This window comes from Tardiphaga sp. 37S4, from assembly GCF_021044645.1.
Taxonomy (GTDB): domain Bacteria; phylum Pseudomonadota; class Alphaproteobacteria; order Rhizobiales; family Xanthobacteraceae; genus Tardiphaga; species Tardiphaga robiniae.
The window spans coordinates 176,619-289,849 of the sequence record NZ_CP088008.1 but is presented as its reverse complement, the minus strand read 5'-3'; the positions used below and the strand labels follow the sequence as shown (position 1 = coordinate 289,849).

Below are 113,231 nucleotides of genomic sequence, written 5' to 3'. Positions count from 1 at the left end.
TGCCGGTTCCGGCAAGACCAACACCCTCGCCCACCGCGTCGCGCATCTGCTCGTCAACGGCGCCGATCCGCGCCGCATCCTGCTGATGACCTTCTCACGGCGCGCGGCCAGCGAGATGAGCCGCCGCGTCGAGCGCATCGCGCGCCAAGTGATGGGCGACAATGCCGGCGTCATGACCGATGCGCTGGCCTGGGCTGGCACATTCCATGGCATCGGCGCGCGGCTGCTGCGGGACTATGCCGAACAAATCGGACTCGATCCCGGTTTCACCATTCACGACCGCGAGGATTCCGCCGACCTGATGAATTTGGTCCGGCACGAACTCGGCTTCTCCAAAACCGAGACGCGCTTCCCGACAAAAGGCACATGCCTCGCGATCTATTCCCGCTGCGTCAATTCCGAGACCGAGCTCGATCAGGTGCTCGGCGCATCCTATCCGTGGTGCGCGGCGTGGTCAGCCGAGCTGCGCGAGCTGTTCGCCGGCTATGTCGAAGCCAAGCAGAAGCAGAACGTGCTCGATTACGACGACCTCCTTCTGTACTGGGCGCAAATGGCGAGCGAACCGCTACTGGCTAGCGATATCGGCGGTCGCTTCGATCACGTGCTCGTGGACGAATATCAGGACACCAATCGCCTGCAATCGGCGATCCTGCTGGCGCTGAAGCCCAACGGGGCCGGCCTCACCGTTGTCGGCGATGACGCGCAGTCGATCTATTCGTTTCGCGCCGCCACCGTACGCAACATTCTGGATTTCCCCGGGCAGTTCAGCCCGCCGGCTGACATCATCACGCTCGACCGCAACTATCGCTCGACGCAACCGATCCTGGCGGCGGCCAATGGCGTGATTGATCTCGCGCGTGAACGCTATACGAAGAATCTCTGGACCGATCGCGTCTCCTCCGCCAAGCCGCAACTCGTCACCATCCGGGACGAGACCGATCAGGCCCGCGCCATCGTTGCGCGTGTGCTCGACAATCGCGAAGGCGGCATGAAGCTGAAGGAACAGGCCGTGCTGTTCCGGACGTCGTCGCACAGCGGATCACTCGAAGTGGAGCTGACGCGGCGGAACATTCCATTCGTCAAATTTGGCGGCCTGAAATTTCTCGACGCCGCGCATGTCAAAGACATGCTGGCGCTGCTGCGTTTCGTGGAGAACCCGCGCGACCGCGTTGCCGGTTTCCGGCTGATGCAATTGCTACCCGGTGTGGGACCAGCTTCCGCACAGCGCGCGCTGGATCACATGATCGCGGCACCCGATCCGATCGACGCCCTCGCTCACGCGCCGGCCCCGCCCCGCGCAGCAGCCGACTGGCGCGGCTTTGTCGAGGTCATCAGCGAGATCAAGTCACGCCGTGCGGGTTGGCCCGCCGAACTGGAACTGGCGCGGCGCTGGTATGAGCCGCATCTCGATCGCATTCACGAGGATTCGCTGACGCGCCGCGCCGATCTGATCCAGCTCGAAGCGATCGCGTCAGGCTATCCGTCGCGCGAACGTTTTCTCACCGAACTCACGCTCGATCCGCCGGACGCGACCAGCGATCAGCCCGGCGTGCCGCTGCTCGACGAGGACTATCTGATCCTCTCGACCATCCATTCCGCCAAAGGGCAGGAATGGAAGTCTGTCTATGTGCTGAATGTGGTCGATGGCTGCATGCCGTCGGATTTGGGCACCGGGACATCAGCGGAGATCGAGGAAGAGCGCCGGCTGCTTTATGTGGCGATGACGCGCGCCAAGGACGATCTGCATCTGATGGTACCGCAGCGTTTCTTCACCCACGGCCAGCACGCACAAGGTGACCGACACGTCTATGCGTCGCGCACCCGCTTCATTCCCGAAGCGCTGCTCGGCCTGTTCGAACGCACGACTTGGCCGCAGGTCGCCGCCGCCGATTCCGCCCGCGGGGCAGCGCAGGGTGTGCGCATGGATATCAATTCCCGCATGCGTGCGATCTGGCGCTAGAGCTTCTCATCCCACTCCGGCACGCCGCTGAAGCGCGCCACCAGGAAATCGATGAACAGGCGCACCTTCACGGCGAGGTGCCGCGTCGGCGGATAGATCGCATAGAGCGTCAGCGGCGGCGCCTTGTAGGCGGAGAGTACACTGCGCAACGTCCCCGCACGCAACGCGTCGCCGGCAATGAAGGTCGGCAGCAGCGCGACGCCCCTGCCCTTGATCGCGGCATCGCGCAGTACTTCAGCATTGTTGACGCAGAGCGTCCAGCTCGGCTGGATCCAGTGATCGTTGCCCTCCCTGCCGGTCAGCTTCCACTGATTGCCCGTGAGTAGGAAGCCATAGGTGAGCAGCGCGTGGCTGCGCAGATCCTCCGGCAGCTTCGGTGTGCCATGTTGCTTGAGATAGTTCGGCGACGCGCAAACCGCGCGATCGATGGCGACGATTTTTCGCGCGATGAGACTTGAAGACTCCAGGTCGGCGATGCGAAGCGTCACGTCGAAACCGCCCTGCATCGGGTCGACCTGATCGTCCGACAGCACGAGTTGAATCTGCAACTCTGGGCACTGCGCCATGAAGTCGGCAATGGCAGGCCCGAGCTGCAGCGTGCCGAATGACATCGGCGCATTGACGCGCAGCAATCCGCGCGGCGTCGATTGCGCCTGCGCCACCGCCTGATCGGCGGCATCGAGATCGGCAAGGATACTTAGCGCCCGTTCGAAATAGGCCTGGCCGTTCTCGGTCGCGCTGGCATGGCGCGTGGTCCGATTGAGAAGCTGGACGCCGAGGTCCTGTTCGAGCTCGCCGACATATTTCGAGATCGCCGAGCGCGACAGCCGCAGCTGCCGCCCTGCTTCGGAGAAGCTGCCGAGTTCGACGACTTTGACGAAGGCGCGCAGGCTGTTGAGCTTATCCATGGGGGCATTCCTGACTGTCTCCAATTCATAGACAGTCATGTCACAAATGGCCAGATTGTCTTTGAACGGGGATGACCCAATTATCCCGGCAACGGAAGACGAGACGCCTTCCCAACCAGGAGACAGACCATGTCAGGCATCCACCATGTCACCGCAATCGCCGGTAACGCCTTGCGGAATTTCGATTTTTACACCCGCGCGCTGGGCATGCGCTTCGTCAAGAAGACCGTCAATTTCGACGATCCGGGCACCTACCACTTCTACTACGGCGATGAGACCGGCAAGCCGGGCACCATCCTGACCTTCTTCCCGTGGGAGCATGCGGCCCCCGGCCGTGGCGGCGTGGGCCAGACCCAGCAGACTTCGTTCCGGGTCCCTGCCCGCTCGCTCGGCTACTGGACGCATCGCTTCATCGAGAAGGGCATTGCCCATGAGGCGCTCGAAAAGCGCTTCGGCGAAGCCGTGCTGCCCTTCACCGATCCGGACGGCATGAGCCTCGCTCTGGTCGGCGTTGCCGGCGCGGAGAACGAGCCCGGCTGGAGCAATGGCGACGTTCCGGCGGAGCACGCGATCCGCGGCTTCCATGGCGTGACGCTGCTGCTGGAGAAGGCCGAGAAGACCAGCGCGATCCTCACCGACGTGTTCGGCTTCAAGGAAACGGCGCGCGAAGGTTCGATCATCCGGCTGAGTGCCGACAGTGTCGAAGGCGGTATCGTCGATATCTATGAGGCCGGTGGTTTCCTGCCGGGTCGTCAGGGCCGTGGCTCGGTGCATCACATCGCCTTCCGCGCCGTCGATGATGCCGATCAGCAGGTGATGGCCAACAAGCTGGTGAAGACCCACGGCCAGCAGCCGACGGAGCAGAAGGATCGCAACTACTTCCGTTCGGTCTATTTCCGCGAACCCGGCGGCGTGTTGTTCGAGATCGCCACAGACATCCCCGGCTTTGCCGTGGACGAGCCCGTCGAATCCCTCGGCGAGCATCTGAAACTGCCCGCTTTTCTCGAAAAGCATCGCGGCGAGATCGAGCGCGTATTGCCGGTGCTCGACACGGAAAAGGTGACGTCATGAGTAACGACCTGTCCCACATCCATCGCTTCGTGCTGGGCAACCGGCGCGAAGCAACGCCGCTCCTGCTGCTGCATGGCACCGGCGGTGACGAAAGCGACCTGCTGCCACTCGGCGAGGCGATTGCGCCCGGCGCAGCATTGCTGTCGCCGCGCGGCCAGGTGCTGGAGCACGGCATGCCGCGCTTCTTCCGCCGGCTCGCCGAAGGCGTGTTCGACGAGGACGACGTGGTCAGTCGCGCCAACGAACTCGCGGACTTCATAGTCGAAGCCCGCAAGCGCTACGGGCTCAAAGCACCGATCGCGCTCGGCTATTCCAACGGCGCCAATATCGCCGCGGCAATGATGCTGTTGCGCCCCGAGGCGCTGGCCGGCGGCATATTGTTGCGGGCGATGGTGCCGCTACGTGACGCGCCGATGGCAGATCTTGCAGCCAAGCCGGTACTGATCGTGTCGGGCCAATCCGACCCGATCATCCCGCCGAGCAATTCGCAACGGCTGGCTGTGATGCTGACAAAGGCGGGGGCCGATGTGCAGCATCGCACGTTGCCCGTCGGGCATCAGCTCTCGCAGGCGGATCTGACGATTGCGAAGGAATGGTTGGGGAATGTTGAGGTGGCGAGACAGCCAACGAGTGTGGCCGTTTAACTTTTCATCGCCCCATACACCCCGTCATGCCCGGGCTTGTCCCGGGCATCCACGTCTTCGTTCACGCACAACAAGGCGTGGGTGGCCGGGACAAGCCCGGCCACGACGTGGGGAGAGATTTGCGCAGGAAATTCGTTAGAGGTTCGCACCGCTGAACATTTCGCTGTACCAATCCGCGATCAGCTTCGGATTGATCCGGCCGTCGACGATGAACACCCCCTGCGCGCCATCGGCAACCCAACGCTTTACCGCATCGAGATCGGCGAGCGTCCGCACCACCACGCCATCGGCGCCATATCCGCGCGCGATGGCCGCAAAGTCGGTCACCGGAAATTGCGCCATGCCGGCATTATAGCCTTCGGGGCCGAAGTGATGTACTTCGGCGCTGTAGGCGCTGTCGTTATAGATGAAGATGCAGATGCGCTTCTTCAGCCGCACCGCGGTCTCAAGTTCCGCGATCGACATCAGGAAGCCACCGTCACCGACCGCGAGCACAGTCAGCCGCTCCGGCTGCGTCACTGCCGCACCGATCGCGCCGGCAAGGCCGAGGCCGATCGACTGGAACGCAATCGGAATGCACCAACCCTTGTGGTCCGGCGCGGAAATATAGCGCGTCACCCAGCCGACGAAATGTCCACCGTCGACAACGACGGTGCGATCCTTCGGCAGGATATCGTCCATCGCCTTGCTCAGCGTGCGCGGATCGATGTGGTCGGCAGTGCTGGTGTCGTCATAGGCCAGATTATGATTGCCTCTGGCAGTCATCACCGCGGTAACCTCGGGCGTGCGCCAGCCGGCCTCGCTGGGCGGCGTCTTATCAAACGCCTGCAACACGGCAGTCGCCACAGCGGAGGCATCGCCTTCGAGCTCGAGATCGACCGGGCGATGCACGCCGATGCGGCCTTTCTCGACATCGATCTGCACGAGCTGAGCATAGTCCGAGATCAGCTTGCCCTTCTTCGTGGTCCACATGTTCAGCGACATGCCGAAGGCGAGAATCATGTCGCTCTGCGCGATCAGCTCAGCCGTCGCCTTCGACGAGAAGCCTCCGGCAACACCGAGATTCCACGGATGACCGGAAAACATCCCATGCGCCTGCAACGACGTCGCCAGCAACGCGCCAAGTTTGTCGGCCAGTTGAACCAGCAGCGGCTGTGCATCTGCCACGACAGCGCCATGCCCCGCAAGAATCAGCGGCCGCTTCGATGTCCGGATCGTCGCAACAAGTTCATCCAGCTTCGCCGGATTAATCGTGACCTGCGGCCTGATCGGCAAATGTTTCTTGCCCATCGTTGCCGTGACCGACATCTCCTGCACATTGATCGGCAGGCTGAGCACGACCGGCTTGCGCTCGCGCAGAGCGACCGAGGCTGCTTTCCAGGTGTCGGCGTAAGCGCTTTGTGCATCTATGATCTGCCGCCACTCGCCGCCGACCGCGTGAACAAGTTCCGACTGATTGAAGGCAAATGCCGAGTGCTTGTCGCCGAGCACCACGTCGCCTGCGAGAACGAGCAATGGCGTGTCGCTCTTAGCGGCTTCGCCGATGCCGGTGATCGCATTGGTGAGACCCGGCCCCGCCGTTACGCTGACGATCGTGAGATCGCGCGTGAGACGCGCCGCCACATCGGCCATGCTCACCGCACCGCCCTCATGGCGCGCAGCAACGAATTCGACACCGAACTCGGTGAGGCCGAGCGTCACCTTGAAATTTGCGCCACCGACGAGACCGAAGCAGCGCTTGGCGCCGATATCGGCGATCGCGCGTGCAACTTCGCGCCAGACGGTCGAATTGGCCGGGGTGTGGTCGAGAACTGCAGCGGATGAGGATGTCATGAGGTCACTTTGCACCGATCGCGATCTCCTCGACATTCAAGGATCGGGCCAAAGTAGTTTAGGTTTAAAGGGATTGCCATATGTCGATCGCGCTGGCCCAATCACGTGATCGGGAGAGCGGAACAGGCGCAAAAATGCCATCTGCGGTCATCGCAGTGGCTCATTTCGCAGGTACAGCCTTATTTAAGGGCAGATCGACCGCCGACTACGCCCGTCCGGCGACCACCATGCTGTGCAGATCGTCGGCCATCTTCGGCGCAGCCGCGCCTTCAAGCGACGATCGCAGGGCCTCGATATCGGCATCCGGGACCGGGCCCCATCCGCAGGGGCACTGGCCGTCCTGATGGGCCGCCGCAACTTCGCGATAGGTCGCGCCGATCGCGGTGGCCAGAAGACGCATCACCACATCGGGCGGCAGACGCGAACTGTCGAGCACGCGGCAGAACGTCGTCATGATGGCCTGGTTGAGATAGGTCTGTGCCGAATTCTCATCGGTGATATCAGAGACCTTGACCTGCTGCGGAAGCATGCGCGTATCCTTTGCGACCCCTGCGTTTGTCTAGGCCGCGGTCACGTCATGCTCAACCCGTTTCGGGCCGGCTGGCCTTAGAAGGCCTCAAGCCTGTCATGTTTTGAATGGCTCAAAACAGGATGTGTCGTGCGCACATTCTTTGTTCGGCTGCGCCTTGCTTTATTCTGCCGCGGCCTGCGCTTGTCCCGCGCGAGCATCGAGATGCATGGCCTCGATACGTCTCACCTTGCTGATCGATCCCATGATCAGCGGCACACGCTGATGGATCGCCGTCGGCGCGAGATCGAGAATACGGACACGACCCGTGGTCGCGCCGCCGCCGGCCTGTTCGACGATGAAGGCCATAGGATGCGCTTCATAGACGAGACGCAGCCGGCCATCGGCATAGCCCTTGCGCGCATCGGACGGATAGAGAAACACGCCGCCCCGGATCAGGATGCGATAGGCCTCGGCAACCAGGGCAGCGATCCAGCGCATGTTGAAATTCTTGCCACGCGGGCCATCGGCACCAGCGAGGCACTCTTCGACGAAGTCGCGCACCGGCGCTTCCCAGTGGCGATGGTTGGACGCATTGATGGCATATTCCGAGCACTCGGCCGGGATCTGCACGCGCTGCCGGATGCGCTTGTAGCTCCCCGCGGCGCGATCGAGCGTGAAGATATCGACGCCATCGCCGAGCGTGAGGACCAGCGATGTCTGCGGGCCGTAGACCACGAAGCCGGCAGCGACCTGTGCGCTGCCTTTTTGCATGAACGGCGTCGTGCCCTTCGAGGTCGGCATGATCGAGAAGATCGTGCCGACCGTCATATTGGTTTCGATATTCGACGAACCATCGAGCGGGTCATAGGCAATGTCGAGCAAGCCGCCGTCGCGGATATCCGCCGTCTCGGCTTCCTCGGAGGCCAATGCGGCCCAGGACACGGACTTCAACGCCGCGCGAACAATCTCGTCGGCGCGGACATCGAGATCCTTCTGCACGTCGCCATCGGCATTCTGTGCGCCCTGTGCCTCGCCGGTAATTCCGGCCAGCGCGCCGCAACCGATCAGGTCGGAGATTTCGATGGAGGCCTTGGCGACGGCATCGACCGCAGCAGCCACGGCCAGCCGCAGCGGGTCCTGTCCGGCGTAGTCGGCCGTATATCGGGACAGGGGCATGTGGTCGGTCATCGCAATCTCCGCAAAATACTGGGCTCCTTCTGGCACATGGCCGCGTCCGGAAGGCCCGGGAATGGCAGAAATGGGCCATTTTGCCCACAGATATTGACCAGCTGGGCCAAATAAAGGAACTTTCGTAAAAATCAGGCGGCGAAAGTTTTCCTTATATGACAAAGCGCTTCCGCGACATCTCGATCCGCCAGCTGCGTGCACTGGCCGCCGTCGCCGCCAGCGGCAGCATTACGGCGGCAGCTTTGAAGCTGCGCCTGACACAGCCGGCTGTCACCTTGCAACTGCGCAACCTGCAAGGCCTCGCCGGCCTGCCGCTGATCCAGCGCACCGGCGACGGAATGGTCCTGACCGATGCCGGCCGCGAGGTGCTGGCGCTGTCGGAACGGATCGAGGCGGCGATGGCCGCCTGCGCAACATCGCTGGACATGATGGCCGGCAAGACCGGCGGGCGCATTTCCATCGGCGCCGTCAGCACCGCGAAATACTTCGTGCCCTTCGCCATCTCCGCCTTCGCGAAGCTCCATCCCAAGATCGAGATCTTGCTGACGGTCGGCAATCGCGAGGAGACCATCGCAGGCCTGCGCAGCTACGATCTCGATATCGCAATCATGGGCCGGCCGCCGGCCGGGATCGACATGGATGTGAACCTGATCGGCGATCATCCGCATGTGATCATCGCGCCGAGCGATCATCGCCTCGCGAGCAAGGCGCGCCTCTCCATGAGCGATCTTGCAGGCGAGACTTTCCTGACGCGTGAGCCCGGCTCGGGCACGCGTGGATTGATGGAGCAACTGTTCGAGAGCGCAGGCTTGCGCGCCACGATCGGCATGGAGATGGACAGCAATGAGACCATCAAACAGGCCGTGATGGCCGGGCTCGGCATCGCCTTCATCTCCGCACATACGGTGGCAACCGAACTGGAGCAGCGGCGACTGGTGATGCTGGATGTGATCGGCCTGCCGATCATCCGGCAATGGTTCGTCCTCAACCGCAAGGACAAGGTGCTGCTGCCGCCGGCGCAGGCGATGCGCGCATTCCTCGCCGCACAGGGCGCGCAGTTCCTGCCTGCGACGGAAACCGGCAAATCTGCGCCGGTACGCCGCAAGTCCCGCAGCCGCGCGGCGCTATAGCGACCGACCTAGCCTCACCTTGTAGCATCCGGCGAGGGTGATATGGTGTCGCCAGCCCGAGCGCCAACACATCCCTTTATCAGTCATCGGAGAATTCAATGCCTGCTGCCTCGGCAGATAGCACTGCGCCCGTCAGCGTCGTGACCGCCCTTTATCTCGGCACCAAGGTGCTTCACACCGAAGCCGAGCGCTCCGGCATCATCAAGGACATGTTGCGCGGTGACGTCAGCCGCAAGGGCTATGTCCTGCTGCAGCGGAATCTGCTGGCCGCCTATCAGGCGCTGGAAGCCGGACTTGAGAGCCATCGCGACACGCCTGTGCTCGCCGCACTCGCCCAGTATCGGCTCGATCGTGCATCGGCCATGCAAGCCGATCTCAATGTGCTGTGCGATGGCGATTTCTCGGCAGTGCCGATACTGCCTGCCGGCGAAGCCTATGCCAAGCGCATCGCGGATGCCGCCAAGGGCGACGGCGAATTGCTGATTGCCCACGCCTATACGCGCTATCTCGGCGATCTCTCCGGCGGCCAGATTCTCAAGCGCCTGCTCGCCAAGAAGCCCGGCCTCGCGCCGGAGGAATTGTCGTTCTACGACTTCCCGGCCTATGCCGATCTCGCCGCGCTGAAGTCGGACTATCGCAACGCGCTCGATGAAGCCGGCAAGCTCGCGACAAATCCGCAGGCGATCATCGATGAAGGCTCGGTCGCGTTCCAGCTCAACACGGATCTGTCCTGGGCCGTGCAGGGTGCGATCGAAGCGGAGCAGGTGGCTTCTTAGCCTCTCCCCGCCTGCGGGGAGAGGTCGACTTTCACATGCGAAGCATGTGGAAGACGGGTGAGGGGGAGCCAGTGTTTCACTCTCTGGCTCCCCCTCATCCGTCTTGAATGACCTTCGGTCATTCAAGACACCTTCTCCCCGCAAGCGGGGAGAAGGAAATTACTTCCAGCTGACCAGCGGCGGCATCGAGCTCAGAATGTTCTCGACGTTGCCGCCGGTCTGCAGGCCGAACATCGTGCCCTTGTCGTAGAGCAGATTGAACTCGACATAGAGGCCACGCGTTTCGAGCTGCTGCGCGCGCTCTTCCTCGGTCCAGGCTTCCTGCATCCGTGCGCGCACGATGCGCGGATAGACATCGAGGAAGGCGGAGCCGACATCGCGCGTGAACGCGAAGTCCTTCTCGAAATCACCGGTGTTGAGCTGATCGTAGAAGATGCCGCCGACGCCGCGCGCCACGCCGCGATGCGGCAGGAAGAAGTAGTCGTCGGCCCAAGCCTTGAACTTCTTGTAGTAAGCGGGGTCATGCGCATCGCAGGCGCCGCGCATCGCGTCGTGAAACGTGATCGTATCCGACGCATCGACCTTGCGCTGCTCGGGCAGCATTGGCGTCAGATCCGCGCCGCCGCCGAACCAGCCCACCGCCGTCGACAGGAATCGCGTGTTCATGTGCACGGTCGGCACGCGCGGGCTGCGCGGATGCATGATCAGGCTGATGCTGCTGGAGACGTAATCGAGCTGCGATCCGCCGCCCGGCATTTGCCGCGCCATTTCCGGCGACAGCTTGCCGTTCGCGGATGACGTATGGATGCCGATCTTCTCGAACAGCCGGCCGCCCGAGAGGAAGCCGCCGACGCCGCCGCCGATGCCTGTCGCACGGGTCCACGGCTTGTAGGTGAAGGTGGCCGGCGCGCCCGGGAACAGCGCCTGCGGCGCCTCGCGCTCCAGCGCCTCGATCTCGGCGCAGATGCGGTCGCGGAGGGATTCGAACCAGACCTTGGCACGGGTGCGGTTCTGTTCGATTTCTGGACTGACGATCGGGGTCATGATGTTCATGGTCTTTTCGCTCATGATGTTCGTACAGTCTATATGCCGCCTGCGGCGCGATGACACCTTGAGATGCGTCAAAACGTGAAGTGAATCGCCGGTTTTGCGGAATTGCCGCGCCTCGCCAAGAGCGAAGCGGCGGTGTATCAGAGGCGGCAAAATCATGCCTTTCGGCACCAGTTTCCGGAACCCAAGCATTTGACCCAGTCCACGCCCCGCAAGCCGTTCCTCGATGTCCTCGCCGGCCAGCGCCAGGCGGTGCCGCCGCTCTGGATGATGCGACAGGCCGGACGCTATCTGCCCGAATATCGCGAGGTCCGCGCGCAGGCCGGCGGTTTCCTCGATCTGTGTTTCAATCCGGATTTCGCCACCGAAGTGACGCTGCAGCCGATCCGGCGTTTTGGTTTCGATGCCGCGATCATCTTCTCGGATATCCTGGTGATCCCTTATGCGCTCGGCCGCTCGGTCCGCTTCGAGGTCGGCGAGGGCCCGCGGCTCGACCCATTGGACACGCCGGAAAAGGTCGCAACGCTCTCACCCGAGGCCGACTTCACGAAGCTTGAGCCGGTGTTCGAAGCGCTGCGCCGCGTGCGCGCGCAGCTCGATCCGAAGATCACGCTGATCGGTTTCTGCGGCGCGCCATGGACCGTTGCGACCTACATGGTTGCCGGCAAGGGCACACCGGATCAGGCACCGGCGCGGATGATGGCCTATCGGCATCCGGAGGCCTTCGCGAAAATCATCGACACCATCGTCGAGAACTCGATTACTTACTTGCTCGGCCAGCTCAACGCCGGCGCCGATGTGCTGCAGATCTTCGACACCTGGGCCGGCATACTGCCTGCGGCGGAATTCCAGCGCTGGTCGGTGGAGCCGACCAAGCGCATCATCGCCGGCGTGCGCGCCAAGGTTCCGCATGCGAAGATCATCGGCTTCCCGCGCGGCGCCGGCGCGCTGCTGCCGAGCTATGTCGGCGCGACCGGTGTCGATGCCGTGAGCATCGACTGGGCCGCCGAGCCGTCATTCGTGCGCGAGCGGGTGCAGAGCCACGTCGCCGTGCAGGGCAATCTCGATCCGCTGGTACTGATCGCCGGCGGCGCCGCGCTCGATCGTGCCGTCGATGACGTGCTGGCGAATTATGCCAGCGGACGCTTCATCTTCAATCTCGGCCACGGCATCCAGCCGGAAACGCCAATCGCCCATGTGGAGCAGATGGTGAAGCGGGTGCGGGATTTCAGGGGATAGCATCTTGCTTCTCCCTCCCCCTTGCGGGGAGGGTGGCGCGTTGCGAGCGCAGCGAGCAAACGTGACGGGTGGGGTGCCCCACGTGAGGGCGTCGCTCGTGGCACCCCCACCCCGGCCTATCGGCCGACCCTCCCCACCTAGCGAAGCTTCGCTTCGCGCGGGGGGAGGGATATTTCTGGCGCCGTCGCGCCATCGCAAACCCAGAATTTCAAACAGCCACTACCCTTCAGACATGCGTCATCACCCCCATTGTTTGCGGCGCGGGGGCGCCGTCGTCTCTTGCATTCCTGCCCCCTGTGAGAGGGCGTGCGGAACGCCAGGTGCCCGTTGCACCCTTGGGCCTGATGCGATGCGGTCTTCCGCAATTTAGAGTGCATCAGGACTTTCGGAGGCGCCGAGCAAGTGCCCGACGTTCCGCCTGCGGTGTTTTTTCGGTTGCTTGCACATCTGCCATGGCGAACGGTCCCATCACCAAAATTAATGTCCCAGGGCGGAGGGACAGGGTAGCCGCAAAGCACTTGGCCGAACGCGTTTCGATTTGGTCATCCGTCACACTGTCCAGGGCTTTTTCCATCCCAAGGTCGGTCGTCTCCTTGCCAGTGGCAGTGCTGGCGCAGATCCGTCCTGCCCGAAGACAGACGTCACCCATGAACCGCGTGACGCCGCATCTCCGGCGTCCACCGCATCCCACCCCGCGAACGTGACGATCGCGATCGCCCCTCTCGGTGGGGCAGGACAGAGGAGAATATAAACCTGATGGGGATGTTGTCAACGAAGAATAGGAAAAAATATTTAGGCGCTGTCTGGCCGCCCCGCTCTGTCATTCCCGGCAAACCAATTGGTTTGCCTGAGGGCGACTGCGCGCCTTCGCGCAGGCGAACCTCAGCCACTCCAATTGGAGTGGCGGGGAATCCCGACCTGTTCAGCGCAAAACACGTCGAGATTCCGGGCTCGCGTGCGGCTGGCGCCGCCCAGCCCCGGAATGACGAGGAGGACGCGCAATACCGCGCGCACTACTTCGCCGCTTGCTTGTCGTCGACGAAGCTGACTTCCACACCCTTCTTCACGGATGCACCGAGGCGCTCCACGTCCCAGTTGGTGAGACGCACGCAGCCGTGGGAATCGCTCTTGCTGACGCGGGAGGGATCCGACGTGCCGTGGATGCCATAACTCTTCTCCGACAGGCCGATCCACATGGCACCGACGGGATTGTTGGGGCCGCCATTGATGGTGAAGGGCTTCGACGATTCCACGCCCTTGAACTTGTATTTCGGATCGTAACGATAGACCGGGTTGGCGTGAACCGAGGTCACTTTCAGTGCACCCGATGGCGTCGGCTTCTCATCGCTGCCGACGCTGGCGGGATAGAAGGCGAGCAACGCGCCGTCCTTGGCGAAGGCCTTCACGGTCTGCCGGACCTTGTCGACCTCAAGGCGGCTGACCCTATCGGGCTTGCGATCCGAGAGCTTGACGATGGTGATGGTGTCGCCAGCCTTGTCGAACTTCGCTTTGGGATTGAGCGTCTCGAGCAGATCCTGGCTCATATGGAAGCGTTCGCCGAGGGCTTCGCGGGCGCTGGTGTAGTCCAGCTTCTTCAGCGATTTCATCTCTTCCATCTTGACTGGAAGCTTGTCGAGGAATGGGCCCTTCACGTCCTTCTCGGTCAGCACATAGTCGGTCATGACCGGGTCCGATGATCCCGCCTGCAGCTTCGCCCAGATCTCCGGCGTCAGCGCCTTGCCGGACGGCAGGCTGTTGGCTTCCGCGAAAGCCAGCAGCGCCTTCTCCACATTGTCGCCGAACATCCCGTCGATCTCGCCCGGCGAGAAATGCGCGCGGTCGAGCAGCACCTGGAGCTTCACCGCCAGCGGGCTGAGCTTCTCGTCGGGCGGCAGCTTGCCGGTGAAATTGGCGCCGTTGATCGTCTCGGCATTGAAAGCCCTGGACGGCTTGTCGGAATCCTTGGCGAGGGCTGCGCCCTGCGCCAGCAGCGACAGTCCGACCGCGACGATGAGGCTGCGCATAGCGTCTCTTTCCGGCTGAGTGATGGATGATGCGCACCGGCGCATCTCTCCAAGACAAAGCCAAGAACCGCCTCTGGTTCCATCCTGACGCGATGCACGCCGTGATCGCGCCCTACCGCCCCTTCTCCTTCCGCCACGCCGCGAAATCCACCAGCGTCTGCTCATCCGTCGCGGGGTAAAGCCCGAAGATGCCCTTGCCCTTCTGCACCTGTTCGGTGACGAAATCCTCGAAGGCGGTCATCTCGAAGGCCTCGTTGGCGATCTCGTCGGCAAGATGCGCGGGGATGACGATGACGCCGTCGCTGTCACCCAGAATGACGTCGCCGGGAAACACCGGCGCGTCGCCGCAACCGATCGGGCCGTTGATCTCGATGGCCTGATGCAGCGTCAGATTGGTCGGTGCGCTCGGGCGATGGTGATAGGCCGGGAAGCCGAGCTTGGCGATCTCGGCGGAATCGCGAAAGCCGCCATCGGTGATGACGCCAGCGACGCCGCGCTGCGCCAGCCGGTTGATCAGGATCGCGCCGGCGGAGGCCGCACGCGCATCCTTGCGGCTGTCCATCACGAGCACCGCACCGGGCGGGCAATCCTCGACCGCCTTGCGCTGGGGATGCGCGCGATCCCTGAATACGTCGAGCTTGTTGAGATCCTCGCGCGCCGGCATGTAGCGCAGCGTGAAAGCCTCGCCGACCAGCGTCGGCTGGTCGGGGCCGAGCGGATGGACGTCCTGGATGCATTGCGTGCGGAAGCCGCGCTTGTAGAGCGCGGTGGCCACGGTTGCGGTGGAGATGGTCTTGAGTTTGGCGCGGGTCGCGTCGCTGAGCTTGGTCATGGGATCACTCACTCAATAAATCACGGGTTCTTTGACCGGCGCGCCGAAGTCGGTGCGCAGGAAGTCGAAGTCGCAGCCTTCATTGGCCTGCTGGATATGTTTGGTGAACATCCAGCCATAGCCGCGTTCGTAATTGCGCTCCGGGGCTTTCCACGCCGCGCGGCGCTTTTCCATTTCGGCATCCGAGATGTCGAGATTGATCGTGCGGGCATCGACGTCGAGGGTGATCATGTCGCCATTCTCGACCAGCGCCAGCGGGCCGCCGATGAAAGATTCCGGCGCCACATGCAGGATGCAGGCGCCGTAGCTGGTGCCGCTCATGCGCGCATCGCTGAGGCGCACCATGTCGCGGACGCCCTGCTTCACCAGCTTCTTCGGGATCGGCAGCATGCCCCATTCCGGCATGCCCGGCCCGCCCTGCGGACCCGCATTGCGCAGGATCAGAACGTGATCGGCCGTGACATCGAGGCTCTCGTCGTCTATCGCCTTCTTCATGCTGGGATAGTCGTCGAACACCAGTGCCGGACCGGTATGCTTGAGAAAGCGCGGCTCGCAGGCTGACGGTTTGATGACGCAGCCATCGGGCGCGAGGTTGCCCTTCAGCACCGCGAGCGCGCCCTCGGCGTAGATGGGATCTCTGACGGTTCGGATGACGTCGTCATTATAGACTTCAGCGCCGGCGATGTTTTCACCCAGCGTCTTGCCGGTGACGGTCATCACATCAAGATGCAGGTGCTCCTTGATGCGGCTCATCAGTCCCGGCAGACCGCCGGCATAGAAGAAGTCTTCCATCAGATAGGTGTCGCCGGAGGGACGTACATTGGCGATGACCGGCACCTTGCGGCTGGCGATCTCGAAATCGTCGAGGCCGATGTCCTGGCCGGCGCGGCGCGCCTGCGCGATCAGATGGATGATCGCATTGGTCGAGCAGCCCATCGCCATCGCCACGGTGATGGCGTTCTCGAAGGCCTTTCGCGTCTGGATCTTCTGCGGCGTGAGATCCTCCCACACCATCTCGACGATGCGACGGCCGCATTCACTGGCCATGCGGATGTGGCCGGCGTCCGCGGCGGGGATCGACGATGCGCCCGGGAGCGTCATGCCGATGGACTCTGCGATCGCCGTCATGGTCGAGGCCGTGCCCATGGTCATGCAGGTACCGTAGCTGCGGGCGATGCCGCCTTCCACCTCGACCCATTCCTTGTCGGAGATCTTGCCGGCGCGGCGCTCGTCCCAGTATTTCCAGGCGTCGGAGCCGGAGCCCAGCGTCTTGCCCTTCCAGTTGCCGCGCAGCATCGGACCGGCGGGCAGATAGATCGCGGGATAGCCCGCGCTGGTGGCACCGAGCAGAAGCCCCGGTGTGGTCTTGTCGCAGCCGCCCATCAGCACCACGCCATCGACCGGATGGCCGCGCAGCAGTTCCTCGGCATCCATGGCGAGCATGTTGCGATAGAGCATCGTCGTCGGCTTCAGGAAGCTCTCCGACAGCGACAGCGCCGGCAGCTCCATCGGGAAGCCGCCAGCCATCAGGATGCCGCGCTTCACATCGTCGACGCGGGTCTTGAAATGCATGTGGCAGGGCTGCGCTTCCGACCAGGTGTTGAGAATCGCGATGACGGGGCGCCCCTTCCACTCCACCGGCGCATAGCCCTGCTGCATGGCGCGCGAGCGATGGCCGAAGGCACGCAGGTCGTCCGGCGCAAACCAGCGCGCGCTGCGGAGTTGATCGGGGGTCTTCTTGTGGCCCGGCATAATTCCATCCCTGTTTCTTTTTGCTTTGGCACGACTTACTTTTGCACGATGCGAACCAGTCAAGCCGGTCGAGTGTGCCGGATTCGACTGTAGCGGTTCAAGACCGCCTGGCCAATGTCCGGTCCGGCGTCTGTGCATCTGCCAGCCGATGCGCTTCCAGTGCCTCGGCATAGAGCGCGAGACCTTCGGCCACCTTCTGACGCTGGGCCGGAGCCAATTGCTGCAAGGCATTGGTGACCTGCCGCTGCCCATAGGCCTCGATCGCCTCGCGGGTGCGCCGCCCCTTGGCCGTCAGCAACAGCCGTTTGACGCGGCCGTCGCCGGCACTGGCGGCTTCCTTCAGCTCGCCGGCGTCGATCAGCTTGCGGATCATCCGGCTGACGCTGGATTTCTCCAGCCCGAGAAACGCGGATAATTCGACCGCGCTCATCGCCTCGCGCGCGCCAATCTCCAGCAGCGTATGCACCGCCGATGGCGGATAGTCGGTCGCTGCAACCGTTGCCTGCATGAAACCGAGTTCGCGCACCATCAGACGCGACGCGGCGCGGATGTTATCGATCAAATCGGCGTCAATATCGGACAATCGCAGGCTCCTTGACGATAGTTGCATGATACAACTATATTGCTGACGACGAATAACGACCGTGTTAGCACGATCCGTGCAAGGAATGACCATGACAACCAGCGCTGCCCAGTTCCGCCCCCGCGACCGCATGGCCGGACGCATCTGCCTCGTGACCGGCGGCGGCACCGGCATCGGCCGGGCGGCCGCGCTGCTGATGGCGCATGAAGGCGCAGCTGCGGTGGTGATCGCAGGCCGTCGCGAGGCCGAGGGACAGGCCGCGGCCGACGACTGCGGCCGGTTCGGCGCCAAGACACTGTTCGTGCGCACCGATGTGACCGAGGAGGCCGAGGTCGCCAGCCTGGTGCAGGCTGTGATGTCCCGTTTCGGGCGGCTCGACGTGGCCTTCAACAATGCCGGCTATCAGGAACGACGCGCGCCGATCGAGCAGCAGACCAGCGCGGTCTATGACACCGTGTTCGATGCCAATGTCCGCTCGGTGTTTCTTGGCCTGAAGCATCAGATCCAGGCCATGGAACTGAATGGCGGCGGCCGCATCGTCATCAATGCCTCGGTGAGCGGCATCCGCAATCCCAATCCCGGCCTCGCGCTATATTCCGCATCGAAAGCGGCGGTGATCTCGCTGATGCGTTCGGCAGCGATGGAATGCGGGCCGCGCGGCATCCGCATCAATGCGGTGGCACCGGGCCGCGTCGTCACCGACATGATGCTGGCCTCGGGGATCGCCGACATGTCGGCTGTGGCCGCCGGCCTTCCGATCCGGCGTATGGGACAGCCGCATGAAGTGGCCGAAGCCGTGGTGTGGCTCGCGTCCGACGATGCCGGCTACATCGTCGGCCATGTGCTATCGGCGGATGGCGGCTTCAGCGCGACCTGACGGCGGCCGCGCATCATTGCGTTGCAACAGACGAGCGAGACTGCAGAGCAGCACCGTGTGACTTGCAACGGCCAGGCCCTTGGCAACGTCCTTGCCATCGTCAAAGATCACAAGCCGATTGCCAAAGCCACCGCGACAGGTCAGCCTGAGGCGATGGAGATGGATCTGCGCGTCGCGCTCTGCCACCGCGCAACATCGGCATATGTCATGACGATCCGGAGTATCTGACCGACCAACGACATCACCCACACACATCATCCGGCAACGACCGGGCGGACGAAACGGATGCCTGCATCAATGACAGGCACCGCAAAGGGAAAACACAGGGAGGAAGTCAAGATGAGCATTTCTCGTCGTGGAATTCTGTTGGGCGGCGCCGGCGCACTCGGCGCAGCAAGTTTTCCACTCGCACGTCCCGCCATTGCGCAATCGTACGAACCGATCAAGATCGGCTGGCTCGCCGCCATGACCGGACCGAGTTCGGCGCCGACCGTCGGCTTCAACCGCGGCGTCACGTTCGCCACGGAAGCCATCAATGCCGCCGGCGGCGTCAAGGGCCGCAAGATCGAGATCATCACCCGCGACACCCAAGGCGATCCGACCAAGGCCGTTAACGCCACCCAGGAACTGATCAGCCAGGCCAAGGTCCATGCGATCTGGGGGCCGGTGAATTCCGGCGAGGCACTGGCCACGACGCCATTGATGGCGCGCGCCAAGATGCCCGACCTGCATCCCTGCGTCGTCGATACGCTGATCGATCCCGCGAAATTCCCCGCCGCATTCCGCATCGCGCCGTCCAACGGCCAGTGGGACGACGCCGTCCGCAACTACTGCCTCAAGGTGCTGAAAGTCAGCAAGATCGCCGTAATCGGCGACACCACGGGCTACGGCGTCACCGCCGTGAAAGCCTCGGTCGAGGCCTTCAAGAAAGACGGCGCCGATGTGGTCTACAGCGCCAATATCGACGCGACCCAGCCCGACATGACGCCGGACATGCTGCGCGCCAAGAATGCCGCTGCGCAGGTCATCGTGGTGTGGAGCGTGTCCACCGGCATGGAAGCGCGCATGTTCAACACCCGCGCATCCATGAACTGGGACGTTGCCTTTGTCGGTCATCCGTCGCTGGCATCCGGCGAACTCGCCAGCCTGATCGAGAAGCCTGCCAACTGGGAGAAGGTCTACGCCATCGGCTACAAGAGCTGCAGCTATGACTCCGCCGGCAAGCTGCCTGCCAAGAGCCAGGATCTCGTCGATCGCCTTAACAAGGCCAAGGTGCCGCTCAACGACACGCTGCTGTGGTGGATCGCGGGCGGTATCGACGCCGTCGAACTGATCGCCAGGGCTGTCGAAGCCAGCGGATCGACCGACAGCGAGGGCATCGTCAAATACTGGAACTCGCTGACCAAATATCCCGGCTATTTCGGCAACTACTCGTTCTCACCCACCCAGCATAACGGCTATCCGACCGACGAGATCGTCATGTCGGAAGCGCGTTCGGCCAAGAACGGCACCTTCGCCCTCGCCCCCGGCTACTCGTAAGCCGGCGCGAGGACGACACACATGCTCGGCTCGATCATAGCTTCAGGCCTCGCGGCGGGCGCGATCTATGCGCTCGTCGGCATCACCTACAATACGATGTTCTCGACCTCGCGGGTGATGAGCTTCACCGCCGGACAGCTCGCGATGCTCGGCGGGGTGTTCGGCTCGCTGTTCATGCTGAAGATGGGGATGCCGACTTTGGTCGGTTTCGCCCTCACGCTGATCGCCTGCGCGATCATCGGCGTCATCACCGAATTCGTCGCGGTGCGGCCGGTGCTCAAAAGCCTCGAACAGCATCTCTATGTGCTGTCGACGCTGGCGCTGGCGCTGATGATCCAGCAGGTCACCGCGATCAAATGGGGCACCGAGCCGCAGCCCTTCCCGCGCATCGTCGGTCTCGGCACCGGCGTGTGGGACGAAAAATTCTGGCTGCCGGTGGTGGCCTGCGGCCTCACCATCTTGGGCCTCGAATATCTCTATCGCCGCACATTGGTCGGCCATGCCTTCATGGCGATCGCGGAGGATAATTTTGCGGCGCGTGCACTCGGCCTGCCTGAGCGCAACCTGCGCGTGGCGAGCTATGCCCTCGCCGGCGTGATCGGCGGCGTCGCTGGCTTTGCCGGCGGCGAGCTGATGCTGGCCTTCTTCGCCAACGGCGCGCTGTTGAATTTCTACGGCTTCGTGCCGGTGGCACTCGGCGGCCTCGGCAACAATCGCGGCGCGCTGATCGGCGGGCTCGCGCTCGGCCTGTTTCAGCAAGCCGCGAACTTCCTGGTCGGCGGCATCTTCTCGTCCGTCGCGGTGTTCGCGATCTTCATCATCGTATTGCTGGCAGCGCCCTCGGGCCTGTTCGGCTCCGCAACGGCGCGGAGGGTGTGATGACGGCGATCACCGATATTCCGACATCGCGCGAGACCACGACGAAGCATTCGGTGTTGCCCGCGCTGCTGCCGTTCCTCGGCGTGTTCGCGCTGGCGATGATCCTGCCTTTCGTCAGCAACGACTACTGGGCGCTGATCGGCACCCGCGCCGCGATCTACTGGGTGCTGGTCGCCGGACTCAATCTCGTGGTCGGCTTCGCCGGTCATCTTGCCATCGGCTATGTGGCGCTGCTGACGCTCGGCGCCTACACGACCAGCGTGCTCGCTGCCGGGAATGTGTTGCCGCCGGTGCCGATCTATGGCGCCCTGATCATCGCTAGCTGCGTCGGCGCCGTGTTCGGCGTCATCGTCGGCCTGCCGGCGATGCGGCTGCGCACCTTCTACTTCGCCATGACCACACTCGGCTTCGCCACCATCGTGACGCAGATCGCGCTGGCTTGGCAGAGCGTCACCGGCGGCGGCATCGGCATTGTCGGCCCGGAATTCTCCGCGCCGTTCAACACGCCCTGGGGTTTCTATTATCTGTGCATCGGCTTCGCAGCCGTGGCGACCTGGCTCAGCGCCAATATCGCCTATAGCCGGTTCGGCCGCGCGCTGATTGCGATCCGCGATGCGGATGTGGCGGCGGAAGCCACCGGCATCTCCAAGCCGAAGCTGCTGGTGTCGATCTTCCTGCTCGCCGGCGCCATGGCGGCCTTTGCCGGCGGATTGTTCGCCAGCCTGCAGACTTACATCACGCCGGACGCCTTCACCTTCGATCTCTCGGTGCTGTTTTTCATCGCCATCCTGATCGGCGGCCGCGGCTCGATCCTGGGGCCGATGCTCGGCACCATCATTCTCACCATCCTGCCGGAGATCGCGGCACCTCTGGCCGCGTGGTCGACCTTTCTCTATGCGGTGCTGCTACTGCTGATCGTGCTGGTGATGCCCGGCGGCATCGCGGCGCTGCTGGATTTCAAGAGCCGCCGTCCGCTCGCCAGCAACCGCGCCATCGTGCCGCGCATCGCGGGACTCTCCGAAGTGCTGCGCAAGACGGCCACCACCAAGACGCTGACACTGCGCGAAGTCGTCCTCACCTTCGGCAATGTCCGGGCTATCGACGGCCTCGATCTCGATGTGAAGCCCGGCCAGATCCACGGCCTGATCGGGCCCAATGGCTCCGGCAAGACCACGACGCTGAACGTGATCTCCGGCTACTACGCCGCAAAAGGCGGCACCATCACGCTCGGCGATGACGCGCTGCCACCGGGCATGCCGGAACTGCGCGCCGGCAAAGGCATCGCCCGCACCTTCCAGACGCCCCGCGTGATCGGCGAAGCCTCGGTGCTTGAGAATGTGATGGTCGGCGGCACCATCGAGGGCGAAGCGACATTCGCCGAGGCACTGCTGTCGCTGCCGCGGCACCACCGCGACGAACGCAAGCTCGCCGCACAGGCGCGCGCCATGCTCGGCGTCGTCGGGCTGGAGGCGCTGGCCGATGTCCGCGCCGATCGCCTGCAGCACAGCGAATTGCGCTTCATCGAGATCGCGCGCGCGTTGATGCTGCAGCCGGACTTCCTGTTGCTCGACGAACCTGCCGCTGGCCTCTCCAGCGACGAGATCACGCGGCTCGGCGCGCTGATCAAGGCGATCAGCCGCCGCGGCACGGGGGTGCTGCTGGTCGAACATCACGCCGACCTGATCTTCGACATCTGCGATCAGGTCACGGTGCTCAACCTCGGCAAGATCCTCGCCGCCGGCACGCCGGCCGAAATCCGCGTTCACAAGGAGGTCGTCAGTGCTTACCTCGGAGGCTGAACCGCTGCTCAAGGTTACCGCGCTGGAATCCGGCTACGGCAAGATCCGCGTGCTCCATGGTATCGACCTGCATATCGCCGCCGGCGAAGTGGTGACATTGCTCGGCCCCAACGGCGCCGGGAAATCAACCTTGCTGCGCGCGATCTCCGGCCTGCTGCCGGTCAATGCGGCGAGCGTTCGCTTCGATACCCGCGACATCAGCAACGGCACGCCGCGCGAGGCAGCACGTGCCGGGCTCGTCCATGTGATCGAGGGACACCGCGTGTTCACGCAGCAGACCGTCGCCGAAAATCTGCTGCTCGCGGCCTACGACCTGCCGCGCGGCGAGCGCAACGCGCGCGTTGATGAAGCGCTGTCGTTCTTTCCGGAGATCGCCGAGAAGCGCCATGAGCGCGGGGCGTCACTCTCGGGCGGACAGCAGCAGATGCTGGTGGTGGCACAGGGCCTCGTGCGACGGCCGCGGCTGCTGATGCTCGACGAGCCCTCTGCAGGCCTCTCGCCGGTACTGGTCGACCGCGTGCTGACGGTGATCGCGCAATTGCAGAAACAAGGCACCGCCGTACTGCTAGTGGAGCAACTGGTGGAGAAAGCGCTGGCCGCCGCCAATCGCGTCTATGCCCTGTCGCAGGGGCGTATCGTGCTCGAAGCCGCGACAACGGAAGCGAACCTGCCGCAGCGGCTGGAGCGGGCGTATTTTGGGCACGAGGAAGCGGCGGCGGTGTAGCAACGCATCTCGCAGCGCTTTGCCCCAACCTCGTCATTCCGGGACGCGGGCGTATCTTCGCGCACGCGAACCCGGAATCCCAATATGAGAGTCACATGTCGAGATTCCGGGTTCGCTCGCGAAGAGCGAGCGCCCCGGAATGACAGCGTGGTTCACCCATCAATAATCGCTACCGCCCTTGTCCACCCCGCCGATGCCTTCTCGATTTTCACCGGGAAGCACGACACCATGAAACCGGTGGACGGCAGCTGCTCAAGATTGTGCAGCTTCTCGATATGGCAATAGCCGATATGTCGGCCGGCCTTGTGGCCTTCCCAGATCAGGCTGGCATCTTTCGTCTCGGCATATTTCTTCGCGGTGTAGACGAAGGGCGCGTCCCAGCTCCAGCCATCGATGCCAGTGAGGCGCACGCCGCGCTCCAGCAGATACATGGTGGCCTCATAGCCCATGCCGCAGCCGGAGATGACGTAGTCCTGCTGACCGTATTTGACGCCGGCAGACGTGTTGACGACGACGATCTCCAGCGGGCTCAACGTATGGCCGATGCGCTTGAGCTCGTCCTCGACGTCCTTGGCCGTCGCGACATAGCCGTCCGGGAAATGCCGGAAGTCGAGCTTCACGCCGGGCTGCAAACACCAGTCCAGCGGCACTTCGTCGATGGTCCACGAGCGCTCGCCGCGGTTCATCGTGGGATGGAAATGATAGGGCGCATCGAGATGCGTGCCGTTGTGAGTCGAGAGCTGCACCAGCTCCACTGCCCAGCCCTGCCCGTCCGGCAGATCCTCAGCCTTCAGCCCGTCGAAAAACTGCAGCATCCGCGGCAGGCCCTGCTGATGATCGACATAATTGATGGTGGGATGATTACCCGGCGGATCGGCGGGAACGTCGTTCTGCAGGGGAACGGAGATGTCGATGAGGCGACGGGGCATGGTGGTTTCCTCGGGGTTTTGTCTTTTGTTTGATCCTATCGGTCGTCATTGCGAGGAGCCCTTGCGACGAAGCAATCCAGTCTGCGCTTGTTGCTTCTGGATTGCCGCGTCGCTTCGCTCCTCGCAATGACGTGGAGAGGCAGGTGCGTTACACGTCCTGCCGCACCACTTTGTTCTTCAACACGCCGATCTTCTCGACCTCGAGTTCGATCTCGTCATTATGTTCGAGATACCAGCCGAGTTCGAGGCCGCAGCCGTTGCCGACGGTGCCGGAGCCGATGAATTCGCCGGGCATTAGCGTCTCGTCCTGCGTCACATGGGCGATGATCTCCTCGAAGGAGAACAACATGCCCTCGCTGGTCGAGGACGAGCGCACCTTGCCGTTGACGCGGCATTCCATCTTCAGTCTGTAGGGATCGCCGATCTCATCCGGCGTGACAATCCACGGCCCCAGCACATTGCCGCCGTCGAAGCTCTTGCCTTTGGCGGGACCCAGGCGGCCTTCCATCTCCAGCCGCTGCGCATCGCGGGCCGAGAAATCATTGAAGATAGTATAGCCGAAGATGTGATCCTTCGCCTTGGCCGCGGAAATATTCGCGCCCCTGTTCTTGGTGACGATGCCGAATTCGAGTTCGTAGTCCATGACCTCGCTGTAGCGCGGCCACTTCACCGTGGTGCCCGTGCCGCGCACGCTGAAGCGGTTGGTGATGTAGTAGATCGGCTGGCGGCGATAGACTTCGGGCAATTCGCCGAGCGGCTCGGCTTCCAGCCGCGCCAGTTCTTCCATGTCCCCCTTCGCACGGGCAGCCAGTTTCAACTGGCCACGCGGCGACTGCCGGATATGCAGCGGAAACGACATGCCATCGCGCATCTGCCGCGGCTCGGGCAGCGGCGCGAGAATGTCCGTGCCGGCGACATTCACTGACAGCGTTGCGTCACTGCGATGTTTCTCGAACGCGCTGCGCGCCGCATCGAGTGCAGCCTCACCTGCATCGATCAACGCCAGCATCGATGTGAAGGCGGGATTGCCGCCATCGCGGGCCGCGGCGCCGGCGAGATCGAACAGCTTGGCATCGTTGGCGTGAACGATACCGACCCTGGCTTGGCCATCCTGCTGGCCGCCGGCACGAAATGTCGCGAGCTTCACGAGCGTTCTCCCACTTGCTTGTTCTTCGATAAAATATATGATCAAAAAAAATATCGATAAACAAGAGGCGATCGCAAAGATTGCTTCACGATCGAAAAATGCTCGGGTGAGGGAGACGACCATGACCAGGTGGACGGTGGCAGCCCTATTGGCCACGCTCGCTGTGACGGGCACCACGCATGCCCAGACCAAGCTCCAGATAGGTTGCACTGCAACAACGGACTGCGCCTCGGCCATGGTCGCGGTCGATGAAGGCATCTTCAAGAAGCACGGGCTCGATGCCGAGATGATCCCCATCGGCATCAACTCCAATATCCCCGCGGCCATTCTGTCCGGCTCGATCCAGATCGGCGGTCCGACCTCCACCGTCTTCCTGCAGGCTGCCGACGGCGGCCTCGATCTCGTCGCGGTTGCCGGCGCAACGGTGATGAGTCCGACATCGAACGCCAATATCACCGCCTTCGTGCGTAACGGCATCACCATCAAGGAGCCGAAGGATTTCGTCGGCAAGAAGGTCGGCGCACCGGGCCTCGGTGCGTTTCTTCACGTGCTGTTCGTCAAATGGCTGGTCGACAAGGGTGTCGATCCCAGGAAGGTCAATTTCGTCGAAGTGACCTTCCCGACCATGCCCGACATCATCAAGTCCGGCGGTGTCGATGCCGTGCTGACCGCCGAGCCAACGGTATCGCGCATGCTGGCGGCCGGCAGCGGCAGCATCGGCGCGCGTTACGCGTCGGAGCTCGAGCGCACAGAGCCGATCATCTTCTATGCGGCCTCGCGCGAATGGGCCGAGAAGAATCCCGACACCGTCAGGAAATTTCGCGCTGCCATCGCCGAAGGTGCGGCGATCGTGAACAGCGACAAAGACAAGACCTCGGCCGCAATTGCCAAATTCACCAAACAGACCATCGAACTGGTGAAGGCATCACCGCCGAACAAGTCAGAGCCGGTGCTGAAGCCCGAGCAACTGGCATGGTGGATCGACGTCATGTCCTCGCAGAAAATGCTGGAGACCAAACTCGATCTCAACAAACTGATTCTGAAATAGGTCGAACTGAATGGCGGGCCAGCCCCTTAGCAGTCCAATCGATGTATCCGGCTCGGATACGCTGAGCGAACGTGCAGCGACATTGCTCCAGCATGACATCATTGCCGGCAATCTCGCGCCAGGCACGCGGCTTGGCATCGTCGATCTCGTGCAGCGTTACCAGATTGGCGCCACGCCGATGCGCGAAGGACTGTCGCGCCTGATCTCACGCGGCCTGATTATCGGCATCGGCCAACGCGGTTTTCGCGTCGCCGACATCAGCCGGGAGGATCTGGCCGACATCACACGGATGCGCAGCGTGGTGGAGATGGAGGCGCTGCGGCTAGCCATCGAACATGGCGACGATGCCTGGGAGGCTGGCATCCTCGGCGCGCTTCACCAGATGCGCAGGCATATCGACCGTACCGGCGATGAATTCCGCGAAGGCGCGCCGGATTTCGACAAGCTCCATAAGGGATTTCACACCGCATTGCTGGCAGCCTGCAATTCGAAGCGCCTGCTCTCGGCGCATTCGGAACTTTACGATCAGGCCTATCGCTACCGCAGGGTGATGATGCGTGGCTTCGACAGCGGTAGCCGCTTTGTCGCAGCCCATCAGCTTCTGGCCGATCGCGTGCTTGCGCGCGAAACCGGTCCTGCGCAGGCCATGCTGACGTCGCATCTGCACTCGACGCTCGCTTTCGTCTATCCGCCCGGACAGGGAGATTGAGCGCGATGACATCCATTGCCCTCCGCAAGGACATCCCACCGGCCCAACTCGAAAAGTCGCAGATCGCGTTTTCCCATGTCACGCTGGATCTCGGCGGCAAGACGATTATCGAAAACGTCAGCCTCGACGTGAAGCCCGGCGAGTTCCTCTGCATCATCGGCGCCTCCGGCTGCGGCAAGACCACGGCGCTGCGCCTCGCCGCCGGCCTGTACCAACCGACATCCGGACATGTCAGCTTCGACGGCGAGCCGATGCGCGCGCCGCGGCGCGACGTTGCCATCGTGTTCCAGGATTACGGCAAGGCGCTGCTGCCATGGCGCACGGCCGCCGGAAATGTCGCGCTGGCGCTGGAAACCATCGGCATGCCCAAGGCCCAGCGCCCGGCACGCATCGACGAATTGTTGAAGAAAGTCGGCCTGCCTAATCACGCCGCGAAATATCCCGCCGAGATGTCCGGCGGCATGCAGCAACGGTTGCAGATCGCGCGATGTCTGGCGCAGGAGCCGAAAGCACTGCTGATGGACGAGCCGTTCGGCGCACTCGATGCCATGACGCGGCAGGGTCTGCAGGACGAGGTCCTGTCGCTGCTCGATGCCAGCAAGGCCACGGTGATCTTCGTCACCCACGATCTCGAAGAGGCCATTTATCTCGGCGACCGCGTGGTGGGCCTGCTGCCGCATCCCGGCCGCATCGGCATCGATCTTCCGATCAACCTGCCGCGCCCCCGCGATCAGTTGACCACGCGCGAGAACCCGGAATTCCTGCGGCTGCGCCGCGAATTGTTCGACTTCATCAAGGCATCGGAAGCATGAGGTCCGAGCGCCTGAAAGCGGCGATCCTTCCGATGAGCCTGCTCATCGTGCTGGAAATCTGGGCGCGCTCCGTCGATATCCACAGCGATGCATTGGCGCCGCCGAGCGCCGTGGTGCTGGCGCTGTTTCAGGCGTTCGGCGACGGCTCCATCCTGGCGGCCACGCGCGACACGCTGGCTTCGGCCTTTGCCGGCCTCGTGGTCGGCGGCGCTATCGGCCTGTTTCTTGGAATCGCGCTGGGTATCTTCCAGCCGGTGGATCGGTTGATGGAAGTCACCATCGAATCCCTGCGGCCGATCCCCTCCATCGCGCTGCTACCGATCGCGCTGATCGCGCTCGGCTTCGGCTATCGCATGGAAATTGTGATCGTCGCCTTTGCCTGTGTGTGGCCGATCCTGATCCTCAGCCGCGCTGCGGTGCGCAGCATCGAGCCGCGACTGATCGAAGTCTCCCGCGCGCTGCGGCTGTCGCCAGGTGACCGCGTCCGCAAGATCATCATTCCCGCGGCACTGCCGCGCATCTTTCTCGCCTTCCGCCTCGCGGCCGGCATCGCGCTGATCGTCGCGGTCACCGTGGAAATCGCGATCAATCCCATCGGGCTCGGCGCCGGAATCATGATTGCGCAGCAAGCATTGCGGTCGGACCTGATGCTCGCTTATCTGCTGTGGATCGGCCTCATCGGCTATGCACTCAATGCCGGATTGCTGGCAGCGCAGCAGCATCTGTTTGGCCCCGCAGCGCTGGCGGGAGAGGTCCGATGAACTGGGCACTCACCCTCTGGCGCATTGCCAGCTTCGCCTTGGCTGCAGGCCTGATCGCGCTGTGGCAGTTGATCGCCAATCTGAAACTGGTCTCGCCGGTGTTCCTGCCCGGCCCCGATCGCGCCTGGGCCGCGCTGATGCGCGGCTTCAGCAATGGCACATTGCTGGACAAGACAATCGGCACCCTCGAACACATGTTCTATGGCTGGCTGGTCGCATCCGTCGTCGGTATCGCACTCGGCGCCATGATCGGCTCATCGAAAGCGATGCGCAGCTATGTCGCCCCGTCGCTGGAGTTCCTGCGGCCTCTGCCCGTATCGGCGATCATTCCCGTCGCCATCGCTCTGTTCGGGCTGACCCAGGGCATGGCGCTGTTCGTCATCGCTTTCGGCGCGATCTGGCCGATGCTGCTTGCGACCGTTCACGGCTTCGGCGCAGTAGAGCCTCGTCTCTATGAGGTCGCGCGCTCGCTGCATATGTCGCGCCTCGCGGTGATCTTCAAGATAGCTCTGCCATCTGCGAGCCCCGACATCATCTCCGGCATGCGACTCAGCCTGACCGTGTCGCTGATCCTGGCGGTGGTCTGCGAAATCCTCGCGGGGCTCGACGGCCTCGGCCACTGGGTGCTGCTCTCGGCGCGCGCGTTTCGTTCGCCGGATCTGTTCGCCGGCGTGATCCTGCTCGGCGTGATCGGCTATGTGACCGCGCTGGCGATGTCGCTGGTCGAGGCGCGACTGCTGCGGTGGCGGACGAGCGGGCATTGAGAAACATACTCGTCGTTCCGGGGCGCTCGCTCTTGCGAGCGAACCCGGAACCTCATCCTGTGGCTCTCTGATCGTGCCAAGCACCACGAGGTTCCGGGTTCGCGCGTGCCGCGCGCCCCGGAACGACGAGTGTGGGGTTGCGTGTGAGGCTATTTCGCAAACACCTTCGAGATCGCCGCCTGCGCGTCGCTTTGAATCTGCTTGAGGTGATCCTCGCTGCGGAAGCTCTCGGCGTAAATCTTGTAAACGTCCTCCGTGCCGGACGGCCGCGCGGCGAACCAGCCATTGGCGGTCGAAACCTTGATGCCACCGAACGACTGGTCATTGCCGGCCGCCTTGCTCTCGGTCTTGGTCACCGCATCGCCGGCGAGCTCGGTCATGCCGATCTGCTCCGGCGTGACTTTCTTCAGCACATTCTTCTGCTCGGGCGTGGCCGCCGCATCGATGCGCTCGTAATAGGGCACACCGAATTCCTGCGTGAGCTTCTCGAAGCGCTGGCTCGGATTTTCCTTGGTCACCGCCGTGATCTCGGCGGCGAGCAGGCCCAAAATAAGTCCATCCTTGTCGGTGGTCCACACCGTGCCGTCCTTGCGCAGGAACGACGCACCGGCGCTCTCCTCGCCGCCGAAGCCGAACGAACCGTCAACGAGACCGTTCACGAACCATTTGAAGCCGACCGGCGTCTCGACCAGTTGGCGGCCAAGCTTGTTCACCACGCGATCGATGATGGCGCTGGAGACGATGGTCTTGCCCACCGCCGCATCCTTGCGCCAGTTCGGGCGATGCGCGAACAGATAATCGATGGACGCCGCCAGATAATGGTTCGGATTCATCAAGCCGCCGGTGCGGGTGACGATACCGTGGCGGTCGGCATCGGTGTCGTTGGCGAAAGCGACGTCGAACCGGTCGCGCATGCCGATGAGCTTGGCCATCGCATAGGGCGATGAACAGTCCATGCGGATCTTGCCGTCCCAGTCCAGCGTCATGAAGCGAAAGGTCGGATCGATCGCGGTATTCACGATGGTCGCATCGAGCTTGTAGCGCTCAATGATCGGCTGCCAGTAATGCACGCCGGCGCCGCCGAGCGGATCGATGCCGATCTTGACGCCTGATGCGCGGATCGCCTCCATGTCGACGACATCAGCGAGGTCGGTCACATAGGGCGTGATGAAATCGTAGCGCTTCACGAATTCGGATTTGCGCGCACGCGCGATCGGGATGCGCTTGACGCCGGCCATGTCGTTCTCGAGGAAGCCGTTGGCAGCTTTCTCCATGATGCCGGTGATGTCGGTATCGGCCGGGCCACCGTTCGGCGGATTATATTTGAAGCCGCCGTCTTCCGGCGGGTTGTGCGACGGCGTGACCACGACGCCATCGGCCAGACCGGACGAGCGGCCCTTGTTGTAGGTGAGGATGGCGTGGGAGATCACCGGCGTCGGCGTATAGCCGTCGTCCTGGTCGATCCGCACATGCACGCCATTGGCGGCGAAGACTTCCAGCGCGCTGACCAGCGCTGGTTCAGCCAGCGCATGGGTGTCGATGCCGATGAAGAGCGGGCCGTCGATGCCGGCACCCTTGCGGTAATCGCAGATCGCCTGGCTGACCGCGAGGATGTGGTTCTCGTTGAAGGAATTGTGGAGCGCGGAGCCGCGATGGCCGGAGGTGCCGAAAGCGACGCGCTGGGCGGGGATGGAGGGATCCGGCTTGCCGACGAAATAGGCCGTCACCAGCCGAGGCACGTTGACCAGCAGGGACGGATCGATGGTTTTGCCGGCCAGCGGACTCACATGAGCAGCCATTTGTTCTCCTTCGCACACCAAGAGCCCAGACGCGGCGCAACCGTCGCGGGGGTCAGGACTCATGGCATGTTTTGGAGGACAAATCAGCCGGTTATGAGGGGCACCGGCATGCCGCCGAAGGGCTCCTGCCCGAAGGTCCGGCGCGAGACCCAGGCCAGCGGCAGGGCGAAGCAGACGAACATCGTGACCACGGCGGCGGCGACCAGCATACTGTCGAAAGGCATATCTCTTCTCCTTGAGTGACGGAGAAGAGTGTGAGCGCGGCAGGACACGCTCTCCTTGAGCTGCATCAAAATGCAGCGCCGCATTACGCCGCGGCGAGCTGATCCAGCCGGTCGGTGGACAGCAGCCGCACGCCATCGGGCACCACGACCACGGTCTTTTCCTTGGCGAGCTTGGTCAAAGTGCGGCTGACGGTTTCGATGGTCAGGCCGAGATAGTCGGCGATGTCCTGGCGGCTCATGGGAAGCGGCACGTTGACCGACATCGCGCCGATGCGGCCATAGCGCGCCTGCAGGTTCAGCAGGAAGGCGGCCACCTTCTCGTCGGCCGTGCGGCGGCCGAGCAGCAGCATCTGGTCCTGCGCGAGCGAGAGTTCATGGCCTGCAAATTCATGCAGCCGGCGCAGCAGATGCGGCTTGCCATCGACATAGCTGAGAAACTGGGCGCGGGAGAAACGGCAGACGCGCACCGGTGTCACGGCCTCGGCGGCGACGCCGTAGCGGTCCATCAGCGCAAGTCCGAGGAAATCACCGGGCAGCGCGAAGCCGACGATCTGACGGCGGCCATCGGGCAGCGACTTGTAGAGCCGGACGATGCCTTCGGTCACGTTGAACACGCTGCCGGCCAAGGCGCCCTGATCGAACAGCATGGCCTTGGCGGGGAAGTTCTTGACCTGGCTGAGACGGTCGAGCTCGTCGAGTTCCGCCGGTTCCAATGCGCCGCAAACGCTGAACAGGCGCACCTTGCAATCGTCGCAGCCATTGGTGCTACGGCCATGCCTGCAGTCGCGCTCTCCGGCACAGGTCTCGGCCGCTGGTTCCGCGAAGGTCATGGCACTGTCCATCTTCGGTTTGGTGATATGTGGCAGGTCTTGAAATCACTCTACACCATTTGACATGGATCAATCGTGGACGCTTTGACCCATATCAATGCCGAACCAGCCCATCCCCGCCAATTTCGCAGGCCATGCGGGAATCCGGCGATGAATGAGGAATATCAGGCGCAACCAATGACTTGGGCGGACGCTCGCGCGGCCTATCCGCTCGTCTATCTGCACGATGCCAGCGTTACGCTGGATACATGGCTGGATTTCGTGCGCCGGCGAACCGATGCCGACGGCGGCGACAACGGGCTGATCGTGATCCGCGACCGGCGCGACATCGTCCACGCGCTATTTGCCTACCGGGTCGATCTCGACCTGCGCGGCACCAAACAGCTCTGCATCGCGCAGCTGATCGTGGCCCAGATTCCCGGCTCGCAGATCGACCATGCCGTGGTCGCCTCGACCAGCCAGGTCGCGGCGTCACTGGGCTGCCCGAGCATCGTGATCGAGCAGCCGTTCCAACTGATGCCGGGCGTCACGTTACGGACACCGACAGCAGCGTAATGCGAAGGCGACCCACGACGCCGGTGGCCGCGCGACAACACTCACATCGCGCAAATCACAAGACGAAATCACCTACCTTCAAGGCGGCGCTGTTCACCTGAACCGCGAAGTCGGCTGCACCATCGCCATCGACATCGCCTTGAAGAAGATGATCGGCGAAGCGCAATTCGCCGGCGATATGTGTGAAAGCGGCGCTTCCGACGAAGGCGAACGCTTGATCGCCGGCGGCCTTGCTGTTGGCATCGATTGCCGACAGATCGATCCAGTCGGCCGTGTCTGCGACGATCGACGAAAAGTCGGTGATCTGATCGGCAGCTCCGGGCAGACTGTCCTGCACAGCTTTGAATACAAAACTGTCCGCGCCAGCTCCACCGGTCAGGATGTCGGCGCCGAGCCCGCCTGTGAGCGTATCGTTGCCGGTGCCGCCATCAAGACTATCGTTTCCGCCGCCACCATCGATCAGATCGTTCCCGCCGCCACCGGAAATCCGATTGTCGCCTGCGTCACCCGTCAGCAGGTCCATGGTCCCGCTCCCGATCAGATTTTCGATCGAGCTGAGCCGGTCACCTTCGGCATCTCCCCATTGAATGACACCCGTCGCGAGATTGATATTCACCTGGGCGATGGACGTGCTGTAGTCCGCCGTATCGTTGCCGGCGCCACCGGCAAGCATATCGGCACCTGCGCCGCCGGCGAGGATATCGTCACCCGCATTGCCCCAAAGCTGATCGTTACCGGCACCGCCGTGCAGGATGTCATTGCCGGCGCCGCCGGTCAGCGCATCGTTGCCTTCGCCGCCATCCAGCACGTCATTGCCGGCGCGACCGTCCAGCACATCCTTGCCGCTGCCGCCTGACAACGTGTTGGCGGCACCGTCGCCGATCAGCATGTCGTCAAATCGGCTGCCAATCACCGTCTCGATTGAGCTGAAACTGTCACCGGCGGCATCGCCCCCACTGCCCGTGCCAAGTGTGAGATCGATGTGAACACCAGACGGCGATGTCTCGTAGCGCACCGTATCGATGCCGGACGCGCCGGCGAAAGCATCGGCGCCCTTGCCGCCGACGAAAATGTCATTGCCGTCACCGCCCCACATGCGGTCGTCGCCATCGCCGCCGAACAGAAAATCATTTCCGGCATCGCCGTAGAGAAAGTCGTTGCCGCCGTCGCCATGCAGGACGTCATTTCCCGCCTCGCCATGAATTGTATCGCGACCATCGCCACCGTGAATGATGTCACTATCCGCAGTGCCGAAGATCGTATCGGCAGCCGGCGTGCCGTTCGTGATCGTGTTGAACGACATGATGCGGCCGTGGATGTCGTCTGCAGCCGGTCCCTGCTCAAACGAGGTCCAGGTCGCGAGAATACGTCCATCTGACAATGTCAGGAGATGCGGTCCGGTTTCCGCCAGGCCACCTGCCGAATTAACGAGGAAATCGTTGCCGATCGGGAAAGCGCCCGGAATCAGCAGGCGACCATAGAGATCACTGGCTCCGGTGACGGGATCGGTGGCGTGCCAGATGATGACGGCGCGACCATCCGGCAGTGCGGCGATCGATGGGGAATCCTGACCGCCGTCAAAATTCGCATTGACGATATTATCGGACACAACCACAGACCCGTCCGGGTTCAGCAGGCGCGCATGAATGTTGCTGTCACCATCCGGTTCCTGCGCGGTCCAGGCCACGAGAATGCGTCCATCCGCGAGAACCGCGGTGGACGCGTCGCTCTGATTGAACTGGGCTCCCGGCACGATGCGAAAGTCTGGCCCGCTCGCGCTGCCATCGGGGTTCACGAACTGGCCGGAGACGTTGTAGCGCCCCTCGTCCGGATCGTACGACCTCCATGTGACGAACGCCCGCCCGTCGGGCAGCGCCGTCACCTTCGGATCATATTGCGTACCCCAGGTGGTCGTATTCACGGTGAAGTCGTCGACAGCGACGGTGCCGTCGTCGTGGAGGATCCTCCCGCGGATATCGCCAAGATATTTCGGATCCCCGCCATCCGCGGACACATAGGTCAGCAAGATCTGGCCATCGGCAAGCGTCGTGACGGAAGGCATCTGCGGCGAAATCGCAGTTGATGAATTGACCACCATATCTGCAACGGGATGCCCCTCCGCATCGATGAGGGTGCCGCGAACTTCGGTGACATTGTCGGCGGCGATATAGGACTGCCATGCGACAAAGGCGCGGCCGTCGGAGAGCGCAGTGACCGAAGGCGCTCCCGGATCTCCGCTCCGATCGATCGTGATCTGAAAATCGGGTCCTTGAGGCGTACCGTCCGCCGACAAGTAGTGGCCCTGAATTGTATGCGGCTGATGACCGCTAGCGTCCGTCGCAGTCCATGTGACAAGAATACGTCCGTCGGACAACAGCGTTTGGGTTGCTCCCGCCTGATCATTAGCGGTGGTGGAATTGATGGGAAATTCAGGTCCGACAAACGCCATGATGCAGCCCCCACTCATTTCGCCGGAGCGTGAATCTTTAATCGGACGAATCTGCGGCTGATATTTGTCGAGCGCGCGTTGTTCGTCCTCGCATTGAATCAATTGCATCCCATCGCATGCGTTAGGCGCGGCGGCCTTGTCCGAATGCAACGCGGACGCTTGCGATCACGTCGATCGCCCGCTCCGTCTCATCGCACATCGCGATATCCTGTTTCCCACACGCAGTTTGAATCGCGCGCAGCGCTGACGGCTGCGCGCGCACATGGTCTCATCCTTCTTGCAGCGATCTCCTTCGATCGGCGGGCTGACGGCGATGCCCGGAGCCCTACCAACCATCTGGTGCGACCTGAACGGCGTGCCGAAGGCGCAACAGCGCGACGTCGTGCAAGTCGATCGCCGCGTCATTCGGCTCGGGTCGATTTCAAATCGACAATATCGATTGCAATCGTCAATAATATTCGTTTGTCAAAATTCATGGCAGTTCTAGGGTTGAAGGACCCGAGGAGCTATGCCGCCCCTCGATCATGCAGGAGCCGACCATGAAAACGATCATCCACCCCGACGTATCGGTCGCTCTCGCGCTGTTCGCCTTTGCTGCGGCGATCATCGCACGCCTGACAGTTACCAAGCGTTCCCGGCACCGCGCCGATCAGATCGCGGCCATCGTTGCGACATCGGGATATCCGTCCGGCGCCTAGGCGCGCCTCAGCCCCGCATCACGTCCGCTTTGCCGGACGTTTCGGCGCCCTCGCCTGCCCTGCAGGCGCGGGCTTTTTGTTGGCCGCGTCATGCGCGAGGCGATGCATGAGTGCGACCGCTTCGGCGATGATCGCATCGTCGCGATCGCCGGGATAGACGACATAGGCTGGCATCGAGAATTCCGGCGCATCGGCGACGGCATGCAGCCGCCCAGCCTTCAGCTGGGGTGCAACGATGCGGCGCGGGAAATATCCGGAGCCGCCATTCTCCAGCACATGCTGCAGCCCGAGCCAGCCGATATTGGCTGTGAGCGATGGCCCGGCGAAATCCGGAAACAGCGCCATGTGGCGTGCGTAGAATTCCGGGCCCCAGTCGATATAGACGTAACCCGACTGCGGCTCCGGCGCGCTGTGCGTGCTGGTCGAGACCAGAATGAGCTGCTCATCGAACAACTGCTCGACCTTGAGGCCAGGCCGGCTCTGCGGCGTATACATCACGCCGATATCGATCCTGCCTTCGACGAGGCCCTGCATCAATTCGGCTTCGAGAGCGCTCTCGGCGCGGATCGCGATATCCGGATGTTTCGCGCGCATCAGCGGCAGCCAGTGCAGCAGATGCTCCTCCCACAGCCCAATGCGACCGCCGACGGTCAGCGTCCCGCTGAAGCCTTTCGCAATGCCGACATCCTGCCGCGCATGTTCCACCGTACGTACCAGCGTGGAGGCGTGTTTCTGAAACTGGCGGCCTGCCGGCGTCAGCGTCGCACCGGCCTTGTTGCGGACGAACAGCGTCACGCGCAGCAACTGCTCGAGCGTCTGTATCCGCGCGCTGACCGTGGACTGTGTGACATGCAGCTTCTCCGCCGCAGTCACGAAATTGCCGGCGCTCACAACTGCAAGGAATGTCCTGGCCAGTTCAGTGTCCATGACAAATGCCTCCCGGCTACGCGCCCTCGTCGAGCGCGACCATCTCGCGCTTCTTGCGCAGTGCAGGCAACAGCGGCGCGATCAGCAGCACCACTGCCAGCGCAAGACAGGCCGCCGAGATCGGGCGCTCGATGAAGGTCATGAGATTGCCTTGCGACAGGATCAGTGACTTGCGCAGATTGTTCTCCAGCAGCGGACCCAGCACAAAGGCCAGCACCAGCGGCGCGGGCTCATAGCCGAACTTGCGCATGAAGTAGCCGATCACGCCGAAGCCGATCATGACATAGACGTCGAACACATTGTTGCTGCTGCAGTAGACGCCGATGATCGTGAACAGGATGATCAGCGGGAACAGCACGTTGTAAGGCAGCTTCAAGAGCTTCACCCACATGCCGATCAGCGGCAGGTTCAGCACCAGCAGCATGAGGTTGCCGATATACATGCTGGCAACGATGCCCCAGAACAGTCCGGGGTTCTGCGTGATCAACAACGGGCCGGGCTGCAACCCGTGAATGACGAAGGCGCCGAGCAGCAGCGCCATGACGACGTTCGGCGGAATGCCGAGGGTCATCAGCGGAATGAAGGCACCGCCTGCTGCCGCGTTGTTCGCCGCTTCAGGTCCGGCAACGCCTTCGATCGCGCCATGACCGAAGCGCTCCGGATGTTTCGACAGCCGTTTCTCCAGCGCATAGGACGCGAAGGACGCGACCACCGCACCGCCGCCCGGCAGGATGCCGAGGAAGAAGCCAAGAATTGTCCCGCGTCCGATCGGTCCGGCGCTGGCCTTCCAGTCTTCCTTGTTGGGCAATAGCTGCGTGATCTTGGCATTGATGATGTCGCGCTTGATCACCTGCTCGGTGTTGAGCAGCACCTCGCCGAGCCCGAACAGACCCATCACCACGGGCACGAGGCCGATGCCATCGATCAGCTCGATCCGGCCGAAGGTCAGCCGCGGCTGCGCCGTGATACTGTCTAGGCCGATGAGGCCAAGCACGATGCCGATACAGGCCATCAGCAGCGCCTTGGCCATCGAGCCTTGTGTCAGGAAGGTCAGCACCACGAGGCCGAGCACCATCAGGCTGGCATATTCGGCGGGACCGAAGGCAATGGCGACCGAGGCGAGTGACGGCGCCACCAGCATCAGCATCACCAGCGCAAAAGTTCCGGCGATGAAGGAGCCGAGCGCGGAGATGCCGAGCGCCGGACCGGCACGGCCCTGCTTCGCCATCTGGTGGCCGTCGATACAGGTGACGACGGAGGCCGCCTCGCCGGGGATGTTGACCAGGATCGACGTGGTCGAGCCGCCATACATCGAGCCGTAATAGATGCCGGCCATCATGATGATGCCGGATTCCGGCGTGCCGGACAAAGTCACCGGCAGCAGCAGCGACATCGCCGAGATCGGCCCGATGCCCGGCAGCACGCCGACCAGGGTGCCGATGAAGACGCCGATAAAGCAGTAGAGAATATTGACGGGCTGCAGCGCCACGCCGAAGCCGTGCATGACATTGACGAGAACATCCATGATCCGTGTTTCCCGTCAGCCGATTTCAAACATGCCCGAAGGCAACTGGATCAGCAGGCCGCGTTTCAGCACCCACCACACACCAACAGGCGCCAGCACCGCGAGTGGGATCGCCAGCGTCCAACGCACGGGATCGATGACGCGCAACAACACCAGCATCAGCGGGATGGTCGAGATCAGGAAGCCCAGTGGCTCGAGCGCGAAAGCATAGGCCGAGAGGATGACGATGATCGCGCCCGGCTTGCCCCAGCTTGCGCCTTCCCATCGCGAGCCAAAGGTCGGGCCGCCTTCCGTTACCGAAGCGAGAATGATGGTGAGCGCGAAAGCGCACATCAGCAGACCGATATAGAACAGCATGAAGCCGGAGCCGGGATCGTTGATGGTGCCGAGCTTCAGCTTGAGGCCGGAGCGAATGACGAACACACCAAGCGCAATGCCGAGCACGCCGGTCCAGAGTTCTGAATTGTTGAGCCGGAATGGGGGGCGGGTTTGATCAGTCATCGTTTGTGTCCCGGGACATCGACATGAAATGAAGGCGCATGCGATGGACCCATCGCATGCGCCTGACGTCGTTATTCGACGATCAATTCGGCTTCTTGCCCAACCCGATTCCCTCGATCACCTTGCGCTCGGAATTGGTGACCTCGACAACGAATTTCTTGTAGTCCTCGGTGTTCTTGTAGTTCGGCACCATGTCGTATTTCGCCAGCGTCGCGATGACAGCGGGATCCTCGATGGCCTTCTTGAAGGCGTCATGCAGCTTGGCGACGATCTTCGGATCCATGCCCTTCGGGCCGGCGATGCCGAACGGCGAGTCATAGACCATCGGATAGCCGCTCTCCTTCAGCGTTGGCGCATCCGGGAAATTCGGCGACCGCTTGTCGGTCCACACCATCAACAGACGCAGCTTGCCGGCATCGACCAGCGGCCGCCAGCCGGTGGAATCCGCCTGCAGCATGGTGTGATTGCCGAGTACCGCAGCGTTGGTTTCAGCGCCGCCCTTGAACGGCACCTGCGTCAGCTTGATGCCGGCCAGTGCCGCGATCTGCTCCATGCCCACATGCAGCGAAGTGCCGGTGCCCGGCGTCGCATAGGTCACCTTACCCGGATTGGCCTTGGCGAAATCGACCACGTCCTTCCAGGTCTTGAACTGCGACTCCGCATTCGTGGTGATGCCGAAGGTGTAGCCGGTGAGATGGATGATGTAGGAGAAATCCTTGTCCGGATTCCACGACACGTCCTGCATCAGCGGCAGGCGGAACACGGTGATCGGAATCTGCGAGATGGTGTAACCATCCGGCTTCGCGGCGGCGGCCATGGTGGCCGGGCCGACCGTGCCGCCGCCGCCGCCCTTGTTGTCGATGGCGATGGGCTGGCCGAGATGTTTCGACGCCGCGTCCGCAATCGCGCGCATCGAGATGTCGGTTGAGCCACCGGCGGGCCATGGCACGATCAGTGTGATCGGCTTGGTCGGATAGTCCTGCGCCTGGGCTGCACCGCCGAACATGGTGGCGGCCGCGGCGAGCGCGACAGCAGCGGACAAGGCAAGGCGATTGCGTTGCAACATGTGTTTCTCCCTCTGCGATTCCGGGGGTGATGCCCGGACCGGCTGTATTTTTATTGTCGTTCAGTCTAGCCCGGAACAACCCCAGGAAAAGGACATGTTCCGAACCAGGCTGCGAACGCGTCTTGCGTCTTTGGCAATCAACGATGATTTCACCGCCGCCGCAATTCGCAATCAGGATGAGCCATGCGACATTCCGTCTGCACGCGGAGATCGCCCGGCTAACTTATTGATCGCAGCGGACAAGAAATTCCGCCTGCAAAAATAACTGAGAAAATTTTGTCGGTGATGTCGGATCGCGGCGGGCCCACGCGTCCTAAGCGGGACAGTCACCAAAGAGAACACCCAGAGCGTATACCCACAGGAGCCATCCGATGAGCAAAATGATCTTCGTCAACCTGCCCGTCACCGACCTGCCCCGCGCGGTCGCCTTCTATGAGGCGGTCGGCGCAACCAAAAACCCGCAATTCTCCGACGACACCGCCGCCTGCATGGTGTTCTCCGACACCATCCACGCGATGCTGCTGACCCATGATAAATATCGCCAGTTCACTTCGAAGAAGATCGTCGATGCAAAGACATCGAGCGAAGTTCTGATCTGCGTCTCCGCCGACAGCCGCGACGAAGTCGATGGTCTCGTGAAGAAGGCTGTGGGTGCGGGCGGCAGCGCCGATCCAACACCCACGCAGGATTTCGGCTTCATGTATGGCCGCAGCTATGAGGACCCCGACGGTCACATCTGGGAAGTGATGTGGATGGACATGGCCGCCGCGCAATCTGCGATGGCTCAGGCCTGATCGAGAGAGGGATAGCAGCGATGTCAAAGATCTCACCCTGCATCTGGTACGAGACCGAGGCCGAGGAAGCCGCCAGGTTCTACTGCTCGCTGGTGCCCAATTCCTCCATCGATCGCGTGCAGCGCGCCCCGATCGATTATCCCGGCGGCAAAGCAGGCAACGTGCTGGTGGTCGGCTTCACGCTGGCCGGCCAAAGCTTCATTGGCCTCAATGGCGGCAGCCCCCCCACATTCAGCACGGCCGTGTCCTTCACCATCCATTGCGAAGACCAGGCCGAGGTCGATCGTGTGTGGGACGCCATTTTGACAAATGGCGGCAAGGCAAATGCCTGCGGCTGGATCAACGACCGCTGGGGCGTGCCCTGGCAGATCGTGCCGAACGGCTTTACTGAAATGCTTGCCAGCGAGAATGGCGAGGGCGCCAAGCGTGCCATGACGGCCATGATGGGCATGGTCAAACTCGATCTGGCCGCCCTGAAAAAGGCCTTCGACGGCGGCTAGACGTGGCCATAAGTGCCTGATCGGGCGGCGATAGCTGCCCGATCTCCAAATCGGCGGCCGGGTTGCGGGAACATCTATTCAGGCACCGATTTCAGGCGCTACTTTGCTTGACATCGAGTCCCTCGACTTCTTATATGCCGCGCATTCGCCGGGGGACAATTTGTCCCCTCCGGATGCCGTGGCGGGGTAGCTCAGTTGGTTAGAGCACGGGAATCATAATCCTGGGGTCGGTGGTTCGAGTCCACTCCTCGCTACCAAATTTTCTGCCTACCAAATCTTGCAGACATGTTTCCAAGGCCTTGCATGCGTCGCGAGGCCTTTTTCATGCCCGCAGAGGTGTTGGCTGGGCCTGCGTCCGTGCCCTCTACGATGCGGCGTCTTCGCCCTCGTGCAGTTCTGAGAAGATCTGCTTGTCCTGGAGAATGACTTCAGCGGTCTGCCTGTAATGCGCGGTGAGCAGATCCACGGCGTGGTCCGCGTCGCCGCTCAAAACTGCAGTCATGATCGCCTGATGCTCGTCCGTCACATGGCGTGACGGGAAGGCCTTGCGGATCGACAGACGCCGATAGCGGTAGAGCTGGTCGGCGAGTTGTCCGCAGAACGCGATCAGGGACTGCGAACCGCAATTCCCGATCAAGGTGCGGTGATAGACGCGGTGCAGTCGCTCCCATTCCGGATTGTCTTCGAAGTGTTCGGCATTGAGCGAGCGCGGAGTTCGCCCGAGGCGATGCTGGGCGAGCAGAAGCTGCTCTTCCCATTGCGGCGTTGATGCCGCCATGGATTCCCGCAGCGCCAGACTCTCGACCCAGCACCGGGTCTTGGTCAGTTCGGCCAGTTCGCTGCGGCTGATATCTGCAACATAGAATCCGCGCTGCTCGCGGCACTCGACCAGACCATCGGCGGTCAGCCGGTTGAGCGCCTCGCGCAGCGGCGTCTGACCGGTCTGATACAGTTCGGTTAGAAAACGCATCTGGAGTTTCCGGCTCGGCTCGAGCCGCCCGGACAGCAGGTCCTCCCGCAGCCGGTCATAGACCGTGCTGGCCTGGGTCGAGGACGGCGGCGGCGAAGCCAATTCCAGTGATGTTGTGTCCACGTGCTTCAATCCCGGAATCATCTGCCTGTCGGCTTCGATTTCTATACACTTTTTCTGATTTCATAAAAATCTATAAATTTTTGTTGTACGAGCCAGTTTCTATAGATATTAGTTCCCCAAGGTCCTGAGAGATGACTGGCCGGGAGGCGCGACAATGTTTGGCAAGGCTCAGCAAGCGCCTGAGGCATCGGCAGTTTTCGCAGCTGTCCAGCCGCGCATTGCCCGATCACAGTGCCTATGAGCGCCATCTCCCCATGCAGCTGCGGGATCGATGTCCACGCGCATGTCGTGCCCTCCTCCTTCCCGTCCTACCTGGGCGCGGCGGTGCCGGCCGATTGGCCGTCGATGGCGGATGCCAAACCCTGCCACAAGCATGTGATGATGGCCGGCCGCGTCTATCGCACGGTGTCGGATCGCTGCTGGGATGTCGCCAAGCGCGTCGCTGATATGGCGGAGATGGGACTCGGCGTGCAGGCCATTTCGCCGATGCCGGAGCTGCTGTCCTATTGGATGGAGACCGCAGCGGCGAACGATCTCCTCCGCTACATCAACGACCAGATGGCCGCGATGGTCATGCATTCCGGTGGCCGCCTCGTCGCCCTCGGCGCGGTACCGCTGCAAGACATCGACCGCGCCATTGCCGAGCTGCATCGGCTGAAGCACGAACTTAGCTTTGCGGGCATCGAGATCGGCAGCAACATCAACGGCAAACCGATCGGGTCTCCCGACTTCGATGGATTCTTCGCCGAGGTCGAGAAGCTCGACATGGCGGTGTTCGTCCACGCCTTGCGGCCTTGCGGCATGGACCGCCTTGTCGGCCCGGCACAATTGCAGCAGGTGCTGGCCTATCCGACCGATGTCGGCCTCGCTGCCGCATCCGTCATCACCTCAAACCTCTTGCTGCGCCACCCGCGCCTGCGCATGGCGTTCAGCCACGGCGGCGGCACGCTCGCGTCGCTGCTGCCGCGGCTTCAGGAGGGATATCAGGTCTTCCCGGTATTGCAGGAGAGCATCCAGGAATCGCCGATCTTGCAGGCACGCCGGCTCTATTACGACGCGCTGGTCTATGACGACCCGACGCTGCTGCATCTGATCGCCAAGTTCGGCGCGACGCAGATCATGCTCGGCACAGACTACCCGTTCGCATTTCACGATCGCGCGCCGGCAACGCGCGCCGCATCAGCGATCGGCGACGAGGCGACGCGCAATCTCGTCCTTCATGCCAATGCAAGACGTTTCCTCGGCCTTGACGAGCAGGCTTCGCAATGACCCATTTCCCGATCACAGCCCTGCGCAGTGTCGATCTCGACACGCCCGACCTGCAGCGATCCGAGCAGTTCTACACATCTGTGTGGGGACTCGACCTCGTGACGCGCCACGAAGGCGTCACTTACTTGCGGGCCAGCGGCACCGATCACCATGTCGTCGCCTTGCAGCAGGGCGATCGCCCCGCGCTTCGGGCCATCACGTTCCGACTGCATTCGGATGCGGAATTCGAAACGATCGCCGCAGCATCCGTGAAACACGGGGCCACGCTGCTCTCAGGCCCGGCTCCGAATCCGGGGCCCGATGGCGGAACGATCATGAGCATTCGCGCGCCCGGTGGCGGCGTGCTTCGCTTCGTTCATGGCGACCTGCAACATGCCGAAGCTCCGTCATCGGCCAACCGGCCGACACGCCTCGCGCATGTCAACATCAACAGCACCGGTGTCGATGATCTCGCCGCATTCTACGAGCAGGCACTCGGCTTCCGGCTGACCGACCGCTCGAAGATCATGGCCTTCGTTCGCTGCAACAGCGACCACCACGCCATCGTCATCGCCGACGCTGCCGTGAACGGGCTCAACCACGTCGCCTTCCTGATGCCGGATCTCGAAGCGGTGATGCGCGGCTCGGGCCGCATGATCGATGCCGGATTTCCCATTGCCTGGGGCGTCGGCCGCCACGGCCCCGGCGACAATGTGTTTGCCTATTTCATCGATCCGGTCGGGACCGTGATCGAATACACCGCCGAGGTTCTGCAGGTCGATGACAGCTATGTGGTGCGCGGGCCGTCGGAATGGGTCTGGCCACCCGGCCGCACCGATCATTGGGGTATCGCCCCACCGAAAGCCGATCACGTCAAGGCAGCACAGATTGCCGTTCCCTATGCCGACGGGAGTGCCGCGTGACGCTTTCATCGAAGTTACAGAATGATTTTCAGGTTGTCGTGATCGGTCACGGCCCATCGGGTGCCGTCGCGGCTAGTCTTCTTGGCGACTTGGGCATCCGCACGCTGGCCATCGACCGTCAGCTAGAGGTCTATGACAAGCCGCGTGCGATCGCGATCGATCATGAGATCCTGCGTCTGCTCGACAATCTCGGCGCGGCAGAGCGCGTGCTGCCTTACGTTGCTCCGTTCCCCGCCTCCCAGCATTTCGGTGCCAAGGGGCAGCTGATCCGCCGCATCGACATGGTCGCGGAGCCCTATCCGCTCGGTTACACGCCCAGCATGGTGTTCACGCAGCCACCGGTCGAAGCTGCCTTGCGCGAACATGCCGCAGCCTATGACAGCGTCGAGGTCGAGCTGGGCACCGAACTGCTCGGCTTCACGCAACCGACCGACCGTGTGACGCTGCATTTGCGGAACGACCGCGGCGTGACGCGCGACGTCACCGCCGACTACGTCATCGCCTGCGACGGCGCATCGAGCGGCACCCGGCAACAGCTTGGCATCGCATTCGAGGATCTTGTCTTCGATGAGCCCTGGCTTGTCGTCGATCTTCAGGTCAACGACGCCTCCCTCAGCAAACTGCCGCAGACCGCCGCGCAATTCTGCGATCCGTCGCGGCCCACGACCTTCATCATCGGCCCCGGCAATCATCGTCGCTTCGAAATCATGCTGCTGCCCGGCGAAGATCCGCGCGAGATGGAAACAGCCGCGCAGGTCTGGCGGCTGCTTTCGCGCTGGATCACGCCTGATGATGCCACGCTGTGGCGCGCTGCGAGCTACCGGTTTCATGCGCTGGTCGCGCAAGAATGGCGGCTTGGCCGCATCTTCCTCGCCGGCGATGCCGCGCATCAGCAGCCGCCGTTCATCGGCCAGGGTATGTGCCAGGGCATCCGCGATGTCGGCAATCTGATCTGGAAGCTCGACCGCGTACTCCGCGGACAATCCAATGCAAAATTGCTCGACAGCTACGGCGAGGAGCGCGGCGAGCATGTGCGCCAGCTCACTTCCCGCATCAAGGCCATCGGCCATGTGATCTGCGAACGCGATCCCGACGCCGCAGCAGCACGCGACGAGCGCATTCTTGCGGAGGGTGGCGGCCAACCCCGCACTATCACCCGTCAGGAAATCGTGCCGCCATTGCAGACTGGTTTATTGGCGTTCCCGCTTTGCGCAGCGCATGGCACGTTGTTTCCACAGCCCTGGATCAGGACTGCAGAAGGACGGCGCCGTCTCGATAGCGTCGCCGGCACCGGATGGCGGCTTGTGCTTGATATGCGCAACGAACTGGAGCTCAGCCCAGATCTGCGAGCGATCCTGACTCAGCTGGACATCAGGCCAATTCGCATCGGCCCCGCCGCCAATGACGTACTTACTGAGGAAGATGGCGTTCTCGCTGCCTGGTTCGATCGCCACGACTGCCGCGCCGCAATCGTGCGGCCCGACCACTACGTCTTCGGCGTCGCCAGCGAGACCAGTGCACTCGACGCGCTGCTCACCGATCTTGCGGAGCGGCTCCGATGATCACGCCGGCCGCACAGCGTCACCACACCACCATTCCCCACGGACACGCAGCTTCCAGAGCGAGGACATCACGATGAAATTGGCAAGTTTTCAGATCGGCGGAAAACCCACCTGGGGCGTGATCGAGGGCAATGATGCGCTCGATGTGGGCGCACTGCTTGGCGATCGCTTCCCCGACCTTAAATCCGTCATCGCAGCCGACGCGCTGTCCGTGGTGCGTGATGCAGCCGGCAAGGCCAAGCGCATCCCGACCGCTGACATCACCTGGTTGCCGGTGATTCCGAATTCGGACAAGATCCTCTGCATCGGCCTGAACTATGAAATGCACCGCAAGGAAACCGGACGCGCCGAAGTCGACAATCCCACGGTGTTCGGCCGCTTTGCCAACAGCCAGACCGGCCATCTCACCAATATCATCCGGCCGAAGGTCTCGACCCACCTCGACTTCGAAGGCGAACTCGCGATCATCATCGGCAAGCCTGGACGACACATCACGCAGGCCGATGCGTGGAGCCATATCGCCGGCTATGCCTGTTACAATGAAGGCAGCGTGCGCGATTTCCAGCGTCACACCCATCAGTTCACGCCCGGCAAGAATTTTCCGGAGACCGGCGGCTTCGGCCCCTGGATGATGACGCCGGACGAACTCGGCGATGTTGCGCCGCTGCGGCTGCAGACCCGCGTCAATGGCCAGGTCGTACAGGACGCCACCATCGATCAGATGATCTTCGATATCCCGCGTCAGATTGAATACTGCTCGTCCTTCACCCGCCTTGAGCCGGGCGACGTGATCGCCACCGGCACGCCGGGCGGCGTGGGCGCCAAGCGCACGCCTCCGCTCTGGCTCAAGCCGGGCGATATCGTCGAAGTCGAGATCGATCGGCTCGGCGTGCTGCGCAACGGCGTGGCCGACGAGGCCTGATGCAAGCGGCAGCACGCGCCACCAGCGCCGCGGGCTGCTTCGCACGACAAGACCCGCTCGTTCAAAAAGCACGCCTCAACAAGCGATCAAAAATCGCAGGCCAACCATTTCAGGAGGAAATCCATGCTCACATTGTCCCGTCGTTTGTTGTTGACCGGTGGCATTCTTTGCCTCTCGCTGCCCGCCTATGCGCAATCATGGCCGCAAAAGCCGGTGACGATCGTGGTGCCGCAAGCGGCGGGCAACAGCCCGGATGTGCTGTGCCGCATCGTCGCCGAAAAACTCTCCCGCTCGCTCGGACAACAATTCATCGTTGAGAACCGCCCGGGCGCCGCGAACCTCGTCGGCGCACAGACGGTCGCGCGCGCCGCGCCCGACGGCTACACCTTCCTGTTCGCGACGTCGGCGGCGCTGGTCACCAATCCCTATACGTTCAAGAAGCTGCCCTACGATCCCGTGAAGGATTTCGTGCCGGTGGCGATGGTGGCGCGCAGCAACCACGTGCTGCTCGTCAATCCCGAAGTGAAAGCAAAGACGCTGGCGGAATTGATTGCGCTCGAAAAATCCGCCCCCGGTTCCCTGAGCATGGCGGTCGACGGCGCGCGCAACATTTCCGGCCTGATCGCACAGACCATCAACAAGCAGGCGGGCACCAGTTTCGTGCTGGTCCCCTACAACACCATCACCAACGCGATCCAGGACAGCCTGACCGGACGCACCCAGGTGACGATCCAGTCCGCATCGGTGGCTGAGTCCTTCATCAAGGCCGGTACGCTGCGGGCACTCGCCATTGCCGGCAACAAGCGCGTCGATTCATTGCCGGATGTGCCCGCAGTTGCCGAGACGTTGAAGGGCGCGGATCTGCAAGGCTGGTTCATGATGATGGCCCCGACCGGGACACCTGCCGAGATCGTCGACAAACTCAGTGCCGAGATTGCGCAGGCACTGAAATCGCCGGACGTGCAGGAGCGCGCGCCCGTGCTAGGCTTCGATGTCGCCTCCGGTGACGTGGTGACGCCTGCGGGCGCGAAGCGCTTTTTCGACGCCGAGCTTGTCGCCACGGGCAAGACGATTCAGGAGCTCGGTATTCAGCCTGAATAACCGCGGCCCAGCGCTTGTGCCGAACAACGGCAGCATCTCCACATGAAAACGCCCGCTGTGAAGCGGGCGCTTTGACATATTCAATCGGGAACGAAGCTTACGCCTCGTTGCCGCCTTCCTGCTGCGACGCCTCGAACAGGAACCAGGTGCGGCGCTCGGTGTCGTCGATGTAGTTTTCAAGCAGGCTGGCGCTGGCGATGTCCTTGGCGTCGTCGCAGACCTCGTGAGCCTTGCGCATCGCCGCTGCCATCTTCTTGTTGTCGTTCATCAGCTCGCGCAGCATCTCCACCGGCGGCACATAAGCCTCGTCATTGTCCTTGATGGTCTGCAGCTTGGCGACTTCGCCGATCGAACGCAGCGTGCGACCGCCGATCTTGCGCACGCGCTCTGCCAATGGGTCAGTCGTCGCAAAAATCTGGTCGGACTGCTCGTCGAGCATCAGGTGATAGTCGCGGAAATGGCGCCCGCTGAGATGCCAGTGAAAATTCTTGGTCTTCAGGTAAAGCGCGAAAGCGTCGGCGAGCAACCCGTTCAGCGCCTTGGCCACCTTCTCCACGGCGTCGGCTGAGAGGTCAGTCGGGGTATTCATTTCGGCAGCGATTTTCGATGTCTTGGTGCTCACGTTACTTACCTTCCCGTGTCGGATGATTTGATGGCTGGAGGGTTGTCGTCAGGGCGGAAGATTTCAGGAAAAATCGGAGTGGTCTTGACGGAAAGCACTGCAAATTTCCGAAAACTGCGGTTCTTGAAGGAAAGGCGGTTTCCCACGCGCCTGAAAACGCTCTAGACCGTTTCAACGCATCACAAATATAGGGGTTCCCGACACGGGAACAACAATCGGGCCGGGCAGACGATGGAAGATTGGATCGATTATTACGATTCCACGCATACGATTTATGCGAGCAAGCTGCATCGTGACGTGCATTTCGAGGTCATCGCCCGCGATATCATTGGCTACATCGCCTCTCAGGATGCCGTCGTGCTCGACTACGCCTGCGGCGAAGCACTCTCGGCCGCCAAAGTGGCCAATGCCTGCAGCAAGCTGATCCTGGCAGAGCCGGCGCCTGGCGTTCGCGGCCGGCTGGTCGCCCGCTTCGCGCCCAACACCAAAATCCGGGTCCGGTCGCTGGAAGAGTTGCGCAACATGACGGCGCAGTCGATCGACCTGGCTGTCATGAATTCGGTGGCTCAGTACATGACAGGCCCCGAACTCGACGATGCCTTTGCAATCATCAAGCGGCTCCTGGCGCCTGGCGGCAAGCTGGTGGTCGGCGACATCCTGCAGCCCGATGTCGGCATGGCGACCGATGTCATGGCGCTGCTGAAGCTCGCCTGGGAACACGGCTTTCTGTGGGATGCGTTCGTTGGGCTTGTTCGCACGGCCCTCTCTGACTACCGCCAGCTGCGCACCAAGGTTGGCCTGCAGCGCTACAGCGAGGCGGAGATGCTGGCCAAGCTGACCGCGGCCGGTTTCCGGGCGTCGCGGGCGCCGATCAATATCGGCCACAATTCCTCGCGCATGACCTTCGTCGCCCATCACGCATTCTGAGGCATCGGCTCGGGCAAACGGACGATTAAGGTTAACAGACGGTTTACAAAACTTGAGGTGGATCGCCACCCCGTGATCGGTAACATTGTGCTCGGCCCGGTGGCGGAAATGTCTACGCGGGGGCGATGCATCGCTCTTTATCCTGGTTCAAGTCCAGGCTGGGCCTCCAACCTTTCAGACATTCACCAGTGCGTCGGCCACCCGCGCGTCGGCGCTGTCAGGCTTCGGTGAATTCCAGCACCGGAAGCTGCAGGCGCTCGGCATCGCGCTCGGCCGATGCGAGCACCGCATCCAGCAAACCCGGAAATCTGCTCTCGAGATCTTCGCGGCGCAGTTTCATCAACCTCGCCGTCCCCACCGCGCGCGTTTCCATCAGGCCGGCCTCGCGCAGTTTCGCAAAATGATAAGCGAGATTGGACTTGCCGCTGAGGCCGTAAAAATCGCCGCAGCGCAACTCACCGACCTCTTTCTCGCGTTTGGCCAGATTGTAGACAATCGCCAGCCGGATCGGATCGCTCAGGCAATCCATCACGCCAGGCAATTCGATCTGTTCGCGCGTGGGATGCGGGAGAATGCGGCTCATGACTCCTCAATACTGATTCCAGCCGGCTGCCGCAATGTTCAATATTTCTTGAACCATTTGACATTTTGCACCGCCACATCAATAGTTCAACAGACCTTGAACTAAGGATTTGGCGATGAGCGTTTTCTGGCTGGCCCTGGCGGCATTTGCGATTGGGACCGAAGCATTTGTAATTGCTGGTCTTCTTCCAATCATGGCAACGGACCTGAATGTCACGTTGGCGGCTACGGGACAATTGGTCACCGTTTACGCCATCACTTATGCCATCGGCTCGCCGATCCTGGCTGTGCTGTTCAGCAATTTTGACCGCCGGACCGTCGTCTCCCTGGCGCTGGTCTGCTTCATCGTCGGAAATCTTTTGGCGGCCGTTGCGGCCACATTCGGCACTCTCCTGCTATCGCGCATGCTGATGGCCGTCGGCGCCGGCCTGTGCATGCCAACCGCCATGGCCGTCGCAATCGCGATCGCTGCACCGGAACGCCGTGGCCGCGCCGCGTCGCTGGTGATCTCCGGCCTGACGGTGGCGACGGTTCTGGGCGTGCCGCTCGGAACCTGGGTCGGCAGTCATTTTGGCTGGCGGTCGACATTCGTGATGGTCGCAGCGCTCGGCGCCGTCGCATTGGCCGGGCTGCTGCTGGGATTGCCCCGCGGTTTGCCACGCACTGCTGCCACACTCGGTCAGAGGCTTGCCGTCGCGCGCCATCCCGAAGTGCTGAAAACCCTTGCTGTGACCTGCATGTGGGGCCTCGGAGGCTTTACCTCATTCACCTATCTGGCTGTGCCGCTGCACCGACTTGGCTTTGACGCCAACGGAATCAGTCTGGCACTGCTGGTCTTTGGTGTCGCCGCGGCCATCGGAAACACCCTGGGCGGCACGATGTCCGACCGTATCGGGCCGCTCCGGACCTCGACGCTGGGCCTGATCGGCATGATGCTGTCACTGATCCTGCAATCGGTGGCCCTGATATTCGCGCCGCCCGCCACTGCGGGTGTGCTGTTTCTAGTCTTCATTTTTACCCAGGGCATTGCCGGCTGGATGTTCTACCCAGGACAGGTCGCGCATCTCGTGCGCGTCACGCCGGAAGCCTCGGTCATCGCGCTCTCGCTGAACGCCTCGGCCATGTATATCGGCTTTGCCGCCGGCAGCGCGTTGGGCGGCGTGGTGCTGTCGACATTGAGCTCCAACCACCTCGGCTGGATCGGCGGCTGCGCCGAGGCAGCAGCCCTCGTGCTCGTCCTCGCCGGACACCTTCTGAAGCGCCCGAAACCGGCCCAAATTGCCGGTTGATGGCACCTTCAAAAGCCTTCCCCGCCCCGTTATAGTGGTCTAAAGACAGCCGCGCGCGAGGATCGGCCTATGGCTCCCTGAGGGGTCAATGGCTGGTTTGGCGCCCGGGCCCGAGGGACGCGCGTATGCGCGCCCTTTTTTTGTGCCGATTTGTCACCACCGCGAGTTTAAATGCCAAAACGCACCGACATATCCACCATCCTGATCATCGGCGCCGGTCCTATCGTGATCGGCCAGGCCTGCGAGTTCGACTATTCGGGCACGCAAGCCGTCAAGACGCTCAAGGAAGAGGGCTACCGGATCGTTCTGGTCAATTCCAATCCGGCCACCATCATGACGGATCCGGAACTGGCGGACGCGACCTATATCGAGCCGATCACGCCCGAGATCGTCGCCAAGATCATCGAAAAGGAGCGCGGCGACCGCTCCAAGGGTTTTGCGCTGCTGCCGACCATGGGCGGACAGACCGCGCTGAACTGCGCGCTGTCGCTGCGCCAGCAGGGCACGCTGGAGAAGTTCGACGTCGAGATGATCGGCGCCACCGCCGAAGCCATCGACAAGGCTGAAGACCGCCAGCTGTTTCGCGAGGCGATGACGAAGATTGGCCTGGAGACGCCGAAGTCGCGGCTCGCCAACGCATCCGCGCTGAAGAAGCAGTATCGCGAGCAGCACCAGGCCGAAAAAGCCAAGCTAACGGGCGACGCGCTGGCCGAACATGAACGCCAGTGGGTGCTGCATGAAGGCGACCGCCGCAAGCGCTATCAGGAGCATGCCCTCGGCCAGGCGCTGATGGCGCTGTCTGAAATTGGTTTGCCCGCGATCATCCGCCCGTCCTTCACCATGGGCGGTACCGGCGGCGGCATTGCCTATAACCGCGAAGAATTCCTCGACATCATCGAGCGCGGCCTCGACGCGTCTCCGACCAACGAAGTGCTGATCGAAGAGTCAGTGCTCGGCTGGAAAGAGTACGAGATGGAAGTCGTCCGCGATAAAAAAGACAACTGCATCATCATCTGCTCGATCGAGAATCTCGATCCGATGGGCGTGCATACCGGTGACTCCATCACCGTCGCGCCGGCGCTGACGCTGACCGACAAGGAATATCAGATCATGCGCGACGCCTCGCTGGCGGTGCTGCGCGAGATCGGCGTCGAGACCGGCGGCTCCAACGTGCAGTTCGGCGTCAATCCTGCCGACGGCCGCATGGTCGTGATCGAAATGAATCCGCGCGTGTCGCGCTCGTCGGCGCTGGCCTCGAAGGCCACCGGTTTCCCGATCGCCAAGGTCGCAGCGAAGCTCGCTGTCGGTTACACACTCGATGAAATCGCCAACGACATTACCGGCGGCGCAACGCCTGCGTCGTTCGAGCCGACCATCGACTATGTCGTCACCAAGATTCCCCGTTTCGCCTTCGAGAAATTCCCCGGCGCATCGCGCACGCTGACGACGTCGATGAAGTCGGTCGGCGAAGTGATGGCCATCGGCCGCACATTCCAGGAAAGCTTGCAGAAGGCGCTGCGCGGACTTGAAACCGGCCTGACCGGTCTCGACGAAATCGAGATCGAGGATCTCGGCCGCGGCGACGACAAGAACGCGATCCGCGCTGCTCTGGGTACACCGACGCCGGACCGTCTGTTGCAAGTCGGTCAGGCCATGCGTCTGGGCTGGACCGATGAGGAGATCTTCAACTCCTGCAAGATCGATCCGTGGTTCCTCGCCGAGATGCGCGGCATTGTCGAAATGGAAGCCAAGGTGAAGGCCAATGGCCTGCCCGCCAACGCCTTCGGCATGCGGACGCTGAAGGCCATGGGCTTCTCCGACGCGCGCCTCGCCGTGCTCGCCGGCAAGACCGAGGCCGACGTCAAGACCCTGCGCCGCTCGCTCGATGTGCGACCGGTGTTCAAGCGCATCGACACTTGCGCCGCCGAATTCGCATCGCCGACCGCTTACATGTATTCGACCTATGAGTCGTCCTTCGCAGGCGCCTTCGCTGACGAGAGTCAGCCGTCGGACAAGAACAAGGTCATCATTCTTGGCGGCGGCCCGAACCGTATCGGCCAAGGCATCGAGTTCGACTATTGCTGCTGTCACGCCTGCTTCGCGCTCGCCGACGCCGGCTACGAAACCATCATGGTCAACTGCAATCCGGAGACCGTGTCGACCGACTACGACACGGCGGATCGCCTGTATTTCGAGCCACTGACCGCCGAAGACGTGCTCGAAATCATCGACACCGAACGTCAGAACGGCACGCTGCATGGCGTGATCGTGCAGTTCGGCGGCCAGACCCCGCTGAAGCTCGCGCGCGCGCTGGAAGCCGCCGACGTGCCGATCCTCGGTACCTCGCCGGATGCCATCGATCTTGCCGAAGATCGTGATCGCTTCAAGCGCATCCTCGACAAGCTCAAGCTCAAGCAGCCGAAGAACGGAATCGCCTATTCGGTCGAACAGGCCCGCCTTGTCGCAGCCGATCTCGGCCTGCCGCTGGTGGTGCGTCCGTCCTATGTGCTCGGCGGCCGCGCGATGCAGATCATCCGCGAGGAAAGCCAGCTCGGCGATTACCTGCTCGGCACGCTGCCGGAGCTGGTGCCCGGCGACGTCAAGGCGCGCTATCCGAACGACAAGACCGGCCAGATCAATACGGTGCTCGGCACCAATCCGCTGCTGTTCGATCGCTACCTGTCGGATGCCATCGAAGTCGACGTCGACTGCCTGTGCGATGGCAAGGATACCTTCATCGTCGGCATCATGGAGCATATCGAGGAAGCTGGCATTCACTCCGGCGACTCGGCCTGCTCGCTGCCGCCGCATTCGCTCGACGACGACATGATCGCCGAGCTCGAACGCCAGACCCGCGACATGGCGCTCGGCCTCGACGTGGTCGGACTGATGAACGTGCAGTTCGCGGTCAAGGATCGCGACATCTACGTGCTCGAAGTCAATCCGCGCGCGTCGCGCACCGTGCCTTTCGTTGCCAAGGTGATGGGCATGCCGGTGGCCAAGATCGCCGCGCGTATCATGGCCGGCGAGAAGCTCGCCGACTTCAATCTGAAGAAGCGCAAGCTCGACCATGTCGGCGTCAAGGAATCGGTCTTCCCGTTCGCGCGCTTCCCCGGCGTCGATACGGTGCTCGGCCCGGAGATGCGCTCCACCGGCGAAGTGATGGGCATCGACCGCTCGTTCGAAATCGCCTTCGCCAAGAGCCAGCTCGGCGGCGGCACCCGCGTGCCGCGCAGTGGCACCGTGTTCGTGTCCGTGCGCGAAAGCGACAAGACGCGCATTCTCGATGCCGTGAAGCTGCTCTCGTCGAACGGCTTCAAGGTGCTCGCGACGTCAGGGACCCAGCGCTTCCTGGTCGACAACGGCGTCCCCGCCGAGAAGATCAACAAGGTGCTGGAAGGCCGGCCGCATATCGTCGATGCCATCACCAATGGCGAGATTCAGCTGGTTCTGAACACCACCGACGGGCCGCAGGCCCTGGCCGACAGCCGCTCGCTGCGGCGGGCTGCCCTCTTGCATAAAGTACCGTATTACACCACTCTTTCGGGTGCCGTGGCGGCTGCACAGGGCGTCCGGGCCTATCTGGGCGGGGACCTTGAGGTCCGCACATTGCAGAGTTACTTTTCCGAAGCCTGAATTCGGGCGGACTGCAGGTCCGACGAGATCAGCTAGGCAAGGCACGACCGGAACTCACCGGTCGCGTCTTTGTTTTGTTTCGGCACTCGAAGCCGGCGTCTGAACTGGCTGCAAGCGCAGCCAAGCCGACATCTTGCAGAACGAATGGTTTCATGCGCGCGCCGCCGCGTTCCGCATGACGTTAGAGGACGAAGAGAATGGTTGAGAAGGTCCCGATGACAGCAGGTGGCTACGCTGCGCTGGAGGTCGAGCTGAAGGAACGTCAGTCGGTGCACCGTCCGCGGATCATCGAGCAGATCGCCGAAGCGCGCTCCCATGGCGACCTCTCGGAAAATGCCGAGTATCACGCCGCCAAGGAAGAGCAGTCGCATAATGAAGGCCGCATCAGCGATATCGAGGACAAGCTCGCCCGCGCCGATATCATCGATATCTCGAAGCTGTCCGGCGATACCATCAAGTTCGGCGCGACCGTGACGCTGATCGATGAGGACACCGAGAAGAAGGCGGTCTGGCAGATCGTCGGCGAGCCCGAGGCCGATGCCAAGAAAGGTCGCATCTCGATTACCTCGCCACTGGCGCGTGCGCTGATCGGCAAGAGCAAAGGCGCATCAGTCGAAGTCGTCGCTCCCGGCGGGGCCAAGGCCTATGAGATCACCAAGGTCGAGTGGCGCTGATCGACAGCGCTCAACGCGAAACAAGAAAGCCGCGCATGATGCGCGGCTTTTTTATTATCCCCTGATGGCGGTATCCAGCCATCGCTACTCACGAAAACTTCTGGAATACTTCCACAGCTCACGTGTTTTCACACGAGAGTGACCAGCATTTTGCATTGCAGTAATGCTAGAAACGATGGTCATCACAGGGGGACTAATGACATGGACCAAGCCTTCGCTAAATTTCAGCCTGCTGCACTAAGCCTTTTCCGCTTCATCACCGGCCTGCTGCTGCTGCAGTATGGCATCGCCAAGATCTTCAAATTTCCGGTTCTGCCCTATTTCGCGAATATTCCGCCGTTGATCCAGGTCGCGGCAACGCTTGAACTCGTCGGCGGTGCGCTGCTGCTGCTCGGCCTGTTCACGCGCCCAGTTGCGTTCATCCTCGCCGGTGAAATGGCTTTCGCTTACTTCCTCGGCCACATGTTTAAAGGCGCGGATCCGGTTTTCCTGCCGCTGCTGAACGGCGGCACCGCTGCCATCCTGTTCTGCTTCTCATGCCTCTATCTTGCGACGTCAGGCGGAGGCCCGATCAGCCTCGACGCGATACTGCGCAAGAAGAACTGATTGAACGGTAGGATGGGTAGAGCGTCTTCGCGAAACCCATCGGTGCACACATTCAGGTGATGGGTTTCGCTTCGCTCTACCCATCCTACACAAAGAAAGGGCGCTGACTTCACGGTCAGCGCCCTTCGCTCTTAGAAAGTACTGCTAATCCGCGGCCCTCAGCTCAAGCGGCACCGCGGCAGCGTATTTCGAGTTCTGCAAGACCAAGGACGTGCGGACGTTGCGGACATGCGGTGCGGCCGTGAGATGGCCGACGAAATCCTGGAAGGTCGCCATGTCGGGCGCCACGCATTTCAGGATGAAATCGATCTCGCCCGATAGCATCCAGCACTCCCGCACCAAAGGCTCCTTGCGGACGAAATCCTCGAACGCCTTGAGATCGGCATCGGCCTGACTCGACAGGTGGACCGAGGCAAACACGGTAACGTCGAAACCGAGCAATCGGGGATCCAGCAACCCGCGGTAGCCCTGGATATAGCCAGCCTCTTCCAGGGTCCGGACCCGGCGCAGGCAGGGCGGCGGCGAGATGCCAACGCGCTTGGCGAGTTCCACATTGGTGATTCGGCCGTCGGCCTGGATTTCGCTGAGAATTTTGAGGTCGATGTCGTCTAGGCTTTTCGGCACGCGGCGCGGATCCTGGCTGGTATTCAAACAAACCGTTTGAACTCTCTTAGCGCAGGAGCCGCAACTTGCGCAATTTTATTGCGCGTGCATCGCAGAAATTAAGTGTCTCCGGGGGAAAAATTGCCGGGACGAATTGCAATTCTTGCATGGCTCGCCAGATATTCTACACTAGCAGACAAGACTTTCGACGCCGCAGCGACGTGTTCGCCGGCACATTTCGCCTCAGCAATGACCAATTTCCCTTCAGAAAGGGACTCGACCATGGCCGCCCCCATCCATGCCAAAGTCGTCATCATCGGCTCAGGCCCGGCTGGCTACACTGCCGCTATCTACGCCGCACGCGCGATGCTCGAGCCCGTCCTGATCCAGGGGATCCAGCCCGGCGGTCAGCTCACCATCACCACGGATGTCGAAAACTATCCGGGCTTCGCCGACGTCATTCAGGGCCCTTGGCTGATGGAGCAGATGGAGAAGCAGGCTCAACACGTCGGCACCAAGATCGTCACCGATCTGGTCAGTGACATGGATCTGAACCAGCGTCCGTTCCGCCTGACCTGCGACAGCGGCGATGTCTATCTCGCCGAAACCGTGATCCTGGCGACCGGCGCGCAGGCGCGGTGGCTCGGCATCCCGTCGGAAGAGAAATTCCAGGGCGGCGGCGTATCCGCCTGTGCCACCTGCGACGGATTCTTCTATCGCAACAAGGAAGTGATCGTAGTCGGCGGCGGCAACACGGCCGTCGAGGAAGCTTTGTTCCTGACCAATTTCGCCTCGCAGGTCACCATCGTGCATCGCCGCGACCATTTCCGCGCCGAACGCATCCTGCAGGAGCGATTGTTCAAGCACCCGAAGATCAAGGTGGTCTGGGACTCGGCGCTCGACGAGATCTGCGGCACCGAAGGCCCGGCCAAGGTCACCCATGTGCGCCTGAAGAACGTCAAGACCGGCGCCATCACTCAGGTGCCAGCCGACGGCGTCTTCATTGCCATCGGCCACGCGCCCGCGACCGAACTCATCAAGGGCCAGATCAAGCTGAAGCCCTCGGGCTATGTCGAAGTGGCTCCGAATTCCACCGCAACCTCGATGCCCGGCGTGTTCGCCGCCGGCGACGTGGCGGACGAAACCTATCGGCAGGCGGTCACCGCCGCCGGCATGGGCTGCATGGCCGCCCTCGAAGCCGAACGCTATCTTGCCGCGCATGCTCATGACCGCGCAGCGGCCGAATGATGATCAAGCGAACCCGCGACGGATTTACAGATATGGACTGGGACAAGCTGAAGGTGTTTCACGCGGCGGCGGAAGCGGGGAGCTTCACGCATGCAGGCGAGCAACTGGGCCTGTCGCAATCGGCAGTCTCACGACAGGTGAGCGCGCTCGAGCAGGAGCTGGCGGTCTCGCTGTTCCACCGCCACGCCCGCGGCCTGATCCTCACCGAACAGGGCGACCTGCTGTTCCGCACCGCCCATGACGTGTTCATGCAGCTCCAGGCGGCCCGCGCAAAGCTGACTGACAGCCGCGAGCGGCCTAGCGGCGACCTCAAGGTCACCACAACCCCGGGCGTCGGCATCAACTGGCTGATCCCGCGCCTTGGCGAGTTCACAGCGCTCTATCCGGAAATCCGCATTTCGCTGATCGTCACCGACGAGGAACTCGACCTGTCGATGCGCGAAGCCGATGTGGCCATCCGCACCCGCAAGCCGACCCAGCCGGACCTGATCCAGCGCAAGCTGTTCGCCATGGGATTCCACGCTTATTGCTCGCCGGAATATATCAAGCATTTCGGCACCCCGCGCACCCTCGACGAACTCGACGGGCACCGCATCATCATGCTCAGCGACGCCCAAGTGTCCCCGCACCTGCAAAACCGCAGCTGGCTGATCGATGCCGGGCGCAACGGCTCCGGCCCGCGCGAACCCTACTTCAAGGTCAACAATATTCTGGGCCTGATGCGCGCCTGCCAGCAGGGCTTGGGCATTGCAGCATTGCCGGACTACCTGGTCGAAGAAAACGATCGCTTGGTTCAGCTCTTCAGCGAGTCGGACTCGATTCAACTCGACACTTATTTTGTCTATCCCGAAGAGTTGAAGACGGTTGCCCGTGTGCAGGTGTTCCGCGACTTCATCGTCAGCAAGGCACAGCGCTGGCCGTCCTAACCCGCAATATTTCAGGGCAGATATGCCCACGCTTCCCAGCATGTCAGACATGCCAAGTGATGCGTTGCTGCATGCCACCTTCAGGGATCATACTTCTCAGACGCTGAGATTTTGCGCTGCGCATTTGTCCCCCTCCTCCAGTGGTGCGAAGTCTCAGTAATCCCTCTTGGAAGGTGATTGTGTCGGCCTCTCGAGGCCAATACCTCAGAGCCGGACTCGTTTGAGTCCGGCTTTTTTTTGCGCCCGCGAACTGTCAGTCCAGCTTCACTTTCGCCAGCCGGAGCGCATTCCCGATCACGCTCACCGAGGACAGCGCCATCGCTGCAGCACCGAGCATCGGCGACAGCAGGATGCCGAAGATCGGATACAGCACACCGGCCGCAATCGGCACGCCAGCCGCGTTGTAGATGAAGGCGAAAATCAGATTCTGACGGATATTGCTCATCACGGCCTTTGATAGTTCGCGCGCGCGCACCAGCCCCATCAGATCGCCGGTCAGCAGTGTCACGCCAGCACTCTCGATCGCCACATCGGTCCCCGTGCCCATGGCGATGCCGACATCCGCAGCAGCCAGCGCAGGCGCATCGTTGACGCCATCGCCAACCATGGCGACCCGGCGGCCTTCGCCGCGCAGACGCGTGACCACGTCACTCTTGCGCTCCGGCAACACACCCGCCTCGACCTCATCGATACCCAGTGTCTTTGCCACGGCTTTAGCCGTCGTCGCATTGTCGCCGGTGAGCATGACGATCCGCAGGCCGTCGGCGCGCAGCTTCTTCAAGGCGTCCTGCGCCGATGGCTTTACGGGATCGGCAATTGCCATCACACCGGCGACGCTGCCATCAATAGCAACGAAGATGGCAGTCGCACCGTTCTGCCGCGCCAGCTCGGCGACGCCGTCGGAGCGCGTCGTATCCACTTTCAATTCGTCCATCAGCATCGCATTGCCGAGCGCAACGCGCTTGCCATTGACCACACCCGACGCGCCTTTGCCGGACGGCGAGGCGAAGTCACTGGCATCGCTCAGCACCACATTGCGTTGCTTTGCTTCATTGACGATGGCCTGCGCCAGCGGATGTTCGCTGGAACGTTCGATACTTGCAGCAAGTTGCAGAATGTCGCTTTCGTTGAACCCTTCCGCCGGCGTGATGCTCACTAGTTTCGGCTTGCCTTCCGTCAGCGTACCGGTCTTGTCGATCACAATGGTGTCGATGCTTTCCAGGCGCTCCAGCGCCTGCGCGTCACGCACCAGAATGCCGGCATGGGCGCCGCGACCGACGCCGACCATGATCGACATGGGCGTGGCGAGACCGAGCGCACAGGGGCACGCGATGATCAGCACGGTGACCGCAGCAACAAGCGCAAACGAGAGCCGCGGCTCCGGCCCGAATGTCGCCCAGGCGATGAATGCAATCACCGCTGCAGCCAGCACGGCCGGCACGAACCAGCCGGCGACACGATCCGCGAGACGCTGGATCGGCGCACGCGAGCGCTGCGCCTTGGCGACCATGTCGACAATGCGCGACAACATCGTATCGCGGCCGATCTTGTCGGCCCGCAGCACGAGGCCGCCGCTCTGATTGACGGTGCCGCCGATGACGCGCGCGCCTTCGGCCTTGCTCACCGGCATGGACTCGCCGGTGACCATGGATTCATCCACCGACGAACGCCCCTCGGTAACGACGCCGTCGACCGGAATTTTCTCGCCCGGCCGTACCCGCAACAAATCGCCGATGGCAATGGCGTCGAGGGCGACGTCCTCATCACCGTCCTTGCCAATGCGCCGCGCTGTCTTCGGTGCGAGACCGAGCAGCGCGCGGATCGCACCTGACGTCTGATTGCGTGCACGCAGCTCGAGCACTTGTCCGAGCAGCACGAGCACGGTGATCACCGCAGCGGCTTCGAAATAGACTGCCACAGCACCGTGATGGTCGCGGAACGCGTCGGGAAACAAACCAGGCGCGAAGGTAGCCACAACGCTGTAGACCCACGCTACACCGGTACCCATGGCAATCAGCGTGAACATGTTGAGATTGCGCGTCACCACCGAGCGCCATCCACGTTCGAAGAACGGCGCGCCGGCCCACAGCACCACGGGCGTCGCCAGCACGAGTGAGATCCAGTTCGATGTGGTCTGCGATACCAGCTGCATCAGGCCGAGATGCGCGCCCATCTCCAGCACGAACACGGGCAATGTCAGTGCCAGCGCGATCCAGAAGCGCCGGGTCATGTCGATCAGTTCAGGATCGGGCTTGTCGTCGAGCGAGACCTGCTCCGGCTCCAGCGCCATGCCGCAGATCGGACAGCTCCCGGGTCCTTCCTGACGGATCTCCGGGTGCATCGGGCAGGTATAGATGGTGCCGGCTGGCGCGGGCGGCGCGGGCTCCTTCGGCTTCAGGGAACTCTCGGGATCCGCATTGAACCGCTCGCGACAGCGCGCGCTGCAGAAGAAATACTCATGGCCCTGATAGATCAGACGGTTCTTGGCGGTCGCGGGATCGACGGTCATGCCGCAGACCGGATCGAGCACTTTGGTCGGCGCAGCCTCGTCGTGATGGTGACCATGCGAACAGCATGCGCCATGCGTGTGACCGGCATGGGCATCGTGCCCCGTATGCGTGTGAGTTGTCTCTGCCACCGTGACCTCGCCTCTTGAAACATATACCCTATGGGGGTATATGAACCTCATGCGCAGCGAGATCAAGACGTCCTGTTTAAAACGCCTCAAACGGATCGAAGGCCAGGTCCGCGGCTTGGCCGGCATGGTCGAGGCCGACCGCTATTGCATCGATGTGGTTACTCAGATCGCCGCGGCCCGCGCAGCGTTGCGGCGCGTCGAGGAAGAGATCCTGCGCGACCATGTCGCGCATTGCGTGGAGCACGCGATCTCGTCAGGCGACAAGGCCGACCAACGCCGCAAGATCGCCGAACTGATGGACGTGGTCAGTCGCGTCGACCGGTGACGCGAATGCGACGTGCGGGCGCGATGTTAGAAAACGGTTGATCAGTCGTTACAGTTTTTGCCCGGTGAGGGTGGCGCTGAAATGCGACCACACCTTTAGGTCATCAAGAGCCGGCGAATATCCGCAAAATTTACGGTTGGATAAGCATGCGCAGCGATAGCACACGGGGCGATCTAATAGCGCCGATCGCCGGTATTTACGTGTCTTTACGTACTTATATCTAACGTCCCGCGCAATTGCGGTAATCCCGCTCGCGGTACCTGTACATGCTTACGATCTATAACTGCATCGCCAATGCCCATGATTTCAGGCTCGTCGGACTCGCGGCCATCATCTGCGCGATCGCGTCCCTCGCTGCTATCAACCTGCTCCGTCACGCGCGAAGCGCCACAGGCCAGATGCGCCTCGTCTGGCTCGCGGTATCCGCGATCTCCACGGGCTTCGGCATCTGGGCCACGCATTTCGTAGCGATGCTGGCGTTCTCGCCGGGGATGCCGAGCGGCTACAATATCGTACTTACGGTCGTCTCGCTGATCGCCGCGCTGCTGCTGACCGGCGCCGGCCTTGCCGTGTCGTTGATCCCGAATTTTCGTGCCGGCCTCTGGATCGGCGGCGCCGTCGTCGCGGGCGGCATCGCGGCGATGCATTACACCGGCATGGCCGCCTTCGAACTTCAGGCGCGCATCGACTGGGATATGACGCTCGTCATCGTCTCGATCGTATTGGGAGCCGTGCTCGGTGCGATCGCGCTTCCGGTAGGGTTGCATGGCACCACCCTGCGCTGGAAGATCAGCGGCGCGCTGCTGCTAACGCTCGCGATCTGCAGTCATCATTTCACGGCGATGAGCGCGGTCACGATCACCCCGGATCCGACCATCGCCGTCTCGCCGCTGACCATCCCCGCCGGATGGCTCGCACTTGGCGTCTCATTGATCAGCTTCGCCATCATTGGCCTGGCGCTGGCCGGCATCGTGCTGGATATCCGTGATCACCGCCGCTCCGATCTCGAAGCCGACCGCATGCGCGGACTCGCCAATGCTGCCGTCGAAGGCTTGCTGGTGTGCGACGACGACACGATCGTCACGGTCAACACGTCCTTCGCCGCGCTGGCGGGATCGTCCGCTGAATTGCTGATTGGCGGGCGTCTGCAAGACTGCTTCCCCGATGGCGATACGCGGACTCAGATCATGAGCCAGCCTGACAAATCGGTGGAAGCGAATCTGCGACAGCGCAACGGCCAGACGATCCCAGTTGAATTGATCCTGCGTGGAATCGACTTTGCGGGGAAGCCACATCAGGTCATCGCCGTACGTGACCTCCGCGAACGCAAGCAGGCCGAACAGCACATCCGCTATCTCGCCCACTACGACTCCCTGACCGGACTGCCCAATCGCGGCACGTTCCATGATCGAATCGATCAGGAGATTGCGACACTATCCAAGGACCGCCCGCTCGCCGTACTCGCTTTGGATCTCGATCAGTTCAAACAGGTTAATGACCTGTTCGGCCACGCCGCCGGCGACAAGGTTCTCAAGAGCGTAACGGCGCGCATCACCGCCCTGCTTGGCGAAGGCGAGATGATGGCGCGTCTTGGCGGCGACGAGTTCGCCATTCTCTTGCCGAACCTGACCTCGCCCGCAGCTGCGAGTCAATTCGCCGACAGGATACTGGAAGCATTCCGGAGCAAGGACGCCACCTTCGAACTCGGCAGCGTCACCGCCAGTGTCGGCATCGCACTCTGCCCCGACGACTCCAGTGATCGCGACACGTTGCTCGCTTGCGCTGACACCGCGCTCTACCGCGCCAAATCCGAAGGCCGCGCGACCTGGCGCTTCTTCGAGCCTGCAATGGGGGAAGCCGTGCGCGACCGCCGGCTGCTCGAACACGATCTACGCAACGCCATCGATGCCAATCAGCTGAAAGTGGTGTATCAGCCCCAAGGCACCATGGAGTCGGGCCGCGTGATCGGCTTCGAGGCACTGCTGCGCTGGAACCATCCCGTCCGCGGCAATATTCGCCCCGACATCTTCATTCCGATTGCGGAAGACACCGGCGCCATTCTCGGCATCGGCGAATGGGTGCTGCGCGCCGCCTGCCGTGAAGCGGCGACGTGGAAGCATCCGTTGACCATCGCGGTCAATGTCTCGGCGGTTCAGATCCACCACGATAGCTTTGTCGCAACCGTCCATGAGGTCTTGCTGGAAACCGGCCTGCCCCCGCATCGGCTCGAACTGGAGATCACCGAGACTGCGCTGATCCGCGACTTCGATCGCGCATTGCTGACACTTCGCCGGATCAAGGCGCTCGGCGTTCACATCGCCATGGATGACTTCGGCACCGGCTACTCGTCGCTGTCGAACCTGCGCGCATTCCCTTTCGACAAGATCAAGATCGACGGATCATTCATCAGGTCGGTGAACACCAACAGCCAGGCAGCAGCAATCGTGCGCGCCGTCCTCGGCCTCGGCCGCGGGCTTGGGCTGCCGGTGCTCGCCGAAGGCGTAGAAACCGAAGCGGAGTTCGCATTCCTGCGCGACGAGAAATGCGACGAGGCGCAGGGCTATCTGCTCGGCCGTCCGGCTGACATAGACAACTTCCGTGAAGTCACCCAAGGGGTGACCTCGCCCACCGGAGATATCGCCATTTCAGCATAGGCGTGAACACCCCACCGTCGCGGCCATACCAACGACAAAAAACGCGCGAAGGTCTCGCGCGCTTTTTCTGGGGTCAAAAGAGCAGAACGGCTATCAGGCCGCCTGCTTGTGCATCGCGCCGGTCGCCGATCCGTTGCCGCGAATAGCCTTGATCGAACGTTCGATCGCCGCCCACAGCTTCCCGATCTCGCTGGCTGCGCGACCTTCTGCTTGATATTCGCGGGCGCCTTCGCCGTTGCCAAGCGCGAGCAGGAGATCTGCACGGTTGGTGATCTGACCGGACCACACCGGAGCCTTGAACTTGGCGAGCGCTTCGCGGGCGATCGTCACGATACGGCTTTCGGAATCGTCACGGCGTGCCGGCGCACCGTTGATGACAACCGCATAGGGCTTACGGGCCGAACGGCAGCTCTGGATCGTCGCCTGCACCGCATCGACGTCGAACACGCCGGGACGCGCAGGAATGATCACCATGGTTGCGTTCTTGATGGCATCGTCGACCACAGCCGATGTATTAGGCGGCGTGTCGATGAACACCCATTCAAAACCGTCACGCTTCGCGGCGGCAACCATTTCGGTCACGCTGCGATTTGCGATCTTCAGCGGCGGTTCATTTGTTCCCCGCAGCTTGTGCCACAGCGTCAACGAACCCTGCGGATCCGCGTCGATGAGCAAGCAAGGCTTCGTTGATTTATGAACTTGAGCAGCAAGATGTGCAGCCAGGGTACTCTTCCCCGAGCCGCCTTTACGCGATGCGAAAACTATGACGTTCATATGTTGGCCTCCAGATTGACCCCAGGAGGCGAAAATGAATCAGTCTGCTGATTCGTTAAAGTCATATTTACGCGTAATTCAAGGATATGTGCCTGATTTGTTTGGAATGTTGGTTTTTGAGTCACACAGTGCGGCGCAACAGGCCCGAAATGAGTCAGGTGTAGTACGCTTGTCGCCACTTTGTCGCACTCTGGTATCAAGTCAGGCGCTCAAATCTTGCTATCAGCGCCGTTGGAACGAGTTGAGTCCGGACCTTCGATAGCAATGCCCTTCGCGCGCTGACGTTCGATCCACTTTCGCTCAAGCCAACCGAGAAACTGCGCCACCGGTTTTTCCAGCGGCGGAATATCCTGCGCGATGAGGATGAGTCCGAGCGGCAACATCCAGAGGCCGAGCACAGGAAGAATGCTGAAAATTCCGCCGATAATCAGCAAAATGCCAAGCGGGAATCGCACGAGCTTCGATGAGGGCTTTCGCAACCAACCTACAAATCGAGCCGGTCGGGGCGGAAGTTTGGTTTCGAACCAGGCCAAATGCCGATTGAGTTCCGCCTTGTAGTCGATATTGGTTTCGCTGCTCAAAATGACGCTCCTCGTGGTCTGGAGATGTTGTTTCGTGTCGTGATACCCAACGTGTCAGTTTGTCACGGGTTCACTTTTTTGCCACGATCGATGGCGTCACGGTGCAGTGACTCAGCGAGATCACGCCGTTCTGCACGCTGACTAAACGTCCGTTCACGTGAGAGCGAAGCCTGATCAGCTCGGACGAGTCGGTTTTTTCGCCCTTCGCGACTTGACCGTGGGTTTGCGCGCGTTGACCGGCGTTGCCCGAAAGAATTGCGCGCAGCCCGGGCTCAATTGCGCCCGCTTCTGGATCATGCAGGCCGTCACGCGATCCACATCAGGAATGGCTGCACTGCAGAGCCGAAAGGCATCGCCGGTACAGAGCTGTTGCTGATCGTCGGTATAGGCTTGCGACGGCGTCGCCAAGAACGACGCGCCGATCATGAGTGACATGGCAAGCGACCCGCTCAAAATCCCTGGACGTACCGACATTAGTCCCCCCTGGTTGCACGTTATCGTGGGAGTGTCGGAGACGATTGCCAGCTTGGCAAGGTGGACGTGACGGGGATCGGGCTTGCCTTCGCGCCAGCCCTGTAGTTTCTCCCGAACATCGCGGCGCCGTTGCCCCGTCGCGACCTCGTGCGAGAGACGGTCCAAGATGAACAGTGAGACAAAAGCGATACTCCGAAACTGCGCGGGCGGTCCACGATCATGAACTGGACCCGTATTGGCATTATCGGCTTCGTGGGGTTGTGCGGCTGGGCGGCATGGCCCAAAGGAAATGACGCGACGCCGCCGCGCCCACTTCTGATCAGGGCAGCATTGAAACAGGTCGATGATCCCGTCATCATCCTCGGCGACAGTATCGTCAAACGCGCAACCTTCCCCCGTGCCGTATGCGGTCGGCCCATCGTCAATGCCGGAATCGACGGATCGACGACATCGAGCGGTCTCGATGCCATGCTGACAAAAGCACTTGGCGGGAAGCAGGCCGCCATGGTCGTCGTCTCCCTCGGACTCAACGATGCTGCGGTCCCTGTGAACGCGGACTCATACAGGACCAACTATCTCGCTTTGCTCGCGACGCTGAAATCCACGGCTCCACGAATGGCCATCGCGACGGTGACACCTGTTGAAGCCGGCAAATCCGATAGCGCGCGCATCAACAACCGGGCGATCGACAGCTACAACGCGTTGCTGCCAACCATCGCGGGCGATGCTGGCGCGAGCCTTGTCACCATCCCGTCCATGCCGGCGAAATACACAACCGATAGCATTCACCTGAATGATGCCGGCTATGCAATCTGGACCAAGGCGGTTCTCGGCGGGGTCAGCGACGTCCTCTGCAAAGGCAAGTAGCAGCAACGCAGAAACCCGCATCAGGCCTCGTTGACGCCAACGCCGCGCTCGTCAAGGAGCTGCTGCCCTTTCAACGTGATCCTAAATTTCGGCCCCGCTGCCGGCTTGGCTTGATCGATTACCTCGACAAGCCCTTGAGCAATCAGCCCGTCAAGCACGGCACGTTTTTCGGCATTGAGATCGAGCCCGGAGGCGCGCGCGATGTCGCACATCATCGCAATAGCGGTATTGCTGATATCAGCGTCGACCATGATTGCCTCCCTGTCGTTGGGAAGCCAACGGAACGATGGCAATCGAGTTCCACGACCGGCCCGGCGGAAGCACGCGGGCATTTACGACGTCGAGTTGCCCGAAGGCGGGCTGTTTGTGCGGAAACCTTACAGCCCCGAGCCAGATCGTGGGCACGCTGAGTGATCTGACCGGCGCGCCGGCGTTACCGGCCCGCCCCAAGCGGTCAGACATTGCCGCAGCCCAAAGCAACGGCCAGGCTCGAATCGGCTAAATGATTGATTTGTATGGTACAGTTGGGTGGTAACCGCATAACGCGAGGCTTGATGTTGATATCATTGATGAAATTCACGGATCGGTTCCGAACTTTGTAGCGGCGTTTGTATTAATTTCAAGGCCTGCCAAGCCCTAGCCACGCGGACCACCTCTCAAACGCAGCATGCGGCCATCGATTGGGCTAAACGCAATGGGCATACACCCCATGTCGCGTGCGTCCGGCACTTGAACGCCAAGAAACGCCCTGATCACTGGCGCGCCGTGTGACTTCTCTCCGCCCCAGAACGGACGGGTACTTTCGAGCGCAAAAAACGCAGTGCCTCGGTGGCGATTTCAAGAAGGTTATGGCCATCGACCACGACCGCGCCGGTTCGATCTCCAGCGATGGACCGGCCCGCCATCGCTCTTCCCGCCAGTGCGGGCGGCCTTTCATGGACGTCACCTGCTTCAAGCCCTCTCACGCTGACAGTCTTCACGTGCTTAAACGCGTTTGCAGTCTCGCTGGCCAAGCGAAAATTATCACTCTCTTTGCTGAACTCGTTGCGCAATCGAGCACGCTTATCGCGATGTTCTTTGCCATCCCATTGCGAGCGATCCGCCGGAAACGCCAGATAGTCCACAGCGTGATCGATTGCCACGCAGGCTAGAAAGCCGAGCCGCACGCTCGACGGCTTGCTGCGAAAATCATTCACCGTCGGCTCAATGATACCATCCAGATAGCGCTCAAGGTGTTCCATTTAAGTCACCCAATCTGGAGCCCCCGGCAGAATACTCGGCAGGCCGACAGTTACCGGCGTCACGGCTACTTCTTTGGGCGAGGCTTTACCTTTTTAGTGGTAGCGCGTTTTCGCCGAATGGCAGGCTCGAACACGGGAGCGTCCTCTGCCGGAACGATGGATATGATATGTTCGGGCAGGAACGCGACTGGACTTCCGAACTTCAGGGGCACGACCACAGGATCATTACTGATCTTTCCTATAAAGTACGGGCCATTCACGTCCGCAACTCGCACCCACATTCGCTCTCCGCCGAACCCGTCTTCTTCTAAGTCCGTCTCAAAAGCAAGTTTGACCAAGTCACCCGCTTCAATACCATTACGTGCCCGCTCTGACGGTATCTCGAACGTCTTGGGGTACAATTCATTCCGAGCCACACCACTTGCAAGCCACCAGCCTTCCGCTTCGGCGGTTGCTAGCCGCACAGACTTTCGCTTTCCCGCCTGCCAAAGTGGCGCCCCCCGAGCCGGAGGTACGAACTTTGGAACGCGATAGATTGCACGAAGCAATTCCTCAAAATTGCGGGCTGCCCTTTGGGGCGTCGTCATGTCGATGACGTAGGTTCCCGCGAAGTGGGTAGGGATCGCGCTTGTTTGCCCCGGATTTAGGCTGCCCCTTCGCAATATGGGTATGAACTTCCGCCGCGAGATGCCGGCTGCGATGCGACCTGAGATGATTTGTTGCTCGTACCCCACTCCGCCTCGTCTGGAATTTGCTCGCTTGGCATAATTCGGTGTGCATATGACCACGACATGGCCACTAGTAGCGATCCTCTTTTCCATGAATGCGGTAAGGCTATCGCCTGCCCTTACGTGCCACTCATCGAGCCAAACTCTCACGCCGTTCAAGACTAAGCGACTTGCTAAGTCTCTGACCCACTTCCGATGAGATGCATCGTCCCAAGAGTATGAGATAAAAACAGACGGGCTCGCGGCCATTTTTTAGCTCTGCACCATTAGCGACCAGAACATATTTCACTCCTGCTAATCCAAGGCACCCAGCGATGCCTAACAATTTCGGCTTTACGGCTCAGGATGGCACTCGCACCATTCGTACCGCGTGCTTACGAGGTTCGGAGTTCAGCGCAGAGCCATCTATAGGCCGGCTGGAAAGGCCAGCTGCCGCACTACTCATGGTCGCCGCCGCTTTGTGGGCCTTGTGCCTAAATCGTCCAATCGTATCTGGCGCCATTCAACCGATAGTATCTCGTTCGGAAAGCATCCATAGCGGCCTCGGTCTGGCTGAGAATGAGCACAACATCGCTGTTTTGTGGTAGGTCGTCTTCATTGAGGTCATCGAGATAGCTTCGGCTAGGCTCTCCTTCCAGTATCTGATGAATGGCTTTGAGAAGCCTGTTCACCATCTTGACTTTCGTTGGCCCGACCTGACCATCGGGCTTCTTTCGGGACAGCTCCTGAAACTCCTTGCACATGGCCTGAAGAAGCGGGCTGAGCGTGGTGTATTCGGCAACCTTATGCTCGGTCGTCTTTGACTGGTCGGATGCACGTGCCAACTCAACGCACTCCCTTCGGCGCCACGGCAGCAATCTCAGAAAAAGCGCCCGAAACTATCCAGTACCAAACGCCGTTATGGAGGCGCTTGATATTCTGCGCTTTAACTTTCTCCGCGCACTCGACAAATTGAGTAACGACGAAGCTGAGGTCACTATTTGTAGGAAGGTCGTCGACATCAAACCTTTCGAAACTCAACGTGGGCGCCGACGTGCCGAGTACCTGTTTGGCCGTCTCGAGCACGGAGTTGGCAAGCTCCACCTTGAACTTGCTCACGGGTTTATCCGGCAGCTTCTTAGATGCAGCCGTTGCTTCTTGATGGAGAGCATCAAGCTGAGCAGCCATCTTTCGAAACTTTTCCACCTCATCAGCAGTCATGACGGGCATTCCCTTTTAAAAGTTAAATAGCTTCTCTTCAGCACATCGAGAGGAGGTCGTCGCTTATCCTCGAAAAGATCTACCATCACGGACAAGTCTTCATCAGTGATTGGGATGATGCAGCGGCGCTGTCCTGACCACAGGTCAACGGTATTCCTGCGCATCGCTTTGGGCAGCGGATTGCGGGTCACCAACACACCAAAGCGACCAAACTCATCCGATAGGTAGCGATTGAGCTGATTGATGTGCTCTCGCTCGATCTGTCGTACATTTTTTATTTCACATACAAGCTGCCGCGTGCCGTAATCAGCGAATACGTCGCTCAAAAAATCTGCCTCGCGGTTCATATAAAAGATCAAGTCTCTAATTTGCGCACCACTGTCTGTACGGACCTGGTCATCCGCATAGTCGAGTTGCGGATAAAACATGTTGGCGAGAAGCTCGACCACTAGGTCTTCGTACTTGCGATCCGCGTTTTGGTCTTTTCCACTGGGAAGTTTCTGTATCGCTGCCAATTTCCGCTTCGCGGAGATCAGTGGGATTTGCGAGAAAAGGGGATCGGTTGCGCAATCAGCGGCAGCTCGCTCTTTGAATGCGATGTACTGCTGGACAACACCATAGTTGTGGCGATTGAAATTTAGTAAGCTGACGCGATCCCAGACGACCTTGTTGTGCTGATCGTCCTTTGGAATGTAATTCTTGAAATAGTCGTCAAAACCGATCCAAGGCGAATGTCGCAGCCACCGCTTCGGCACTAGCAAAATTGGAGAGCCGTCAGTCGGAGAAATCGGAAGCTCGATATCATCGATGGGCATCAACCTGTGCGACTGATGATCGTAGACATTGGCTAGTCTTGTCCTCGAACGCGGTATCCTCAGCCTTTCGCATTGCTCGATTGTGTAGTCTATCAAGAACGACTTGAGCAAATTGCACGCAATGTCGCTCACTCTATCCTTCGAGATACCATCCACGAACAACTGAATTTCTTCGAAGTGGGTGAAGCCGGCAGCGTACATAGGGACGCCTTCGAAAAGGCTTAGTATTTGTTGCGCGACAACTAAACCAATCCTTTTCCCTTTTTTCGTTGCGGCGCCACCTAATCCGACCTCTTCGCACTCAGACATTTGCTGGATAATCTGCACCGCTAAGTCGGCCTGACCTCCTCGCGAGAGCATTCCAAGTCGGTTGAACGCCGCGACCATTGCCCCGTGCAGTGATTGATCCTGCAGCGACGGTGACTTCCAAAGCAGAAACGGGTCAACGTAGAGGGGAAGGTCTTCTTCAAGGAATGGAATGGCGAAGTCCACGTTGGCTTGAGCAACGTCGATGCCATGAAATTCGGTGAGACGTGGGCGTACAAGGGCCATCTTCAGATCGGGTTAGCGTGAACGCCTCCTTCTACGCAACTATTGGTGTACTCAATCCCCACCAATTCACCCTGTGCATGTAGGAAGACAGTCGGGGAAGTAGCGAAATGTAACTTGCATCTGCGTGCCGATCCGTATCTAATTCTCAGGAATACGATACGGACGTGCGGTGCAAGCCATGGTAAAATCAACGAAATCTATTAAGGCATTCTCGTATTTGAGGACTTCCTCAGCGGCGAACATAGGGGAAGACAAGGACAGCGGCCGCAGGCAGCTCCTTGCCATCGAAGGGTTCGCGAGGCGAAGCGGCATCGAGTTGGTCGGCACCTATCACGACGAAGCGGTGAAGGGTTCCGACCCTATCGACACGCGTCCGGGCTTTGGAGAGATGCTGGAGGCGCTTGAAGCCAACGGCACCAAAACGATCATTGTCGAGACAGCCAGTCGGTTCGCGCGAGACCTTATGGTTCAGGAGGTTGGGTTCGCAATGCTCAAGTCACGCGGGATCGACTTGATCGCCGCAGACAGTCCCACGTCGTTCCTGGATGACACGCCTACTGCCCGGCTCATCAGGCAAGTGCTGGGCGCAATCTCGGAGTTCGAGAAGGCCATGCTTGTGGCGAAGCTCAAGGGGGCACGGGATCGCAAGCGGCGCACTGGCGTCAAGGTTGAGGGGCGGAAATCCATCAACGAGGAGCGGCCTGAAACCGTAGAGCTTGCACGTAGTCTGGCACGGGCGAAGCCGAAGGGTGGCAAGAGGTCCCTGAGAGAGATTTCTGCGGCGCTTGCTGCAGCAGGCCACACAACGAAGGCAGGAACGCCCTACGCTCCAACAGCCATTAAGCTCATGCTCGGACGGCCGTTGCAACGTACTGCCAGCAGTTCGACACATGGAGAACGCCGGTGACCCTCGCAGCACTCCTCAGCGCACTAGTGGTGTTCGCAGTCTCGTTTGAGCTAACGGGCACCGCTGCAGTTCTGGGCGCGGCTCTGGTCGGGCTCGCATTGTTCGGTGGGTAGCCTCATCCTTGCGAGCGCCCTACGTCCACCTCGGGATTTTTCAAACGATGGGTCCTTTCTTGCCACCGGACCCTGAATTGCTCGACCCGGCTTACCCGACTTCAAACAGTTCGGGTTTAAGAGTGCGCCGCCGCCTGACTTACGGCTGCAGTGTCACGCGAGACACAGACCTTTTAATGCAGAGACGTGCGAGCATTTACGTCTAACGTGGTTTCGGGGCCGCAAGCAGTAGCCGCAGTAGCCGCTCGGTGCGCTTTATTTCCCCCACCGTGTACTTGCCCGCCGGGAGCATGCTCGCGAGCACACCTGTGTCTTTTATCGTCTGCTCCGGCTTTTCCCTTTTGTGGTGCATCAGACTTCGGGGCCATGCAGCGAATACATATTTGTACCCGCGATACTTATGGGCGGCGTGCGCGATGACATCCCGCATTCGTAGCACCGTCCTGTAGGACACCCCGAGTTCATCTCGGATAGCTAAAAGCGACGGCTTGATCTCCCTGTAACCGGGCACGTGTTTGGGCGGCTCGTAACTGAAGACACGAGCTGCGCTAATCCACGTACTCAAAGGGATCCTGAGCCGCTCAAAGGAGGTGCCCACTGTCGCGCTGAAAGCCTTGCGACACCGCCTGCACTGGTAGAGCCCATCCCGGTGGCTATGCTTCTCTCCTCCAATTTCAAAGACATCCGGTTCTCTGGCCGCGCAGTGCGGACACGCGGGGCCTTCGGTCCACCTGAGCCGCTCTAAGAGCTGGCGGGCTGCGGTGTCGTCTTCAAATGGAGAAAGCATAGGGACTTCGTGGCGCGGCAATGATGCAAGCAAGCCAATCTACACTGTTTTGTTAGCTACACACAAGAACACGCACTTCGAAGATTTTCTTTCGACAAATCAGAACCTTAGATGTTTGTCCTACCCGCTTATAGAGGAAAAGGCTGAGCTTTTGCTCCCTCCCTCCCCCGAGGAGACACGCAGGCCCCCGATGGCCAAAACAAGCTGCTCCTCGGGCTCCCTTTTTTCCACCACTCCAACAACACACGTGAACGAACCATCATCATCACACACAGGGCCGTTGCAGGCCCCGGACTTCAAGCAGGTCCGCTCCTATCTTCGCACCATCAAGCAACGCGAGGCCCTTGGCGGCTTCATCAAGGCCGGGTGGTCACCTCAAGAACTCGCTGAGTTCGCTCGGCAGGTTTTCCTCGCACCCGCTAAGACCTATCCAACAGCGGCGTCCTATCAGTACGCAATAGAGAAAGGTGCAGACCATCCGTACGCCGTGGAGACCCTGAAGGACCTAAGGGCACCCGGGTTCACAATGCCGCCCTTCGATAGGCCCGCTCAGAAGGAATACGAGTGGGACGATCCTGCTAACCCGAAGCACACGGCTGAACTGAAAGCCGAAATCGAAGTGATGGCACGCCTCTGGATCAATCGTGAGGCCAGCTTCCGAGAAGAGCCGTGGCCCACGGAATACCCGCCGATACCGAAGGCCCATTGGAAGCGTCTCTTTCGACTACGCAATCGCTACCATTCGCTTGAGAACACCTTGCAATTCCAAGGACTGCTTGGGTTCAGCAAGCCCGAGGCCAAAGAGAATGCTGTTGAAGTTAGCTGACACTTGACAACGCATCGGCTCGCCAAGGGATCCTCGTGCTAACTCACGGCCTCCCACAACACGCAGGAGGTCGCATGTCCGTACAAACGCTCACTAAGGAGACAAAGGACAGCCTTGCTCGCTTTCGGCTGACCATCAAAGCGCTGCTCTCGATGCACCCCCGCATGACCACGTCACAGGCAACGACCTTTGTTTACGTAGCGATGTCGCAGGAGGAGTTTACTGTTTCAACACTGGCTACCCTGTGCGGTGTCGGGTCCACAACAATCTCGAAACACCTAAGGGACTTTGGAACGGCCACCCGACCAAGAGGACCCAACATGGGCCTCCTTACGACCGTTCAACGAGCCCACGACGACCGTAGGCAATATCGGGTGGTCCTCACCGACCGAGGAGTTATCGTTGCTCGAATGCTGGGTGAGATAGTGAGAGGCCGACGGCTCGACCTAACTGACCTACCGGAGGATACCTGAAAGCCAAGTCTGACGTTTGGGCCCGTGCAGTAGCTCCATTGAACACCTCGGCCCCATTGGTCCCACCCGCTCTGCCACTTATTGCTCTCTTGACGTTCGGCCCGAGTGCACACCAACAACACCAACTCTCTGAACACGCCCGAGAAGGGGCTCAGGTAGTCTTAGGGTGGTGTGGTGGCGGCTTATCTCTGAACTCGCCTCCTGAGGCTCGCTTGCGGTCCCTAGGAGCCCACAAGTCTGCCTAAGGCTCGCTTTAGTGCGTCTCCCACTATGGTCATAGACTTCTACACGCCTCTGTGTACCAAAGGTCCCCCTGAGACCTCTAATGATGATCTTCTTTAGAGGTTTGAGGGGGTGATTATCTCCCAACATACCCCTTAACCCCTGCACCTCCCTTAGAGGCCTTAGGGGCTCCTTTCCGGCTGGTCGGTGTCGACCAACCATCATTTCCCAACCTCCCTCACAAGCCCATCGCTGGTGTTCTCAGGAACACCTATCGGCTTGTCGTGTCCCTACTAGGAACACTACATTTAATGAACGATACCATAGCTCTCCGAGAGCAACACACACTCGCCCTCGTGTGCCCTCATGAGTTTTCTCAGCGAATGCACCGGCACTGGACCCTGCCCTGTCCTGAAGGTCTTGGTCAGCACTCATCGTCGGCCTTGGTCACCCTCTGGCGCATCATGGGAGAGAACTTCCAGATTGCCACGGTCGAAGCTGCGACTGGCGTTCAATCACCATGGCGCATCCTGCAACCGCCGACTGGTACAGGCAAGACCCAAGGGACCTGCGTGTACGCTGCCATGCAAGCGGAGTTCAATCGAGAGACTGAGGGTGCATTGAGCCCCGTGGGGATGCTCATCGTTACGCGGTTGAAAGAAGATGCCGACAACATTCGGAACACCATCAACACCATAGCGAGCCGTGCCGTCGCCGTTGTGCATCATTCAGGCAGCTATGCCACCCCGCAACAACTCCATGATAGCGATGTCGTGATTATCACTCACACCGCGTTCATCAACGTTAAGAGGGACACCAAGAGCCTCGATTGGAAGTCTTGGGATCACTTGATGTCTTGGCGAGGCGGTCAACGGCTCCTCACTATCATCGACGAAGCTCTCGCTAATGTGGTGGACGAGAGCAGCGCAACCATCGAGAACCTGGCTTTTGTTATCAGTCAGATCCCACCCGAGGTGCGATCAGCGTTGCCGAAGCAAGTGGCGCTTCTGGAGCAGGTGCATCGAGTACTTCAGGCCTACATCGATCCTGATGAGCTGGATTGCGCCATGTCGATGATATGGGGAGACGAGCGCGCCCCGGGCGCTCCAGACTTCGCACCGCTCCTCTCTGCCATGAGCGCGCTACCTTATGATCGGATCGTGTACGCCCGCAGTAATACCAAGGATCGTATCAGGTTGGCGGAGCGTGTTGCAGAGACCATCACGGCGGTTCAGTCGTGCCTTGAGCAATTCGCCTACTACGCCAAGTCAGGGAAGTGGCACTCAATCAATTCGGCAGCTCTCGCCGTACCTTTGAACGCGCCGGGACCTGTGGTGCTCGATGCGACAGCTCGGGCGAATTTTCTCTGGGACCTTTTCGAAGAAAAGCATGAGCGTCCTGTGGTTCCGGCCCATGCCCGTGACTACAGCAGCGTCAGGCTTCACGTCGCTCGGGGCAGCGGGCTTGGAAAGAATACCATGGCTGAACGCATCGGAGAACGGATGCCACGCATCAAGAAGGGTCTCGAAGAAGCCATAGGGCCAGACCGCTCGGTGTTCATGTGCGTCCACAAGGATGTTGAAGACGTCATCACGAAGAAGCCCAACAACGCGAAAAGCTGGGTGGAGAAACTGAACTTCAAGGAGTGTTCAGTCGGGCACTGGAACGCCGTAGATGGCCGCAACACGTGGCAGGATTGTGATACAGCGGTGATCCTCGGGTTACCCTACCTTCCGCAGACGTGGTCCACGAACATGTTCTGTGCCCTACAGGGTGCTCAGGACGACAAGTGGCTGCAGTCGCCGGAGTGGAAGCAGTTCAAGAATGTGCGAAAGGAGATGGAGCAGCGCCAGATGTCGGTGTCGGTCATTCAGGCCATCAACCGCATTTGCTGCCGTCGTGTTGTCGATGCTGAAGGTCATTGCCCTCCAGCAGATATTTTCATCGTGCTGCCTAAGGATGCCATGGGCGACGCCGTCCTCGATGACATCAAGGCGGACATGCCGGGCATCGACGTGAGGCCTTGGGACTTCGCTCTCGACCACGCCAAAGAAAAGAAGCCGCGTGGCGGCAGTTCTCACGCCCGGCTGATTGCTTATATGGCAAAACTCAACGCGGGCTCGGTATCCCTCTCCGCCGTTCAGCACGACCTGCAGCTCAACAGCGTCAAGAAGTTGCGAGAGACGTTGAACAACGGTGAACACCCGACAACGCAAGCGCTCAGAGATTTGGGCGTGAGCTACATTCCGGGCGTCGGGCGAGGATCGAAAAGCTTCCTGTTGAAAGCAGCATAACCACATAGGCCGCACCAAGGGTATCCATTAGGGCTCCTCTGGTGCGGCCTTATTTTTTCTGTCGTTAGGCTACGGCGACTAAGCGCGCTCGAACATTCGTGCACTCAGGTCGATACCGCACTCGGCCGCCAAGCGGTCCACGATGGCCTCCAAGGTCTCTCCGGTACGGCGAACGCCTTCCCAGAAGCCCGCCACTCTGTCGGTGGGAGCAAACACTGCCCGCTCACCTGCTTTGATCATTGCCCAAGCGCACAACTCAACTGCGTAAAGGATTGAAGCCAAGATACGGACGATCATTGTCTATGATGCCTTTGTGTCGTTCCGGCGTGGCCCTGCCACTTGCCGATGGTTAAAGCGTGATGGTGCCCCGTGGACGCCTTTACTCCCCAGCGGTGGACACGTGGCGGCCCCCTTTGGGTGAACTCTTCCCAGACAACTTACGCACGCAACGCTTACGTAGGTGAGCTTCCCCTCAACTGACCTTGTACCGAGGAAATTTCTTTAGGGCCGCCGCCATGTCCTCTAGCGTCGGCGTACCATACTTGCGTCCCTCCGAGGCGGGCGCATGTCCTGTGATGGCATCATGGACCTTTTCGGAGATGCCAGCGCGCTCGGCTATCGCCTTGAAGGAATGCCGCCAGCCGTGCGTTGGGCTGACCTCTGGGTCTGCAACACCGAGTTCACGTACCCATGTACTCAGGTGCGCCCTTGCGGTGGCCGCTCGGCTACGGGAGGGCTTGAGAAGGTCATTATGCTTTCGTTGCTTCGATGTGTCGGGATTGTAGAACAGCGGCCCATCGCCCAACTCATTGACCATCTTGATGAAGCCCTGAGCCACGATGTGCTCGTGTATCGGGACCGTGCGAGTTTGACGCGTCTTGACCGTCCCCGCATCAGGCGTGAGCTTCATAGAGTAGAAGCCGCTTTCATGCCGCGCGACATCCTTGCCCCGCAGTTGGGTTATCTCACCCGCTCTCGCACCAGAATACGCACACAACCATGGCACCCAACGTCTGACGCGGGCCGTGGCAGAACTCATGTCCTTCTCGCTTATCGTCGCCTGCAAAATTAGCCGAACCTCACTCGGCTCGAACGCTTTGGTCTCGCGGCTACGTGACCGCTTAGGCACGTCCACTTTAATGCCGGTGAACGGGTTATGATGGACGTGCTTGTGATTGAGAGCCCAACCGAACACGCTTCGCGAAGCCGCAAGCCAGACTTCGCGGACTGTCGTCGGGGCACGGTCAGGCGTAACGAGCCCTTTGATCCAAGTCCGAGCCTCCGCCTCCGAAATTGACGCGGCCGCTCTGTCGGTGAATTGAGCTTTCATGTTGAGGAAAACGGCACGCCAGCGGCTCACTGTCCCATCTGCCGGTTTGACCGCTTTCACGTACTCCTCAAAAAGCTGCCAGCAATCGAAACCGTCCGCTGCTGTCACACGATCCGTAGTGAAGGCCGGGAAAGTCTCAGGGATATCATCGGGGCTGTAGTCGCCTGCAGCGCGGCGCTCCAGTAGATGGATTGCCGGTTGCAAATTATCACTCACGGCATCCACGAAGAGCGCATACGCATCAGCATTTAACGCGAGACCTTGGTCAGCCAAAAAGGACGCCACGCGAGCAAGCTCGGCAATTCGCGGACGTACGGCCTGCCGCACCTCGGGCTCTTTTGCCCATTCCCAATTCGGATCAGCTTTGGGGGCCTCGTGGTAGCTTTCTGGGGCCTCGGGCAGGAGCACTTCGTAGGCCAGATAGTCACTCATCTCACGCCACTGCTTCGGCGTTCCCGGGTCGCCCACGTGCTTACCCACGAACCACATGTACCAACGGCCCGCCAAGGCGAACGCGTTCATTCTCGTTAGCGGTTGCCCCTCGCCCTTCGCGGCGGCTCGTATCGCGGATATCCGGGTCTCTATCTCGGCCAGCCACTCGCCGTGCCGTGCCTTGGCAGCGGACTTTGGCGTGCCCGCAGGAAGCCGGAGTATTGCCTCCCATCGCACACCATAGAGACGTGCGTAGGTTTCTCTGACGTCCGCAGGAATGCCCTTGCGAGCGATATACTCGCCACTCTTCGTGAGGCTAAGGCCAGCCATTCTCAACGCCATTTGTTACGCTCTTTGTATTTTGAGCGAACAAATAAGCCAAGTCTATCAACACGATACTGTAACCACAGGGGAATTTTCGGGTGTGGTACAGTTGGGTGGTCTCGAACCACCGACCTCCTGCTCCACAAACAGGCGCTCTAACCAACTGAGCTACAACTGCATCCTGACCGGCCCCAAAATCAGGGGGTCCCGAACAGGCGGGAAACTAGGTGCAACGCCTCACTTTGGCAAGGCCGCGATGATGATTTTTGGCGCAAACAAAAGCCCGGGCTTGCGGCCCGGGCTTTCGATTATTTGGCGGTGCGATCGGCTCAGGCGGCCGGCTGGAACAGCTTCGAAGCGCCGGTCTTGATCGGTTCGGCGGTCTCGGTGGCGATCTTCTGGCCGAGTTCGGCCAGCTGTTTGGTCTGACCGGTGAAGGTTTCAACCTGGCTGCGCGCAAAAGCGGTCCACAGCTCCATCGCCTGCGAAGGCGACTTCACGCCGATCAGCGACTGAGCGAAGTCGAAGCCCGCATTGGTGTTGGTCTTGGCAATGTCGAGCAGCTTGGCCGAATATTCGGCAGCGCCCTTGGTGGCCGTGCCGAACACGGCTTCAACCGTGCTGTTATGGGTCTCGGCAGCGTCCTTGAACTTGGCATAACCCTCGCGCGCCTGCGAGACGCCCTTTTCGGCGAACGCGCGGACCTGCTCCGGCACCTGGAACGGGATAACGGAAGATGAGAACGGATCGGTCGATTCGGCCATAGCGTGCATCCTTCGTGGTGGGGGTGAAATCAATAAACCCGTGGAGGCTGCGAAAGGCACCGGTGCCTTTCATCAGCTGGCGGGAAACAGAGCGGCATCGCCATCAGCGATGCGTCATTGTGGTTACCGCAATATCATGTCGGAATTGTGCGGCGCAACAGAATATTGCACCGCAGAATCGCATGAGACCCGGATCGAATGCGCGCCCACGTCATGGAACTCGCTCAATATCAACCATTGATTGCGGAACGGAGAGCGCAGGGGTCGGTCAGCTCTTGGGCTTGGCGGCGTCCATGGCAGCGCGGCTCATGATCTGGCCCATTTCGCTGGCCTGCTCTGCCAGCGACTTCATCTGCGACTGCACGTATTCGCTGTGGAGCCGCATGACGTCGCCGAGATCCTTGGCGTGCAGCAACTGCTGGGCATAATCCAGCGACGCGGCGACGTTCTTCTCGGCATAGGCGATGGCCTTGGTGCTGACATCCTTGGCGCCGGCACGCACGGTCTCACCTCGGTTTTCGATCGACGACGCCGTGCTCTGGGCGCTGGCCAGAAACTTCTCGAATGCCTGCTTGGCCTGGTCGAAGCTGGCTTCGGCCATTGCGCGCATTTCCTTCGGAATTTCGAATTGGTCGGTCATGTCCCGCTCCATTTTGCATTGACGAAGCCATCCACGGCCCCGTCTCCCGTGTCGCCCACTGCAATCTAGCCGAGCTTGGCATCGCCGATGTGACGCGGCGTCCCGTCCTCGTCCGATCCCATCGTGGACCTTTGTTTTTGTTTTGCAACTGCCAACGCATGGCCCAGCCCCTCCGTTCGGCAGAATGCCGAACCCTCGGAGCGGATTAACGTTATTGCTGCTTTGGCCTGCTGGAATGGGCCGGGGACGTGGACCTGCGCGCCCGCGCGGGCGATACTAACGAATTATTAAGGATGTCATCGTTTGGCCCGCAATCTGTGACGCGGATACCGGACGGGCGCCCAACGAGTCAGTCATGAAGTGCCGATGAACAATGCGGATTTTCAGTTGCGGGGCGTTGGCGATGCACGGCTGGCCGTACACGCCACCAGCAACCAGCCGGTCTGGCTGTGGTCGCGCGACGGCACCCGTGTGCTGTGGGCCAATCCGGTCGGCGCGCGACTGTTCGGCGCCCGTAACGCAGCGGACCTGTTTGCCAGGACTTTCGGACCCGCCGATACCCATCGCCGCCAGATAGCCCAGCTCGGCTCCCGGTTGCCGGCCAGTGGCGCAATGCGGCTGGAGCGCCTGCGCGGCTTCGGCGCGGCGCTGGGCAGCCTGATGACCTGCGCCTGCTCGCAGCTTGAATTTCCCGATGGCGGCAGCGGCATTCTCGTTGTCGCAGCGGAGCCGCTCGGTGGCCGCGGCATGCCGCTGGTCGAACGTCTGCAAAATCTCGTCGAGGGAATCGACAACCCGATCGCCGCCTTTGCACGCGACGGCCTGTTCGTCGGCGCCAACGAAATGGCTCGGGCGCTGCTTGGTTTTCGCAATCTCTCCGATGCCGGCCTCGATCATGCGCGCGACGGCGCGCTGAAGGACGGCCGCATCGAAACACCTATCGGCTTTGGCCGCATGGTACTGCAGCGCGTGGGCAGCGGCGCCGATGTCGGACTGGTGGCGCTGATCGCGCCGGGCGCTGTGCATCCGGCACCGAGCGAAGAAGAACTCGAGGCTCCGGCAGAGCCGGAAGCCAGCGTTGAACCACAGAGCGCCCTTGCAGAGCCGAGCGACCTCTTCGTCGAATTCGACCAAGCCCCCGGGGCAAAAGACCCGAGCGAAAACGCCATCGACATAGACGCTCCGATCGAGCCGGAAAAAACCGAGATCGATCGCGACGTACATCTCGAAGAGGTGATCGCCGAAACCATCGCACATGCCGACGCACCGACTGAGACTGATGCGCAGTCGCCCGCCGTCGAAGCCGTTGCCGACCAACCTGCGTCCGTTGCGCTGCCAGAGATCGAGCCGCGCACGACGCCGCTCCGTTTCGTATGGCAGATCGATGCGGAGAAGCGTTTCACAGTGAACTCCGACGAGTTCATCCACCTGATCGGCCCGCGCACAGCGGCAAGCTTTGGCCACAAGTGGAACGATCTCACAGCCGAATTCAACCTCGATCCCGACAGCCACGTCGTCAAGGCGATGGCCACGCAGCAGACATGGAGTGGCATCACGCTGCTCTGGCCGGTGGATGGCGGTGGCCGCCTGCCTGTCGAACTCTCTGGCCTGCCGCTGTTCGATCGCGAGCGCAATTTCACCGGCTATCGCGGTTTCGGCGTTTGCCGTGACCTTGATGGAATGACGCGGCTCGCCGAGCAACGTCGACATGATCACATCGGCGATCCACCGCCCCGACCATTATCCGCCGACGTCGCGCAGGCCGGCCCTGTCGGCGACAGTCTCGATGAACCGATTGCCCTCACCACCAACCCGATACCAGAACAGACACCACCGCCAACCACACCGGACAGCACCGTGCAACCACCCGAGAACGTCGTGCCATTTCGACCAGGCGATCCCAGATCGCCGGCACTGACGCCTGTCGAGAACAGCGCCTTCAACGAGCTTGCGCGGCAATTGTCGGCGCGGCTTGAGTCGGAAACGGGACTGATCACGAGCACGAACACACCCGAAGCGGACAGCGAGACGGACGATGCACCGACGGCTACCCAGACCTTGTCTCAGCCAACTGAAGCGGCGTCACAGGCTGCCTGGCTGACAACGCCACCGGCTGCACCACGCGGCGAGATGACGCGCGACAAGGTGCTGCTCGACCTGATGCCGGTCGGCGTCCTGATCTATCGCCTCGATCGCCTGCTGTTCGCGAATCCCGCCTTCCTCGCCCGGATGAACTATCCAAGCCTGAACGCACTGGAAGAAGCGGGTGGCCTCGATGCGCTCTATGTCGGAGCTGATGTCTCTTCTGCGGCCAGCACCTCGGATGACGGCACCGCCGTCACGATTTCGGACGGTGACCAGTCCGGCAACACAGTGCCCGCCGAAGCGCGCCTGTACACGATTTCATGGGACAACGAACCGGCGCATGCGCTGATTTTCTCTCCGCCCAAGGCAGAGCCTGTCGCCGCCCCTGTTACGATCGCTGCGCCCGTTGCGGACGCGCCCTTGCCCGCCGGCCATATCGATGCCGAAGATCTGGCCACGATCCTCGATACCACGGCCGAAGGCGTCATCATGTTCGATGCCGAAGGCAACATCAATTCCTGCAACCGCAGCGCCGAGGCGCTGTTCGGCTATAGCGGCGAATTACTGACGCAGCGGAATCTGACCGACCTCTTCGCAGCAGAAAGCCGCCGCGTGGTGCAGGACTATCTCGCAAGCGTCAAGGACTCCGGCGTGGCCAGCCTGATGGATCATGGCCGTGAGGCCCTGGGCCAGGTGCGCGCCGGCGGCCTCGTGTCGCTGTCGATGACCATCGGCCGCACGCGCACGGATGGACCGAACTTCTTTGCCGTGTTCCGCGACCTGACGCAGACGAAGAAGACCGAAACCGAACTGCTGAATGCGCGCCGCCAGGCCGATCGTGCGGCAACGGCCAAGGCGGATGTGCTGGCGCGGATCAGCCACGAGGTCCGTACACCGCTGAATGCCATCATCGGCTTCGCGGAAGTAATGGTCGACCAGCGCTTCGGCCCACTCGGCAACGAGCGCTATGTCGAATACATGAAAGACATTCGCGCCTCGGGTGAACGGGTCATCGCGATCGTCAACGATCTGCTCGATCTGTCACGCATCGAGACCGGCAAGATTGACCTCGCTTTCACCACGCAGAACCTCAACGAGATGGTGGAGCAATGCGTCGCGGTGATGCAGCCGCAGGCCAATCGCGGCCGCATCATCATCCGTACTTCGCTGGCGCATCTGCTGCCGACCGTCGTTGCCGACGCCCGCGCGCTGCGGCAGATCACGCTGAATCTGATCGGCAACTCGATCCATCTCGCCAATGCCGGCGGTCAGGTGATCGTCTCCACCGCATTGTCGGACTTCGGTGAGATCGTACTGCGCGTCCGCGACACCGGTCACGGCCTCAACGACAACGAACTCGCCGCCGCGATGGAGCCGTTCCGGAGTTCGACGCCGGCGGATTCTTCGGAGAGTTCGGGTGTCAGCCTGTCGCTGACCAAAGCCCTCGTCGAAGCCAACAACGCGCGCTTCCAGATCAAGACCGCGCCGAGCTCGGGCACGCTGATCGAGGTGGCATTCTCGAATGCGGCGATGAAGGCCTGAGCGGCCTTCACCGATTTAGTGACTGAGCGCCATCGCCGCGTCGGAACGGCGTGGCTTGCGATAGCCGATCAGCAGCGGACCGAATGAGACGGCGAAGCCGATAAAGGCCGCGACCCACGTCAATGCTGCAACATGGAGCAGCGGCGGACTGTAAGCCGGCGCGATCACGGCGCCGATCCGCGCCAGTGCCGCCACGATGACGGCAGCATAGATCATCAGCGTCGTGCGTGAGGCATGCAGTGCCTGGCCGGTATGACCGAGTGTTGCCCGGCTCATGACAGCCAGCGTCATCACGCCCGCCGCACCTGCCATCCATGCATGCAGGCCGGCGCTGGGCGCGACCCATCCTGCTGCCGCTGCGGCATTCAGCAGGAAACCCAGCGGCACGAAAGCGTAACCAATATGCAGGATCAGCAGCAGGCCCTCGCGCCAAGTCCGATTGCCGGCCCAGCGCGCGAGACGCATGATGTGCAGCAAGCCGACCAGAGCGAGAGCCACTCCCGTTAGTTCGGCAAAGGGCTGCGCGATCCACAGCACCAGCGCAGCGGCGCTGACGGCAATGACAACCATATCGAAACGCGCGAACGGCACTGGAAGCCGACCGGGATTCTCGCGCACCAGCCAGTTGCGGGTGAAGCTCGGAATGATCCGCCCGCCGATCAGCGAGATCAGCAACACCACGACCGCGACGCCGATCCGGATGCTGACGTCTGCGACGCCAGCAAGATGAGCTTCAACATGAAAGGCGATGTTACCGAGCAGCAGGAAGGCGACGATGCCGACCACTGGCAGATTGCGCCAGTTGTGCCCCGCGGCGATCTCGCGGGTTGCAGCGGCAGCGACCAGCGTCAGGAAACTCACATCGACCAGCATCGCCACGAGCCAGCCCGTATAGGCCGAAAATGTCATGCAAGCGCGCCCAGCGATCCAGAGGACGACCAGCCCGAGCAATGGCAAGCCCCGGATCGGCAACCGGCCGGTCCAGTTCGGAATGGCCGTGAACAGAAAGCCGGTGACCACGGCCGACATGAAGCCGAACAGCATCTCGTGAATGTGCCAATCGCGCGGCGCAAAACCGGTGGCCAGAGCCAGCCGGCCATGGAAGGCCGGCATCCAGACCAGAATTCCCAAGCCGGCATAACACGCACCGAGCAGGAAAAAGGGGCGGAAGCCGGCCGAGAGCAACGGCCAATCGGCGATGGAGCGAACACGAAGAAGCGTCATCGTTACTCTCCCGTTTGGGGCGTGTTACTTCGCAGCGACTTTCTCGAACAGCGCCGCGAACGCTGTCTTGGCCTTGCCGGGATGGGTCACCGCCTTGGCTTCGGCCGCGTTGGTTGGCGTACCGACCACCACCAGTCCCACCATGCCCATGCCGTAATGCGGCGCGCATTTCACGCCGTAGACGCCGGGCTTGTCGAAGGTCACCACGAGGTCCTGGCTCATCTTGCCAACGAAGGGCGTCGCATCGGCGGGCAGCATGCCTTTGACCGATTCAACGCTGTGCGCCTTGTCGGTCGACACGAATTTCACGCTATCGCCGGGCTGCACATTGACCAATGCGGGCTCGAACACCATTGCGGCCCCGTCAGCGCCCTTGTTGAGCATTTTGACCTCGACCTCCGCAGCGCCAGCGGCGCCTGTCAGAGCGAAAAGGACGGCGGCGGTTGCAAGCATAAGAGCCTTGCGCATCGTATTTCTCCGTAAACTCCGGTCATTTCAGCCGGATGCGCCAAATTAGGCCTGCCGCCCGGCCCCGACATTGCGCCAGCGCAAACTTCCGCTTGATCGACGCCCGCAATCACGGTCTAGAAGTGGCCGGAACGGGAATTTGACGGAGAACGCATGTCGGCGGTCGACAGCTCCATGGTCGCGCATCTGCCGCTGTTCGAGAGTCTCGACACCGCAGCCTGCGAGGCGATCCTGCGCGAGGCGCATTCGATCCGCGTCCCGAAGAACAAGGTGATTTTCGAGCAGGGCGAGGACGTCCACTCGTTTTATCTGCTGCTCCATGGCCATATCCGCGCGACCAAGATGACGCCCGCCGGCGAACAGGTGATCGTGCGCTATGTCGCGACCGGCGAGATCTTTGGGATCGGTCAGGCGATGGGGCTCGCAACCTATCCGGCAACCGCAACGGCGGTGGATGACAGCGTGGTTCTGGTGTGGCCTGCCACGATCTGGACGCGGCTGGTTGCCGACTATCCCGCCCTCACCGCCAATACGCTCAAGACCGTCGGTAGCCGGTTGCAGGAGGCTCATACGCGCGTGGTCGAAATGTCGACCCAGCAGGTCGAGCAGCGCGTCGCCCACGCCTTGCTGCGACTGGTGAACCAATCAGGCCGCAAGACAGCACAAGGCATCGAGATCGATTTCCAGTTGAGCCGTCAGGATATCGCTGAGATGACCGGCGCCACGGTCTTCACAGTGAGCCGCACGCTCAGTACATGGGAACAGCGCGGGCTGATCGAAAGCAGCCGGCAGCGCATCGTGCTGCGCGAACCCGAGACATTGCGTGCGCTTGCCGACGCTTTCCCAGGTGATGACGCGTAGCGTAATTACGCAGCTTCGAACTGCCTGACTTCGTTCGACACGTCACCGAGTGGGATCGAGACGGCAGCCCTGACGCCCTGAGCATCGTCGCGGTTTGCGATATCGAGGCTAAAGCCGTTACGATCCGCCGCCGTCCGGGCAATCGCCAATCCGAGCCCCGTGCCGTCGATATCCATCGGCGCCGCACGGAAGAAGCGGTCGTAGAGATACGGCACGGCGGATTCCGGTATTCCACATCCGCTGTCGATCACCTCGATGACGAAATCCGTGCCTCGGCGCTCAGCCTTGATGCTGACCGCGCCGCCGGCGCGCGTGTAGCGCACCGCATTGTCGAGCAGGTTCGAGACAATCAGCCGGAGATCGGCGGCACGAACATTCAATTCATCACGCGTCCCCGGTAGAATCGCGAGTGAGACGCCCTTGGCCTCGGCGATGGACACGAAACCGGACACCACCAGCCGCACGAAGGCCTCCGCATCGACGACTTCGGCTTCGCTTTCGATGCCGGCATCGGCGCGAACCATGGTCATCAACTGGTTGACCGAATAGGAGGCCCTTCGAATCCCGTCGAGCAGATCCTGCGCGATTTCACGCTCAGGCCCGTTGAGCTCCCGAGCCCGCAGATTATCGATCTGGATCTGAAGCGCCGCGAGCGGAGTCCGCAATTCATGTGCCGCGTCAGACACGAAGCGACGCTGGGTCTCCAGCGCGGTCTGATGTCGCTCGATCAGGGAATTCATGGCTGTCACAAGCGGAGCGACTTCAACCGGCACACCTTTCAGGCTAAGTGCATCCTTCGCATCGGCACTGCGCTGCCCGATATCCGCCGATAGCGTCCCAAGGCCAGACAACACGCGCTTGACCGCCCACCAGATCATCAACCATGCGATCGGAATGGCGGCGATTAGCGGCACCGCAGCGCCCGCGGCCGCATAGGCGGCCACTTCCTCGCGCGCGCTCCAGCGCTGCGCGACCTGGATGGCATGCGTCGCGTCGCGCGACCTGAACACGCGCCAGCGCTCTCCGCCCGCGGTCACGTCGGCATAGCCGAGTTCCGACTGAAACGGGATATCGACTGAAGGGCCTGAACGGTGAACGGGCTGTTTCGACTGATCCCAGATCTGGATCACCAGCTGGTCTTCCAGCTCGGCATCGATCCGCGGCTCGATATCATGCCGGAACACCATGCCCGCCGTAAGCGCAACCTCGTGAAGAGCGTTGTCCTGAAAGCTGTTCACCTCGTATTTGACGAAATAATAGGACGTGATGGCCGCAGCGACACCGACGAAGATGAGCAGCCCCGTGACGTAAGTCATCACGGTCTTTCGCAACGACGTCATGCGCCCTCCTTGGTGACCATCCAGCCCGCACCGCGGACATTGCGGACAATGTCCTTGTCAAATTTCTTGCGCAGCCCGTGAATCAGCACATCGACCGCGTTGCTCTGCACTTCCTCGCCCCAGCCGTAGATCCGGCTCTCGATCTGGCTACGCGACAGAATCTGCCCGGGCCGCTCCATCAAGGCCTGCAGTACCGCAAATTCGCGCACCGACAGCAGATGCTTGATATCGCGGAACGTTGCCACCTGCGTCGATGGATCCAGCGTGATCTCCGCAGACGTCATGAGCGACACCACGCGACCATTGGCGCGGCGCGTGACTGCGCGGATTCGCGCGAGCAGGACCGGCAGTTCAAACGGCTTGACGATGTAATCGTCTGCGCCGAGATCGAGACCCGCCACCATGTCTGACACGCCATCCCGCGCGGTGATGATAAGGGCCGGCGTGGTCATGCCGGCTTTCCTTTTCGCCTTGAGCACGTCCAGACCGGACATCTTGGGAAGACCGATATCGATCAGTGCGACCGCATATTCCGACCGGTCCATCGCGGCGAAGCCATCGCGGCCATTGCGCGCCCAGTCGACGCTCATGCCATTCTCGCTCAGGCCGCGCACCAGCGCCTTGCCGAACATGGCATCGTCTTCGATCAGTAGAACGCGCATCATTCAATCTCGTGCCTGCGGGACATTCGGAAAGCCAGTCAGTCAGACAACATCGGAGGCATCCCGATATTCCCTTATCCCAGGTGTCGGTGACTGCGGCGCTTACGCGCATTGCAGCGCTTGTCCAGTGACCAATAGCCCGGCGCAGGCTAGGCGCCGCTCCTCGTTTAGAACGATTACAAATTATTTCGACGCCCATTGGTGCGTAGATCACACACCTTGGGCATATCCCGCGAAGTTCGATTTATTCTAAACGCCATCTAATTCGCGCCTAATACTCCGAATTGCAGATGTGTCCAAGTGTTTCCGAGGAAGCACAAGGACCGCCGGCATTTGCATGAGCGGAGAATATTTCAGGGGCGTAGTAATGACTTCCAGGACTTCTATCGGGGGGCGCGGCACGGCGGCGCGCAAAGCTTTTCTGATTTCGACGAGCGCGGCGGCCATCATCGCGGCGGGATTTTGCATCGCAGAGCCGGCGATTGCACAGAATGCGAATTCCGGCGCATCGACGTTGCCGCCGGTGCAGGTCGACGCTCCCAGCGCGCCGCGCGTCCGCCGTGCCCAGCCGCAGCGCGCCGCATCCGGCCGCGTCGCCCGCACCCGCCCCGTTGCGCCGCAGCCGGTTCGCCAGCCGCTCAGCGTCAACCCTCAGGACGCACAGTCCGGCCAGGTCGGCTACATCACCCGCAATATTTCGAGCGGCACCAAAACCAACACCGCGCTCCTCAACGTGCCGCAATCCGTCACGGTACTGACGAAGGAATTCATCCGGGATCAGGATTTCCGCAGCATTGGCGAAGCGGTTCGCTATGTGCCGGGCGTCGTTCCGCATCAGGGCGAAGGCAATCGCGATGACGTGGTGATTCGTGGCCAGCGCACCAATGCCGACTTTTTTATCGACGGAATCCGCGACGACGTGCAGTATTTCCGCGATCTCTACAACACCCAGCGCATCGAGGTCCTGAAGGGGCCGAACGCCATGATCTTCGGCCGCGGCGGCGGCGGCGGCGTCATCAATCGCGTGCAGAAGGAAGCCGATGGTGTTTCGATCCGCGAAGTGACGGTTCAGGGCGGATCGTTCGACAACAAGCGCGTCACCATCGATACTGGCGGCGCCGTGAACGAGAATGTCGCTGCGCGTATCAACGCAATGTACGAGAATTCCGGAACCTATCGCGACTACGGCCATCTTGAGCGTTACGGCATCAACCCGACCGTGACGATTCGCGGCGAGGACACCAAGGTCAAGCTCAGCTACGAATATCTGCATGACGACCGCACCGCGGATCGCGGCATCCCGGCACAGGGCACCGTGCCGGCTCCCACGAATGCACGCCCGACCGTGCCGTTTGCGACCAATGCCTCAACCTTCTTCGGCAATCCGGACCAGAGCTATTCGAAGCAGGACGTCCATATCGCAAACGCCGTGATCGACCACGACTTCAACAACGGTCTCTCGGTCAAGAATTCATCGCGCTACGCCAATTACGACAAGTTCTACCAGAACGTCTTCCCGACCACGACGTTCTTCGTGGACCCCGCGGGGCGCGCGTCCATCTCGGCCTACAATAACCTGGCTCAGCGCGAGAACCTGTTCAACCAGACCGACTGGACCTACAAGACCAATACCGGCCCCGTGCTACACACCATCGTCTTCGGTACCGAGTTCGGGCGACAGAACACTTTCAGCCTCCGCAACACCGGCCAGATCAACGGCGGCACGACCCTGCTCGTTCCCGCGTCCAGCCCGACCACCTTTGCCCCGTGGTCGTTCATTCACAACAACGCCTCCGACAACAACTCCTATGCGACACTCGACGTCGCATCGGTCTACATTCAGGACCAGATCGAGGTCAGCCGTTACCTGCAGTTCATCGGCGGCGTTCGTTACGATCGCTTCGACCTCACGTCGCAGAACCTCAATCCGGGCGGCACCGTAGACAGCCGCGTGGATAACCTGGTGTCGCCACGCGCCGGCGTGATTATCAAGCCGGTCGACAACGTCTCGGTCTATGGCAGCTACAGCATTTCGTATCTGCCAAGCGCCGGCGACCAGTTCAGCTCGCTGACGCCATCGCTCGCCGTCACCGTGCCGGAGAAGTTCATCAATAACGAAGTCGGCGTGAAGTGGGACATTACCCCGCGGCTGCAGGCCTCCGCGGCAATCTACGACCTCGACCGCGAGAATCAGCGTTTCATTCAGAACGGTCTGGTCGTCGCATTCGGAAAAACTAACACCAAAGGCGCCGAACTCAGCCTGACCGGTTATGTCACCGATCAGTGGCAGGTCACCGGCGGCTACGCCTATACCGATGCACGCATCGTCGATGCCAGCTCCGCCACGATCGTCCCAGGCAACCGCGTCGGCCTGGTGCCACTCAACACCTTCACCATGTGGAACAAATATCAGTTCAACGAGATGTGGGGCGCTGGCCTCGGTGTCATCCATTACGACGACTTCTTCGCCACGTCGGATGATACAGTGAAGCTGAAAGCCTTCACCCGCGTCGATGCCGCCGTATACTTCCGGCTCGACAAGACGTGGCGTGCCCAATTGAACATCGAGAACCTGTTCGACACTAGTTACTACGCGACGGCTGACGCCCCCAACAACATCACGCCGGGCTCGCCGCGCGCGTTCCGGGCATCGGTGACGGCGAACTTCTAAGAGCTCTCGAAATGGGGCCGCAGGTAAGCCATTGCTTATCTGCGGCCCACTTTCGAATCTGGAATCAATCTAATCTTTTGTCACGCGACGTTCAGTCACTGACATTCGAACGCCCACTGCGCTACTCCACCTGACATTGTCGATATGCCCCTTGCCGGAGCCATTTCATGATCAAGCACCACGCCCTCGCCACCGCCGTCCTCTTCGCTGCCCTTGGCTCATCCGCACTGCAGGCGGCCGAAGAAGTCAATGTCTATACCTATCGCGAGACCAAGCTCGTGCAGCCGATCTTCGAGGCCTTCACCAAGGACACCGGCGTGAAGGTCAATGTGATCTCGGCGAGCTCGGGCCTCGAGCAACGCATGAAGGCCGAAGGCGCCAACAGCCCGGCGGACGTGCTGCTGACGGTAGATATCGGCCGCATCGACGAGGCCGTGCAGGCCGGCGTGACGCAGCCGATGAAATCCGAGGTGATCGAGAAGGTCGTGCCGGCGCAATATCGCGATCCCGACGGCCACTGGGCCGGCATCTCGATGCGCGCCCGCGTCGTCTATGCGTCGAAGGATCGCGTCAAGCAGGACGCCATCACCTATGAGGAACTGGCCGATCCGAAGTGGAAGGGCAAGATCTGCATCCGCTCCGGCCAGCACATCTACAATAACGGGCTGTTCGCCGCCTATGTCGCCAAGCACGGCGAAGCCAAGGCCGAAGAATGGCTGCGCGGCGTCAAGGCCAATCTGGCGCAGAAGCCCTCGGGCGGCGACCGCGAGACCGCGCGGGACGTTGCAGCCGGCAAATGCGATCTCGGTATCGGCAACACCTATTACTGGGCGCTGATGATGAATGCCGATCCCGACAAGAAGCCGTGGGCGGAAGCCACCAAAGTGATCCTGCCGACCTTCGAAGGTGGCGGCACCCATGTGAACCTGTCCGGCGTGCTGCTTGCCAAACATGCGCCGAACAAGGCCAATGCCATGAAGCTGATCGAATGGCTCGCCGGCGAGCATGCCCAGCAGGTCTATGCCGACGCCAATTACGAATATCCCGTACGTGCCGGCATCACGATCAATCCGACCATCGCTGGCTATGGCAAGCTCAACGCCGATCCGATGCCCATCGCCAAGATTGCCGCCAACCGCAAAGCCGCGTCGACGTTGGTGGACAAGGTCGGGTTTGATAATTGAGCCCGGCTATTGCTCCGTAGGATGCGATGATACACAGCCTATCAGTATGTTGTCCCCGCCATGTGTGCCTGCAGCGCACACGGGGCGGGGACCCATACGCACCGAACTCTCGGTAGGGCGCTGTGGCTACGGCAATTTCTGACTTACTTCTCCTTGGGGTATGGATCCCCGCCTTCGCAGGGATGACATGCGGAGAGTGCCCACGTGGGCATGCACGCCCGTGAGGCCTTCGCGCACCGAAGCGCTCGCGATTCTCGTCGCAGTTGCCACCGCGCTCCTTGTGGCTGCGCCTGTCATCAGCATCGCGCTACTGGCGCTGCAGCCGGAGCCTGAGCTTTGGCAGCATCTGATTGCCTATGTATTACCGCAAGCGCTGCGCGACACCGCAGCCCTCCTGATCGGCGTCGGTATCGTTACGCTCACAGTCGGTGCCGGCACCGCGTGGCTGGTCTCGGCGCATGATTTCCCCGGCCGCACGCTCATGCTCTGGCTCTTGCCGCTGCCGCTGGCGATTCCGACCTATCTCGCCGCTTACGTCTATGTGGACCTGTTCGAGCCACTGGGCCTCGTCCATCGCGCATTGGCAACGGCAATGTCGTTGCCCGGCGCGATCGGGTGGCTGCCGAGCCTACGTTCGTTGCCCGGCGCCATCTTCGTGATCGGCATCGTGTTGTATCCCTACGTCTATCTCTCTGCCCGCGCGATGTTCCAGCATCGCAGCGCCGATTTTGCTGAAGCCGCGAAGATACTCGGTGCCGATCGCTGGACGACGTTCCGCCGGATTTCGCTACCGATGGCGCGCCCCGCCCTCGCTGTGGGCCTCGCACTGGTATCGCTGGAAACGCTGAATGACATCGGCGCCAGCGAATATCTGGGCATTCGTACGCTCACCGTCTCGGTTTTCACGACCTGGCTCAACCGCGGCAGCCTTGCAGGTGCTGCGCAGCTGTCATTGTTCATGCTCGCCATCGTCGGGGTGCTGATCACCATCGAGCGCTTCGGCCGCCGCGAAGGCAGCGTGGAATTCTCTTCGGAGAATCCGCGGTTGGCATCGCGCACGCCTTTGACAGGCGTACGCGGATGGCTTGCTTTCACCGCATGTCTCCTCCCTGCCCTGCTTGGCTTCGCCGTGCCCTTGCTCTATCTGCTGCGTGAAAGCCTGCGTCGCGGTCTGCTGTCGATGGAAACGACGGTTTGGCGCGATGCCGGCCACACCATTGCGCTGGCCGCAATTGCCACGGGAGCCGCACTACTTCTCGGGCTTGTGGTGATCGTCGCTCAGCGCTGGCGTGCTTCGCGGCTGACCAACCTGTCGGTCGCTGTCGCCCAGACCGGCTATGCGCTGCCCGGAACGGTGCTGGCGCTGGGTCTACTGACGCCGGTGCTGTTCATCGACAATGGATTCAGCAAGCTCGCCGGATGGCTCAGTCTCGCTTCGCCCGGGCTTGTCATGGTCGGCTCTGGCGCCGCCGTGGTGATCGCTTACGTGATCCGGTTCCTGGCGGTGCCGACCGGTTTCATCAAGGCCGGCTTCGAGCACATCCCCGTCGATTACGACGACAGCGCCCGCGCCGCCGGCGCACCGGCAATCACCACGCTGCGCGTGATTCAACTGCCGCTATTGCGTCCGGCATTGTTCGGCGCCGTCATCGTCGTCTTTGTCGATTGTCTGAAGGAGCTACCGGCCACGTTGCTGCTGCGGCCGCTCAATGTCGAAACGCTGGCAACTTCGATCTATCAATATGCGAGCCGTGGCAGCTTTGAAGAAGGCGCCCTGGCCGCACTCCTCATCGTCGCTGCGAGCATCGGCCCGGTGGTCTGGCTGACACGCTTTGCAGATGTGCCGCAAGGGCCGGTGTAACGCGCTTACGCGATCGGGACCTGACCGCTTTTGCGTGACTCCGCAAAGATCGCCCAGGCCGCCACGAACATCGCCGCAATCACGGGACCGACAACGAAACCGTTCAGACCGAGGGCGTCGATACCTCCGAGCGTCGCGATCAGCACCAGATAGTCTGGCAGCTTGGTATCCTTGCCGACCAGCATCGGGCGCAGGATGTTGTCGACTAAGCCAATGACGAGAAATCCATAGGCGATCAGGATCACACCCTGAACGACCGAGCCCGTAGCCAGCAGATAGAGCGCGACCGGCATCCAGACGAGGCCAGCCCCCACCGCGGGCAACAGCGACAGAAACGCCATCAGCACGGCCCACAGCAACGCGGCATTGATGCCAAGGATCCAGAAGATCAACCCGCCGAGCGCGCCCTGTGCCAGCGCCACCAGAATGCCGCCCTTCACCGTGGCGCGGATCACCACCGTGAACTTCTCCATCAGATCATCGCGCAGCTCGGGCCGCAGCGGAATGGCATTCTTCACACGCTGCGACAACGCTTCGCCATCCTTGAACAGGAAGAACAGCAGATAGAGCATGATGCCGAGATTGATGATGAAGTCGAACGTGCTCTGACCGATGTTCAGCGCCTGCGATGCAAAGTACTGACTGCCTTTGACGAGGCCCTCAGTCAGCTTGTCCTGCATGCCGCCGAGATTGGCGACGCCGAAACGATCCAGCAGTCCCTTCGCCCATTGCGGGACGGCATCGAGTATCTGCTGCAGAAACGTGCCGAGATTGAATTGGCCAGACTTCATCTTTCCGACAACGACGGCCGCTTCCTGCGCCAGCGATGCGCCAACCAATGTCAGCGGTAGGATCACGATCAACACGATCAGACCTACGGTGAGCAGAGCTGCCGAATTTGGATGCTTCGGCATCCGGCGCTCCAGGCGCCGGTGCATCGGTGCGAACATGATCGCGATCACCACGCCCCACAGGATCGCGCTGTAGAACGAGCTCATGATCCAGCCGAAGGCCAACGTGACCACGACGATCAGAAGCAGGAAGAAACGGTCTTCGAGACTGGCGCGCATGTCGGCTTCCTAGAGCATGACCCGGAAAAGTGGCAACCGGTTTTCCGAACGATCATGCTCAACTAAAGAGATGAAAAGGCAGATACTAACACGAATGCCCGGCACGGGGCCGGGCATCATGTCAACGTTCGGAGCGCGCAATCGTTCAGGTGTTGGTCAGCGCGACCCGGAATTCAGCTTCGGTATTGGCCTTCACCTCATCGAGCGTCACGCCATCGGCGAGTTCGATCAGGGCCATGCCATCGTTGCCGTGCTTGTCGATGGTGAACACTGCCAGATCGGTCACGACCATGTCGACGACGCGCTCGCCGGTCAGCGGCAGGTTGCAGCTCTTCAGCAACTTGGCGCCGTCCTTGGCCGAATGCTCCATCACGACGACGACGCGCTTGACGCCGGCGACGAGGTCCATCGCACCGCCCATGCCCTTCACCATCTTGCCTGGGATCATCCAGTTGGCGAGATCGCCATTCTGGGCGACCTGCATGGCGCCGAGGATCGACAGATCGATATGGCCGCCACGGACCATGCCGAACGAATCCGCCGACGAGAAATAGCTGGTCTCCGGCAGTTCAGTGACGGTCTGCTTGCCGGCATTGATGAGGTCCGGATCTTCGTCGCCCTCATAGGGGAAAGGGCCCATGCCGAGCATGCCGTTCTCGCTCTGCAGCTGAACGTCGACGCCTTCGGGAATGTAGTTCGACACCAGCGTCGGAATACCAATGCCGAGATTGACGTAATATCCGTCGCGCAGTTCCTTAGCCGCGCGCGCTGCCATTTGATCACGGGTCCAAGCCATCGTTCTCTCCTGTTTTTGCTTTTGGCGGTTACGCGGGACGCTGACGCGAGGTAACTTTTTCGATCCGCTTCTTGCCGGTACCGACCTCGACAATGCGCTTCACAAAAATGCCGGGGGTGTGAATGTGATCCGGGTCGATCTCGCCGGCCGGCACCAGATGCTCGACTTCGGCAATGGTGATCTTGGCGGCGGTCGCCATCATCGGGTTAAAGTTGCGGGCGGTCTTGCGATAGACGAGGTTGCCGGCGGTATCGCCCTTCCAGGCGTGCACGATGGCAATGTCGGCGAACAGACCACGCTCCAGCATGTAGGTCTCGCCATTGAATTCCATGGTCGGCTTGCCTTCCGAGATCAGCGTGCCGACGCCGGTCTTGGTGTAAAAGCCGGGAATGCCGGCGCCGCCGGCACGGATGCGCTCGGCCAGCGTGCCCTGCGGGGAGAATTCGAGTTCCAGCTCGCCGGCCAGATACTGCTGGGCGAACAGCTTGTTCTCGCCGACATAGGACGAGATCATCTTCTTGATCTGGCGGGTTTCCAGCAGGCGCGAGAGGCCGATGCCGTCAACGCCGGCGTTATTGGACACCACGGTGAGGTCCTTGACCCCGGAATCGCGCAAGGCGTCCGACAGGTCCTCGGCAATGCCGCAGAGGCCGAAGCCGCCGGACATGATCATCATGCCGTCCTTGAGAATGCCATCGAGTGCCGATTTGGCGTCGGGGTAGACCTTGTTCATGGGAATCGACCTGATGCAGGAATGCGCTGAGAACCCAGCGGGCGCGGGCGGCTATGTCGTGGATTATTAGGCGGAAACTCCGCGGCAGGTCAATCGCGGGGGACTGCGACCCCATCACCCCCGCTATGGCCTTGAAAGCGTCAAGAAAACCCTTCAAATTGAGGACCTTGGACGTGGGCGCACGTGGATGCCGCCCCGCTATGTGTGACCACCAACCAACCCGGATAGTTCATTGACGAGTGCCCAAGGAATAAGACGCCTGGGGATGCCGATTGCGGCGCTCCTGGGTGTTGCAGTGATCGGGCTGTTTGCCATGTCGTGGTTGCTCAACCGCGATACGCTGCGTCATGCCGTGGAGGCCCAGATCCGCGCCGTGACCGGGCTGGATTTCGTCGTCAATGGCGCGGTGGATGTCTCGGTCTTTCCGGGCAGCTATGTCTCGTTTCACGATGTCGGCCTGAAAGGCGGCGGGTCGATCGATCCCGCTTTGACGGTCGACGTGTTGACGGCCAATCTGCGGTTGTTGCCGCTGCTGCTGCAGCGTTTCGAGATCGCCGACATGATGATGCTGCGGCCACGTATCCGCGTGATCCGCGAGGCCTCCGGCGAAAGCAACTGGACGCCATTCATCGAGTCCATCGCCCGCACCATGAGGCCGGGCGCTGAACAGCCACTATCCTTCTCCGAGATCCGCATCCAGGACGGCGTGCTGCACTATCAGGACCCGCACAACACCGAGCGTCTCGGCGACATCGACCTCTCACTGGCTTGGCCATCGATCTCACGCTCATTCGCGGCAACAGGCCAGTTCGACTGGCGCGGCGAGCGCATCGACGGCAGCCTCAGCGTCAGCGACTTCATTGCGGCGCTCTCCGGCGAACGCTCCGGCGTAAAGGCACGCATCGCCGGCGCGCCGATCAAGCTCGCATTCGACGGTACTGTTGCCAACAAGGCCAGCCTGGTCATGGAAGGCACGCTGACTGCTGACAGCCTGTCGCTGCGCAATGCGCTGCGCTGGGTCGGTCAGGCACCGCCCGGCTCCGGCGGTTTCGGCCGCTTTGCCCTGAAGGCGCGCGCCAGCCTGGTGGGCCCATCGATCGCGCTGACCAATGTCAATGTCGAGCTCGACGGCAACAGCGCCGAAGGCGTCATGACCTACAGCAACACCGGCCGTCAGACGCTGCAGGCGACGCTGGCTGCCGGCGCACTCGACTTCACGCCCTATGTGTCTACCGTGCGGCTGCTGGCCTCCGGCGCCCGTGACTGGAACCGGCAGCTGTTCGATTTGAACGCGCTCTCCACCACGGATCTCGATATGCGCCTGTCGGCCGCCAAGGTCACAGTGGGGTCCTCAGTGCTCGGCCGCACCGCCCTCGGCGCCAATCTGCGCGGCGGTACACTGGCGCTGTCGGTGGGTGAGGCGCAGATGTATGGCGGCATCGTCCGTGGTTCGTTCAATGTTGCCCATTCCGATGCCGTGGCCGATGTGAAGGCCCAGTTCCAGTTCAGCGATGTCGATCTGCAGGCCTGTGCCAGCGATCTGTTCGGCGTCAACAAGCTCACCGGACGCGGCAATCTCAGCATGATGCTAGAGGCCTCGGGCTCATCGCCCTTCGGTCTCGCGCAATCACTCGACGGCACCGCGACGCTGACTGGGCATGACGGGGCGATCAGCGGCTTCAACGTCGAACAGCTTTTGAAAAGGCTGGAGCGACGTCCGTTGTCCGGCGCCGGCAATTTCCGCTCGGGTTCGACGCCGTTCAACACGCTCAACATGTCCGTGAAATTCAACGACGGTATCGCCACCGCACAGGATATCCGGATCGATGGTCCCGCTGCGAAACTGACGCTGACCGGTACCGCGTCGGTGCCGGCGCGTGAATATGATTTCAAGGGCATTGCCAGTCTCAATCCGGCAACCAACGGCACCGGCGGCTTCGAGCTGCCTTTCGTGATCCAGGGCCCGTGGGATGATCCGCTGATCTTCCCAGATCCGGAAAGCCTGATCCGTCGTTCGCCGGGCGCGGCGCCTTTGCTGGATGCGGTGAAGGATCGCAAGACCCGCGACGCGGTACGCTCGGTGATCGAGCGCTTCACGGGCGTGCCGAAGCAGGCGCCGATAGCAGAGCCGGATAAGCCCGCCGATGCACCTGCGGCGGCAGCACCTGCGGATGCAGCACCAAAGGCGAACTAACTTTTTGCCCTACAACGGCGCGGCGCTTTCGCCCCGGGCGCTCGATAGTTTCGACACCAGCGATGCCAGCACGATGACTACGGCGATGAAGCCGACGATCAGCGTGCAGATGGCATTGATCTCCGGCTTCACGCCGAGACGCACCTCCGAATAGATCCGGATCGGCAGCGTCGCCGAACCTGGCCCTGTCGTGAAGCTGGCGATGACGAGGTCGTCGAGCGACAGCGTGAAGGCCAGCATCCAGCCCGCTGCAATGGCCGGCCAGATCAGCGGCAACGTGACGGCTATAAATGCGCGGAGCGGATCGCGGCCGAGATCCATCGCCGCTTCCTCGATGCTGCGATCAATCCCCGCGAGGCGCGACTGCACCACGACAGCGACAAAGCACATGGTGAGTGTGGTGTGGGCGATGGTCACCGTGACAAAGCCGCGCCCGGCATCAAGCGCCACGAACAGCAGCAGCAGCGACAGGCCGGTAATCACCTCGGGCATCACCAGCGGCGCATAGAGCATCCCGGACATCAGCATTCGGCCGCGAAATCCCGCACCACGCGTCAACGCTATCGCGGCCAAAGTGCCGAGCAGCGTTGCCAGCGTTGCTGACACGACCCCCACGCAAAGACTCATCCAGGCGGCGTCCAGCATCGCGCGGTCATTGAAGAATTCGGTGTACCAGCGCGTCGACCAGCCGCCCCATACCGTCACCAGCCGCGAGGCGTTGAACGAATAGATGACCAGAATGACGATCGGCAGATAGAGAAACGCCAGGCCAAGCACCAGCGACGTGACATTGAAGCGCGACAGGCGGAGCGGATGCACGGCCATCAGCGCGCCTCCAGCTGCCGGCGCTGCAGCCGGTCATAGACCAATAACGGGATCAACAGCAGTCCAAGCAACACGATGGCGGTGGCAGAGGCGACCGGCCAATCCTTGTTGGTGAAGAATTCGAGCCACAGCGTCTGGCCGATCATCAATGAATTCGATCCGGCGAGCAGATCAGGAATGACAAATTCGCCCATGATCGGAATGAAGCAGAGCAGTGCACCGGCGCCGACGCCACGCAGCGACAAGGGAACCGTCACCAGCCAGAAGGCGTCGATGCGCGAGACGCCGAGATCGGCGGCGGCCTCGATCAGCGACGGGTCCTGCTTCGCCAGCGTGGCATAGAGCGGCAGGATCATGAAAGGCAGATAGGAATAGACGATGCCGAGATACATCGCACTGTCGGTGGAGAGCCACACGACTGGCGTCGATACGACGTGCAGCGCAAGAAGGACCTTATTGAGCAAGCCGTCATGCTGCAGGATGTTGATCCAGGCATAGATGCGGATCAGGAACGAGGTCCAGAACGGCACGATCACCAGCATCATCGCAATGCCCTGCCAGCGTCGCGGCAAACGCGCCATGCCATAGGCGATGGGATAACCGACCGCGAGCAAGATCAAGGTCGACACGACGGCGACGAGGACACTGCGCAGATAGGACGCAAGATAGAGATTGTCCGAAACGAGCAGCCGAAAATTATCCAGCGACAGCGCGGCAAACGACGCCTTTAGCCCGGCGATTCCTTCGGACAGACCAAACACCGGCAGATAAGGCGGCTGCGCGATCGCCGTCTGCGACAGGCTGATCTTCAGCACGAAGCCGAAGGGTACCAGAAAGAACAGCACCATCCAGACATAGGGCGGGATGGCAGCACGCCGCGCCGGCGCCGTAAAGATGCGATTGCGGCTCATTGAACCAGCACCACGCAATCATCGGGGGCGAACCACGCCGCAACGCGCTCGCCGATCGAATAGGCATCGACATCGAGCCGCGCCGTATTGGCGAGAGCGACCCGCAATGTGGCTCCACGGTCGAGCTTCACTTTGTAGAGCGAGCGACCGCCGAGATAGCCGACATCGGAAATGACACCCTCAAGACTGTTCATGGCACCGCTATTGATGAGGTCCGTCGCCGGCCCGCGACGCGACAACCGGATCTTCTCCGGGCGGATCGCAACGCAGATGACCGCGTCGCCGACAGGTTGTCGCGGCTCGATCGCAAACAGGGTTCCTACGTCGCGGCCTGCAATGGTCAAGCGATGACTGTCACGGTGCGTGATACCGCCCTCGATGATGTTGATGTCGCCGACGAACTCCGCGACCCAGCGCGATGCGGGCGCCTCATAAAGCTGTCGCGGTGTCGCTACCTGTTGCAGGCGACCGTCATTCATGACGCCGATGCGGTCGGCCATGGTCATCGCCTCCTCCTGATCGTGGGTGACGATCACAAAGGTGGTGCCGAGCTGGCGCTGCAGCGCCATCAACTCGACCTGGGTTTCCTCGCGCAGCTTCTTGTCGAGAGCTGCCAGCGGCTCATCGAGCAGCAACAATTGCGGATGCCGCGCCAGCGCCCGGGCGAGCGCCACGCGTTGTTTCTGGCCGCCCGACAATTGATCCGGTCGGCGTTTCTCCAGTCCCTGGAGCTTGACCAGCGCCACCATCTCGGCAACCCGCGTATCGATGCCGAGACGCGTCAGGCCAGCGCTCTTGAGACCGAAACCGATATTGTCGCGCACGTTGAGATGCGGAAACAGCGCGTAGTTCTGGAACATCATGTTGACGGGCCGCTGATGCGGCAAGACCGCGGCGATATCCTCGCCGTTCAACTCGATCTTGCCCGTGTCCGGCGCTTCGAAACCAGCCAGCATGCGCAGTAACGTGGTCTTGCCACAGCCGCTCGGGCCAAGCAGCGCGAAGAATTCACCGGCCTTGATGTCCAAAGAGAGATCGTTAACTGCGCTATGCGCGCCGAATTTTTTGGTGACACCGTCGATCCGCAGCAAGGGCGTGGGATAGGCGATGACCGGCGCATCGCCGGCCGCCGGATCCGCGACTGTCGCAGTAAGATTCGTCATAACCGCAAGCTAGCCGTGGAACGCCGCGGGCTCAACAACATCAGCACTTCGCAACGGCCTGTCGCTCAACCGACCATGCGCGCGGCGGGCGCAGCGGCGGCAATCCGTCCGACCAGCGCAGCATATTGCGCAATCGGGGCCGGACGCCCGATGAAGTAGCCTTGTACGCCGTCGCAGCCTTCGCTGGCGAGGAAGCAGAGTTGCTCGTGGGTCTCGACGCCTTCCGCAACGATCGCGACGTCGAGGCCATGGCCCAGCCCGATGACCGCGCGCACGATGGCGGCGGACTGCGGATTGAGCCCCAGATTGATCACGAAAGCGCGGTCGATCTTGATCTTGTCGAACGGGAATGCCTGCAGATAGGTCAGCGAGGAATAGCCAGAGCCGAAGTCGTCCATCGAGATGCGCACGCCGAGCGCCTTCAACCGCCGCAGCAACGCGACGCCGCGATCGAAATCCTCGATCAGCACCCCCTCGGTGATTTCCAGCTCAAGGCGACCGGGCTGCAGGCCGGTTTCGAGCAGGATCGAATGCACAAGGCCGACGAGATCACCATGCATGAACTGGGCGGGCGACAGGTTGACCGCGATCTGCAGCGGTACCGGCCATGAGGCGGCCTCAAGGCAGGCCTGACGCAGGATCCACTCACCCATCTCGACGATCAGGCCACTTTCTTCGGCCAGCGGAATGAAGTCTCCGGGCGGCACGAAACCGCGCGTCGGATGAATCCACCGCGCCAGTGCCTCGAAGCCCGTAATGTCGGCATCGACCACGGTCTGGCCGGCGCGTGCCTGGGGCTGGTAGTGCAGCGACAATTCGCCATTGCGGATCGCGGCCGAGAGGTCCTGATGCAGCACGCGGCGATCGCGCAGTTGCTGATCCATTTGCGGCTCGAAGATGCTGATCGAACCGCGCGACTGCGACTTGGCACGGAACAGCGCCGCGCCGGAATTCGCCAGCAACGCGGCCGGGTCATGGCCGTCGCGCGGGAACAGCGAGATGCCCGTGGTGACGCCTGTCCGCACCGATTTGCCCTCGATCGGGAATTCCTCCGCAAGAGCCGCGGAGATCCGCTCTGCGATCAACAGCCCGGCCGCGGGCTGCACGCCGTCGATGATCACGCCGAACTCGTCACCGCCGAGCCGCGCCACAACTCCGCCGCCCACGGCTGCATCGACACGACGCGACACCTCGATCAGCAGCTTGTCACCGATGGCATGACCGAAGACATCGTTGACCTCCTTCAGGCCGTCGAGATCGATCGACAGCACCGCGAATTCCTCGGAGGTCTCGCCGCAGGCATCGATCATCTGCGACAGGGCCTGCAAAAAGGCCGGGCGGTTCGGCAGATCGGTCAGGCCGTCGTGATAGGCCATATGCGCCATCCGCGCCTCGGTCTGGCGGCGATCGGTGACATCTTCGTGGGTCTTGATCAGATATTGCGGCTCGCCTGCTTCGTCGAGCACTGTGACCCGCCGGGTCAGGAACAGCCGCAATCCATCGCGCGTGCTGATCGGATGCTCTTCCGCAATCGGTGTTCGGCCCCTGATCGCTGCCTGATCCCGGCTGACGATCAGCTTCGCTTCTTCCGGGCGAAGCATTTCGGGAACGGTCAGACCGATAGCGTCTTCGCGCTTGCGACCCAAAATGACCTCTGCGCCGCGGTTGGCGAACAGATAACGACCGGTGCTGATCTGTTGCACCATCAGCGACACAGGAATGTTGTCGAGCACGGTCTCAAGGAATTTCTTGGCGTTCTCCAGTTCCTTGGACAGCGACTTGCGGTCGGTCACATCCTCGAACAGCGCAATCAGGAATGCCGGCTCATTGCGTTCGTTAAAGGCAATCACGCGATTGCTATCCAGCGTGCGGAGGTCTGAACCAATCTCCACATTGAACTCGCTGCGACACTGACTGCGCGTTTCCACTGCCAGGGCATCGGCTTCGGCAATCGCTTTCGCAGACTGTGCGGAGAATATCTGATCCGGTCGCTTGCCGACGATCTTATCGCGCGAGAGCCGAGAGAAGGTCTCGAAAGCCCGGTTGGCGAAGATATAGCGGCCATCGTCAATGGTCTTGGCCGCGACGCAGATCGGGACATGATCAAGGACAGATTCGAGGAACTGCTTGGTGGTCGCAAGCTCGCGCTGCAGGAAACGCTGCTCGGTGCAGTCCTCATGAATGCCAATGGCGCCGCCATTGGGAAGCCGGCTGAACTTGACGTGAACGGATTGCCCGCCGGGCATTTCGGCAATGTACTCGCCGGCGGAAACAGTCTGCTCGTAGAAGCTCTGGGTGGCCAGATCGAGCTTGCCACGCTGGCGGCGTAACTCACGCAATTCTGGACCGGTAATATCCTTGGTGATGTCGGCGCGCGTCAGGTCGTAGATCTCAAGATAGCGATCGTTGCAAAACACGACCCGCTTCTGGTCGTCGAGCATCACGATGCCTTGGCCGAGATGATTGAGGGCAGAACCGACAAACGCATTGCGACGATGCTGCTCGCGACGCACATTGCGCAGCGCCGAGGCGACCCACAGCACAATGGCGGCGAGAAATGCCAGCGCGACAAATCCACCGATGAGGATCTGCCAGATCATTTGCGGGTCGAGTTCACTGATATAATGAACCGCCGGGGATTCTGCGTGGGCTCCGGCAATGCTGCCGAGAAGGCACGCGACTGCGATGACGGACACTGCCGCCTTGCTGTCTGATCGCCCGATCTTGCCAGTCATTACACACCCGCGTATTCGCAGCGTGAGTGTTTGGTTACAGGTATGTGGATCAGGTAAATGCGTATCGTCGCACCTGCAGAATGCGGCGAAATTTGGTGGTAATTAGCTGTGATGCTTAATGTTTTACTAATGCGCCACATGCGCAAGGTCGAACCGCAGCTGACCGGCGCAGCAAACTATCGGACGCGACATGGACAAGGTTGAATGCGTGGTGGTGGGCGCCGGCGTCGTGGGTCTTGCGATCGCCCGGCGACTGGCGGAAGCGGGACGCGAGGTCATCGTGCTGGAGGCCGCGGACGCGATTGGTACCGTGACCTCGTCGCGCAACAGCGAGGTCATCCATGCCGGCATCTATTATCCGGCCGGAAGCCTGATGGCACGGCTCTGCGTCGCTGGAAAACAGGCGCTCTATGATTATTGCCGCGATCGCGGCATCCCACATCGCAACTCCGGGAAACTGATCGTCGCCACACGTCCGGAGGAGATCGCCAAACTGGCGTCGATCAAAGCGCATGCCGAAGCCAATGGCGTCGCTGATCTCGAGCAATTATCCGGGACAGAGGCACGGGCGCTGGAGCCGGCATTGGCTTGCGAAGCGGCGCTGTTGTCCCCCTCCACCGGAATCGTCGATAGCCACAGCTACATGTTGTCGCTGCGCGGTGAAGCGGAAGCCGCCGGCGCGGCCTTCGCATTCCTCGCTCCCCTGGAACGTGGCCGGGTCACCGCCGACGGTTTCGAACTGGATGTCGGCGGCGAGGCTCCGATGACACTCAGCTGCGACATGCTGATCAATTCCGCAGGCCTGTCCGCAACCGCGATCGCCCGCATGCTCGACGGCATGCCGCTCGACCTCATACCGCCCGCTTATCTGGCGAAGGGCTGCTACTTCAGCTGCAATGCGAAAGCACCGTTCTCGCGGCTGATCTATCCCGTGCCGGAACCGGGCGGCCTCGGCGTGCATCTCACGCTCGATCTGGCCGGCCAGGCGCGTTTCGGCCCTGACGTCGAGTGGGTGGATCACATCGACTACACGGTCGATCCGGCACGCGGAGAGAGGTTCTATCCGGCTATCAGGCGCTACTGGCCAAGTCTGCCGGACGGCGCATTAATGCCGAGCTATTCAGGAATGCGGCCGAAGATCGTGCCGCCCGCAGTCGCGGTGCAGGATTTCATGATCCAGGGTGCCCAGACCCATGGCGTGCCGGGCCTTATCAACCTGTTCGGCATCGAGTCACCGGGGCTGACATCATCGCTGGCCATCGCGGACTACGTGGCTGAGATGGCGGGACATTGAACGCGAAAGGTTGCAGGCGAAGCGATCCAGGCCAACCGAATACTGGAGCTTCGTCGCAAACCTATCGCGGGATGAGGGGAAGACGTCATCGCACCTACGCGAAAGCAGTGACGTAGACGGCGATGTCGATGCTGTGATTTATCGTTCGCTGATCAGTGCAGCCGTTGATCAGTGCACCGTTTCGCTGGCCCCATTTTTGAGACGCTGGATTTCGTCCCTGACCATCAGTTTTCGACGCTTGAGTTCGACGATGCGGAGATCGTCGGTAGACAGGTGCACGAGCGCTTCGTGCAATTCGCTTTCGAGAACTTTGTGCTTGCGTTCCAGTTCGACGAGATGCGCCTGTAGTGCCATTCGAAAACTCCTCGGTAGGATTGAACCTCAGGATACGTTCGGTTGGACGATGAATTCTACATGACAGTGGACATCTGTCGATGGGTATTGAAAAGTGTATTTTGAGTTTCAGGTATCGTGCGAAACGAATCGTGACCTGATCGCGCCGCAAAAACATGGAACCGGACGGCTTGCGTGGTGCGCCTGCACCGGCGATAGTCATCCTAGAAATTCCTCGCAAATGACTTGCGAATCCAGTCAGCTAGAAACATGAACGACGACGAAGATCGCGAACTCCCGTTAGAACTCGCCCGATTGCAGCAGGAACATCGCGACCTCGACGCCGCTATCGATGCCTTGCAACATTCACCGGCACCCGATCTTTTGCGACTGCAACGGTTGAAGAAGAGGAAGCTTCAGCTGAAAGACCGGATCTCCTTTATCGAAGACCAGATCACCCCGGATATTATTGCCTGAGACAACGCGTCGCGCTGTGGCTGTGGGTTGAAGAACGGCCAGGACTGCGAACTCAACGCGCGATGATCGATGGATCGGCTTTCTTTAACTCGCGGTGAATGCAGCAGGCTGGGCGTTGAACTCGCCCGTCGTCAAAACCTTGCTTCGCGACGGCCGCCGCTCTTTTCGCGCGGCATCGTAGGCACGACAGCCAGACTTAATTCTGGCCAGCATCGCATTGTGGCGCGGTGAAAACTGCTGGGCTCCGCGAATTGATCGCCATGGCGCTCGCGCTGGCCGACGTGACGCTCGCAACGCGCAAGCCAGCTATTGCGGCCTGACAGGAGCGGAATGGGGCGACTGCAAACGAGGCGCTGTCGAAACTTGACAATAAGAACAAAATAAGAACATTCTCGTGCCGAGATCAATCGACTCGTGAGGGCACCATGGCCGATATCACCTATTATGTCGCACTGCCCTTCTTACACGACGACTCTGGTTCGCCGGCCGCCGGTGCCGCCGAGGAATGTCAGAGCGCATCCGGCGCCATCCGCCGCGCCGAACTATTGTCCCGTGCGCCAGGTTCGATCGGCGCACTGGCCTTCAGCCGTACCGGCGATCCGATGATCGGCGAGTTCGGCGACGCCCAGGTGATCCGCGCCTTTGGCGAAGTGCCAAACGACCTCAGCGCGCTGTAAGGGCGCCAACGCCGACAATCGACTAACTACACTTTCGCGCGTCGCGCGGTCTTGCGCACATACATCGCCCTGTCGGCCTGAACCAACGCGGCTTCGCCATCGACATCGGGACCCAGCAGTGCGACGCCTGCAGAGGCGCCAGCCGACACGTTGATGTCGCGGAAGACGAAAGTGAGCTGGTCGATCGCCACGGCGCGGGTCAGCTCGCGGGCAAATCCACGGCGGTTGAGAATGTCGAGCAGGAAGTCGGTTTCCGCCGAAGCTCGCAATTCGGCAATCTTCGCCTCGGCCTGTGTGAGTTGCGCTTCCAGCCGCCGAATCGTGAGCGCTACCGCCGACGCGCGGCTTTTCGGCAGCGACACCAACGCCTTGGAACCCCGAACTGCCGGCTTCATGGAACGTTTGACCGACTTTGCAGCAGGCGTTCGGGTTTTCTTTTGCATGGGATTTGTTACAAGGCTTGCCAGTCTTCACCAAGACGAGATCATGTTTGCCACGCTCCTTGCCACGCAAGGGGACGACATTGTATTTCCAGCCTATCTTTCTGGATTCGCGAAAGAAAATACGGAATGACCGCGCCCGTCGCCATTATTATGGGAAGCCAGTCGGACTGGGAAACCATGCGCCACGCCGCCGAAACGCTGACTGCGCTCGGCGTGTCCCATGAGGCGCGCATCGTCTCGGCCCACCGCACGCCGGACCGGCTGGTCGCATTCGCCAAGGGCGCCAAGGCAGCGGGCTTCCAGATCATCATCGCCGGTGCCGGCGGCGCTGCGCATTTGCCCGGCATGGCCGCGGCGCTGACGGAACTCCCGGTATTCGGCGTGCCCGTGGAATCCAAGGCGCTATCCGGCGTCGACTCGCTTTATTCGATCGTACAGATGCCGGGCGGCGTGCCCGTCGGCACGCTGGCCATCGGCAAGCCCGGCGCGATCAATGCGGCACTGCTCGCAGCGAGCGTGCTGGCGCTGCACGATACAGCACTGGCGACAAAGCTCGCCGCCTGGCGCAAGGCGCAGACCGATGCCGTGGCTGAAAAGCCGGAAGGTGCGGCGTGAGCGCTGTGGTGACGAAGGTTCTCAAGCCGGGCGATACGATCGGCATTCTCGGTGGCGGCCAGCTCGGTCGCATGTTGGCGATGTCCGCAGCGCGCCTCGGCCTCCGCTGTCAGGTTTTTTCACCGGATCCGGATTCGCCGGCTTTCGATGTCGTGCAGAACGCGACATGCGCTGAATATGCGGATGTCGAGGCGCTCGAACTGTTCGCCAGTGATTGCGACGTCATCACCTACGAATTCGAGAACGTGCCGGCCGCCACCGCGATGATCCTCGACGCGCGGCGCCCGGTTCTGCCCGCACAGACAATCCTGCAGACCACGCAGGATCGTCTGGCCGAGAAGGATTTTGTAACGTCACTGGGTATCGGCACGGCCGGTTACGCAGGCGTTGCGAACGCTGGCGAGCTTCATGCAGCGGTCAAGAAGATCGGTCTGCCAGCTGTCATCAAGACGCGTCGCTTCGGTTATGACGGCAAGGGCCAGGCAATCATCCGCGAGGGTGACGATCTCGATCAGGTCTGGAAGGATCTCGGCACCAATTCCGCGATCCTTGAAGCCTTCGTGCCGTTCGAACGCGAGGTTTCGGTCATCGCTGCACGCGGCGCCGACGGTCACGTCGAATGTTTCGACGTCACCGAAAACGAGCACCGCGATCACATCCTGAAATTCTCCTATGCGCCCGCGCACATCTCTGACGCGCTTGCCGCGAAGGCACGCGAGATCGCCGAGAAGATCGGCACTGCGCTGGGCTATGTCGGCGTCTTTGCCGTCGAACTGTTTGTCGTGCCCGGTAAGGACAGCGCGACGCTTGTCGTGAACGAAATTGCGCCGCGCGTGCATAATTCCGGCCACTGGACGCTCGATGGCGCCTCAGTGTCGCAATTCGAACAGCACATCCGCGCCATCGCCGGCTGGCCGCTCGCCAAACCCGTCCGCCACGGCCAGGTCACCATGATCAACCTGATCGGCGACGATATTCTCGACTACGGCAAGTGGCTCACCGTCCCCGGCGCCACCGTGCATCTCTATGGCAAGGGCGCGCCGAAGCCCGGCCGCAAGATGGGCCACGTGGTTGAGGTGAAGCCGGCGACGTAACGACGCCGGCTTCACCGCCTCATTCGTCAGGTGGCCGCCTTGCCTTCCACTACGCCAGCGGGCTCGTCACTCAGCCAGCGATAGATCGCGCCGCCGAGAACACCGCCAACCAACGGCGCCACCCAGAACAGCCACAACTGCTGCAGTGCCCAGCCGCCGACAAACAATGCCGGCCCCGTGCTGCGCGCCGGATTCACCGACGTGTTGGTGACTGGAATGCTGACGAGGTGGATCATCACCAGCGCAAGCCCGATTGCCAGCGGCGCGAAGCCCGCAGGGGCCTTGCCGTGCGTGGACCCCATAATGATGAACAGGAACATCATGGTCATCACCACTTCCATGATGAAGCCCGCGACCATGCTGTATTTGCCGGGCGAATGATCGCCGTAGCCGTTCGACGCAAAGCCCTTGGCAAGGTCGAAACCGGCAGCGCCGCTGGCGATGACATACAACACGGCCGCACCTGCAACCGCACCGACGACCTGCGCAATCACATAAGGGAGAATCTGGCCGGCGGGAAAACGTCCACCTGCCGCAAGGCCCACGGTGACCGCAGGATTGAGATGGCAGCCCGAAACGTGGCCGATGGCATAGGCCATGGTCACGACGCTGAGGCCGAAGGCCAGCGAGACGCCGACGAGACCGATACCGACCTGCGGAAATGCTGCCGCGATTACGGCACTGCCGCAGCCTGCAAATGTGAGCCAAAAGGCGCCGATCAGCTCGGCCGCGTATTTTTTCCCATTCATGATGCTCTCCGGTCGTAATCGGCGTCCCGGCTGAGTCGCCACGGGAATTATGCGTCCGTGCTCCAATACCTGTCGAGACAGGGAACCTGCCCTATCCCCACCCGGGAAAATTCGGAAAAAATAGGTTATTTTCCCGGCCCAGAAGGTTAAAATGACGGCGCCGCAAGGTGGACATTCGCCATTTCATCTGGTACATCGGCGCCCTTGAGGTTAAGGGCATGGCCTTTGTCGGCCCTTCACTTTACCGAAATTCAAATCCGATCAATTGAAAAGAGGATGCCGCGTGCAGGTTCTCGTTCGCGATAATAACGTCGATCAGGCTCTCAAGGCGCTGAAGAAGAAGATGCAGCGCGAGGGTATTTTCCGCGAGATGAAGCTCCGCGGTCACTACGAGAAGCCCTCTGAGAAGAAGGCTCGCGAGAAGGCTGAGGCTGTGCGTCGCGCACGCAAGCTGGCTCGCAAGAAGCTGCAGCGCGAAGGCCTGCTGCCGATGAAGCCGAAGCCGGTGTTCGGCGCGGGTCCTGGCGCCGATCGTGGCGGCCGTCCCGGCGCTGGCGGCGCGGGCGCTCCGCGTCCGGCGCGCTAAGCGCACTTCATCCACCGAGTTTGATAACGCGGGCCAAAGCCCGCGTTATTTTTTTGCGCAGTTGCTTTTTGCGCGAACTACTTCTTTGGCGCGCTGGTCTTGATCGGGTGCATTTTGCCCGATGTCGCGCTACCAATAGGTCATTGGTCGCTGCGTGAGATTGGCCCTGCATGGAATGTCCCGTCCGCAAGTCCCCGTCCCGCTTCGGCGCCCGCGGTCTTACCGCGATTGCCCTTATCGTTACGGGTCTGTGCGGCACCGGATGCTCGTTCAACCTGTCGTCACTAACACCAGGGTCTGACAAGGACGAACCGAAGACGACGGCTCTGGCGCCTCCGCCGCCCGCGAATGCCGGCAAGACCAATCCGCAGGATGCACAGATCCACGCTGCACGCGCGCAGGCGCTCGCACAATCCGGCAAACCCGATGACGCGCTGCTGGCCTTCAATCAGGCACTCGACCTCGATCCGCACAGTGCGCAGACCTTCTACCAACGCGGGCTGCTCTATCAGTCCGAGAAGAAATATGAATTTGCCATCGCGGATTTTACGTCGGCCAACGGCCTGACGCCGCAGCAGGCCGATCCCCTGCTCGGCCGCGCGCAATGCTATCTCGCCCTCGGCAAAAACCAGGAAGCCGCAGCGGATCTCGACGAGGCTTCGCAGGTGGCACCGGGCAATGCGCAGGTCTGGCTGACCCGCGGCGCGACCTATGAGAAGCTTGGCGACAGGGCCAAGGCCGCAGACTCCTACAGCCGCGCGGTCGCGCTGCGCCCGAAGGACGATGCCGCGCGGAACGGCCTCGCCCGCACGGGTGGACGCGCGGGCTAGCTAAAGCTGGCAGGAGTCAGGCTGATACCAATACGACGTCGCCCTGCATGCGTGAGAGCGGCGCGCGGAAAATCCACCGTTTCCCTTACCGCTCGAACGGGCGCGGGATCACCGAATTGAACACCGACTTTGCCGCAGACAGCACATCTTCGGCCACGTTGGTGCGCTCAGATCGCGGTGTGCCAGCAGCATCCGCCTGCAGATCCATCGGCTGCGGCGTCGGGATGTCACCGGGCGGACGAATGCGACGTACTTCGGGGCGTTCGGCCTGCGAGGGCATGGGATCGAGCTTCTCGACGCTTGGCGTCGCCACCACGATCGGCGGTGGCAGCTGCTGCATCGACGGAGGGGAAACAGTCCGTGCGGCTTCCTGCACCCGAGGCGCCTCCGGTGCACGCGGAGTCTCAGGCGCACGGGCAGCTTCCTGGGGTCGCGGCTCGCTGCGGTTCAGGCGCTCGATGGCAGCACGGGCGAGATCGTTGGCGTCGCGGCGTTCATCCGCGCTGGCATTCGCCGCTGGCGCAGTGC

At 61.5% G+C, this 113,231-nt stretch carries 105 protein-coding genes, 2 tRNA genes and 1 pseudogene (2 of these 108 cut by a window edge); 55 read left to right on the top strand and 53 right to left on the bottom strand.

The features are described from left to right. Positions 1-1,960 carry the 3' portion of an ATP-dependent helicase gene (locus LPB73_RS01385; protein WP_231079352.1) on the top strand. 119 nt of this gene lie to the left of the window's left edge, so only the last 1,960 of its 2,079 coding nucleotides appear in the window; its start codon lies beyond the left edge, outside the window; the stop codon is at positions 1,958-1,960. Here the strand turns inward: LPB73_RS01385 and LPB73_RS01380 are convergent. Next, complete coding sequence (locus LPB73_RS01380; RefSeq protein ID WP_231079351.1) at positions 1,957-2,868, bottom strand: LysR family transcriptional regulator; 912 nt, start codon at positions 2,866-2,868, stop codon at positions 1,957-1,959. The two genes, LPB73_RS01385 and LPB73_RS01380, sit on opposite strands and share 4 nt — an antisense overlap. A 129-nt stretch (positions 2,869-2,997) precedes the next feature. Between LPB73_RS01380 and LPB73_RS01375 the strand changes: the two genes are divergently transcribed. Beyond that, on the top strand, positions 2,998-3,939 hold the full coding sequence (locus LPB73_RS01375) for a ring-cleaving dioxygenase (RefSeq protein ID WP_231079350.1): 942 nt from the start codon (positions 2,998-3,000) through the stop codon (positions 3,937-3,939). Further along, entirely contained in the window at positions 3,936-4,583 is a 648-nt protein-coding gene (locus LPB73_RS01370) for an alpha/beta hydrolase (protein ID WP_231079349.1), read from the top strand. The genes LPB73_RS01375 and LPB73_RS01370 overlap by 4 nt, the downstream gene beginning before the upstream one ends. 135 nt (positions 4,584-4,718) lie before the next feature. Here the strand turns inward: LPB73_RS01370 and LPB73_RS01365 are convergent, their stop codons facing one another. The 3 genes from LPB73_RS01365 to LPB73_RS01355 form a co-directional block, all read right to left on the bottom strand. Further along, positions 4,719-6,416 (bottom strand): thiamine pyrophosphate-binding protein, encoded by a 1,698-nt coding sequence (locus LPB73_RS01365; RefSeq protein ID WP_231079348.1) that lies wholly within the window; start codon positions 6,414-6,416, stop codon positions 4,719-4,721. Between the two features lie 205 nt (positions 6,417-6,621). Further along, the gene (locus LPB73_RS01360; protein ID WP_231079347.1) at positions 6,622-6,945 is read right to left on the bottom strand and encodes a hypothetical protein; all 324 of its coding nucleotides are present in this window, start codon (positions 6,943-6,945) and stop codon (positions 6,622-6,624) included. Positions 6,946-7,107: 162 nt separating this feature from the next. After that, positions 7,108-8,115 (bottom strand): class 1 fructose-bisphosphatase, encoded by a 1,008-nt coding sequence (locus LPB73_RS01355; RefSeq protein ID WP_414716845.1) that lies wholly within the window; start codon positions 8,113-8,115, stop codon positions 7,108-7,110. Positions 8,116-8,270: 155 nt separating this feature from the next. Here LPB73_RS01355 and LPB73_RS01350 point away from each other — a divergent pair, with 155 nt between their 5' ends. After that, the gene (locus tag LPB73_RS01350) at positions 8,271-9,245 is read left to right on the top strand and encodes a LysR family transcriptional regulator (RefSeq protein WP_231079346.1); all 975 of its coding nucleotides are present in this window, start codon (positions 8,271-8,273) and stop codon (positions 9,243-9,245) included. 98 nt (positions 9,246-9,343) lie between these two features. After that, positions 9,344-10,021, top strand: coding sequence for a heme oxygenase (biliverdin-producing) (locus LPB73_RS01345; RefSeq protein ID WP_231079345.1), 678 nt, complete (start codon positions 9,344-9,346; stop codon positions 10,019-10,021). Between the two features lie 159 nt (positions 10,022-10,180). On the opposite strand, the gene hemF is transcribed toward LPB73_RS01345, so the two are convergent. Next, complete coding sequence (gene hemF, locus LPB73_RS01340) at positions 10,181-11,074, bottom strand: oxygen-dependent coproporphyrinogen oxidase (protein ID WP_231079344.1); 894 nt, start codon at positions 11,072-11,074, stop codon at positions 10,181-10,183. A gap of 189 nt (positions 11,075-11,263) precedes the next feature. Here hemF and hemE point away from each other — a divergent pair, with 189 nt between their 5' ends. Then, the gene (hemE, locus tag LPB73_RS01335) at positions 11,264-12,310 is read left to right on the top strand and encodes a uroporphyrinogen decarboxylase (protein ID WP_231079343.1); all 1,047 of its coding nucleotides are present in this window, start codon (positions 11,264-11,266) and stop codon (positions 12,308-12,310) included. Between the two features lie 1,013 nt (positions 12,311-13,323). Here the strand turns inward: hemE and LPB73_RS01330 are convergent. From LPB73_RS01330 to LPB73_RS01315, 4 genes are all read right to left on the bottom strand, one after another. Then, positions 13,324-14,334 carry a L,D-transpeptidase family protein gene (locus tag LPB73_RS01330; RefSeq protein ID WP_231079342.1) on the bottom strand — a complete coding sequence of 337 codons (1,011 nt, stop codon included), beginning with the start codon at positions 14,332-14,334 and terminating at the stop codon, positions 13,324-13,326. Positions 14,335-14,446: 112 nt separating this feature from the next. Then, positions 14,447-15,166, bottom strand: a complete 720-nt coding sequence (locus LPB73_RS01325) for a ribonuclease activity regulator RraA (RefSeq protein ID WP_231079341.1) — start codon at positions 15,164-15,166, stop codon at positions 14,447-14,449. Between the two features lie 12 nt (positions 15,167-15,178). Then, the gene (gene araD / locus LPB73_RS01320) at positions 15,179-16,918 is read right to left on the bottom strand and encodes an L-arabinonate dehydratase (RefSeq protein WP_231079340.1); all 1,740 of its coding nucleotides are present in this window, start codon (positions 16,916-16,918) and stop codon (positions 15,179-15,181) included. Between the two features lie 97 nt (positions 16,919-17,015). Next, complete coding sequence (locus tag LPB73_RS01315) at positions 17,016-17,501, bottom strand: MarR family winged helix-turn-helix transcriptional regulator (protein WP_414716844.1); 486 nt, start codon at positions 17,499-17,501, stop codon at positions 17,016-17,018. Positions 17,502-17,592: 91 nt separating this feature from the next. On the opposite strand from LPB73_RS01315, the gene LPB73_RS01310 reads away from it, so the two are divergent. From LPB73_RS01310 to LPB73_RS01290, 5 genes are all read left to right on the top strand, one after another. Further along, positions 17,593-18,378 (top strand): SDR family NAD(P)-dependent oxidoreductase, encoded by a 786-nt coding sequence (locus LPB73_RS01310; protein WP_231079338.1) that lies wholly within the window; start codon positions 17,593-17,595, stop codon positions 18,376-18,378. Between the two features lie 339 nt (positions 18,379-18,717). Continuing rightward, positions 18,718-19,917, top strand: a complete 1,200-nt coding sequence (locus LPB73_RS01305) for an ABC transporter substrate-binding protein (RefSeq protein ID WP_231079337.1) — start codon at positions 18,718-18,720, stop codon at positions 19,915-19,917. A 21-nt stretch (positions 19,918-19,938) separates the two neighbouring features. Further along, on the top strand, positions 19,939-20,796 hold the full coding sequence (locus tag LPB73_RS01300; protein ID WP_068734444.1) for a branched-chain amino acid ABC transporter permease: 858 nt from the start codon (positions 19,939-19,941) through the stop codon (positions 20,794-20,796). Beyond that, positions 20,796-22,595 carry an ABC transporter permease subunit gene (locus LPB73_RS01295; protein ID WP_231079335.1) on the top strand — a complete coding sequence of 600 codons (1,800 nt, stop codon included), beginning with the start codon at positions 20,796-20,798 and terminating at the stop codon, positions 22,593-22,595. Before LPB73_RS01300 ends, LPB73_RS01295 begins: the two co-directional genes overlap by 1 nt. Then, positions 22,576-23,319: an ABC transporter ATP-binding protein gene (locus tag LPB73_RS01290; protein WP_231079333.1), complete on the top strand. Its 744-nt coding sequence runs from the start codon at positions 22,576-22,578 to the stop codon at positions 23,317-23,319. Before LPB73_RS01295 ends, LPB73_RS01290 begins: the two co-directional genes overlap by 20 nt. A 152-nt stretch (positions 23,320-23,471) precedes the next feature. Here the strand turns inward: LPB73_RS01290 and LPB73_RS01285 are convergent, their stop codons facing one another. Further along, positions 23,472-24,248 carry a cyclase family protein gene (locus tag LPB73_RS01285; protein WP_231079331.1) on the bottom strand — a complete coding sequence of 259 codons (777 nt, stop codon included), beginning with the start codon at positions 24,246-24,248 and terminating at the stop codon, positions 23,472-23,474. Between the two features lie 148 nt (positions 24,249-24,396). Continuing rightward, positions 24,397-25,395, bottom strand: coding sequence for a fumarylacetoacetate hydrolase family protein (locus LPB73_RS01280; RefSeq protein WP_231079330.1), 999 nt, complete (start codon positions 25,393-25,395; stop codon positions 24,397-24,399). Between the two features lie 121 nt (positions 25,396-25,516). Between LPB73_RS01280 and LPB73_RS01275 the strand changes: the two genes are divergently transcribed. From LPB73_RS01275 to LPB73_RS01255, 5 genes are read left to right on the top strand one after another with little or no spacing between them, the layout of a single operon-like run. Then, entirely contained in the window at positions 25,517-26,443 is a 927-nt protein-coding gene (locus LPB73_RS01275; protein WP_231079329.1) for an ABC transporter substrate-binding protein, read from the top strand. A 10-nt stretch (positions 26,444-26,453) separates the two neighbouring features. After that, positions 26,454-27,152: a GntR family transcriptional regulator gene (locus LPB73_RS01270; protein ID WP_231079326.1), complete on the top strand. Its 699-nt coding sequence runs from the start codon at positions 26,454-26,456 to the stop codon at positions 27,150-27,152. A 5-nt stretch (positions 27,153-27,157) separates the two neighbouring features. Continuing rightward, positions 27,158-27,964, top strand: a complete 807-nt coding sequence (locus tag LPB73_RS01265; protein ID WP_231079324.1) for an ABC transporter ATP-binding protein — start codon at positions 27,158-27,160, stop codon at positions 27,962-27,964. Between the two features lie 32 nt (positions 27,965-27,996). Next, entirely contained in the window at positions 27,997-28,725 is a 729-nt protein-coding gene (locus LPB73_RS01260) for an ABC transporter permease (RefSeq protein ID WP_231079323.1), read from the top strand. Then, on the top strand, positions 28,722-29,489 hold the full coding sequence (locus LPB73_RS01255; RefSeq protein WP_231079322.1) for an ABC transporter permease: 768 nt from the start codon (positions 28,722-28,724) through the stop codon (positions 29,487-29,489). Before LPB73_RS01260 ends, LPB73_RS01255 begins: the two co-directional genes overlap by 4 nt. Before the next feature lie 149 nt (positions 29,490-29,638). Here the strand turns inward: LPB73_RS01255 and pgm are convergent, their stop codons facing one another. From pgm to LPB73_RS01240, 3 genes are all read right to left on the bottom strand, one after another. Continuing rightward, positions 29,639-31,288 carry a phosphoglucomutase (alpha-D-glucose-1,6-bisphosphate-dependent) gene (gene pgm, locus LPB73_RS01250; RefSeq protein ID WP_231079321.1) on the bottom strand — a complete coding sequence of 550 codons (1,650 nt, stop codon included), beginning with the start codon at positions 31,286-31,288 and terminating at the stop codon, positions 29,639-29,641. An 83-nt stretch (positions 31,289-31,371) separates the two neighbouring features. Then, positions 31,372-31,512, bottom strand: a complete 141-nt coding sequence (locus LPB73_RS01245) for a hypothetical protein (RefSeq protein WP_231079320.1) — start codon at positions 31,510-31,512, stop codon at positions 31,372-31,374. Between the two features lie 83 nt (positions 31,513-31,595). Continuing rightward, positions 31,596-32,342 (bottom strand): Crp/Fnr family transcriptional regulator, encoded by a 747-nt coding sequence (locus tag LPB73_RS01240; RefSeq protein WP_231079318.1) that lies wholly within the window; start codon positions 32,340-32,342, stop codon positions 31,596-31,598. Positions 32,343-32,519: 177 nt separating this feature from the next. Between LPB73_RS01240 and LPB73_RS01235 the strand changes: the two genes are divergently transcribed. Further along, the gene (locus LPB73_RS01235; protein WP_231079317.1) at positions 32,520-32,897 is read left to right on the top strand and encodes a hypothetical protein; all 378 of its coding nucleotides are present in this window, start codon (positions 32,520-32,522) and stop codon (positions 32,895-32,897) included. A 55-nt stretch (positions 32,898-32,952) separates the two neighbouring features. Here the strand turns inward: LPB73_RS01235 and LPB73_RS29150 are convergent, their stop codons facing one another. Beyond that, complete coding sequence (locus LPB73_RS29150; protein WP_305801642.1) at positions 32,953-35,346, bottom strand: calcium-binding protein; 2,394 nt, start codon at positions 35,344-35,346, stop codon at positions 32,953-32,955. Between the two features lie 295 nt (positions 35,347-35,641). Between LPB73_RS29150 and LPB73_RS29170 the strand changes: the two are divergent. Further along, positions 35,642-35,734 (top strand): annotated as a pseudogene (locus tag LPB73_RS29170) (sulfite exporter TauE/SafE family protein); the annotation flags it as partial. A gap of 151 nt (positions 35,735-35,885) precedes the next feature. After that, positions 35,886-36,044 carry a hypothetical protein gene (locus tag LPB73_RS01215; RefSeq protein WP_231079315.1) on the top strand — a complete coding sequence of 53 codons (159 nt, stop codon included), beginning with the start codon at positions 35,886-35,888 and terminating at the stop codon, positions 36,042-36,044. 18 nt (positions 36,045-36,062) lie between these two features. Here the strand turns inward: LPB73_RS01215 and LPB73_RS01210 are convergent, their stop codons facing one another. From LPB73_RS01210 to LPB73_RS01195, 4 genes are all read right to left on the bottom strand, one after another. Continuing rightward, positions 36,063-36,971 carry a LysR family transcriptional regulator gene (locus tag LPB73_RS01210; protein ID WP_231079314.1) on the bottom strand — a complete coding sequence of 303 codons (909 nt, stop codon included), beginning with the start codon at positions 36,969-36,971 and terminating at the stop codon, positions 36,063-36,065. Between the two features lie 16 nt (positions 36,972-36,987). After that, positions 36,988-38,496, bottom strand: coding sequence for a tripartite tricarboxylate transporter permease (locus LPB73_RS01205; RefSeq protein WP_089265931.1), 1,509 nt, complete (start codon positions 38,494-38,496; stop codon positions 36,988-36,990). A 15-nt stretch (positions 38,497-38,511) separates the two neighbouring features. Beyond that, a complete protein-coding gene (locus LPB73_RS01200) occupies positions 38,512-38,997 on the bottom strand; it encodes a tripartite tricarboxylate transporter TctB family protein (protein WP_231079312.1) in 486 nt (161 codons plus the stop codon). A gap of 82 nt (positions 38,998-39,079) precedes the next feature. Further along, the gene (locus LPB73_RS01195; RefSeq protein WP_231081028.1) at positions 39,080-40,003 is read right to left on the bottom strand and encodes a tripartite tricarboxylate transporter substrate binding protein; all 924 of its coding nucleotides are present in this window, start codon (positions 40,001-40,003) and stop codon (positions 39,080-39,082) included. Between the two features lie 154 nt (positions 40,004-40,157). On the opposite strand from LPB73_RS01195, the gene LPB73_RS01190 reads away from it, so the two are divergent. The 4 genes from LPB73_RS01190 to LPB73_RS01175 all read left to right on the top strand — a co-directional run bounded on the left by LPB73_RS01190 (position 40,158) and on the right by LPB73_RS01175 (position 41,614). Next, positions 40,158-40,328 (top strand): hypothetical protein, encoded by a 171-nt coding sequence (locus LPB73_RS01190; RefSeq protein WP_231079310.1) that lies wholly within the window; start codon positions 40,158-40,160, stop codon positions 40,326-40,328. Between the two features lie 106 nt (positions 40,329-40,434). Beyond that, positions 40,435-40,857, top strand: a complete 423-nt coding sequence (locus LPB73_RS01185; RefSeq protein ID WP_093757095.1) for a VOC family protein — start codon at positions 40,435-40,437, stop codon at positions 40,855-40,857. A 20-nt stretch (positions 40,858-40,877) separates the two neighbouring features. Continuing rightward, complete coding sequence (locus tag LPB73_RS01180; protein WP_231079309.1) at positions 40,878-41,357, top strand: VOC family protein; 480 nt, start codon at positions 40,878-40,880, stop codon at positions 41,355-41,357. Between the two features lie 180 nt (positions 41,358-41,537). Beyond that, positions 41,538-41,614 (top strand) — tRNA-Met (locus LPB73_RS01175). A 107-nt stretch (positions 41,615-41,721) separates the two neighbouring features. Here LPB73_RS01175 and LPB73_RS01170 read toward each other — a convergent pair. After that, entirely contained in the window at positions 41,722-42,450 is a 729-nt protein-coding gene (locus LPB73_RS01170) for a GntR family transcriptional regulator (protein WP_231079308.1), read from the bottom strand. Between the two features lie 237 nt (positions 42,451-42,687). Between LPB73_RS01170 and LPB73_RS01165 the strand changes: the two genes are divergently transcribed. The 5 genes from LPB73_RS01165 (at position 42,688) to LPB73_RS01145 (ending at position 48,206) form a co-directional block, all read left to right on the top strand. After that, entirely contained in the window at positions 42,688-43,719 is a 1,032-nt protein-coding gene (locus LPB73_RS01165; protein WP_231079305.1) for an amidohydrolase family protein, read from the top strand. Next, complete coding sequence (locus tag LPB73_RS01160) at positions 43,716-44,621, top strand: VOC family protein (RefSeq protein ID WP_231079302.1); 906 nt, start codon at positions 43,716-43,718, stop codon at positions 44,619-44,621. The genes LPB73_RS01165 and LPB73_RS01160 overlap by 4 nt, the downstream gene beginning before the upstream one ends. Then, a complete protein-coding gene (locus tag LPB73_RS01155) occupies positions 44,618-46,183 on the top strand; it encodes a bifunctional 3-(3-hydroxy-phenyl)propionate/3-hydroxycinnamic acid hydroxylase (protein ID WP_231079299.1) in 1,566 nt (521 codons plus the stop codon). Before LPB73_RS01160 ends, LPB73_RS01155 begins: the two co-directional genes overlap by 4 nt. Positions 46,184-46,256: 73 nt before the next feature. Then, positions 46,257-47,105 (top strand): fumarylacetoacetate hydrolase family protein, encoded by an 849-nt coding sequence (locus LPB73_RS01150; RefSeq protein WP_231079297.1) that lies wholly within the window; start codon positions 46,257-46,259, stop codon positions 47,103-47,105. Positions 47,106-47,228: 123 nt separating this feature from the next. Beyond that, the gene (locus LPB73_RS01145) at positions 47,229-48,206 is read left to right on the top strand and encodes a Bug family tripartite tricarboxylate transporter substrate binding protein (protein ID WP_231079296.1); all 978 of its coding nucleotides are present in this window, start codon (positions 47,229-47,231) and stop codon (positions 48,204-48,206) included. Positions 48,207-48,303: 97 nt separating this feature from the next. Here the strand turns inward: LPB73_RS01145 and LPB73_RS01140 are convergent, their stop codons facing one another. Continuing rightward, positions 48,304-48,795, bottom strand: a complete 492-nt coding sequence (locus tag LPB73_RS01140; RefSeq protein ID WP_089266251.1) for a Dps family protein — start codon at positions 48,793-48,795, stop codon at positions 48,304-48,306. Positions 48,796-49,059: 264 nt separating this feature from the next. Between LPB73_RS01140 and LPB73_RS01135 the strand changes: the two genes are divergently transcribed. Then, complete coding sequence (locus tag LPB73_RS01135) at positions 49,060-49,755, top strand: class I SAM-dependent methyltransferase (protein ID WP_231079293.1); 696 nt, start codon at positions 49,060-49,062, stop codon at positions 49,753-49,755. 217 nt (positions 49,756-49,972) lie between these two features. On the opposite strand, the gene LPB73_RS01130 is transcribed toward LPB73_RS01135, so the two are convergent. Beyond that, positions 49,973-50,338: an ArsR/SmtB family transcription factor gene (locus LPB73_RS01130; RefSeq protein WP_089265920.1), complete on the bottom strand. Its 366-nt coding sequence runs from the start codon at positions 50,336-50,338 to the stop codon at positions 49,973-49,975. A gap of 115 nt (positions 50,339-50,453) precedes the next feature. Here LPB73_RS01130 and LPB73_RS01125 point away from each other — a divergent pair, with 115 nt between their 5' ends. From LPB73_RS01125 to LPB73_RS01110, 4 genes are all read left to right on the top strand, one after another. Then, entirely contained in the window at positions 50,454-51,626 is a 1,173-nt protein-coding gene (locus tag LPB73_RS01125) for an MFS transporter (protein WP_231079292.1), read from the top strand. 171 nt (positions 51,627-51,797) lie between these two features. Continuing rightward, on the top strand, positions 51,798-55,262 hold the full coding sequence (gene carB / locus LPB73_RS01120) for a carbamoyl-phosphate synthase large subunit (protein ID WP_231079290.1): 3,465 nt from the start codon (positions 51,798-51,800) through the stop codon (positions 55,260-55,262). A 197-nt stretch (positions 55,263-55,459) separates the two neighbouring features. After that, the gene (greA, locus tag LPB73_RS01115) at positions 55,460-55,936 is read left to right on the top strand and encodes a transcription elongation factor GreA (protein ID WP_068728727.1); all 477 of its coding nucleotides are present in this window, start codon (positions 55,460-55,462) and stop codon (positions 55,934-55,936) included. A 201-nt stretch (positions 55,937-56,137) separates the two neighbouring features. Then, the gene (locus LPB73_RS01110) at positions 56,138-56,542 is read left to right on the top strand and encodes a DoxX family protein (protein ID WP_089265916.1); all 405 of its coding nucleotides are present in this window, start codon (positions 56,138-56,140) and stop codon (positions 56,540-56,542) included. A gap of 144 nt (positions 56,543-56,686) precedes the next feature. Here the strand turns inward: LPB73_RS01110 and LPB73_RS01105 are convergent, their stop codons facing one another. Next, on the bottom strand, positions 56,687-57,166 hold the full coding sequence (locus LPB73_RS01105) for an Lrp/AsnC family transcriptional regulator (protein WP_068730339.1): 480 nt from the start codon (positions 57,164-57,166) through the stop codon (positions 56,687-56,689). 261 nt (positions 57,167-57,427) lie between these two features. Between LPB73_RS01105 and trxB the strand changes: the two genes are divergently transcribed. Further along, positions 57,428-58,393, top strand: a complete 966-nt coding sequence (trxB, locus tag LPB73_RS01100) for a thioredoxin-disulfide reductase (protein ID WP_231079286.1) — start codon at positions 57,428-57,430, stop codon at positions 58,391-58,393. A gap of 32 nt (positions 58,394-58,425) precedes the next feature. Beyond that, a complete protein-coding gene (locus LPB73_RS01095) occupies positions 58,426-59,319 on the top strand; it encodes a LysR family transcriptional regulator (RefSeq protein ID WP_089266250.1) in 894 nt (297 codons plus the stop codon). Between the two features lie 253 nt (positions 59,320-59,572). Here the strand turns inward: LPB73_RS01095 and LPB73_RS01090 are convergent, their stop codons facing one another. Continuing rightward, on the bottom strand, positions 59,573-62,008 hold the full coding sequence (locus LPB73_RS01090) for a heavy metal translocating P-type ATPase (protein ID WP_414716843.1): 2,436 nt from the start codon (positions 62,006-62,008) through the stop codon (positions 59,573-59,575). Here LPB73_RS01090 and LPB73_RS01085 point away from each other — a divergent pair. Together LPB73_RS01085 and LPB73_RS01080 are read left to right on the top strand one after the other, a co-directional pair. After that, positions 62,007-62,282, top strand: coding sequence for a metal-sensitive transcriptional regulator (locus LPB73_RS01085; RefSeq protein ID WP_089266249.1), 276 nt, complete (start codon positions 62,007-62,009; stop codon positions 62,280-62,282). The genes LPB73_RS01090 and LPB73_RS01085 overlap by 2 nt on opposite strands. A gap of 266 nt (positions 62,283-62,548) precedes the next feature. Next, a complete protein-coding gene (locus tag LPB73_RS01080) occupies positions 62,549-64,936 on the top strand; it encodes an EAL domain-containing protein (protein WP_231079284.1) in 2,388 nt (795 codons plus the stop codon). 93 nt (positions 64,937-65,029) lie between these two features. Here the strand turns inward: LPB73_RS01080 and LPB73_RS01075 are convergent, their stop codons facing one another. The 3 genes from LPB73_RS01075 to LPB73_RS01065 all read right to left on the bottom strand — a co-directional run bounded on the left by LPB73_RS01075 (position 65,030) and on the right by LPB73_RS01065 (position 66,930). Continuing rightward, positions 65,030-65,710, bottom strand: a complete 681-nt coding sequence (locus LPB73_RS01075; protein WP_068728738.1) for a ParA family protein — start codon at positions 65,708-65,710, stop codon at positions 65,030-65,032. Positions 65,711-65,919: 209 nt separating this feature from the next. Beyond that, positions 65,920-66,291 carry a hypothetical protein gene (locus LPB73_RS01070; RefSeq protein ID WP_231079282.1) on the bottom strand — a complete coding sequence of 124 codons (372 nt, stop codon included), beginning with the start codon at positions 66,289-66,291 and terminating at the stop codon, positions 65,920-65,922. Between the two features lie 174 nt (positions 66,292-66,465). Continuing rightward, a complete protein-coding gene (locus tag LPB73_RS01065; RefSeq protein ID WP_231079281.1) occupies positions 66,466-66,930 on the bottom strand; it encodes a hypothetical protein in 465 nt (154 codons plus the stop codon). 54 nt (positions 66,931-66,984) lie between these two features. On the opposite strand from LPB73_RS01065, the gene LPB73_RS01060 reads away from it, so the two are divergent. Then, on the top strand, positions 66,985-67,632 hold the full coding sequence (locus tag LPB73_RS01060; RefSeq protein ID WP_231079279.1) for an SGNH/GDSL hydrolase family protein: 648 nt from the start codon (positions 66,985-66,987) through the stop codon (positions 67,630-67,632). A 20-nt stretch (positions 67,633-67,652) separates the two neighbouring features. Here LPB73_RS01060 and LPB73_RS01055 read toward each other — a convergent pair whose 3' ends face one another. From LPB73_RS01055 to LPB73_RS01035, 6 genes are all read right to left on the bottom strand, one after another. Then, positions 67,653-67,883: a hypothetical protein gene (locus LPB73_RS01055; RefSeq protein ID WP_231079276.1), complete on the bottom strand. Its 231-nt coding sequence runs from the start codon at positions 67,881-67,883 to the stop codon at positions 67,653-67,655. Positions 67,884-68,384: 501 nt separating this feature from the next. Next, complete coding sequence (locus LPB73_RS01050) at positions 68,385-68,873, bottom strand: hypothetical protein (RefSeq protein WP_231079274.1); 489 nt, start codon at positions 68,871-68,873, stop codon at positions 68,385-68,387. 65 nt (positions 68,874-68,938) lie between these two features. Next, complete coding sequence (locus tag LPB73_RS29220) at positions 68,939-69,850, bottom strand: TIR domain-containing protein (RefSeq protein WP_414716842.1); 912 nt, start codon at positions 69,848-69,850, stop codon at positions 68,939-68,941. Positions 69,851-70,074: 224 nt separating this feature from the next. Then, positions 70,075-70,425, bottom strand: a complete 351-nt coding sequence (locus tag LPB73_RS01045; RefSeq protein ID WP_231079272.1) for a hypothetical protein — start codon at positions 70,423-70,425, stop codon at positions 70,075-70,077. Position 70,426: 1 nt separating this feature from the next. Beyond that, positions 70,427-70,801: a hypothetical protein gene (locus LPB73_RS01040; protein WP_231079270.1), complete on the bottom strand. Its 375-nt coding sequence runs from the start codon at positions 70,799-70,801 to the stop codon at positions 70,427-70,429. Then, positions 70,798-72,168, bottom strand: a complete 1,371-nt coding sequence (locus tag LPB73_RS01035; RefSeq protein WP_231079268.1) for a hypothetical protein — start codon at positions 72,166-72,168, stop codon at positions 70,798-70,800. The genes LPB73_RS01040 and LPB73_RS01035 overlap by 4 nt, the downstream gene beginning before the upstream one ends. A gap of 178 nt (positions 72,169-72,346) precedes the next feature. Here LPB73_RS01035 and LPB73_RS01030 point away from each other — a divergent pair, with 178 nt between their 5' ends. Further along, the gene (locus LPB73_RS01030; protein WP_231079266.1) at positions 72,347-73,075 is read left to right on the top strand and encodes a recombinase family protein; all 729 of its coding nucleotides are present in this window, start codon (positions 72,347-72,349) and stop codon (positions 73,073-73,075) included. Between the two features lie 315 nt (positions 73,076-73,390). Here LPB73_RS01030 and LPB73_RS29215 read toward each other — a convergent pair whose 3' ends face one another. Then, on the bottom strand, positions 73,391-73,975 hold the full coding sequence (locus LPB73_RS29215) for a transposase (RefSeq protein WP_414716841.1): 585 nt from the start codon (positions 73,973-73,975) through the stop codon (positions 73,391-73,393). 190 nt (positions 73,976-74,165) lie between these two features. On the opposite strand from LPB73_RS29215, the gene LPB73_RS01025 reads away from it, so the two are divergent. Beyond that, complete coding sequence (locus LPB73_RS01025) at positions 74,166-74,801, top strand: hypothetical protein (protein ID WP_231079264.1); 636 nt, start codon at positions 74,166-74,168, stop codon at positions 74,799-74,801. Positions 74,802-75,807: 1,006 nt separating this feature from the next. Continuing rightward, positions 75,808-77,790: a hypothetical protein gene (locus tag LPB73_RS01020; protein ID WP_231079263.1), complete on the top strand. Its 1,983-nt coding sequence runs from the start codon at positions 75,808-75,810 to the stop codon at positions 77,788-77,790. Between the two features lie 472 nt (positions 77,791-78,262). Here LPB73_RS01020 and LPB73_RS01015 read toward each other — a convergent pair whose 3' ends face one another. The 4 genes from LPB73_RS01015 to LPB73_RS01000 all read right to left on the bottom strand — a co-directional run bounded on the left by LPB73_RS01015 (position 78,263) and on the right by LPB73_RS01000 (position 81,280). Continuing rightward, the gene (locus LPB73_RS01015) at positions 78,263-79,882 is read right to left on the bottom strand and encodes a tyrosine-type recombinase/integrase (RefSeq protein WP_231079261.1); all 1,620 of its coding nucleotides are present in this window, start codon (positions 79,880-79,882) and stop codon (positions 78,263-78,265) included. 95 nt (positions 79,883-79,977) lie between these two features. Beyond that, positions 79,978-80,054, bottom strand: a tRNA-His gene (locus LPB73_RS01010). 151 nt (positions 80,055-80,205) lie between these two features. Further along, positions 80,206-80,640 (bottom strand): phasin, encoded by a 435-nt coding sequence (locus tag LPB73_RS01005; protein ID WP_068728746.1) that lies wholly within the window; start codon positions 80,638-80,640, stop codon positions 80,206-80,208. A 268-nt stretch (positions 80,641-80,908) separates the two neighbouring features. Further along, positions 80,909-81,280, bottom strand: a complete 372-nt coding sequence (locus tag LPB73_RS01000; RefSeq protein ID WP_115033036.1) for a phasin — start codon at positions 81,278-81,280, stop codon at positions 80,909-80,911. Between the two features lie 366 nt (positions 81,281-81,646). Here LPB73_RS01000 and LPB73_RS00995 point away from each other — a divergent pair, with 366 nt between their 5' ends. Continuing rightward, positions 81,647-84,907 (top strand): PAS domain-containing protein, encoded by a 3,261-nt coding sequence (locus tag LPB73_RS00995; RefSeq protein WP_231079260.1) that lies wholly within the window; start codon positions 81,647-81,649, stop codon positions 84,905-84,907. 15 nt (positions 84,908-84,922) lie between these two features. Here the strand turns inward: LPB73_RS00995 and LPB73_RS00990 are convergent, their stop codons facing one another. Together LPB73_RS00990 and LPB73_RS00985 are read right to left on the bottom strand one after the other, a co-directional pair. Continuing rightward, complete coding sequence (locus tag LPB73_RS00990) at positions 84,923-86,131, bottom strand: NnrS family protein (RefSeq protein ID WP_231079258.1); 1,209 nt, start codon at positions 86,129-86,131, stop codon at positions 84,923-84,925. Positions 86,132-86,155: 24 nt separating this feature from the next. After that, a complete protein-coding gene (locus LPB73_RS00985) occupies positions 86,156-86,599 on the bottom strand; it encodes a pseudoazurin (protein WP_231079255.1) in 444 nt (147 codons plus the stop codon). Positions 86,600-86,752: 153 nt separating this feature from the next. Here LPB73_RS00985 and LPB73_RS00980 point away from each other — a divergent pair, with 153 nt between their 5' ends. Continuing rightward, positions 86,753-87,460, top strand: coding sequence for a Crp/Fnr family transcriptional regulator (locus LPB73_RS00980; RefSeq protein ID WP_231079254.1), 708 nt, complete (start codon positions 86,753-86,755; stop codon positions 87,458-87,460). Positions 87,461-87,465: 5 nt separating this feature from the next. On the opposite strand, the gene LPB73_RS00975 is transcribed toward LPB73_RS00980, so the two are convergent. Together LPB73_RS00975 and LPB73_RS00970 are read right to left on the bottom strand one after the other, a co-directional pair. After that, positions 87,466-88,800 carry an ATP-binding protein gene (locus LPB73_RS00975; RefSeq protein ID WP_231079253.1) on the bottom strand — a complete coding sequence of 445 codons (1,335 nt, stop codon included), beginning with the start codon at positions 88,798-88,800 and terminating at the stop codon, positions 87,466-87,468. Further along, positions 88,797-89,462: a response regulator transcription factor gene (locus LPB73_RS00970; RefSeq protein ID WP_089266246.1), complete on the bottom strand. Its 666-nt coding sequence runs from the start codon at positions 89,460-89,462 to the stop codon at positions 88,797-88,799. The genes LPB73_RS00975 and LPB73_RS00970 overlap by 4 nt, the downstream gene beginning before the upstream one ends. A gap of 367 nt (positions 89,463-89,829) precedes the next feature. Here LPB73_RS00970 and LPB73_RS00965 point away from each other — a divergent pair, with 367 nt between their 5' ends. The 3 genes from LPB73_RS00965 to LPB73_RS00955 all read left to right on the top strand — a co-directional run bounded on the left by LPB73_RS00965 (position 89,830) and on the right by LPB73_RS00955 (position 95,178). Next, a complete protein-coding gene (locus LPB73_RS00965; RefSeq protein ID WP_231079251.1) occupies positions 89,830-92,133 on the top strand; it encodes a TonB-dependent receptor in 2,304 nt (767 codons plus the stop codon). Between the two features lie 167 nt (positions 92,134-92,300). Further along, a complete protein-coding gene (locus LPB73_RS00960) occupies positions 92,301-93,317 on the top strand; it encodes a Fe(3+) ABC transporter substrate-binding protein (protein WP_231079250.1) in 1,017 nt (338 codons plus the stop codon). A gap of 187 nt (positions 93,318-93,504) precedes the next feature. After that, positions 93,505-95,178 (top strand): ABC transporter permease, encoded by a 1,674-nt coding sequence (locus LPB73_RS00955; protein ID WP_414716840.1) that lies wholly within the window; start codon positions 93,505-93,507, stop codon positions 95,176-95,178. A 5-nt stretch (positions 95,179-95,183) separates the two neighbouring features. Here LPB73_RS00955 and LPB73_RS00950 read toward each other — a convergent pair whose 3' ends face one another. The 3 genes from LPB73_RS00950 to LPB73_RS00940 form a co-directional block, all read right to left on the bottom strand. Further along, on the bottom strand, positions 95,184-96,248 hold the full coding sequence (locus LPB73_RS00950; protein WP_093757117.1) for an AI-2E family transporter: 1,065 nt from the start codon (positions 96,246-96,248) through the stop codon (positions 95,184-95,186). 145 nt (positions 96,249-96,393) lie between these two features. Beyond that, the gene (locus LPB73_RS00945; RefSeq protein WP_068728764.1) at positions 96,394-97,044 is read right to left on the bottom strand and encodes a 3-oxoacid CoA-transferase subunit B; all 651 of its coding nucleotides are present in this window, start codon (positions 97,042-97,044) and stop codon (positions 96,394-96,396) included. A 28-nt stretch (positions 97,045-97,072) separates the two neighbouring features. Further along, positions 97,073-97,777 (bottom strand): CoA transferase subunit A, encoded by a 705-nt coding sequence (locus LPB73_RS00940; protein ID WP_068728766.1) that lies wholly within the window; start codon positions 97,775-97,777, stop codon positions 97,073-97,075. A gap of 265 nt (positions 97,778-98,042) precedes the next feature. Between LPB73_RS00940 and LPB73_RS00935 the strand changes: the two genes are divergently transcribed. Continuing rightward, positions 98,043-99,971: an AsmA family protein gene (locus LPB73_RS00935; protein WP_184512007.1), complete on the top strand. Its 1,929-nt coding sequence runs from the start codon at positions 98,043-98,045 to the stop codon at positions 99,969-99,971. Positions 99,972-99,980: 9 nt separating this feature from the next. Here LPB73_RS00935 and LPB73_RS00930 read toward each other — a convergent pair whose 3' ends face one another. The 4 genes from LPB73_RS00930 to LPB73_RS00915 all read right to left on the bottom strand — a co-directional run bounded on the left by LPB73_RS00930 (position 99,981) and on the right by LPB73_RS00915 (position 105,605). Continuing rightward, a complete protein-coding gene (locus LPB73_RS00930; protein ID WP_231079246.1) occupies positions 99,981-100,796 on the bottom strand; it encodes an ABC transporter permease in 816 nt (271 codons plus the stop codon). After that, complete coding sequence (locus LPB73_RS00925) at positions 100,796-101,707, bottom strand: ABC transporter permease (RefSeq protein WP_231079245.1); 912 nt, start codon at positions 101,705-101,707, stop codon at positions 100,796-100,798. Before LPB73_RS00925 ends, LPB73_RS00930 begins: the two co-directional genes overlap by 1 nt. Then, positions 101,704-102,870 carry an ABC transporter ATP-binding protein gene (locus tag LPB73_RS00920; protein WP_231079243.1) on the bottom strand — a complete coding sequence of 389 codons (1,167 nt, stop codon included), beginning with the start codon at positions 102,868-102,870 and terminating at the stop codon, positions 101,704-101,706. Before LPB73_RS00920 ends, LPB73_RS00925 begins: the two co-directional genes overlap by 4 nt. 65 nt (positions 102,871-102,935) lie before the next feature. Next, positions 102,936-105,605 (bottom strand): sensor domain-containing protein, encoded by a 2,670-nt coding sequence (locus LPB73_RS00915; protein ID WP_231079242.1) that lies wholly within the window; start codon positions 105,603-105,605, stop codon positions 102,936-102,938. A 190-nt stretch (positions 105,606-105,795) separates the two neighbouring features. On the opposite strand from LPB73_RS00915, the gene LPB73_RS00910 reads away from it, so the two are divergent. Further along, positions 105,796-106,899 (top strand): NAD(P)/FAD-dependent oxidoreductase, encoded by a 1,104-nt coding sequence (locus tag LPB73_RS00910; RefSeq protein ID WP_231079241.1) that lies wholly within the window; start codon positions 105,796-105,798, stop codon positions 106,897-106,899. A 168-nt stretch (positions 106,900-107,067) separates the two neighbouring features. Here LPB73_RS00910 and LPB73_RS00905 read toward each other — a convergent pair whose 3' ends face one another. Continuing rightward, the gene (locus LPB73_RS00905) at positions 107,068-107,253 is read right to left on the bottom strand and encodes a YdcH family protein (protein WP_068728781.1); all 186 of its coding nucleotides are present in this window, start codon (positions 107,251-107,253) and stop codon (positions 107,068-107,070) included. Positions 107,254-107,502: 249 nt separating this feature from the next. Between LPB73_RS00905 and LPB73_RS00900 the strand changes: the two genes are divergently transcribed. Next, positions 107,503-107,709 (top strand): YdcH family protein, encoded by a 207-nt coding sequence (locus LPB73_RS00900; protein WP_068728782.1) that lies wholly within the window; start codon positions 107,503-107,505, stop codon positions 107,707-107,709. Between the two features lie 425 nt (positions 107,710-108,134). Beyond that, positions 108,135-108,386, top strand: a complete 252-nt coding sequence (locus LPB73_RS00895; RefSeq protein WP_089265896.1) for a hypothetical protein — start codon at positions 108,135-108,137, stop codon at positions 108,384-108,386. 26 nt (positions 108,387-108,412) lie between these two features. Here LPB73_RS00895 and LPB73_RS00890 read toward each other — a convergent pair whose 3' ends face one another. After that, entirely contained in the window at positions 108,413-108,781 is a 369-nt protein-coding gene (locus LPB73_RS00890) for a hypothetical protein (protein ID WP_349768799.1), read from the bottom strand. On the opposite strand from LPB73_RS00890, the gene LPB73_RS00885 reads away from it, so the two are divergent. Genes LPB73_RS00885 through LPB73_RS00875 form a run of 3 tightly spaced genes read left to right on the top strand, consistent with a single transcriptional unit; the run spans position 108,780 to position 110,538 of the window. Then, on the top strand, positions 108,780-108,959 hold the full coding sequence (locus LPB73_RS00885; protein ID WP_170849526.1) for a hypothetical protein: 180 nt from the start codon (positions 108,780-108,782) through the stop codon (positions 108,957-108,959). The genes LPB73_RS00890 and LPB73_RS00885 overlap by 2 nt on opposite strands. Further along, positions 108,956-109,444 carry a 5-(carboxyamino)imidazole ribonucleotide mutase gene (gene purE / locus LPB73_RS00880; RefSeq protein ID WP_068728790.1) on the top strand — a complete coding sequence of 163 codons (489 nt, stop codon included), beginning with the start codon at positions 108,956-108,958 and terminating at the stop codon, positions 109,442-109,444. Before LPB73_RS00885 ends, purE begins: the two co-directional genes overlap by 4 nt. A gap of 8 nt (positions 109,445-109,452) precedes the next feature. Next, complete coding sequence (locus LPB73_RS00875) at positions 109,453-110,538, top strand: 5-(carboxyamino)imidazole ribonucleotide synthase (RefSeq protein WP_256461239.1); 1,086 nt, start codon at positions 109,453-109,455, stop codon at positions 110,536-110,538. 26 nt (positions 110,539-110,564) lie between these two features. Here the strand turns inward: LPB73_RS00875 and aqpZ are convergent, their stop codons facing one another. Next, a complete protein-coding gene (gene aqpZ / locus LPB73_RS00870; protein ID WP_231079239.1) occupies positions 110,565-111,287 on the bottom strand; it encodes an aquaporin Z in 723 nt (240 codons plus the stop codon). 283 nt (positions 111,288-111,570) lie between these two features. On the opposite strand from aqpZ, the gene rpsU reads away from it, so the two are divergent. Together rpsU and LPB73_RS00860 are read left to right on the top strand one after the other, a co-directional pair. Next, on the top strand, positions 111,571-111,873 hold the full coding sequence (gene rpsU / locus LPB73_RS00865; RefSeq protein WP_089265892.1) for a 30S ribosomal protein S21: 303 nt from the start codon (positions 111,571-111,573) through the stop codon (positions 111,871-111,873). 170 nt (positions 111,874-112,043) lie between these two features. Continuing rightward, positions 112,044-112,703, top strand: coding sequence for a tetratricopeptide repeat protein (locus LPB73_RS00860; RefSeq protein ID WP_175367821.1), 660 nt, complete (start codon positions 112,044-112,046; stop codon positions 112,701-112,703). A gap of 85 nt (positions 112,704-112,788) precedes the next feature. On the opposite strand, the gene LPB73_RS00855 is transcribed toward LPB73_RS00860, so the two are convergent. Continuing rightward, positions 112,789-113,231 carry the 3' portion of a hypothetical protein gene (locus LPB73_RS00855; protein WP_231079238.1) on the bottom strand. Its footprint extends 394 nt past the window's final position, so only the last 443 of its 837 coding nucleotides appear in the window; the start codon falls outside the window, past its right edge; its stop codon occupies positions 112,789-112,791.

Excerpts from the sequence above, each read along its gene's own strand:
- LPB73_RS01380 (WP_231079351.1), bottom strand. The coding sequence starts at position 2,868 with ATGGATAAGCTCAACAGCCTGCGCGCCTTCGTCAAAGTCGTCGAACTC.
- LPB73_RS01375 (WP_231079350.1), top strand. The coding sequence starts at position 2,998 with ATGTCAGGCATCCACCATGTCACCGCAATCGCCGGTAACGCCTTGCGG.
- LPB73_RS01370 (WP_231079349.1), top strand. The coding sequence starts at position 3,936 with ATGAGTAACGACCTGTCCCACATCCATCGCTTCGTGCTGGGCAACCGG.
- LPB73_RS01365 (WP_231079348.1), bottom strand. The coding sequence starts at position 6,416 with ATGACATCCTCATCCGCTGCAGTTCTCGACCACACCCCGGCCAATTCG.
- LPB73_RS01360 (WP_231079347.1), bottom strand. The coding sequence starts at position 6,945 with ATGCTTCCGCAGCAGGTCAAGGTCTCTGATATCACCGATGAGAATTCG.
- LPB73_RS01355 (WP_414716845.1), bottom strand. The coding sequence starts at position 8,115 with ATGACCGACCACATGCCCCTGTCCCGATATACGGCCGACTACGCCGGA.
- LPB73_RS01350 (WP_231079346.1), top strand. The coding sequence starts at position 8,271 with ATGACAAAGCGCTTCCGCGACATCTCGATCCGCCAGCTGCGTGCACTG.
- LPB73_RS01345 (WP_231079345.1), top strand. The coding sequence starts at position 9,344 with ATGCCTGCTGCCTCGGCAGATAGCACTGCGCCCGTCAGCGTCGTGACC.
- hemF (WP_231079344.1), bottom strand. The coding sequence starts at position 11,074 with ATGAACATCATGACCCCGATCGTCAGTCCAGAAATCGAACAGAACCGC.
- LPB73_RS01330 (WP_231079342.1), bottom strand. The coding sequence starts at position 14,334 with ATGCGCAGCCTCATCGTCGCGGTCGGACTGTCGCTGCTGGCGCAGGGC.
- LPB73_RS01325 (WP_231079341.1), bottom strand. The coding sequence starts at position 15,166 with ATGACCAAGCTCAGCGACGCGACCCGCGCCAAACTCAAGACCATCTCC.
- araD (WP_231079340.1), bottom strand. The coding sequence starts at position 16,918 with ATGCCGGGCCACAAGAAGACCCCCGATCAACTCCGCAGCGCGCGCTGG.
- LPB73_RS01310 (WP_231079338.1), top strand. The coding sequence starts at position 17,593 with ATGACAACCAGCGCTGCCCAGTTCCGCCCCCGCGACCGCATGGCCGGA.
- LPB73_RS01305 (WP_231079337.1), top strand. The coding sequence starts at position 18,718 with ATGAGCATTTCTCGTCGTGGAATTCTGTTGGGCGGCGCCGGCGCACTC.
- LPB73_RS01300 (WP_068734444.1), top strand. The coding sequence starts at position 19,939 with ATGCTCGGCTCGATCATAGCTTCAGGCCTCGCGGCGGGCGCGATCTAT.
- LPB73_RS01295 (WP_231079335.1), top strand. The coding sequence starts at position 20,796 with ATGACGGCGATCACCGATATTCCGACATCGCGCGAGACCACGACGAAG.
- LPB73_RS01285 (WP_231079331.1), bottom strand. The coding sequence starts at position 24,248 with ATGCCCCGTCGCCTCATCGACATCTCCGTTCCCCTGCAGAACGACGTT.
- LPB73_RS01275 (WP_231079329.1), top strand. The coding sequence starts at position 25,517 with ATGACCAGGTGGACGGTGGCAGCCCTATTGGCCACGCTCGCTGTGACG.
- LPB73_RS01270 (WP_231079326.1), top strand. The coding sequence starts at position 26,454 with ATGGCGGGCCAGCCCCTTAGCAGTCCAATCGATGTATCCGGCTCGGAT.
- LPB73_RS01265 (WP_231079324.1), top strand. The coding sequence starts at position 27,158 with ATGACATCCATTGCCCTCCGCAAGGACATCCCACCGGCCCAACTCGAA.
- LPB73_RS01260 (WP_231079323.1), top strand. The coding sequence starts at position 27,997 with ATGAGCCTGCTCATCGTGCTGGAAATCTGGGCGCGCTCCGTCGATATC.
- LPB73_RS01255 (WP_231079322.1), top strand. The coding sequence starts at position 28,722 with ATGAACTGGGCACTCACCCTCTGGCGCATTGCCAGCTTCGCCTTGGCT.
- pgm (WP_231079321.1), bottom strand. The coding sequence starts at position 31,288 with ATGGCTGCTCATGTGAGTCCGCTGGCCGGCAAAACCATCGATCCGTCC.
- LPB73_RS01245 (WP_231079320.1), bottom strand. The coding sequence starts at position 31,512 with ATGCCTTTCGACAGTATGCTGGTCGCCGCCGCCGTGGTCACGATGTTC.
- LPB73_RS01240 (WP_231079318.1), bottom strand. The coding sequence starts at position 32,342 with ATGACCTTCGCGGAACCAGCGGCCGAGACCTGTGCCGGAGAGCGCGAC.
- LPB73_RS01235 (WP_231079317.1), top strand. The coding sequence starts at position 32,520 with ATGACTTGGGCGGACGCTCGCGCGGCCTATCCGCTCGTCTATCTGCAC.
- LPB73_RS29150 (WP_305801642.1), bottom strand. The coding sequence starts at position 35,346 with ATGGCGTTTGTCGGACCTGAATTTCCCATCAATTCCACCACCGCTAAT.
- LPB73_RS01215 (WP_231079315.1), top strand. The coding sequence starts at position 35,886 with ATGAAAACGATCATCCACCCCGACGTATCGGTCGCTCTCGCGCTGTTC.
- LPB73_RS01210 (WP_231079314.1), bottom strand. The coding sequence starts at position 36,971 with ATGGACACTGAACTGGCCAGGACATTCCTTGCAGTTGTGAGCGCCGGC.
- LPB73_RS01205 (WP_089265931.1), bottom strand. The coding sequence starts at position 38,496 with ATGGATGTTCTCGTCAATGTCATGCACGGCTTCGGCGTGGCGCTGCAG.
- LPB73_RS01200 (WP_231079312.1), bottom strand. The coding sequence starts at position 38,997 with ATGACTGATCAAACCCGCCCCCCATTCCGGCTCAACAATTCAGAACTC.
- LPB73_RS01195 (WP_231081028.1), bottom strand. The coding sequence starts at position 40,003 with ATGTTCGGCGGTGCAGCCCAGGCGCAGGACTATCCGACCAAGCCGATC.
- LPB73_RS01190 (WP_231079310.1), top strand. The coding sequence starts at position 40,158 with ATGTTCCGAACCAGGCTGCGAACGCGTCTTGCGTCTTTGGCAATCAAC.
- LPB73_RS01185 (WP_093757095.1), top strand. The coding sequence starts at position 40,435 with ATGAGCAAAATGATCTTCGTCAACCTGCCCGTCACCGACCTGCCCCGC.
- LPB73_RS01180 (WP_231079309.1), top strand. The coding sequence starts at position 40,878 with ATGTCAAAGATCTCACCCTGCATCTGGTACGAGACCGAGGCCGAGGAA.
- LPB73_RS01165 (WP_231079305.1), top strand. The coding sequence starts at position 42,688 with ATGAGCGCCATCTCCCCATGCAGCTGCGGGATCGATGTCCACGCGCAT.
- LPB73_RS01160 (WP_231079302.1), top strand. The coding sequence starts at position 43,716 with ATGACCCATTTCCCGATCACAGCCCTGCGCAGTGTCGATCTCGACACG.
- LPB73_RS01150 (WP_231079297.1), top strand. The coding sequence starts at position 46,257 with ATGAAATTGGCAAGTTTTCAGATCGGCGGAAAACCCACCTGGGGCGTG.
- LPB73_RS01145 (WP_231079296.1), top strand. The coding sequence starts at position 47,229 with ATGCTCACATTGTCCCGTCGTTTGTTGTTGACCGGTGGCATTCTTTGC.
- LPB73_RS01140 (WP_089266251.1), bottom strand. The coding sequence starts at position 48,795 with ATGAATACCCCGACTGACCTCTCAGCCGACGCCGTGGAGAAGGTGGCC.
- LPB73_RS01135 (WP_231079293.1), top strand. The coding sequence starts at position 49,060 with ATGGAAGATTGGATCGATTATTACGATTCCACGCATACGATTTATGCG.
- LPB73_RS01130 (WP_089265920.1), bottom strand. The coding sequence starts at position 50,338 with ATGAGCCGCATTCTCCCGCATCCCACGCGCGAACAGATCGAATTGCCT.
- LPB73_RS01125 (WP_231079292.1), top strand. The coding sequence starts at position 50,454 with ATGAGCGTTTTCTGGCTGGCCCTGGCGGCATTTGCGATTGGGACCGAA.
- carB (WP_231079290.1), top strand. The coding sequence starts at position 51,798 with ATGCCAAAACGCACCGACATATCCACCATCCTGATCATCGGCGCCGGT.
- greA (WP_068728727.1), top strand. The coding sequence starts at position 55,460 with ATGGTTGAGAAGGTCCCGATGACAGCAGGTGGCTACGCTGCGCTGGAG.
- LPB73_RS01110 (WP_089265916.1), top strand. The coding sequence starts at position 56,138 with ATGGACCAAGCCTTCGCTAAATTTCAGCCTGCTGCACTAAGCCTTTTC.
- trxB (WP_231079286.1), top strand. The coding sequence starts at position 57,428 with ATGGCCGCCCCCATCCATGCCAAAGTCGTCATCATCGGCTCAGGCCCG.
- LPB73_RS01095 (WP_089266250.1), top strand. The coding sequence starts at position 58,426 with ATGGACTGGGACAAGCTGAAGGTGTTTCACGCGGCGGCGGAAGCGGGG.
- LPB73_RS01085 (WP_089266249.1), top strand. The coding sequence starts at position 62,007 with ATGCGCAGCGAGATCAAGACGTCCTGTTTAAAACGCCTCAAACGGATC.
- LPB73_RS01090 (WP_414716843.1), bottom strand. The coding sequence starts at position 62,008 with ATGAGGTTCATATACCCCCATAGGGTATATGTTTCAAGAGGCGAGGTC.
- LPB73_RS01080 (WP_231079284.1), top strand. The coding sequence starts at position 62,549 with ATGCTTACGATCTATAACTGCATCGCCAATGCCCATGATTTCAGGCTC.
- LPB73_RS01075 (WP_068728738.1), bottom strand. The coding sequence starts at position 65,710 with ATGAACGTCATAGTTTTCGCATCGCGTAAAGGCGGCTCGGGGAAGAGT.
- LPB73_RS01060 (WP_231079279.1), top strand. The coding sequence starts at position 66,985 with ATGAACTGGACCCGTATTGGCATTATCGGCTTCGTGGGGTTGTGCGGC.
- LPB73_RS01055 (WP_231079276.1), bottom strand. The coding sequence starts at position 67,883 with ATGGTCGACGCTGATATCAGCAATACCGCTATTGCGATGATGTGCGAC.
- LPB73_RS01050 (WP_231079274.1), bottom strand. The coding sequence starts at position 68,873 with ATGGAACACCTTGAGCGCTATCTGGATGGTATCATTGAGCCGACGGTG.
- LPB73_RS29220 (WP_414716842.1), bottom strand. The coding sequence starts at position 69,850 with ATGGCCGCGAGCCCGTCTGTTTTTATCTCATACTCTTGGGACGATGCA.
- LPB73_RS01040 (WP_231079270.1), bottom strand. The coding sequence starts at position 70,801 with ATGACTGCTGATGAGGTGGAAAAGTTTCGAAAGATGGCTGCTCAGCTT.
- LPB73_RS01035 (WP_231079268.1), bottom strand. The coding sequence starts at position 72,168 with ATGGCCCTTGTACGCCCACGTCTCACCGAATTTCATGGCATCGACGTT.
- LPB73_RS01030 (WP_231079266.1), top strand. The coding sequence starts at position 72,347 with ATGGTAAAATCAACGAAATCTATTAAGGCATTCTCGTATTTGAGGACT.
- LPB73_RS29215 (WP_414716841.1), bottom strand. The coding sequence starts at position 73,975 with ATGCTTTCTCCATTTGAAGACGACACCGCAGCCCGCCAGCTCTTAGAG.
- LPB73_RS01025 (WP_231079264.1), top strand. The coding sequence starts at position 74,166 with ATGGCCAAAACAAGCTGCTCCTCGGGCTCCCTTTTTTCCACCACTCCA.
- LPB73_RS01020 (WP_231079263.1), top strand. The coding sequence starts at position 75,808 with ATGAACGATACCATAGCTCTCCGAGAGCAACACACACTCGCCCTCGTG.
- LPB73_RS01015 (WP_231079261.1), bottom strand. The coding sequence starts at position 79,882 with ATGGCTGGCCTTAGCCTCACGAAGAGTGGCGAGTATATCGCTCGCAAG.
- LPB73_RS01005 (WP_068728746.1), bottom strand. The coding sequence starts at position 80,640 with ATGGCCGAATCGACCGATCCGTTCTCATCTTCCGTTATCCCGTTCCAG.
- LPB73_RS01000 (WP_115033036.1), bottom strand. The coding sequence starts at position 81,280 with ATGACCGACCAATTCGAAATTCCGAAGGAAATGCGCGCAATGGCCGAA.
- LPB73_RS00995 (WP_231079260.1), top strand. The coding sequence starts at position 81,647 with ATGAACAATGCGGATTTTCAGTTGCGGGGCGTTGGCGATGCACGGCTG.
- LPB73_RS00990 (WP_231079258.1), bottom strand. The coding sequence starts at position 86,131 with ATGACGCTTCTTCGTGTTCGCTCCATCGCCGATTGGCCGTTGCTCTCG.
- LPB73_RS00985 (WP_231079255.1), bottom strand. The coding sequence starts at position 86,599 with ATGCGCAAGGCTCTTATGCTTGCAACCGCCGCCGTCCTTTTCGCTCTG.
- LPB73_RS00980 (WP_231079254.1), top strand. The coding sequence starts at position 86,753 with ATGTCGGCGGTCGACAGCTCCATGGTCGCGCATCTGCCGCTGTTCGAG.
- LPB73_RS00975 (WP_231079253.1), bottom strand. The coding sequence starts at position 88,800 with ATGACGTCGTTGCGAAAGACCGTGATGACTTACGTCACGGGGCTGCTC.
- LPB73_RS00970 (WP_089266246.1), bottom strand. The coding sequence starts at position 89,462 with ATGCGCGTTCTACTGATCGAAGACGATGCCATGTTCGGCAAGGCGCTG.
- LPB73_RS00965 (WP_231079251.1), top strand. The coding sequence starts at position 89,830 with ATGACTTCCAGGACTTCTATCGGGGGGCGCGGCACGGCGGCGCGCAAA.
- LPB73_RS00960 (WP_231079250.1), top strand. The coding sequence starts at position 92,301 with ATGATCAAGCACCACGCCCTCGCCACCGCCGTCCTCTTCGCTGCCCTT.
- LPB73_RS00955 (WP_414716840.1), top strand. The coding sequence starts at position 93,505 with ATGCGGAGAGTGCCCACGTGGGCATGCACGCCCGTGAGGCCTTCGCGC.
- LPB73_RS00950 (WP_093757117.1), bottom strand. The coding sequence starts at position 96,248 with ATGCGCGCCAGTCTCGAAGACCGTTTCTTCCTGCTTCTGATCGTCGTG.
- LPB73_RS00945 (WP_068728764.1), bottom strand. The coding sequence starts at position 97,044 with ATGGCTTGGACCCGTGATCAAATGGCAGCGCGCGCGGCTAAGGAACTG.
- LPB73_RS00940 (WP_068728766.1), bottom strand. The coding sequence starts at position 97,777 with ATGAACAAGGTCTACCCCGACGCCAAATCGGCACTCGATGGCATTCTC.
- LPB73_RS00935 (WP_184512007.1), top strand. The coding sequence starts at position 98,043 with ATGCCGATTGCGGCGCTCCTGGGTGTTGCAGTGATCGGGCTGTTTGCC.
- LPB73_RS00930 (WP_231079246.1), bottom strand. The coding sequence starts at position 100,796 with ATGGCCGTGCATCCGCTCCGCCTGTCGCGCTTCAATGTCACGTCGCTG.
- LPB73_RS00925 (WP_231079245.1), bottom strand. The coding sequence starts at position 101,707 with ATGAGCCGCAATCGCATCTTTACGGCGCCGGCGCGGCGTGCTGCCATC.
- LPB73_RS00920 (WP_231079243.1), bottom strand. The coding sequence starts at position 102,870 with ATGACGAATCTTACTGCGACAGTCGCGGATCCGGCGGCCGGCGATGCG.
- LPB73_RS00915 (WP_231079242.1), bottom strand. The coding sequence starts at position 105,605 with ATGACTGGCAAGATCGGGCGATCAGACAGCAAGGCGGCAGTGTCCGTC.
- LPB73_RS00910 (WP_231079241.1), top strand. The coding sequence starts at position 105,796 with ATGGACAAGGTTGAATGCGTGGTGGTGGGCGCCGGCGTCGTGGGTCTT.
- LPB73_RS00905 (WP_068728781.1), bottom strand. The coding sequence starts at position 107,253 with ATGGCACTACAGGCGCATCTCGTCGAACTGGAACGCAAGCACAAAGTT.
- LPB73_RS00900 (WP_068728782.1), top strand. The coding sequence starts at position 107,503 with ATGAACGACGACGAAGATCGCGAACTCCCGTTAGAACTCGCCCGATTG.
- LPB73_RS00895 (WP_089265896.1), top strand. The coding sequence starts at position 108,135 with ATGGCCGATATCACCTATTATGTCGCACTGCCCTTCTTACACGACGAC.
- LPB73_RS00885 (WP_170849526.1), top strand. The coding sequence starts at position 108,780 with ATGGAACGTTTGACCGACTTTGCAGCAGGCGTTCGGGTTTTCTTTTGC.
- LPB73_RS00890 (WP_349768799.1), bottom strand. The coding sequence starts at position 108,781 with ATGAAGCCGGCAGTTCGGGGTTCCAAGGCGTTGGTGTCGCTGCCGAAA.
- purE (WP_068728790.1), top strand. The coding sequence starts at position 108,956 with ATGACCGCGCCCGTCGCCATTATTATGGGAAGCCAGTCGGACTGGGAA.
- aqpZ (WP_231079239.1), bottom strand. The coding sequence starts at position 111,287 with ATGAATGGGAAAAAATACGCGGCCGAGCTGATCGGCGCCTTTTGGCTC.
- LPB73_RS00860 (WP_175367821.1), top strand. The coding sequence starts at position 112,044 with ATGGAATGTCCCGTCCGCAAGTCCCCGTCCCGCTTCGGCGCCCGCGGT.